Source organism: Pseudomonas sp. SZ40, assembly GCF_052958135.1.
Genome location: NZ_JBQWIF010000011.1, coordinates 1 through 112,512 on the forward strand (window position 1 = coordinate 1; position 112,512 = coordinate 112,512).

The 112,512-nt window shown below is 63.3% G+C and carries 102 protein-coding genes and 1 tRNA gene (1 of these 103 only partly in view); 43 read left to right on the plus strand and 60 right to left on the minus strand.

All coding sequences use genetic code 11. The features are described 5' to 3' along the window. Window positions 1-2 precede the first annotated feature (2 nt). The 4 genes from ACT9T4_RS10975 to ACT9T4_RS10990 form a co-directional block, all read right to left on the minus strand. Window positions 3-74 (minus strand) — tRNA-Gln (locus ACT9T4_RS10975). 25 nt (window positions 75-99) lie between these two features. Continuing rightward, on the minus strand, window positions 100-975 hold the full coding sequence (ispE, locus tag ACT9T4_RS10980) for a 4-(cytidine 5'-diphospho)-2-C-methyl-D-erythritol kinase (protein ID WP_499116955.1): 876 nt from the start codon (window positions 973-975) through the stop codon (window positions 100-102). Window positions 976-1,183: 208 nt separating this feature from the next. Further along, a complete protein-coding gene (lolB, locus tag ACT9T4_RS10985) occupies window positions 1,184-1,804 on the minus strand; it encodes a lipoprotein insertase outer membrane protein LolB (RefSeq protein WP_499116957.1) in 621 nt (206 codons plus the stop codon). Continuing rightward, window positions 1,804-3,534, minus strand: a complete 1,731-nt coding sequence (locus ACT9T4_RS10990) for a tetratricopeptide repeat protein (RefSeq protein WP_042556219.1) — start codon at window positions 3,532-3,534, stop codon at window positions 1,804-1,806. Before ACT9T4_RS10990 ends, lolB begins: the two co-directional genes overlap by 1 nt. A 377-nt stretch (window positions 3,535-3,911) precedes the next feature. On the opposite strand from ACT9T4_RS10990, the gene hemA reads away from it, so the two are divergent. From hemA to ACT9T4_RS11020, 6 genes are all read left to right on the plus strand, one after another. Continuing rightward, window positions 3,912-5,192: a glutamyl-tRNA reductase gene (hemA, locus tag ACT9T4_RS10995; protein WP_042556220.1), complete on the plus strand. Its 1,281-nt coding sequence runs from the start codon at window positions 3,912-3,914 to the stop codon at window positions 5,190-5,192. Then, window positions 5,189-6,271: a peptide chain release factor 1 gene (prfA, locus tag ACT9T4_RS11000; RefSeq protein ID WP_042556221.1), complete on the plus strand. Its 1,083-nt coding sequence runs from the start codon at window positions 5,189-5,191 to the stop codon at window positions 6,269-6,271. Before hemA ends, prfA begins: the two co-directional genes overlap by 4 nt. A 137-nt stretch (window positions 6,272-6,408) precedes the next feature. After that, window positions 6,409-7,242: a peptide chain release factor N(5)-glutamine methyltransferase gene (gene prmC, locus ACT9T4_RS11005; RefSeq protein WP_042556222.1), complete on the plus strand. Its 834-nt coding sequence runs from the start codon at window positions 6,409-6,411 to the stop codon at window positions 7,240-7,242. After that, the gene (locus tag ACT9T4_RS11010; protein WP_042556223.1) at window positions 7,235-8,002 is read left to right on the plus strand and encodes a molybdopterin-synthase adenylyltransferase MoeB; all 768 of its coding nucleotides are present in this window, start codon (window positions 7,235-7,237) and stop codon (window positions 8,000-8,002) included. The genes prmC and ACT9T4_RS11010 overlap by 8 nt, the downstream gene beginning before the upstream one ends. Next, window positions 7,995-8,783 (plus strand): glutamate racemase, encoded by a 789-nt coding sequence (gene murI, locus ACT9T4_RS11015; RefSeq protein ID WP_042556224.1) that lies wholly within the window; start codon window positions 7,995-7,997, stop codon window positions 8,781-8,783. Before ACT9T4_RS11010 ends, murI begins: the two co-directional genes overlap by 8 nt. A gap of 229 nt (window positions 8,784-9,012) precedes the next feature. After that, window positions 9,013-9,531 carry an acyloxyacyl hydrolase gene (locus tag ACT9T4_RS11020; RefSeq protein WP_042556225.1) on the plus strand — a complete coding sequence of 173 codons (519 nt, stop codon included), beginning with the start codon at window positions 9,013-9,015 and terminating at the stop codon, window positions 9,529-9,531. A gap of 86 nt (window positions 9,532-9,617) precedes the next feature. Here ACT9T4_RS11020 and ACT9T4_RS11025 read toward each other — a convergent pair whose 3' ends face one another. From ACT9T4_RS11025 to ACT9T4_RS11060, 8 genes are all read right to left on the minus strand, one after another. Further along, entirely contained in the window at window positions 9,618-9,935 is a 318-nt protein-coding gene (locus ACT9T4_RS11025) for a YkgJ family cysteine cluster protein (protein ID WP_042556226.1), read from the minus strand. A gap of 39 nt (window positions 9,936-9,974) precedes the next feature. After that, window positions 9,975-10,478 carry a DUF2878 domain-containing protein gene (locus ACT9T4_RS11030; RefSeq protein ID WP_179539008.1) on the minus strand — a complete coding sequence of 168 codons (504 nt, stop codon included), beginning with the start codon at window positions 10,476-10,478 and terminating at the stop codon, window positions 9,975-9,977. Window positions 10,479-10,590: 112 nt separating this feature from the next. Further along, window positions 10,591-11,358: an SDR family NAD(P)-dependent oxidoreductase gene (locus ACT9T4_RS11035; protein ID WP_179539007.1), complete on the minus strand. Its 768-nt coding sequence runs from the start codon at window positions 11,356-11,358 to the stop codon at window positions 10,591-10,593. Further along, window positions 11,355-12,803: a deoxyribodipyrimidine photo-lyase gene (gene phrB, locus ACT9T4_RS11040; RefSeq protein WP_499117066.1), complete on the minus strand. Its 1,449-nt coding sequence runs from the start codon at window positions 12,801-12,803 to the stop codon at window positions 11,355-11,357. The genes ACT9T4_RS11035 and phrB overlap by 4 nt, the downstream gene beginning before the upstream one ends. A gap of 11 nt (window positions 12,804-12,814) precedes the next feature. Beyond that, entirely contained in the window at window positions 12,815-13,759 is a 945-nt protein-coding gene (locus ACT9T4_RS11045; protein WP_499116962.1) for a MerR family transcriptional regulator, read from the minus strand. Further along, window positions 13,756-14,724: a YbgA family protein gene (locus tag ACT9T4_RS11050; RefSeq protein ID WP_499116964.1), complete on the minus strand. Its 969-nt coding sequence runs from the start codon at window positions 14,722-14,724 to the stop codon at window positions 13,756-13,758. The genes ACT9T4_RS11045 and ACT9T4_RS11050 overlap by 4 nt, the downstream gene beginning before the upstream one ends. Before the next feature lie 131 nt (window positions 14,725-14,855). After that, window positions 14,856-15,083 (minus strand): TIGR02450 family Trp-rich protein, encoded by a 228-nt coding sequence (locus ACT9T4_RS11055; RefSeq protein ID WP_042556230.1) that lies wholly within the window; start codon window positions 15,081-15,083, stop codon window positions 14,856-14,858. After that, window positions 15,080-16,072 (minus strand): NAD(P)/FAD-dependent oxidoreductase, encoded by a 993-nt coding sequence (locus ACT9T4_RS11060; RefSeq protein ID WP_042556231.1) that lies wholly within the window; start codon window positions 16,070-16,072, stop codon window positions 15,080-15,082. The genes ACT9T4_RS11055 and ACT9T4_RS11060 overlap by 4 nt, the downstream gene beginning before the upstream one ends. A 269-nt stretch (window positions 16,073-16,341) precedes the next feature. On the opposite strand from ACT9T4_RS11060, the gene ACT9T4_RS11065 reads away from it, so the two are divergent. Next, entirely contained in the window at window positions 16,342-17,241 is a 900-nt protein-coding gene (locus ACT9T4_RS11065) for a TIGR01777 family oxidoreductase (RefSeq protein ID WP_499116966.1), read from the plus strand. A 14-nt stretch (window positions 17,242-17,255) separates the two neighbouring features. Then, the gene (hemH, locus tag ACT9T4_RS11070) at window positions 17,256-18,287 is read left to right on the plus strand and encodes a ferrochelatase (protein ID WP_042556233.1); all 1,032 of its coding nucleotides are present in this window, start codon (window positions 17,256-17,258) and stop codon (window positions 18,285-18,287) included. 46 nt (window positions 18,288-18,333) lie between these two features. On the opposite strand, the gene ACT9T4_RS11075 is transcribed toward hemH, so the two are convergent. Continuing rightward, a complete protein-coding gene (locus tag ACT9T4_RS11075; protein WP_499116968.1) occupies window positions 18,334-19,611 on the minus strand; it encodes a uracil-xanthine permease family protein in 1,278 nt (425 codons plus the stop codon). Window positions 19,612-19,614: 3 nt separating this feature from the next. Continuing rightward, window positions 19,615-20,253 (minus strand): uracil phosphoribosyltransferase, encoded by a 639-nt coding sequence (upp, locus tag ACT9T4_RS11080; RefSeq protein ID WP_042556235.1) that lies wholly within the window; start codon window positions 20,251-20,253, stop codon window positions 19,615-19,617. Between the two features lie 283 nt (window positions 20,254-20,536). Here upp and ACT9T4_RS11085 point away from each other — a divergent pair, with 283 nt between their 5' ends. Continuing rightward, window positions 20,537-21,094 (plus strand): hypoxanthine-guanine phosphoribosyltransferase, encoded by a 558-nt coding sequence (locus tag ACT9T4_RS11085; protein WP_042556236.1) that lies wholly within the window; start codon window positions 20,537-20,539, stop codon window positions 21,092-21,094. A 52-nt stretch (window positions 21,095-21,146) separates the two neighbouring features. On the opposite strand, the gene dauA is transcribed toward ACT9T4_RS11085, so the two are convergent. Then, on the minus strand, window positions 21,147-22,856 hold the full coding sequence (gene dauA, locus ACT9T4_RS11090; protein ID WP_499116971.1) for a C4-dicarboxylic acid transporter DauA: 1,710 nt from the start codon (window positions 22,854-22,856) through the stop codon (window positions 21,147-21,149). A gap of 277 nt (window positions 22,857-23,133) precedes the next feature. Between dauA and ACT9T4_RS11095 the strand changes: the two genes are divergently transcribed. After that, a complete protein-coding gene (locus ACT9T4_RS11095; RefSeq protein ID WP_042556238.1) occupies window positions 23,134-23,421 on the plus strand; it encodes a PA4642 family protein in 288 nt (95 codons plus the stop codon). Window positions 23,422-23,472: 51 nt separating this feature from the next. Here the strand turns inward: ACT9T4_RS11095 and ACT9T4_RS11100 are convergent, their stop codons facing one another. From ACT9T4_RS11100 to ACT9T4_RS11165, 14 genes are all read right to left on the minus strand, one after another. Continuing rightward, the gene (locus ACT9T4_RS11100; protein ID WP_419761293.1) at window positions 23,473-23,772 is read right to left on the minus strand and encodes a DUF2845 domain-containing protein; all 300 of its coding nucleotides are present in this window, start codon (window positions 23,770-23,772) and stop codon (window positions 23,473-23,475) included. A 5-nt stretch (window positions 23,773-23,777) separates the two neighbouring features. After that, on the minus strand, window positions 23,778-24,068 hold the full coding sequence (locus tag ACT9T4_RS11105) for a DUF2845 domain-containing protein (protein WP_042556240.1): 291 nt from the start codon (window positions 24,066-24,068) through the stop codon (window positions 23,778-23,780). A gap of 4 nt (window positions 24,069-24,072) precedes the next feature. After that, window positions 24,073-27,015, minus strand: coding sequence for a DUF748 domain-containing protein (locus ACT9T4_RS11110; protein WP_499116972.1), 2,943 nt, complete (start codon window positions 27,013-27,015; stop codon window positions 24,073-24,075). Window positions 27,016-27,092: 77 nt separating this feature from the next. After that, window positions 27,093-28,109 carry a class I SAM-dependent rRNA methyltransferase gene (locus ACT9T4_RS11115; RefSeq protein WP_042556242.1) on the minus strand — a complete coding sequence of 339 codons (1,017 nt, stop codon included), beginning with the start codon at window positions 28,107-28,109 and terminating at the stop codon, window positions 27,093-27,095. A gap of 94 nt (window positions 28,110-28,203) precedes the next feature. After that, the gene (locus ACT9T4_RS11120) at window positions 28,204-29,079 is read right to left on the minus strand and encodes an oxygenase MpaB family protein (protein ID WP_499116973.1); all 876 of its coding nucleotides are present in this window, start codon (window positions 29,077-29,079) and stop codon (window positions 28,204-28,206) included. Window positions 29,080-29,211: 132 nt separating this feature from the next. Further along, the gene (acs, locus tag ACT9T4_RS11125; protein WP_499116975.1) at window positions 29,212-31,149 is read right to left on the minus strand and encodes an acetate--CoA ligase; all 1,938 of its coding nucleotides are present in this window, start codon (window positions 31,147-31,149) and stop codon (window positions 29,212-29,214) included. Between the two features lie 137 nt (window positions 31,150-31,286). Next, on the minus strand, window positions 31,287-32,951 hold the full coding sequence (gene pgi, locus ACT9T4_RS11130) for a glucose-6-phosphate isomerase (RefSeq protein ID WP_042556245.1): 1,665 nt from the start codon (window positions 32,949-32,951) through the stop codon (window positions 31,287-31,289). 124 nt (window positions 32,952-33,075) lie between these two features. Next, window positions 33,076-33,936 (minus strand): pantoate--beta-alanine ligase, encoded by an 861-nt coding sequence (gene panC, locus ACT9T4_RS11135; protein ID WP_042556246.1) that lies wholly within the window; start codon window positions 33,934-33,936, stop codon window positions 33,076-33,078. Next, window positions 33,933-34,733, minus strand: coding sequence for a 3-methyl-2-oxobutanoate hydroxymethyltransferase (panB, locus tag ACT9T4_RS11140; protein WP_042556247.1), 801 nt, complete (start codon window positions 34,731-34,733; stop codon window positions 33,933-33,935). Before panB ends, panC begins: the two co-directional genes overlap by 4 nt. A 233-nt stretch (window positions 34,734-34,966) precedes the next feature. After that, on the minus strand, window positions 34,967-35,446 hold the full coding sequence (folK, locus tag ACT9T4_RS11145; protein ID WP_042556248.1) for a 2-amino-4-hydroxy-6-hydroxymethyldihydropteridine diphosphokinase: 480 nt from the start codon (window positions 35,444-35,446) through the stop codon (window positions 34,967-34,969). A gap of 2 nt (window positions 35,447-35,448) precedes the next feature. Further along, window positions 35,449-36,846: a polynucleotide adenylyltransferase PcnB gene (locus ACT9T4_RS11150; protein ID WP_042556249.1), complete on the minus strand. Its 1,398-nt coding sequence runs from the start codon at window positions 36,844-36,846 to the stop codon at window positions 35,449-35,451. Between the two features lie 649 nt (window positions 36,847-37,495). Then, the gene (locus ACT9T4_RS11155) at window positions 37,496-38,920 is read right to left on the minus strand and encodes a sigma-54-dependent transcriptional regulator (RefSeq protein WP_042556250.1); all 1,425 of its coding nucleotides are present in this window, start codon (window positions 38,918-38,920) and stop codon (window positions 37,496-37,498) included. A gap of 94 nt (window positions 38,921-39,014) precedes the next feature. Continuing rightward, window positions 39,015-41,969, minus strand: a complete 2,955-nt coding sequence (locus ACT9T4_RS11160; protein WP_042556251.1) for a sensor histidine kinase — start codon at window positions 41,967-41,969, stop codon at window positions 39,015-39,017. A 56-nt stretch (window positions 41,970-42,025) separates the two neighbouring features. Further along, entirely contained in the window at window positions 42,026-42,202 is a 177-nt protein-coding gene (locus ACT9T4_RS11165; RefSeq protein ID WP_042556252.1) for a hypothetical protein, read from the minus strand. A 211-nt stretch (window positions 42,203-42,413) separates the two neighbouring features. On the opposite strand from ACT9T4_RS11165, the gene ACT9T4_RS11170 reads away from it, so the two are divergent. From ACT9T4_RS11170 to ACT9T4_RS11180, 3 genes are all read left to right on the plus strand, one after another. Beyond that, entirely contained in the window at window positions 42,414-45,704 is a 3,291-nt protein-coding gene (locus ACT9T4_RS11170) for a transglutaminase family protein (RefSeq protein ID WP_179538999.1), read from the plus strand. A gap of 233 nt (window positions 45,705-45,937) precedes the next feature. After that, on the plus strand, window positions 45,938-48,427 hold the full coding sequence (locus tag ACT9T4_RS11175; protein ID WP_499116979.1) for a circularly permuted type 2 ATP-grasp protein: 2,490 nt from the start codon (window positions 45,938-45,940) through the stop codon (window positions 48,425-48,427). Continuing rightward, window positions 48,424-49,320, plus strand: a complete 897-nt coding sequence (locus ACT9T4_RS11180) for a transglutaminase family protein (protein ID WP_042556255.1) — start codon at window positions 48,424-48,426, stop codon at window positions 49,318-49,320. The genes ACT9T4_RS11175 and ACT9T4_RS11180 overlap by 4 nt, the downstream gene beginning before the upstream one ends. A 34-nt stretch (window positions 49,321-49,354) precedes the next feature. Here the strand turns inward: ACT9T4_RS11180 and ACT9T4_RS11185 are convergent, their stop codons facing one another. From ACT9T4_RS11185 to ACT9T4_RS11220, 8 genes are all read right to left on the minus strand, one after another. Continuing rightward, on the minus strand, window positions 49,355-49,648 hold the full coding sequence (locus tag ACT9T4_RS11185; protein ID WP_042556256.1) for a hypothetical protein: 294 nt from the start codon (window positions 49,646-49,648) through the stop codon (window positions 49,355-49,357). A gap of 162 nt (window positions 49,649-49,810) precedes the next feature. Continuing rightward, a complete protein-coding gene (locus ACT9T4_RS11190; protein ID WP_042556257.1) occupies window positions 49,811-51,142 on the minus strand; it encodes a DUF58 domain-containing protein in 1,332 nt (443 codons plus the stop codon). 25 nt (window positions 51,143-51,167) lie between these two features. Continuing rightward, on the minus strand, window positions 51,168-52,214 hold the full coding sequence (locus tag ACT9T4_RS11195; protein ID WP_499116982.1) for an AAA family ATPase: 1,047 nt from the start codon (window positions 52,212-52,214) through the stop codon (window positions 51,168-51,170). Next, window positions 52,211-53,431 (minus strand): DUF4350 domain-containing protein, encoded by a 1,221-nt coding sequence (locus ACT9T4_RS11200; RefSeq protein ID WP_042556259.1) that lies wholly within the window; start codon window positions 53,429-53,431, stop codon window positions 52,211-52,213. The genes ACT9T4_RS11195 and ACT9T4_RS11200 overlap by 4 nt, the downstream gene beginning before the upstream one ends. After that, a complete protein-coding gene (locus tag ACT9T4_RS11205; protein ID WP_499116984.1) occupies window positions 53,428-54,996 on the minus strand; it encodes a DUF4129 domain-containing protein in 1,569 nt (522 codons plus the stop codon). Before ACT9T4_RS11205 ends, ACT9T4_RS11200 begins: the two co-directional genes overlap by 4 nt. Further along, entirely contained in the window at window positions 54,983-55,963 is a 981-nt protein-coding gene (locus ACT9T4_RS11210; protein WP_042556261.1) for a stage II sporulation protein M, read from the minus strand. Before ACT9T4_RS11210 ends, ACT9T4_RS11205 begins: the two co-directional genes overlap by 14 nt. Next, entirely contained in the window at window positions 55,960-56,685 is a 726-nt protein-coding gene (locus ACT9T4_RS11215; protein WP_499116986.1) for an RDD family protein, read from the minus strand. The genes ACT9T4_RS11210 and ACT9T4_RS11215 overlap by 4 nt, the downstream gene beginning before the upstream one ends. A 90-nt stretch (window positions 56,686-56,775) precedes the next feature. After that, a complete protein-coding gene (locus tag ACT9T4_RS11220) occupies window positions 56,776-57,537 on the minus strand; it encodes a hypothetical protein (RefSeq protein ID WP_042556263.1) in 762 nt (253 codons plus the stop codon). 191 nt (window positions 57,538-57,728) lie between these two features. Here ACT9T4_RS11220 and sbcB point away from each other — a divergent pair, with 191 nt between their 5' ends. Next, window positions 57,729-59,159, plus strand: coding sequence for an exodeoxyribonuclease I (gene sbcB, locus ACT9T4_RS11225; protein ID WP_499116988.1), 1,431 nt, complete (start codon window positions 57,729-57,731; stop codon window positions 59,157-59,159). 176 nt (window positions 59,160-59,335) lie between these two features. Here the strand turns inward: sbcB and mvaT are convergent, their stop codons facing one another. Then, window positions 59,336-59,716 (minus strand): histone-like nucleoid-structuring protein MvaT, encoded by a 381-nt coding sequence (mvaT, locus tag ACT9T4_RS11230; RefSeq protein WP_042556265.1) that lies wholly within the window; start codon window positions 59,714-59,716, stop codon window positions 59,336-59,338. 335 nt (window positions 59,717-60,051) lie between these two features. On the opposite strand from mvaT, the gene purU reads away from it, so the two are divergent. The 3 genes from purU to ACT9T4_RS11245 are packed head-to-tail and all read left to right on the plus strand — an operon-like array spanning window position 60,052 to window position 61,549. Further along, entirely contained in the window at window positions 60,052-60,903 is an 852-nt protein-coding gene (gene purU / locus ACT9T4_RS11235) for a formyltetrahydrofolate deformylase (protein WP_042556266.1), read from the plus strand. 37 nt (window positions 60,904-60,940) lie between these two features. After that, the gene (locus ACT9T4_RS11240; RefSeq protein WP_042556267.1) at window positions 60,941-61,363 is read left to right on the plus strand and encodes a CBS domain-containing protein; all 423 of its coding nucleotides are present in this window, start codon (window positions 60,941-60,943) and stop codon (window positions 61,361-61,363) included. A gap of 6 nt (window positions 61,364-61,369) precedes the next feature. Next, window positions 61,370-61,549: a hypothetical protein gene (locus tag ACT9T4_RS11245; RefSeq protein WP_042556268.1), complete on the plus strand. Its 180-nt coding sequence runs from the start codon at window positions 61,370-61,372 to the stop codon at window positions 61,547-61,549. 53 nt (window positions 61,550-61,602) lie between these two features. Here the strand turns inward: ACT9T4_RS11245 and ACT9T4_RS11250 are convergent, their stop codons facing one another. After that, window positions 61,603-63,498, minus strand: coding sequence for a methyl-accepting chemotaxis protein (locus tag ACT9T4_RS11250; protein WP_499116991.1), 1,896 nt, complete (start codon window positions 63,496-63,498; stop codon window positions 61,603-61,605). A gap of 154 nt (window positions 63,499-63,652) precedes the next feature. Here ACT9T4_RS11250 and ACT9T4_RS11255 point away from each other — a divergent pair, with 154 nt between their 5' ends. Next, a complete protein-coding gene (locus ACT9T4_RS11255; protein ID WP_042556270.1) occupies window positions 63,653-65,137 on the plus strand; it encodes a helicase HerA-like domain-containing protein in 1,485 nt (494 codons plus the stop codon). A 54-nt stretch (window positions 65,138-65,191) separates the two neighbouring features. Here ACT9T4_RS11255 and ACT9T4_RS11260 read toward each other — a convergent pair whose 3' ends face one another. Together ACT9T4_RS11260 and ACT9T4_RS11265 are read right to left on the minus strand one after the other, a co-directional pair. Beyond that, window positions 65,192-65,410, minus strand: coding sequence for a hypothetical protein (locus ACT9T4_RS11260; protein ID WP_042556287.1), 219 nt, complete (start codon window positions 65,408-65,410; stop codon window positions 65,192-65,194). Window positions 65,411-65,624: 214 nt separating this feature from the next. Next, a complete protein-coding gene (locus ACT9T4_RS11265) occupies window positions 65,625-66,497 on the minus strand; it encodes an aldose 1-epimerase (protein WP_499116993.1) in 873 nt (290 codons plus the stop codon). Between the two features lie 115 nt (window positions 66,498-66,612). On the opposite strand from ACT9T4_RS11265, the gene ACT9T4_RS11270 reads away from it, so the two are divergent. Next, window positions 66,613-67,368: a FadR/GntR family transcriptional regulator gene (locus ACT9T4_RS11270; RefSeq protein ID WP_042556272.1), complete on the plus strand. Its 756-nt coding sequence runs from the start codon at window positions 66,613-66,615 to the stop codon at window positions 67,366-67,368. A gap of 83 nt (window positions 67,369-67,451) precedes the next feature. Here the strand turns inward: ACT9T4_RS11270 and ACT9T4_RS11275 are convergent, their stop codons facing one another. The 6 genes from ACT9T4_RS11275 to ACT9T4_RS11300 all read right to left on the minus strand — a co-directional run bounded on the left by ACT9T4_RS11275 (window position 67,452) and on the right by ACT9T4_RS11300 (window position 73,178). Then, on the minus strand, window positions 67,452-68,363 hold the full coding sequence (locus ACT9T4_RS11275) for an EamA family transporter (RefSeq protein WP_499116995.1): 912 nt from the start codon (window positions 68,361-68,363) through the stop codon (window positions 67,452-67,454). A 119-nt stretch (window positions 68,364-68,482) separates the two neighbouring features. Next, window positions 68,483-69,763: a TRAP transporter large permease gene (locus ACT9T4_RS11280; RefSeq protein WP_179538990.1), complete on the minus strand. Its 1,281-nt coding sequence runs from the start codon at window positions 69,761-69,763 to the stop codon at window positions 68,483-68,485. Next, window positions 69,764-70,291 carry a TRAP transporter small permease gene (locus tag ACT9T4_RS11285; protein ID WP_042555368.1) on the minus strand — a complete coding sequence of 176 codons (528 nt, stop codon included), beginning with the start codon at window positions 70,289-70,291 and terminating at the stop codon, window positions 69,764-69,766. It abuts the gene before it with no gap. 63 nt (window positions 70,292-70,354) lie between these two features. After that, the gene (locus ACT9T4_RS11290) at window positions 70,355-71,329 is read right to left on the minus strand and encodes a TRAP transporter substrate-binding protein (protein WP_179538989.1); all 975 of its coding nucleotides are present in this window, start codon (window positions 71,327-71,329) and stop codon (window positions 70,355-70,357) included. An 88-nt stretch (window positions 71,330-71,417) separates the two neighbouring features. Beyond that, window positions 71,418-72,311, minus strand: coding sequence for an SMP-30/gluconolactonase/LRE family protein (locus tag ACT9T4_RS11295; RefSeq protein WP_499116997.1), 894 nt, complete (start codon window positions 72,309-72,311; stop codon window positions 71,418-71,420). Between the two features lie 39 nt (window positions 72,312-72,350). Then, window positions 72,351-73,178 carry an NAD-dependent epimerase/dehydratase family protein gene (locus tag ACT9T4_RS11300; protein ID WP_179538987.1) on the minus strand — a complete coding sequence of 276 codons (828 nt, stop codon included), beginning with the start codon at window positions 73,176-73,178 and terminating at the stop codon, window positions 72,351-72,353. A gap of 612 nt (window positions 73,179-73,790) precedes the next feature. Between ACT9T4_RS11300 and kdgD (ACT9T4_RS11305) the strand changes: the two genes are divergently transcribed. From kdgD (ACT9T4_RS11305) to ACT9T4_RS11330, 6 genes are all read left to right on the plus strand, one after another. After that, window positions 73,791-74,702, plus strand: a complete 912-nt coding sequence (kdgD, locus tag ACT9T4_RS11305) for a 5-dehydro-4-deoxyglucarate dehydratase (protein ID WP_042555372.1) — start codon at window positions 73,791-73,793, stop codon at window positions 74,700-74,702. Window positions 74,703-75,317: 615 nt separating this feature from the next. Next, a complete protein-coding gene (gene kdgD, locus ACT9T4_RS11310) occupies window positions 75,318-76,229 on the plus strand; it encodes a 5-dehydro-4-deoxyglucarate dehydratase (RefSeq protein ID WP_042555373.1) in 912 nt (303 codons plus the stop codon). 336 nt (window positions 76,230-76,565) lie between these two features. Next, a complete protein-coding gene (locus ACT9T4_RS11315; RefSeq protein WP_179538986.1) occupies window positions 76,566-77,609 on the plus strand; it encodes a LacI family DNA-binding transcriptional regulator in 1,044 nt (347 codons plus the stop codon). 417 nt (window positions 77,610-78,026) lie between these two features. Continuing rightward, window positions 78,027-79,379: an MFS transporter gene (locus tag ACT9T4_RS11320; protein ID WP_179538985.1), complete on the plus strand. Its 1,353-nt coding sequence runs from the start codon at window positions 78,027-78,029 to the stop codon at window positions 79,377-79,379. 74 nt (window positions 79,380-79,453) lie between these two features. Beyond that, window positions 79,454-81,010: a galactarate dehydratase gene (gene garD, locus ACT9T4_RS11325; protein WP_499116999.1), complete on the plus strand. Its 1,557-nt coding sequence runs from the start codon at window positions 79,454-79,456 to the stop codon at window positions 81,008-81,010. A gap of 92 nt (window positions 81,011-81,102) precedes the next feature. Continuing rightward, a complete protein-coding gene (locus tag ACT9T4_RS11330; protein WP_499117001.1) occupies window positions 81,103-82,035 on the plus strand; it encodes a 2-hydroxyacid dehydrogenase in 933 nt (310 codons plus the stop codon). A gap of 109 nt (window positions 82,036-82,144) precedes the next feature. Here ACT9T4_RS11330 and ACT9T4_RS11335 read toward each other — a convergent pair whose 3' ends face one another. Beyond that, window positions 82,145-82,822, minus strand: coding sequence for a GntR family transcriptional regulator (locus ACT9T4_RS11335; protein ID WP_179538982.1), 678 nt, complete (start codon window positions 82,820-82,822; stop codon window positions 82,145-82,147). A gap of 48 nt (window positions 82,823-82,870) precedes the next feature. Continuing rightward, window positions 82,871-83,605: an SDR family NAD(P)-dependent oxidoreductase gene (locus ACT9T4_RS11340; protein ID WP_042555379.1), complete on the minus strand. Its 735-nt coding sequence runs from the start codon at window positions 83,603-83,605 to the stop codon at window positions 82,871-82,873. 436 nt (window positions 83,606-84,041) lie between these two features. Here ACT9T4_RS11340 and ACT9T4_RS11345 point away from each other — a divergent pair, with 436 nt between their 5' ends. The 3 genes from ACT9T4_RS11345 to ACT9T4_RS11355 all read left to right on the plus strand — a co-directional run bounded on the left by ACT9T4_RS11345 (window position 84,042) and on the right by ACT9T4_RS11355 (window position 87,528). Then, on the plus strand, window positions 84,042-85,073 hold the full coding sequence (locus tag ACT9T4_RS11345) for an ABC transporter substrate-binding protein (protein WP_499117004.1): 1,032 nt from the start codon (window positions 84,042-84,044) through the stop codon (window positions 85,071-85,073). A 71-nt stretch (window positions 85,074-85,144) separates the two neighbouring features. Beyond that, window positions 85,145-86,212, plus strand: coding sequence for a phosphotransferase (locus ACT9T4_RS11350; RefSeq protein ID WP_499117006.1), 1,068 nt, complete (start codon window positions 85,145-85,147; stop codon window positions 86,210-86,212). Then, on the plus strand, window positions 86,209-87,528 hold the full coding sequence (locus ACT9T4_RS11355) for an aspartate aminotransferase family protein (RefSeq protein WP_042555382.1): 1,320 nt from the start codon (window positions 86,209-86,211) through the stop codon (window positions 87,526-87,528). The genes ACT9T4_RS11350 and ACT9T4_RS11355 overlap by 4 nt, the downstream gene beginning before the upstream one ends. On the opposite strand, the gene ACT9T4_RS11360 is transcribed toward ACT9T4_RS11355, so the two are convergent. Both ACT9T4_RS11360 and ACT9T4_RS11365 read right to left on the minus strand, forming a co-directional pair. Continuing rightward, window positions 87,525-88,067, minus strand: a complete 543-nt coding sequence (locus ACT9T4_RS11360) for an RNA 2'-phosphotransferase (RefSeq protein ID WP_499117008.1) — start codon at window positions 88,065-88,067, stop codon at window positions 87,525-87,527. The genes ACT9T4_RS11355 and ACT9T4_RS11360 overlap by 4 nt on opposite strands. A 156-nt stretch (window positions 88,068-88,223) precedes the next feature. Then, window positions 88,224-88,787 (minus strand): tetratricopeptide repeat protein, encoded by a 564-nt coding sequence (locus ACT9T4_RS11365; RefSeq protein WP_499117010.1) that lies wholly within the window; start codon window positions 88,785-88,787, stop codon window positions 88,224-88,226. A gap of 209 nt (window positions 88,788-88,996) precedes the next feature. Between ACT9T4_RS11365 and ACT9T4_RS11370 the strand changes: the two genes are divergently transcribed. The 3 genes from ACT9T4_RS11370 to ACT9T4_RS11380 are packed head-to-tail and all read left to right on the plus strand — an operon-like array spanning window position 88,997 to window position 92,216. After that, complete coding sequence (locus tag ACT9T4_RS11370; RefSeq protein WP_179538977.1) at window positions 88,997-90,286, plus strand: NAD(P)/FAD-dependent oxidoreductase; 1,290 nt, start codon at window positions 88,997-88,999, stop codon at window positions 90,284-90,286. A gap of 11 nt (window positions 90,287-90,297) precedes the next feature. Further along, window positions 90,298-90,855, plus strand: coding sequence for a helix-turn-helix domain-containing protein (locus ACT9T4_RS11375; protein WP_082045850.1), 558 nt, complete (start codon window positions 90,298-90,300; stop codon window positions 90,853-90,855). Window positions 90,856-90,875: 20 nt separating this feature from the next. Beyond that, window positions 90,876-92,216 carry a glutamine synthetase family protein gene (locus ACT9T4_RS11380; protein ID WP_499117013.1) on the plus strand — a complete coding sequence of 447 codons (1,341 nt, stop codon included), beginning with the start codon at window positions 90,876-90,878 and terminating at the stop codon, window positions 92,214-92,216. An 85-nt stretch (window positions 92,217-92,301) separates the two neighbouring features. On the opposite strand, the gene ACT9T4_RS11385 is transcribed toward ACT9T4_RS11380, so the two are convergent. Further along, entirely contained in the window at window positions 92,302-92,913 is a 612-nt protein-coding gene (locus tag ACT9T4_RS11385; protein WP_156152762.1) for a Yip1 family protein, read from the minus strand. A gap of 432 nt (window positions 92,914-93,345) precedes the next feature. Here ACT9T4_RS11385 and ACT9T4_RS11390 point away from each other — a divergent pair, with 432 nt between their 5' ends. The 8 genes from ACT9T4_RS11390 (at window position 93,346) to ACT9T4_RS11425 (ending at window position 100,222) form a co-directional block, all read left to right on the plus strand. Then, the gene (locus tag ACT9T4_RS11390; RefSeq protein ID WP_042555387.1) at window positions 93,346-93,648 is read left to right on the plus strand and encodes a hypothetical protein; all 303 of its coding nucleotides are present in this window, start codon (window positions 93,346-93,348) and stop codon (window positions 93,646-93,648) included. Beyond that, window positions 93,649-94,260 (plus strand): DUF6436 domain-containing protein, encoded by a 612-nt coding sequence (locus tag ACT9T4_RS11395; protein WP_042555388.1) that lies wholly within the window; start codon window positions 93,649-93,651, stop codon window positions 94,258-94,260. It begins immediately after the preceding gene. Window positions 94,261-94,710: 450 nt separating this feature from the next. After that, window positions 94,711-95,607, plus strand: coding sequence for a ubiquinol oxidase subunit II (gene cyoA / locus ACT9T4_RS11400; RefSeq protein WP_042555389.1), 897 nt, complete (start codon window positions 94,711-94,713; stop codon window positions 95,605-95,607). 3 nt (window positions 95,608-95,610) lie between these two features. Further along, complete coding sequence (cyoB, locus tag ACT9T4_RS11405) at window positions 95,611-97,584, plus strand: cytochrome o ubiquinol oxidase subunit I (RefSeq protein ID WP_499117016.1); 1,974 nt, start codon at window positions 95,611-95,613, stop codon at window positions 97,582-97,584. A 3-nt stretch (window positions 97,585-97,587) separates the two neighbouring features. Next, window positions 97,588-98,211, plus strand: a complete 624-nt coding sequence (gene cyoC, locus ACT9T4_RS11410; RefSeq protein ID WP_042555391.1) for a cytochrome o ubiquinol oxidase subunit III — start codon at window positions 97,588-97,590, stop codon at window positions 98,209-98,211. Next, complete coding sequence (locus ACT9T4_RS11415) at window positions 98,211-98,543, plus strand: cytochrome o ubiquinol oxidase subunit IV (RefSeq protein WP_042555392.1); 333 nt, start codon at window positions 98,211-98,213, stop codon at window positions 98,541-98,543. Before cyoC ends, ACT9T4_RS11415 begins: the two co-directional genes overlap by 1 nt. 12 nt (window positions 98,544-98,555) lie before the next feature. Then, the gene (cyoE, locus tag ACT9T4_RS11420) at window positions 98,556-99,500 is read left to right on the plus strand and encodes a heme o synthase (RefSeq protein WP_218878656.1); all 945 of its coding nucleotides are present in this window, start codon (window positions 98,556-98,558) and stop codon (window positions 99,498-99,500) included. A gap of 335 nt (window positions 99,501-99,835) precedes the next feature. Next, entirely contained in the window at window positions 99,836-100,222 is a 387-nt protein-coding gene (locus ACT9T4_RS11425; protein ID WP_042555394.1) for a hypothetical protein, read from the plus strand. On the opposite strand, the gene ACT9T4_RS11430 is transcribed toward ACT9T4_RS11425, so the two are convergent. Further along, window positions 100,209-101,147, minus strand: a complete 939-nt coding sequence (locus tag ACT9T4_RS11430) for a class I SAM-dependent methyltransferase (RefSeq protein WP_042555395.1) — start codon at window positions 101,145-101,147, stop codon at window positions 100,209-100,211. The two genes, ACT9T4_RS11425 and ACT9T4_RS11430, sit on opposite strands and share 14 nt — an antisense overlap. Before the next feature lie 466 nt (window positions 101,148-101,613). On the opposite strand from ACT9T4_RS11430, the gene ACT9T4_RS11435 reads away from it, so the two are divergent. Next, window positions 101,614-101,889, plus strand: coding sequence for a hypothetical protein (locus ACT9T4_RS11435; protein WP_042555396.1), 276 nt, complete (start codon window positions 101,614-101,616; stop codon window positions 101,887-101,889). 153 nt (window positions 101,890-102,042) lie between these two features. On the opposite strand, the gene ACT9T4_RS11440 is transcribed toward ACT9T4_RS11435, so the two are convergent. Next, a complete protein-coding gene (locus tag ACT9T4_RS11440; RefSeq protein WP_042555397.1) occupies window positions 102,043-103,287 on the minus strand; it encodes an OprD family porin in 1,245 nt (414 codons plus the stop codon). 545 nt (window positions 103,288-103,832) lie between these two features. Here ACT9T4_RS11440 and ACT9T4_RS11445 point away from each other — a divergent pair. Next, window positions 103,833-104,189, plus strand: a complete 357-nt coding sequence (locus tag ACT9T4_RS11445) for a 5-carboxymethyl-2-hydroxymuconate Delta-isomerase (RefSeq protein WP_499117019.1) — start codon at window positions 103,833-103,835, stop codon at window positions 104,187-104,189. Between the two features lie 56 nt (window positions 104,190-104,245). On the opposite strand, the gene gcvT is transcribed toward ACT9T4_RS11445, so the two are convergent. The 5 genes from gcvT to ACT9T4_RS11470 form a co-directional block, all read right to left on the minus strand. Then, on the minus strand, window positions 104,246-105,367 hold the full coding sequence (gene gcvT / locus ACT9T4_RS11450) for a glycine cleavage system aminomethyltransferase GcvT (RefSeq protein ID WP_042555399.1): 1,122 nt from the start codon (window positions 105,365-105,367) through the stop codon (window positions 104,246-104,248). A gap of 86 nt (window positions 105,368-105,453) precedes the next feature. Then, window positions 105,454-108,306 (minus strand): aminomethyl-transferring glycine dehydrogenase, encoded by a 2,853-nt coding sequence (gcvP, locus tag ACT9T4_RS11455; RefSeq protein WP_499117021.1) that lies wholly within the window; start codon window positions 108,304-108,306, stop codon window positions 105,454-105,456. A 9-nt stretch (window positions 108,307-108,315) separates the two neighbouring features. Further along, the gene (gcvH, locus tag ACT9T4_RS11460; protein ID WP_179538969.1) at window positions 108,316-108,699 is read right to left on the minus strand and encodes a glycine cleavage system protein GcvH; all 384 of its coding nucleotides are present in this window, start codon (window positions 108,697-108,699) and stop codon (window positions 108,316-108,318) included. A 294-nt stretch (window positions 108,700-108,993) separates the two neighbouring features. Beyond that, window positions 108,994-109,797, minus strand: a complete 804-nt coding sequence (locus ACT9T4_RS11465; protein ID WP_179538968.1) for a SirB1 family protein — start codon at window positions 109,795-109,797, stop codon at window positions 108,994-108,996. 106 nt (window positions 109,798-109,903) lie between these two features. Further along, window positions 109,904-110,167: a YebG family protein gene (locus ACT9T4_RS11470; protein WP_499117024.1), complete on the minus strand. Its 264-nt coding sequence runs from the start codon at window positions 110,165-110,167 to the stop codon at window positions 109,904-109,906. Between the two features lie 240 nt (window positions 110,168-110,407). Here ACT9T4_RS11470 and ACT9T4_RS11475 point away from each other — a divergent pair, with 240 nt between their 5' ends. Beyond that, a complete protein-coding gene (locus ACT9T4_RS11475; RefSeq protein ID WP_499117026.1) occupies window positions 110,408-110,617 on the plus strand; it encodes a hypothetical protein in 210 nt (69 codons plus the stop codon). A gap of 63 nt (window positions 110,618-110,680) precedes the next feature. Continuing rightward, complete coding sequence (locus tag ACT9T4_RS11480) at window positions 110,681-111,154, plus strand: phosphate-starvation-inducible protein PsiE (RefSeq protein WP_082045851.1); 474 nt, start codon at window positions 110,681-110,683, stop codon at window positions 111,152-111,154. 9 nt (window positions 111,155-111,163) lie between these two features. Here the strand turns inward: ACT9T4_RS11480 and ACT9T4_RS11485 are convergent, their stop codons facing one another. Beyond that, on the minus strand, window positions 111,164-112,512 hold the 3' portion of the coding sequence (locus ACT9T4_RS11485) for a DEAD/DEAH box helicase (protein ID WP_499117028.1). 1,285 nt of this gene lie beyond the right edge of the window; 1,349 of the gene's 2,634 nt are visible here — the last part of the coding sequence; its start codon lies off the right edge, out of view; the stop codon is at window positions 111,164-111,166.

Here is a 112,512-nt window from a genome sequence, read left to right on the forward strand (position 1 = left end):
GGCAGGGGCGGCTGGATTCGAACCAACGCATGCCAGGATCAAAACCTGGTGCCTTACCGCTTGGCGACGCCCCTGTAACGTATAACCGATGCTACGCATTCACTTCCTGGCCAGTTCTTGCAGCGTGCGGTGCAACATCGAAACGTTGGCACCCTGCGCGACAAAACTTGGCAGTGTGGCTGGAAGTTGGCGGGCGACTTTATCAGCATCGTCCTTGTTTGGGAAGCTCCCAAACACACAAGCTCCAGTGCCGGTCAATCTTGTTGGAACAAATTTGTTCAGCAAGATCAGTGCGTTACGAACAGCTGAGTAACGCTTCTCTACGACCGGCTGGCAGTCATTACGACCACCCCCCTCAAGAAGGCTGCGAACTTTAATGGGCGGCGTATCGCGTGTCAACTCAGGGTCGGAGAAAACTTCTGCTGTACTGACAAGCACTTGCGGCACGGCGACGAGAAACCAGGGCTCGGGCAGCTCCACGGGCGTGAGTTTCTCGCCGACACCTTCGGCGAATGCCGCACGGCCGCGCACGAATACCGGCACGTCGGCACCCAGGCTCAGGCCCAGTGCTGCCAGGCGATCCTCGCTGCAATCGAGCTTCCAGAGGTGAGCGAGGCCGAGCAGGGTCGTGGCGGCGTCCGAGCTGCCGCCACCGATGCCGCCGCCCATGGGCAGCCGCTTGTCCAGCCAGATGTCCGCACCCAGGTGCGTGCCGCTCTGTTGCTGCAACTGCCGCGCAGCCCGCACGATCAGGTTGCTGTCGTGGGGCACGCCCGCGATCTCGGTGTGCAGGCGAATGACGCCATCGTCGCGCAGGCTGAAGCCGAGCTGGTCCCCGTGGTCGAGGAACTGGAACAGGGTCTGCAGCTCGTGATAACCGTCTTCACGGCGGCCGAGAATGTGCAGCATCAGGTTGAGCTTGGCCGGAGCCGGCAGAATCAGCTCGGCGTGAGCAGGGATGGCGTGGGTCGTCATGGGAGCGATGGCTGGCGAGAGGGGATGAGAGAGCGCAGCAGGCTAACGTAGCCCGTGGCCCGGGTCGAGCGCGGCGATACCACGGGCAAGGTCCCGCGTAGCGCTGCGCGAATGCGTGATACCGCACTGAACCCTAGGAGCCGGCTTGCCGGCGATCAGGCTCAGCGCGCGACACGGCAATGCATCGCACGCTGATGGACAGGAAGGGTTACTGGCCGAGTTGGCGTGGTTGCCAGTCCTTGATCACCAGGGTCACCTGAATGTCGTGGCCTTCGAGGCGCAGGCGTTCGGGCAGCCAGTAGCCATTTTGCTCGGCATAGCGGGTGTAGCTCACTTCCCAGCCATCCTGGCTCAGCTGCGCCAGGCGGCTGTCTTTGTCGAGGGTCAGGCGGCTCTTGCTGTCCGGGGCGGGCAGGCCGCGGATCCACCAGAGCAGATGGGAAACCGGCAAGTTGAGGCCCAACTGCTGTTGCAGGAGTTCTTCAGGCGATTCGGCCTGGTAGCGGCCCTGGTTGGCGACTTCCAGCGTTACGTCACCCGGGCGCCCGGTGAGGCGTGCGGCGCCACGGCCGAGCGGGCCGGACAGGCGAATGTCGGCGTAATCCTGGCGTTGCAGCCAGAACAGCGTGCCGCTGCCGGAGTCACGCGGGGCGCGGATGCCGACCTTGCCGTTGATCTGCCAGCCGTCGAGGGTGCTGATCTGTTGCTTGTGCGCCTGCCAGCGTGCCGGGTTGCCCAGGCCCTGTTCCACCGCTTCACGGGTGGACAGGCCGGAACAGCCAGCGAGCAGGGTTACCAGAGCGAGTGCGAGTAGGGGGCGGAACTGCATCAAGGCCTCTCTGATCCGGTCAGGCGCAGCACGGTGCTGCGCAGGATTTCACTGTCGGGCTGTTCCTTCAGTGCGTCACGCCAGATCTTCCTGGCCTCGCGCTGCTTGTTCTGAGCCCACAGCGCTTCGCCCAGGTGGGCGGCGACTTCGTGGTCCGGGAAGCGTTCGAACGCCTGGCGCAGCAGTTTCTCCGCTTCGGCCAGGTTGCCCAGGCGGAAGTTGGCCCAGCCGAGGCTGTCGAGGATCGCCGGATCTTCGGGGTTGAGGTCGTGCGCCTGCTGGATCAGCTCCAGGCCTTCCTGATGGCGATCCGTGCGGTCGACCAGGGTGTAGCCCAGGGCGTTGAGCGCCATGGCGTTGTCCGGCTCACGGTCGAGGATGGTGCGCAGATCCTGTTCCAGCTGCTTCAGGTCGTTGCGCGGCTCGGCCAGCATGGCGCGGGTGTAAAGCAGGTTGAGGTCACCCGGGTATTGCGCCAGTGCCTGCTGGATCAGCGCCCAGGCCTTGTCCGGCTGGTTCTGCTTGGACAGCGATTCGGCTTCGATCAGGTACAGCTGCAGGGCATAGTCCGGCTCGCTGTCGCGCGCTTCGGCCAGGTGCCTGGAGGCTTCGGCGCCACGGCCGTTGGCGACCAGCAGATCGGTCATGCGCGCCTGGGCCGGCAGGTAATCGTTGCCGCCGCCGACCATGGAGTAGGCGAGCAGGGCTTCGTCCACATCACCCAGGGCTTCGTGGGCGCGACCGAGGTTGTACTGCGCCGGGTCGACGTGGGCATCGCGGGCCACCAGCTCTTCCAGGTAGACGATGGCTTCGCGCCAGGCTTCGGCTTCAAGGCACACCAGTGCCAGGGAGAAGCGCAGGTCGTCGTCTTCGGGAAACTGTTGCAGCAGCGAAGAGAATTCGCCACGCGCGTCGTCCATGCGGCCGAGTTCGACCAGCTGGCGGGCGTAGGTCAGGCGCAGGCGCTTGTCGCTGGGGTTCTGCTCCATGCCTTTCTTGAGCAGCGGCAGCGCTTCCTCGCCACGGCCCAGGCTCTGCAGCAGGCGCGCACGCAGCAGCAGTGGCACGGCCTGGTCCTGCTTGGCGTCGGTGTTCTCGAGCAGTTTCAGGGCTTCTTCGGGGCGGCCATCCTGCTGCAGCAGCAGGGCCTTGCCGAACAGCAACTGGCCGTCGTTCGGGTACTTGCCGAGCAGGCGGTCGAAGCTCTGCAGCAGGCCGGCGCGGGTGTCCGGATCGGTTTCCGCCGCCGACAGGGCGAGGAAGTCGAAATGGGTGTTGCCCTGGCGCTGCAGCACGCGCTCCATGTAGGTCATGGATTCGTCGTAGCGACCGGCACGCGCCAGCTGCACGGCAGCGGCACGCTGCGCGTCCACGTTGCTGGGGGCGTTCTTGGCCCAGACCAGCGAGGTTTCCAGCGCTTCTTCGTCGGCACCCAGGTATTCGGCGATGCGGAAGCCGCGCTCGGCGACGCCGGCATCCTGAGTCGAGTTGGCCTGCTGGACGTAGTTGCTCAGGGCGATGTCGAAGCGATTGCGCTGCCCCGCCAGTTCGGCAGTGAGCAGTGCCAGCAGGGTTTCCTGGCTGAACGAGCCGTACGCCTCGGGCGCCTCGGCCTGCGCTTGATTGCCCGGTTCTTCCACGGGCGCGGTGCCATCCGGAGCGGACGGCGCAAAAGTCTGGCAACCACCCAAAAAGGCAAGGGCGGTCAGCAACGCGATGGGTCTATTCATAGAGGAAATGCGACTAACCTGCGGTTTTGGCCATCATGACACAAGCCGTTGGGCAAGCCCATGGGCAGGCCGTGTGTCCTGGCGATGTGAGGTTGGACTGCCGAACCCGGGCAGTGTTGCATCGGATCAAAGACGCTCCCTTGCGGGGCAGCGAACTCGCCCACTGGTGAGGTGAGCCATGCCGTTGGTCGACTGCATATAGAGGTTAATCAGGCCCGTCGGGCTTCGGCGGGCATGCCCTGCCGGTGTGGCGGGTTGAGTAATTCTCATTGCCGGCGATCGATGTTGGCTATCGTCGCGATGCGGTGGGCAATGGTTGTCCTACCTCGACCGAAGTAGGACAATTGGCGGCTTCCACCCCCCTGTCAGCGACGTGCATGGCCTTTATCGCCCTCGGTATCAACCACAAGACCGCTTCGGTGGACGTCCGCGAGCGCGTGGCTTTTACCCCGGAGCAGCTGGTAGAGGCGCTGCAGCTGCTTTGCCGGCACACGCCGAGCCGTGAGGCGGCGATTCTGTCGACCTGCAATCGCAGCGAACTGTATCTGGAACAGGACGGCCCGGGCGTCGATGCGGTGCTTGGCTGGCTGGCCGATTACCACCATTTGAGCCTCGACGAGCTGCGAGCCTGTTCCTACGTTCACGAAGACGATGCGGCAGTTCGTCACATGATGCGTGTGGCGTCCGGCCTCGACTCCATGGTGCTGGGCGAACCGCAGATTCTCGGTCAGATGAAGTCGGCCTTCGCCGTGGCTCGTGAAGCCGGCACCCTCGGGCCGTTGCTGGGGCGTTTGTTCCAGGCCACCTTCAGTACCGCCAAGCAGGTGCGTACCGACACGGCCATCGGCGAGAACCCGGTATCGGTGGCGTTCGCCGCCGTGAGCCTGGCCAAGCAGATCTTCGCCGACCTGCATCGCAGCCAGGCGCTGCTGATCGGCGCGGGGGAGACCATCAGCCTGGTCGCCCGTCACCTTCACGATCAGGGGATCAAGCGAATCGTCGTGGCCAATCGTACGCTCGAGCGCGCCAGCAGCCTGGCCGAACAGTTCGGCGCCCATGCCGTGCTGCTTTCCGATATTCCCCAGGAACTGGCGCACAGCGATATCGTCATCAGTTCCACCGCCAGCCAGTTGCCGATTCTTGGCAAGGGCGCGGTGGAAAGTGCCCTCAAGCAGCGCAAGCACAAGCCGATCTTCATGGTCGACATCGCCGTGCCGCGCGACATCGAGCCTCAGGTCGGTGAGCTGGACGATGTCTATCTGTACACCGTCGACGACCTGCACGAAGTCATCGAGGAAAATCTCAAGAGCCGCCAGGGCGCAGCCCAGGCCGCCGAAGAGCTGGTCGCCGTCGGTGCCGATGATTTCATGGTGCGCCTGCGCGAGCTGGCCGCGGTGGATGTGTTACGCGCTTACCGGCAGCAGGCCGAGCGCCTGCGCGACGATGAACTGGCCCGTGCCCAGCGCATGCTCGCCAACGGTGCCGCCGCCGAAGACGTGCTGGCGCAACTGGCCCGCGGCCTGACCAACAAGTTGCTGCACGCGCCCAGCGTGCAATTGAAAAAATTCTCCGCCGACGGGCGCGCCGATGCGCTTGGCGTGGCCCAGGAACTCTTCGCCCTCGAAGAAGGCGCGTCGTCCAACAAAGGCATGCAATGAAAGCTTCGCTGATCAATAAACTCGACGTTTTGCAGGATCGTTTCGAAGAGGTCACGGCCCTGCTCGGTGATGCCGAAGTGATCGGCAACCAGAACCAGTTCCGCGCCTATTCCAAGGAATACGCCGAGATCGAACCGGTGATCATGGCGTTCCGCGAGTTCCGCAAGGTACAGGCCGATCTGGAGGGCGCCCAGGCGCTGCTCAAGGACAGCGACCCGGACATGCGCGAAATGGCCGAGGAAGAAGTCGACACCGCCAAGGCTCGCCTGCTCGAGCTGGAAGACAGCCTGCAGCGCATGCTGCTGCCCAAGGATCCCAACGACGGTCGCAACGTGTTCCTCGAAGTGCGTGCCGGCACCGGCGGTGACGAGGCGGCGATCTTCTCCGGCGATCTGTTCCGCATGTACTCGCGTTATGCCGAGAAGCAGGGCTGGCGCGTCGAGGTGCTGTCGGCCAACGAAGGTGAGCACGGCGGCTTCAAGGAAGTGATCGCCCGGGTCGAGGGCGACAACGTGTTCGCCAAGCTCAAGTTCGAATCCGGCGCGCACCGTGTGCAGCGCGTCCCGGAAACCGAGTCCCAGGGGCGCATTCATACGTCGGCCTGTACCGTGGCGGTGTTGCCCGAGCCGGACGAGCAGATGGCCATCGAGATCAACCCGGCCGACCTGCGCGTCGACACCTATCGCTCCTCGGGCGCCGGTGGTCAGCATGTCAACACCACCGATTCGGCGATCCGCATCACCCACATTCCCACCGGTACCGTGGTCGAGTGTCAGGAAGAGCGCTCGCAGCACAAGAACCGCGCGAAGGCCATGGCCTGGCTGGCGGCCAAGCTCAAGGACCAGCAGGACGCCGCCGCGCACAAGGAAATTTCCGACACGCGCAAGCTGCTGGTCGGTTCCGGTGACCGCTCCGAGCGTATCCGTACCTACAATTTCCCCCAGGGCCGGGTCACCGATCACCGCATCAACCTGACCCTGTATTCGCTCAACGAAGTGATCGCCGGTGGCGTCGACGCGGTGATCGAACCGCTGCTCGCCGAATACCAGGCCGACCAGTTGGCCGCGCTGAGCGATTGAGCCCCGAGTGGGCTTGAGGAAAGATGTCGTGGACGGTGCATACGTGATCGATAAATCTCCTGTAGGAGCCGGCTTGCCGGCGCTCATCGCGCGAACGACTTCGCTGGCAAGCGAGTTCCCACGAAAGGCGGTGCGTCATGGCTTCCATTGAGTCTCTATTGAACGCCGCCGAACTGCCGGACTCGCCCAGCGCCCGTGTGGATGCCGAGCTGTTGCTGGCCCATGCCCTTGGCAAGCCGCGCAGCTATCTGCGCACCTGGGCGGATCGTGAGGTCGAGGCCGACGCGGCTGGGCGATTCGCGGCCAGCCTGGCGCGCCGACGTGAGGGCGAGCCGGTGGCTTACATTCTTGGCCGACAGGGCTTCTGGAGCCTGGATCTGGACGTCGCGCCGCATACCCTGATTCCACGCCCCGATACCGAACTGCTGGTGGAAACCACGCTGGCGTTGCTGCCGGGCGGCCCGGCGCGGGTGCTCGACCTGGGCACCGGCAGCGGCGCCATCGCCCTGGCCCTGGCCAGCGAGCGCCCGGCCTGGCAGGTGACCGGCGTCGATCGGGTCGAGCAGGCCGTGGCCCTGGCGCAAGGCAATCGGGCGCGCCTCGGCCTGGACAACGCCGCCTTTTTATCCAGCCACTGGTTCGAAGGGCTGGGCGGCGAGCGCTATGCCGCGATCGTCAGCAACCCCCCCTATATCGCCAGTGACGACCGTCATCTGGGCGAGGGCGATGTGCGCTTCGAGCCGAGCAGCGCGCTGGTATCGGGCGTCGATGGGCTGGACGATATCCGTTCGATCATCGAGCAGGCGCCGGCGCATCTGATGGCTCCCGGCTGGTTGCTGCTCGAACATGGCTTCGATCAGGCCGAGGCGGTGCGTGCGTTGCTGAGCCAGCGCGGTTTTGCCGAGGTTCACAGCCGCCGCGATCTGGCCAGTCATGAACGCATCAGCCTGGGGCGGTGGCCGCATGAATGAACACTTGAGTGATGAAGAGCTGCTGCGCTACAGCCGGCAGATCCTGCTGTCGCAGGTCGATATCGACGGCCAGCTGCGGCTCAAGGGCAGCCGTGTGCTGATCGTCGGCCTCGGTGGGCTCGGTTCGCCGGTAGCGCTGTATCTGGCGGCGGCCGGGGTCGGTGAGCTGCACCTGGCGGATTTCGACAGCGTCGACCTGAGCAACCTGCAGCGGCAGATCGCCCACGACACCGCGAGCATCGGGCAGAGCAAGGTGGATTCGGCGCTGGCGCGGCTGGCGGCGATCAATCCGGGGATCCAGCTGCGTGCCCACCGCCAGGCGCTGGATGCGGACTCCCTGGCCGCAGCGGTGACGGCGGTCGATCTGGTACTCGACTGCTCGGACAACTTCACCACCCGCGAGGCGGTCAACGCGGCCTGTGTCGCGGCCCGCAGGCCGCTGGTCAGTGGCGCCGCGATCCGCCTGGAAGGGCAGTTGTCGGTGTTCGACCCGCGACGTGCCGACAGCCCCTGTTATCACTGCCTGTACGGCCATGGCAGCGAAGCCGAGCTGACCTGCAGCGAAGCCGGTGTGGCGGGCCCGCTGGTCGGCCTGGTCGGCAGCCTGCAGGCTCTCGAAGCGCTGAAGTTGCTGGCCGGTTTCGGTGAGCCACTGGTGGGGCGGTTGCTGCTGATCGATGCTTTCGGCTCGCGCTTTCGCGAGCTGCGGGTCAAGCGCGATCCGGGGTGTGCGGTCTGTGCGGGCAATGCCCATGAGTGAAGCGCCGATTGGGGTGTTCGATTCCGGTGTTGGCGGCCTCACCGTACTGCGCGAGATCCGCAGCCTGCTGCCGCAGGAGTCGCTGCTGTATGTGGCCGACAGTGGTCATGTGCCCTATGGCGAAAAGAGCGCCGAGTACATCCGCGAGCGTTGCCGCGCCATCGCCGAGTTCCTGCTGGCCCGCGAGGCCAAGGCGCTGGTGCTGGCCTGCAACACCGCGACCGTGGCCGGCGTCGCCGAACTGCGCTCGCTTTACCCGCACTTGCCCATCGTCGCCATGGAGCCTGCGGTGAAACCGGCTGCCGCTGCGACCCGTTCCGGCGTGGTCGGCGTGCTGGCGACGACCGGCACGCTGAAAAGCGCACGCTTCGCCGCGCTGCTCGACCAGTTCGCCAGCGATGTGCGGGTGGTCACTCAGCCCTGTCCAGGCCTGGTGGAGCTGATCGAAGCGGGAGAGCTGGACGATCCGCGGCTGCATGCGTTGCTGCGCGGCTATGTCGACCCACTGCTTGCCGAGGGCTGCGACACGCTGATTCTCGGCTGCACCCATTACCCTTTTCTCAAGCCCTTGCTGAGCCAATGGCTGGACCCGTCGATCAGCCTGATCGACACCGGCGCCGCCGTCGCCCGGCAACTGCAACGGTTGCTGGGGGAGAGAGGGTTGCTGGCTGCCGGCCCGGCAGCGCCAGACCGTTTCTGGTGCAGTGGCGATCCCGCGCTCATGCAGAACGTCATGCCGCGTTTGTGGGGCCATGCCGAACGGGTAAACGGCTTTTTCTGAACAGCCGGTCAGCCGCCGTCTGCCGACCCGCCATCGTTTTCACCTCTCCCCAAACGCTGCCGTGCAGGGCTCTAGCCCGGGGGCTGGCAGGCAGGCGCTGGAAACGCCCGTGGGCCAATGGCCATTAAATATTTTTAGAACAAATGGAACTTAGCTAAAGTCTGTAACTATAGTTTTCCCCGTGCCGCACTTAAAACAATCCGTGATCCCTATAAAAAGGATGTTTCCAATGAAGAAGCTGGTTGGCTTGGCCGCTGCAGTTGCGTTGTCTCTTGGCTCGGTAACAGCAGTTCAGGCCGCAGGTTTGACCTTTTCCGTGGGTCAGTCTGGTGATTCCACCATGGTTTACCGTCTCGGTGCTCAATTCGATTTCAACAGCCGCTGGTTCGAAAGCAGTGTCGGCCATCTGGGCGGCTACTGGGACGCCGGCTACACCTACTGGGAAGGTGACGACACGTCGACCAACCACAGTGTTTCCTTCGCACCGGTGTTCGTTTACGAGTTCGCCGGGCAGAACGTCAAACCCTACCTGGAAGCCGGTATCGGTGTGGCAGCGTTCTCCAGCACCAAACTCGAGTCCAATGACCTGGGTTCTTCGTTCCAGTTCGAAGATCGCATCGGCGCGGGCCTGCGTTTCGCCGGTGGTCATGAAGTCGGTATTCGTGCGATCCACTATTCCAACGCCGGCATCAAGAAGCCCAACGATGGCGTCGAGTCTTATGCCGTGCATTACCGTCTGAATTTCTAAGCGGCTTTCTCGCAATACCGGAACCGGGCCTCGCGCCCGGTTTTTTATGCTCGCCGCACGTTCACGGCCAGTTGGCTGACGTGCTGTCAGCGGTAGATGCTGGAAATGCCGCGACGCTCTTCCAGGCACTCGGGGGCGCCCAGTTCGAATTCGCGGCAGATCAATGGGCGCACCTCGTAGATGGTGCAGCGCATGGTGTCGCGATCCAGGGCCGCGCACCAGCCGTCATCCAGACGGCGCATCACCTCGCCGCCCCAGTCATCGTTGTCGATGAAACGCTCCGGCACGCCGGTATCGGTGATCAGCATGACTTCCAGCTGACAGCAGCAGGCCGCGCAGGTGCTGCAGCTGACCTCGGTGCTTTCGGGAATCTGCGTGTGGGGGATGTAGTGGTTGGCGCTCATCGGCGTAGTTTACGCCAGGTGCCGTCGCAAGGCGTGGGTTCAAGCCGAGTGGTTGTTCGCTGCATGCAGTCGGGCGAAGCCATGCAGCACCGGCAGCATGGCCGCCCACATCAGTGCCAGCAGAATCAGGGTGGCAGCGCTGCCATAAGGGAAGTTCACGCCATCGAGGCTGGCTGCCGCGTAATAGTGCAGCGGCGCGAGGCAGGCGCCCAGCAGGCTGGCGCGCCACCAGGGGCGAGCGGTCCAGGCCAGGCAATGGCACAGGGTGCTGCCGAGCAGCAGCCAGGTCAGGGCCAGCCAGAGGGGAATCAACTGGCGCGGTTCGCCGAAGTCGAACAGGCCGAACTGCAGCAGAAAGCTGTCCACCGCACTGCCGAACAGGAACACGCTCACCAGCAGCTTGCCTTCGCGTTGCCAGCTGCCGATATGCAGCAGGTGCACCAGCATGATCACTGCCACCAACCACAACCAGAGGCCGCCGCCAGCTATGCAGGCGAACCAGCCGATGGCGAAGAGCAGCGCGTTGAGCAGGTTTCTGGGCACCGAGAATTTCCGATAGTCGCGATAAATCAGCCGCTGATGGCAGCGACGGCTGTGCAAGAACGGCGATGGTGCCTTCGTGGCGGGCTGCGCTGCAACCGCCCCGGTGGTTTCATTACGTGTCGCGGTCCTTGCGGGCCAGCCATTTGCCGAGTGCCAGTTGCAACCGGGCGGGCAGCCGGCCGAGCAGGCCCAGTGCAGCGATGAACGGGCCGGGGAAGGCGATTTCCAGCGGGCGAGCGTCGAGTCTGTCGGCGATGTGATTGGCGGCTTTGCCCACGGACCAGCGCATGGGCATGGGAAAATCGTTGTTCTCGGTCAGCGGCGTATCGACGAAGCCGGGGCTGACCACGGTGACGGCGATGCCTTCCTGGGCGAGGTCCACGCGCAGGGACTCGAGCAGATAACGCAACGCCGCCTTGGATGCACCGAAGGCACCGGCGCCAGGCAGCGGCACGTAGGTGACCGCGCTGGCCACGCCGACCAGGTGCGCCGACTCGGCCTGGCGCAGCAACGGTAGTGCCGCGACGATGCAGTGGCTGGCCGAGAACAGGTTGGTGCGCATTACCCGCTCCACCGTGTCTGCTTCGAAGTTGCTGGCATCGATGTACTCGCAGGTGCCAGCGTTGAGAATCGCGCAGTCCAGTGCGCCCCACTGTTCGGTGAGGTGGGCGGCAATGGCGTTGACCTCGGCGGTTTCATTGAGGTCGCCGGGCAACACCAGTACCTGGTCAGGAAAACGTGCCGCCAGGGCCCGCAGCGGTTCTTCACGGCGTGCACTCAGGGCCAGGCGATGACCATCACGCAGCAAGCGTTCCGCCAGGGCATGACCGATGCCACTGCTGGCACCGGTGAGCCAGATCCGCTTGCTGAAGGCGCTCATGCGAGCTCGCTGGCCGAGGGCAGGTTCTTGAACGCGTCCAGAGCGCGCTGGCGACTGGCGCGCAGGTCGACGATCGGCAATGGGTAGTCCGGGCCGCTGCCGAACAGGCCTTTCTGCCCCTTGCTACCGGCGTGCGGGTCGTGAATCGCCTTGTCGCTGAGTTTGGCCAGTTCCGGCAGCCAATGGCGGATGAAACGGCCATCCGGGTCGAAACGCTGGGACTGGCTCACCGGATTGAAGATGCGGAAGTAGGGCACCGAGTCGGTGCCGGTCGAGGCACTCCACTGCCAGCCGCCGTTGTTGGCGGCGAGGTCGCCGTCGATCAGGTGGCGCATGAAGAAGCGCTCGCCCTCGCGCCAATCGATCAGCAGGTTCTTGGTCAGGAACATCGCCACCACCATACGCAGGCGGTTGTGCATCCAGCCGGTTTCCAGCAACTGGCGGATCGCCGCGTCGATGATCGGGATGCCGGTGCGGCCTTCCTGCCAGGCCTGCAGATCCTTGCCGGCGTCACGCCAGGGCAGGGCTTCGGTCTCCGGGCGGAAGGCTCGGTGCATGGAGACCCGTGGGTAGCCGACCAGAATGTGGTGGTAGAACTCCCGCCAGATCAGCTCGTTGACCCAGGTGACGGCACCCTGATTGCCGCTTTCGAACTCGCCCTGGTTGTTGTTCAACGCCGTGTGCAGGCACTGACGCGGCGAGACCACGCCCGCCGCCAGGTAGGCGGACAGTTGGCTGGTACCGGGGCGTGCGGGAAAGTCGCGGTTGTCGTGATAGTCCTCGATCCATTCATCGGCGAAGCGCTGCAGGCGTTCACGAGCGACCTGCTCGCCGGCCGGCCAGGTATCGCGCAGCGCCTGGCTTGGCGTTTCGAAGCCGGCAACGCTGTCCGGCACCTGGTCGGCGTCGATGTTCAGCTTCGTCTGGGCTTTCGGCAATGCCACCAGGGGCGGCAGCGCACTGTGCAGGCGCTGGTAACAGACGCCACGGAACTGGCTGTAGACCTTGAAGTAGGTGCCCGTGCGAGTCAGTACGCTGCCGGGCTTGAACAGCAGGCGGTCGAGGTGGCTGTGGAAGTGGACGCCCAGCTCATCCAGCGCGGCGGCGACATCCCGGTCACGGCGGGCCTCGTTGACGCCGTATTCCTCGTTGGCGTGCACGGCAGAGGCTTCCAGTTCCTGCGCCAGTTTACCGAGTACCTCTGGCGCGGCGCTCCATCGATCCGCCTCGCGAATCAGCAGCGGCACGTTGAGGCGCTGCAGTTCCAACCTCAGTTCGGCCAGGTTGCGCAGCCAGAAATCCACCTTGCTCGGTGCATCGTCGTGCTGGCGCCACTGAGCCGGGCTGAGCAGGAACACCGCGACCGTAGGCCCGGCCTGCATGGCTGCGGCCAGCGCGCTGTTGTCGGTGACGCGCAGGTCGGTTCGAAACCACATCAGTTGCAACATGAGTTGTCCTATTCGAGCAGATGGCGATCGGCGAGCGTCTGCAGCGCTGCCAGCGGATCGGCCATGAAGGTAATGTCTGCGCCCGGTGGCGCACTGGCGATCAGTCGCTCACCACGTGCCGGGTCTTGCACCCCGACCAGCAGGCAGGGAATGCCGTGGTCGCCGAGCCAGTGATGCAGTGATGACTCGGCGTCGGGGTTGGCGTCCGCCTCGCAGAACAGCAGCAGGGCGCGGGGTTGCAGGCGGGCGATGGCCAAGGGCAGCTCGCTGGGCGGAATCGGCCCGTCGAAGGCGTCGACCGGGCAGCCGGCGGTGCCGATCAGCCAGGCGCACAGCCACAGCTGCGGCGACATCGGCACCTGGCAGAGATTGATCAGCAGCAGCGGCTTGCCACTGTGCTGACGGTTGTCGTGGTAGACCCGTGCGCCGAGCTTGCTGCGCAACCAGCTGTGCAGGAACAGCCGTTCGGTCTTCGCGCCGGGGCGCTGCGGCCAGCGTTCTTCGAGGGTTATCAGCAGCGGCAGGAGCAGGTGCTGGCAGAGAATCTGTGGCGGATAGAGCGACAGTTCGGCGTTGAAGCGTTCGTCCAGCTGACGCTCGTCGAGCAGGTGGATGGCGTGGCACAGCTGTTCACGTTTTTCCTGCCATTGCGACGCCTGGTCGGCGGGCAGCGGCTGATCCGCTCGCAACAGGCCCTTGACCTGGCCGACCGATACGCCGCGATTGAGCCAGCCGAGTACGGCCCGGATGGTCTGCACCTGCTCCGGGGAGTACAGGCGGTGACCCTTGGCGGTGCGGTGCGGGACGATCAACCCGTAACGGCGCTCCCAGGCGCGCAGGGTGACCGGATTCACGCCGGTCAGGCTGGCGACGTCGCGGATCGGCAGGTAGCCGTCGGCGATGGCGTCGCGATACGTCTCGGCACCTGGCTCGGCAGAGGTCTGCTGGTTCATAGGGCGTTCCGCAGGCTGAGGTTTTCCGGGTGCGGCTGCAGGTACACCTGCTGGGCGATGTAGCTGTCGGGGTGTTGCCGGAAGTGGTGCTTGAGCAGTGTCAGCGGCACCACCAGCGGCACGATGCCTTGCCGGTACTGACCGATCAGCTGCTGCATTTCCTGTTTTTCTCCGGCGCTCAGGGAGCCCTTCAGGTAGCCGCTCAGGTGTTGCAGCACGTTGGCGTGCGTACCGCGTGTCGCGCAGCGTTTCAGTGCGATCATCAGCTCGCCGATGTAGTGCTCGGCCAGGCTGGGCAGATCCTGCCCGGACATGTCGCCGAGCAGGCGGCCGAGGCGTTTGTAGCGCAGTGGATCGGTGGCCATCAGCAGGTACTTGTGGCGGGCATGGAACTCGATCAGCTTGCCGCGGCTCAGGCCGGACTGGCAAAGCGCCTGCCACTGCGCGTAGGTGAATGCCCGGGTCAGGAAGTTCTCGCGCAGCACCGGGTCGTTGAGCCGGCCATCCTCCTCGATGGGCAGGTTCGGGTGGCGCTCGCACAGCACGGCGGTGTACAGGCCACGACCTTTCGGCTCGCTGGGGTGACCGTTGTCCTGATAGACCTTGACCCGCTCCAGGCCACAGGACGGCGACTGCTGCATGACGATGTAGCCGCAGATTGGCGGCAGATCGGCAGCCACCTGCTCGCCATAGGCGGTCAGCGCCTCGGTGTGATCCTTGTCGGGGTGCACGGTGCCCACGGCGCGGGGTGATGCCGGGTCGCCGACCAGGCGGATCGGCTCGCGCGGCGTACCCAGGCCGATGGCGACTTCGGGGCAGAAGGGGACGAACTCGAAATAGTCGCGCAACTGATCCAGGCACAGCCTGGAGGCCTTGTGGCCGCCGTTGTAGCGTACTTCGGCGCCGAGCAGGCAGGCACTGACACCAAGCTTGGGTTTTTCGCGGTGGAGCGGGCTGACGGGCATGGCGCACCTTCGAGAATGTGCTTGTACAAGGATTTATTTTTGTACAAGTTTCATTTCATCTTAAGCGCGATCTTGTACAAGTCAAATGCTGTGTACAGCCTCAACCCGATACAGGACCAACGGGCGGCGTTTCAACGCCAGCCCATCTTCCAGTTGTCGGCATCCTGAAGAACGCGCCAGTCGATGCGCTGGGCACGCTTGCTGAGCACGGCCTGCAGCTCGACTTCCAGCACCGTGCCTTCTTCGTCGCAGAACAGTTCGGTGACCAGAAAGTGCTTTTCGCGGTTCTGTGGCGTGGCTGCCGTCCACTTGGACAGCAGCAGCTTGCGCGGGGTGAGGCGATGCCTGGCGGTGTTCATTGATTGTGCGCGATCAGTTTGCGGGCCACTTCCTGGCCGCTGAGCCAGGCGCCTTCGACCCGGCCGGACAGGCACCAGTCGCCGCAGGCGTAGAGGCCCAGATCGGCATCGGCCAGGGCACCCAGTTGATGGGCCGCCGCCGGCCGGGCGTACAGCCAGCGATGGGCCAGGCTGAACACCGGGGCCGGTACGGCGCAGCCGATCATTTCCGCGAAGGCGCCATGCAGGCGCTCGATCACCTGCTCCTTGGACAGATCCAGATGTTGGCGGCTCCAACTGCTGCTGGCGTGCAGCACCCAGGTGTCCAGGGTGGTATCGCGGCCCGGTTTGCTGCGATTGCGTGCCGTCCAGTCGAGTACCTCATCCTGCACGAAGCAGCCTTCCAGAGGCGTCTTCAGCGGTTCTTCGAAGGCCAGCGCCACCGCCCAGGTCGGCTCCATGCTGACTCCCGCCACCGTTCCGGCGAGCTTGGGTGCGGCTGCCAACAGGGCACTGGCCTGGGGCGCCGGGGTGGCGATGACGACGTGGCTGAACGGCCCGTGGCTTTCGCCATCCGCATCGAGCAGATGCCAATGTTGTTCGCCGCGAAACACCTCGGTGATGCGGCAGGAGAACTTCACCGGCAGGGCGCCGAGCATGGCGCGGGTGATGGCGCTCATGCGCGGTTTGCCGACCCAGCGTATCTGCTCGTCTGCCGACGGGCTGAGCGAACCGTTGGCGTACTGGTAGAGGCTGGGAGTCCATTCCTCGACCCAGCCGCGGGCCTGCCACTGCTGAACGGCAGCGGCGAAGCGACGGTCTCGGGCGGTGAAGTACTGAGCGCCCAGGTCCAGGGCGCCAGCGTCGCTGCGCTTGCTGGCCATGCGGCCGCCGCTGCCGCGACTCTTGTCGAACAATTGCACCGGGTATCCGGCGGCATGCAGGGCCTCTGCCGCGGACAGGCCGGCGATGCCAGTACCTATGATGGCGATGGGGGCTGTGCTGGTCATGTCTACCTCACGTGCTGTCGGGCTGTCGCAACTGCATGTCGACAGGCCGCTGGGCCCCAAGGCTACGCCTTGGACATGGCTCATACAATGTACAATTGATGTATAAGCTTATGTCCGGTCGGCCAGTATCCGCAGCCAGGGCATCTATTCTTCAGAATAGGCGCGGGCGGCAATAGTTTCCCCGTTTCTGTCGACGGTCTGTTCCGAGGTGCGATTCGCCCTCTGTCAGCAGCGTCGAATTCCGGAGCACAAACAGTGAGGAATCTGCCATGCATATCCTGATCACCGGCGGTACTGGTCTGATCGGCCGCGCGCTTTGTCACCAGTGGATCGAACAGGGGCATCGACTGACCGTGTGGAGTCGTCGCCCGGAGCAGGTGGCCATGCTCTGCGGTACTCGCGTACGGGGTGTCGGACGGCTCGAGGATATCGGCGACGAGCCACTGGATGCCGTGGTCAATCTGGCTGGCGCGCCGATCGCCGACCGCCCGTGGAGCAAGGCACGCAAGCAACTGCTGTGGGAAAGCCGCATTCAACTGACCGAGCGCCTGCTGGCCTGGCTGCAGAGCCGTGAGCAGAAACCGGCCGTGCTGTTGTCCGGCTCGGCTGTTGGCTGGTATGGCGACAGTGGCGAGCACATCGTCGACGAGCAGTCGCCGTCGGGCGCCGATTTCGCCGCGCAGCTGTGCGTGGCCTGGGAAGACACCGCGCAGCAGGCCGAGGCCATGGGCATTCGCGTGATCCTGCTGCGCACCGGCCTGGTGCTGGCGAAGCAGGGTGGCATTCTCAAGCGCATGGTCACGCCATTTCGCTTCGGGCTGGGCGGCCGTATCGGCGGTGGCCGCCAATGGATGCCGTGGATTCATATCGCCGACCAAATCGCCCTGATTGATTTTCTCTTGCAGCAGGAGCAGGCGCGCGGTCCCTATAATGCCTGCTCGCCGCACCCGGTACGCAACGGCGAATTCGCCAGCGAGCTCGGCCATGCCGTGCACCGGCCCGCCATCGTGCCGCTACCGGCCTTTGCGCTGCGCGCCGGCCTGGGTGAGATGTCGCTGCTTCTGCTGGGTGGCCAGCACGCCCTGCCGGTCAGGGCGCAGGAGGTCGGCTTCGAATTTCGTTTCACTCATCTGGACGTGGCTCTGGTGGATTTGCTGAGCCTTCATTAACAGGATGACATTGCATGACCGATCACGCCTTACTACTGGTCAACCTCGGCTCACCGGCCTCAACCGACGTCGCGGATGTCAGGAGTTATCTCAACCAGTTCCTGATGGACCCTTATGTGGTCGATCTGCCGTGGCCGCTGCGGCGGTTGCTGGTGTCGCTGATTCTGATCCGCCGCCCGGCGCAGTCGGCCCATGCCTACGCATCGATCTGGTGGCCGGATGGTTCGCCGCTGATCGTGCTCAGCAAGCGTCTGCAGGAGGCGATGAAAAGCCAGTGGACCCATGGGCCGGTCGAGCTGGCCATGCGCTATGGCGAGCCCTCGCTGGAAACCGTGCTGACCCGCCTTGCCAGCCAGGGCATCGAGCAGGTCACCCTGGCGCCGCTGTATCCGCAGTTCGCCGACAGCACCACCACGACCGTGATCGAAGAGGCCAAGCGCGTGGTGCGCGAGCGTAAGTTGCCGATCCGTTTCGCCATCCTGCAGCCATTCTTCGACGATCCCGACTACCTCGACGCCCTGGCCGAGAGTGCCCGGCCTTATCTGCAGAAGGATTTCGATCACCTGCTGCTGAGCTTCCACGGCTTGCCGGAACGTCACATCCGCAAGCTGGTGAAGCACATCGACCCGAAGCACGACCTGCGTCGGCCTGACAGCGTGGGGGTCAGCGACGAGGTGCTGGCGCGCTGTTACCGCAGCCAGTGTCAGCGCACCGCCGAGGCGTTCGCTGCGCGCATGGGGTTGCGGCCCGAGCAGTGGTCGGTGTCGTTCCAGTCGCGGCTCGGCAAGGACAAGTGGATCGAGCCCTACACCGAAGCGCGCCTCGACGAGCTGGCCGCTCAAGGCGTCAAGAAGCTGCTGGTGATGTGCCCAGCCTTCGTTGCCGACTGCATCGAGACCCTGGAGGAGATTGGTGATCGCGGCCGCGAGCAGTTCGTGGAAGCGGGGGGCGAGAGCCTGGAACTGGTGCCTTGCCTGAACGACCACCCGGACTGGGCGGCGGCACTCAAGCGGCTTTGCGAGCGAGCCCCGCAAAGCATGGTGTAAGGCCACGCGCCCGGCTGCTGGAGCCGGGCGCGATGGTGCTCAGCGCTTAGATATCTGGCGCGTCTTCCGCGCTCTTCTTCTTCCAGCCATCGTTGCCCGGCAGGATCAGATTCAGGGCGATGGCGACGATGGCGCACAGGGCGATGCCCTTCAGGCCGAAGTCGTCCGGGCCGTCACCGGTGCCGATCAGTACGCCACCGATACCGAACACCAGGGTCACCGAGACGATCACCAGGTTGCGCGCCTCGCTGAGGTCGACGCTATGGCGGATCAGGGTGTTCATGCCTACCGCGGCGATGGAGCCGAACAGCAGGCAGAGGATGCCGCCCATCACCGGTACCGGAATGCTCTGCAGGATGGCGCCGAACTTGCCGATGAAGGCCAGGGTGATGGCGAAGATCGCCGCCCAGGTCATGATCTTCGGGTTGTAGGCCTTGGTCAGCATCACCGCGCCGGTGACTTCCGCGTAGGTGGTATTGGGCGGGCCGCCGAACAGGCCGGCTGCCGACGTGGCCAGACCGTCACCGAACAGGGTGCGGTGCAGGCCCGGCTTCTTCAGGTAGTTCTTGCCGGTGACGCTGCCCACCGCGATGACGCCGCCGATGTGCTCGATGGCCGGAGCCAGGGCCACCGGTACGATGAACAGAATCGCCTGCCAGTTGAAGGCCGGTGCGGTGAAGGCCGGCACCGCCAGCCAGGGCGCGTCGGCAACATGGCTGAGGTCGAGGGCGCCGAAGTAGATCGACAGGGCGAAGCCCACCAGAATGCCGGAGATGATCGGCACCAGACGGAAGATGCCGCGCCCGAAGACGGCGACGATCAGGGTGGTCAGCAGGGTCGGCATGGAAATCCACATCGCCGTGCTGTAGGGCAGCAGTACGCTGCCGTCACCGGCTTTGCCCATCGCCATGTTGGCGGCGATCGGTGCCATGGCCAGGCCGATGGAAATGATCACCGGGCCGATCACCACCGGTGGCAGCAGGCGGTCGATGAAACCGGTGCCCTTGATCTTCACGGCCAGGCCGAGAAAGGTGTAGACGAAGCCGGCCGCGACCACGCCGCCCATGGTTTCCGCCAGGCCGAACTGGCCCTTGGCGAGAATGATCGGGGTGATGAACGCAAAGCTCGACGCCAGGAAAACCGGTACCTGACGGCCCGTGACGATCTGGAACAGCAGGGTGCCCAGGCCCGCGGTGAACAGTGCCACGTTGGGATCGAGGCCGGTGATCAGCGGCATCAGCACCAGGGCGCCGAAAGCCACGAAGAGCATCTGCGCACCGGACAGCACCTGACGCCACAACGGATCGTTGAATTCGTCGCGCATCGATCAGGCGTCCTTCTGCTTGGTGCCGAAGATCTTGTCGCCGGCATCACCCAGCCCGGGGATGATGTAGCCATGTTCGTTGAGACGCTGGTCGATGGAGGCGGTGTAGATCTTCACGTCCGGGTGGGCTTCGTTGACCGCCTTGATGCCCTCGGGCGCAGCGACCAGCACCATGGCGCGGATTTCCTTGCAGCCGGCCTTCTTCAGCAGATCGATGGTGGCGACCATCGAGGCGCCGGTGGCCAGCATCGGATCGATGATCATCGCCAGACGCTCGTTGATTTCCGGTACCAGCTTCTCCAGGTAGGTGTGCGCCTGCAGGGTTTCCTCGTTGCGCGCCACGCCGACGGCGCTGACCTTGGCACCCGGGATCAGGCTGAGCACGCCGTCGAGCATGCCGATACCGGCACGCAGGATCGGCACCACGGTGATCTTCTTGCCGGAGATCTTCTCGACCTGCACGGGGCCTGCCCAGCCCGCGATCTCGTAGTTTTCCAGCGGCAGATCCTTGGTCGCCTCGTAAGTGAGCAGGGCACCCACTTCCTGGGCCAGTTCGCGGAAATTCTTGGTACTGATATCCGCGCGGCGCATGAGGCCGATCTTGTGGCGAATCAGCGGATGGCGGATCTCGAGGACTGGCATTGCGGGGTCTCCGGCAAAAATGGGCAAAAAACACGCTAGATTAAAGCATTGCACTGCGCTGTGGGCGCTGCGGATGTGGAACTTTTTACAATCGGCGAATAAGGGCCCTGCCACTGGTCGAGCGTATCCGTGGATGCTTGCGCCTCACCCGGCGGATGGGTAACGTTGCCGCCTTTTTTCTGACCCGGTGATCAGCTCTTGCGCCGGAGCCATCCATAACCGTGCGGATCGATGCCCGCAGAGCCAGGGTTCTGCCCACCATCGCCGCCAACGAGGACATGACATGCCCGCCGATCTCGCTCACATCCGCCAAGTAATGGCCGAAGCCGACTGCCTGTACAGCGAAGCCGAGGTGGAAGCCGCCATCGCCCGTGTCGCCGTGGCCATCAACGCCGAGCTGGCCGACCGCAACCCGGTGGTGTTCTGCGTGATGAATGGCGGGCTGATCTTCTCCGGCAAGCTGTTGACCAAGCTCGACTTCCCTCTGGAGGCGTCCTACCTGCACGCCAGCCGCTACCGCAACCAGACCAGTGGCGGCGAGCTGTTCTGGAAGGCCAAGCCGGAAGTCTCGTTCATCGACCGCGATGTGCTGATCATCGACGACATCCTCGACGAAGGGCACACCCTGGGCGCGATCATCGACTTCTGCCATCACGCGGGCGCGGCCAACGTGCACACCGCCGTGCTGATCGACAAGGATCACGACCGCAAGGCGCGCCCCGATCTCAAGGCCGACTACGTGGGCCTGCCGTGCGTCGACCGCTATATCTTCGGTTACGGCATGGACTACAAGGGCTATTGGCGCAATGCGCCGGGGATCTATGCGGTGAAGGGACTCTAAGCAGTCTGTGTGAACACTACTGCGCTCGGTCACACGGCCTGTAAGCCCCCGCTTATTCGCTGGCGCCTGATCGCCAGCTCTCGCAGATCGCCCGGGCGCGAGGCAGATCCCGGGCATAGCTCAGGCGGCCGTGGGCATTCTGCAGGCCGGCACGGCGCAGCTTCAGGCGCAGCGACGGCGAGGCACCGCTGACGACCAGGGAGATGCCGTGCTTGCGGTACTCCAGCACGATGCTGTGCAGTGCCGCGAGTGCGGTCATGTCGAGCATCGGCACGCCGCTGACATCGAGAATCACCACCCGGATATGCGCATCGAGGCGGCGCAGGGCGCCCAGCGTGCGCTCCGCTGCGCCGAAGAACAGCGGGCCGCGAATGGCCAGGGCCTGTACATGCTCCGGCAGGTCACTCAGGGCCTGATGGCTGTGCCGTGGCAAGTTGCGCGTGTCGGTCAGTTCGCTCATGCGCTTGATGAACAGCCCGGCGGCCAGCAACAGGCCGACGCCGACCGCCAGCACCATGTCGAACAGCACCGTGAGCAGCAGGCAGGTCAGCAGCACCAGCACGTCGCTGCGTGGCGCGATGCGCAGGGTGTGCGCCACATGATGGGCCTCGCTCATGTTCCAGGCCACCATCAGCAGCAGGGCGGCCAGCGCGGCCATCGGCAGGTAGCTGAACAGGGGAGCGAGAAACAGGATCGCCGCCAATACCACGGCCGCGTGAATGATGGCTGCCAGGGGCGAGCAGGCGCCGGCTCTCACGTTGGCGGCGCTGCGGGCGATGGCCGCGGTTGCGGTGATACCGCCGAACAGTGGCGCGACCAGGTTGCCGATGCCCTGGCCGAGCAATTCGGCATTGGGGTCGTGCTTGCTGCCGGTCATGCCATCGGCGACCACGGCGCAGAGCAGCGATTCGATGGCTCCGAGCATGGCGATGGCGAACGCAGGGGCCAGCAACTGGCGGATCAGCTCGAAGGACAGAACCAGAGGCTGACCATCGGCGCCAGGCAGATGCCAGGGCCAGGCGAAGGTTGGCAGAAAGGGTGGAATGCCGGGGTAGCTGACGCCGTCGACGACGTAGCTGAAACGCTCGCCCAGGGTCGCCACCGGCAGACCGCCTCGCTCCAGCAGCAGGCCCAGCAGCGCACCGACCGTCAGTGCCACCAGATGCCCGGGGATGCGCGGCACCAGCCGTGGCCACAACAGCAACACGCCCAGGCAGGCCAACGCCACCAGACTGTCGCCCAGGTGGATGCCGGGCAGGGCCCGGAACAGCAGCTGCAATTGCTCCACGTAGTGGCTCGGCTGCCCGCTCAGTTGCAGGCCGAGCAAGTCCTTGATCTGCAGCGTGGCGATGACGATGCCGATACCGGCGGTGAAGCCGAGGGTGACCGGATAGGGCACGAACTCGATCAGGCGGCCGGCCTTGAGCAAGCCCAGGGTGATCAGGATCAGCCCGGCCAGCATGGTGCACAGCAACAGGCCGCCGATGCCGAACTGCCCGGTGATCGGCAGCAGAATCACCACGAAGGCTGCGGTGGGACCGGAGATGTTGAAACGCGAACCACCACACAGGGCGATCAGCGGCGCTGCCACCAGCACGGTGTAGAGGCCATGTTGCGGCGCCACGCCGACGGCGATCGCCAGGGCCATGGCCAGCGGGATGGCGATGATGCCCACCGTGAGGCCGGCGCTCAGGTCGCCACGCAGGCTGGCCCAGGAGTAACCGCGCAGGCTCTGGCGACAAGCGGCGAACAGGGTGGGCATCGTGGCACTTCCTGGCAACGGGTGATGGTTCAGCGCAAGCCGCCGGGCCTTGGCGCGGTCGTGCTGATCGGTCGGTAGAACCTGATCATGCGCCAGTATAGGAGCGGGCGGGAGGAGTGGTTGTTGACTTAGGTCGCGTACCGCTCGCGTCGGGCGGGTGATAGGGGCTGTGACCGATCCGCACGACCGCCCTACGGGATGGACCGCCTGCGTTGAGCGTGTGCGGCGCCGGGGTTACACTGCCCGCCCCGTGTGGTCTGGTTTGCTGGAGTGAGCGATGCGTAAAGACAAGAAGCAGGTGATTGGCGACGAAGTGAGCGACGAGCAGATCAAGCTGTTTCTCGCCGTGGAACCGGCTGATGCCACGCCGCCCTCGCTGCACAAGCTGGTCAAGGCCTACCGTGGCCTGCGTGACCACGATTTCGAGCGTTTCGTGGGGTTCTTCGTCGAAGCCGGCTATGACCTCGATGCCAAGGATGCCGACGGTAACGACTTCGTCGCGCTGATCAGGGATCAGCGTCAGTCCGAACCTTACATCCAGGCGATCGAAGCCGCGCGCGGCTGATCGCTGGCGGGTGACGGTGTCCTGCCGCCACCCGTTCCGATCGACTGGCGGCTAATCGCCGCGTTTGCTGTCGATCCTGTTCAGACGGTTGCCCTCGAAACGCAGAAAGTAGTTCATGCCGTTGCGCGGGCCGTAATTCCATTCCTCTATCTGCACTTCATGGGTGAAGCCGTAGCTGTCGGTCTGGTCCTTGTAGCCGATGAACGCGCGGTTGTTCGGTTCGCCGCATTTGGACTGGACTTCGGCGGTACTGTCGCCGGTGCTCGCCAGCGCGTTACCGCAGCGCCAGGTCGCCGCGTTGGCGGTGCCGGCCAGAAGCATCAGCAGGGTGCAGGAGATCAGTGTCTTCATAGTCGTCATTGCTGGCGTTTGCGCTCGATGCGCGTCAGCCGGTTGCCCTCGAAAGTCAGGATGGTGAACATACCGTTGCTGGGCTCGTAGGCCCATTCCTCGATATTCGTTTCGCGCCTGTCGTAGCCGCCCAGGGTGTAGCCGACAGGGTCGCGGAACGCCGGCTCGCCGCATTTCTGCATCACCTCGAAGGTGCGATCGCCGAGGTTCACCAGCTTGCTGCCGCAGCGCAGGGTGTCGGCCTGGCTCAGCAGTGGGGCGGCGCAAAGCGCCAGCATCAGACCCAGTCGTTTCATGTCGTCACTCGCTGCCCAGGTGTAAGGGGGTGGCCACACGGCCGTCGTTCGCAGCCTCGCCGAAGCTGACGTCGAGCAGGTACACGCGCTCGGCCGCCAGCTTGCCGCTATCGACCAGATAGGCCTTGATCGCCGCAGCGCGATCTTGAGCCAACTGGCGCAGCAGGCCACGGCTGTCGCTCCAGGATTCGAGCACGGCATCACGCAGGCGCACCGTGCGCTCGTCACTGTCGAGCTCGGCCCACTCGGCAGGCGGCTGCTGTTTCAGGCGTGCGCGGTAGATGCCTTCCAGCAGCGGAGCCTTCTCGTCCTCGGGCACGACCAGCAGGTCGGCGCTGGCCGGCACCTGATCGCCACGGCGCTGCATGATGCGATACAGATAGTCCTGATATTCGCGCTCCAGGCGTTGGGCGGCCATCAGCGGGCCGTCGCTGCTCTGTGCGCTGGCGCCTTCGATCTCCAGGCGCAGGGTCGGGCGTTCCTGCAGGGCGGTGGCGAGCACGTCGAGAGACGTCTTCGCCTGGCCGTCCAGCTCGTCGCTGCCGGCGGCGAAGACCACCGTGCTCAGGTCCATCTCGGCGCCACCGCTGACCAGCCCGCCGATGAACTTGAAGGGCGCCTGGGCGGCACGCAGCACCAGATTGCGCAGGGTCTGCCAGACGATCGGCATGACGCTGAACTGCGGGTTGTTGAGGTCGCCCTGCAGCGGCAGCTCGATGGAAATGCGGCCCTGAGTGTCCTTGAGCAGGGCCACCGCCAGGCGGATCGGCAGGTCCACGGCGTCCGGGCTGTCGACCTTTTCGCCCAGCTGCAATTGTTCGACCAGCACCTTGTTCTCGGCATTCAGCTTGCCGTCATTGATGCGGTAGTGCAGGTCCAGATTCAGGCGGCCCTTGCGGATGCGGTAGCCGGCGAACTTGCCGGAGTAGGGCGTCAGGGTGGTCAGTTCGACCTGTTTGAACTGGGTGGCGATATCCAGGCTCTGCATCGGGTCGAAAGGCGTCAGGCTGCCTTTGATACTGACGGGGGCGTAGCGGTCGACCTTGCCGCTGATATCCACGGGCGCCGGTTTGCTGCTGGTGCTGTCGAGGGTGCCGATGCGGCCATTGAGCTGCTGCACGGCGGTGGCGAAATTGGGCCTGAGGCTGAAGTCGGCGAAGTTGGCCGAGCCGTCCTTCAGGCTGACCTCGCCGATACGGATCGCCATCGGCTTCTCGGCGGCGGCCGAGGACTGCGCCTGGGCGGCATTGCCGGCAGGTTGCTTGATGATCAGGTCATTGACGTTGGTGGTCAGGTCTTCGTTGATGATGAAGCGTGCATAGGGCTGCTCCAGATCGACCCGTGCGATGTCCAGGCGCTCGCCATGGCGATAGTCGACGCCGCCCAGGTCCAGTTGCTTCCAGCGCAGCAGGTCGCGGCCCTTGAGGGTGTCGAGGGTGTGCAACTGGGTGATCTGGGCGGTGCCCTGAACACGCAGAGCCAGAGGTTCGGTTGCCGTGAGCTCGACGCCAAGATCGCTGCTCAACAGGCCGCTACGCAGTTCCAGGTGCACGAAGGGGCTGATGTAGGCCTGTGCCACACGCAGGTCGATATTGCGGGTGGCGACCTTCAGATTGGCGGTGGTCGGGCTCAGTTGCACCTGGCCCTCGGCCTGCAGCTTGCCCTGTTTGCCGACCCCGGTATCGAGCTTGAGCGCGAAGGGCGAGGTGCCGAGGCTGTCGAAGTTCTGCATGTCCAGATCGAGCGGGCCCAGCTCCACGGCGACTGCTTCGTTCGGCACGCGGTCGACGAGGTGGGCGTGGTAGTCTCGCAGTTGCACGTCCTTGACCTGCACCTGCCAGGGTTTGGCGGGCTGCTTGGCGGCTGGCTGTGCCTCGTCACCAGCAGTGGCAGTGGCTTCTGGCTTCGGTGCATCTGCCACAGGCGCCGGCGTGGCGGCTTGCTGCGGTTTGCCGGCCAGGAGTTTCTGCCAGTCGAGTTCGCCATCGGCCTCGCGGGCCGCCCAGGCTTCCAGTTTCTGCCCGCGTACCTTGCCGATCACCACCTGCTGCTTGGCCAGGTCCAGAGAGGTTTCGCTGACTTCGAGGGAGTCCAGTTTCACCAGCGGCTTGCCGTCCGGCGCCTGCATGGCGAATGGCGCCACCTTGATGCGGGCGTCGCTGAGCAGCAGCTCGGTGCCGTCACGCAGGTTCAACCGGTAGTCGGTGGACAGGCTCACGACGCCTTTCTCCAGTACCAGCGGAACGGCGTCACGCACGTAGGGCCAGAACGCCTTCATCGGCTCGTCGGTGATCTTCAGGGTACCGCTGGAGCTGATCGGGCTCAGGCTCAGCTCGCCGCTCCAGTCGATACGGCCGCCAGCCGGGCCGGTGGCCACCAGGGTCATCTCGGCGTTGTCATCGGGCAGGGTGCTGAGGTTGCGCAGCTCGAGATTGAGGTCATCGTAATGGATGTCGATCGGCTCCTGCGGACGCAGGTCCTGGAAGTGCAGATTGCCGCCCAGCAGTTCGATGCGGTCGATGCGCAGGGGAAACGGCTCGCTGGCTTCTTCCGGCTGTTTCTCGCTGGCCGGCAGTTTGAACAGTTGCGCCAGGTTGAGGGTGCCGTCCTTGTCGAAACGCACTTCGGTGTGAGGCTTGACCAGCTTGACGTCGGCCAGGTGCAGGGCACCGCTCCACAGACTGTCCAGCTGCAGGTTCACGGCCAGGTGCTCGAAAGCGACCTGTTCCTTGCCGGGCGCCCCCAGGTGCAGCCCCCAGAGGTCCAGCTCGAGGGTAAAGGGGTTGAGCTGTAGCCGATCGAGCCGTGCAGGCTCGGTCGCATACTGTTCCAGCTGCTGATTGGCGATGCGCAGGGCAATGCCGGGCAGGATGAGGAAACCGATCAGGCTGTACAGGCCAATGGCAATCAGCAGAGCGGTGGCGGCGCGTCGCAATCCTTTGTGCATGGTCTTGCTTCATCTTCCTGGCGAGAGTGCCTTGGATTATGGCATGAGCCCTGGGTTCCGCGGCACGCCGCGCGGGCTCAAAAATGCAGGACGAGGGTTTTCAGCGGCGGGTTGCCATCGGTGGAGGGGAAGTCCGCGGCGGGTAGCAGTTGTTCATGCTCGCGCACCGGGCGCCCCAGTTTGCTGGCGCAGCGCAGCACCTGCTCGCGCCAATCGGCCATCGGCACTTTCGCCAGGTTGTTGCAGCACACCAGGCTGCCATGCTCGGCAGTGGCGAGAATCGCCGGTTTCAGCAGGCTCTGGTAATCGCGCAGCAGGTCGACCGTGCCGAAGGCGCTCTTGGCCCAGGCTGGCGGGTCGAGAAACACCAGATCGAACGGGCGCTGCTCGAGGCGTGGGTAACTCGGCAGCTTCTGGCCGCGGCGCGCGGCGATAGGCAAGCCGGCCCACTGGCGGATCGCCGGGAAGTAGTCCGACTGGACGAACTGCATGGCCGGCAACTGCGGGTTGAGCGCGCCATTTTCGCGACCGACCGCGAGGTTGCCCTCGGCGAAGTCGAGATTGACCACTTCCCGTGCGCCGCCCGCCGCGGCATTGAGGCCAACACCGCAGGTGTAGGCGAACAGGTTGAGCACGCTTTTCCCGGCGCTGTGGCGCTGGATCCAGCCACGGGCATTGCGCAGGTCGAGGAACAGCAGCGGATCCTGGCCCGCATGGCGGCCTCGCACGCGGTAATCGAGGCCCCATTCCCGACCCACCTGATCGGCCAGGGCTTCGTCGCTGGCGCTGTAGACGGGGTCGCTGCGATCGACACGGGAGTTACCGCCGGAACGGTCGTTGTAGACCAGCAGCGTGTGCAGCCCGAGGGTTTCATTGACCTGTTCGTGCAGCGCCAGCAGGTCGTCGCGGGTCAGCGTCTGGTGAAAGCTCTGCACCATCAACTGCTGGCCATAACGGTCGACGGTCAGGCCGCCGGCGCCTTCCTGGCTGCCGTGGAACAGGCGATAGCAATCGGTCTGCTGTGCGTGCAGCTCGGCGATCAGGGCGTGGCGATTGGCAAGTGCGCTGCGCACTGCCTGGTCGAGAGACGGCATGTGCAGCGACTCGTGATAAGGGGCGCGCAGTCTACCACCCTCGCAATCAGTTCAACGCCTGCTGCGCATCGGTACTGCTGCGTCGAGCAGATGCTCAGTAGGGTGGCAGGCCCATGCGTATCCGTGACTTGTGCAGCGAACCACTGCGTACCGCCCAGCGGATGATCGGTGCGATGGCGTGCACGCCGCTGCGGGTCAGGCGGCTGCGCAACGGTGTCATGCGCTGGTCGAGCATGCTCTGCGCCCAGCCCGGTAACAGGTCGATACCGGCTTGCAGGAACAACTGGCCAACGGGGGCTGCCAGCCTGCTGGGCGCTGGTGCGGCCAGCAGGATGCGCAGGATTTCCCGGGAGCGCTCGTCGCACAGCAATTGCTCGCGCATGCGCTCGAGGTAGGCCGCTATCTGCGCCCGGTTGCGCGGTACCTCGGCGGCCCCCAGGCGCTCGGCGACCAGGGCGATTTCTGCGTAGTAGCGATCCTGATCGGCTTCGCTCATGCGTGGATTCAGGTAGCGCAGGTGCGCCTGCAGGAAGCTGTACACCTCGGCCACATGCACCCAGGTGAGCAGATGCGGGTCACTGGCGGCATAGGGGCGGCCGTCCGGCGCGGTGCCAACCACGTGCAAATGAATGCGTTTGACCTTGTCGATCAGCCAGTCGGCGTCGTCGCGGCTGGCGAAGGTGGTGCCGGAAACGAACTGGCCGGTGCGACGCAGGCGACCCAGCAGATCCTCGCGGAAATTGGAGTGGTCCCATACGCCGGCCAGGGCCAGTGGATGCAAGGCCTGCAGCAGCAGGGCGCTGACCCCGCCAATGAGCATGCTGGTGAAGTCACCGTGGATGCGCCAACACACCGAATCCGGGCCGAACAGGCCGGGGTCGCCTTTGGGATTCTCGAAGTCGATCTGCCCCAGCGCGATGCCGCTGAGGCTGAGTACCTGGCTTTCTATACGACGGCGGATGACTTCCATGGCGCGAGCCTAAAGCGCCGGGCTGCGCGCCACAAGTCATGGTTCCGTTCGCGGTTGCCCCGGTTACCGCTGCGCTGCAAGGCGACGGCCTTAGCCTGCGGTCGAGTGTGGCGATACCCGGGGAAATCGTCGTCAGGAATTGAGCCGCTCGGCCACCAGGCTGTCGACCACGGCCGGGTCGGCCAGGGTCGAGGTGTCGCCCAGGCTGTCCAGTTCGTTGCAGGCGATCTTGCGCAGGATGCGGCGCATGATCTTGCCTGAGCGGGTCTTCGGCAGGCCCGGCGCCCACTGGATGAGCTCCGGTTTGGCGAAACTGCCGATTTCCTTGCCGACCAGACTGAGCAGTTCCTTTTTCAGCTCGTCGCTTGGCTCGATGCCGTTCATGGTGGTGACGAAGGCATAGATGCCCTGGCCCTTGACGTCATGCGGGTAGCCGACCACAGCCGCTTCGGCCACGGCGTCGTGCAGCACCAGCGCGCTTTCCACCTCGGCGGTGCCGATACGGTGGCCGGAGACGTTGATCACGTCGTCGATACGCCCGGTGATCCACCAGTAACCGTCCTCGTCGCGGCGCGCACCGTCGCCACTGAAGTAGTAACCGGGGTAGGCGGTGAAGTAGGTCTCGAGCATGCGCTTGTGATCGCCGTAGACGCTGCGGATCTGGCTTGGCCAACTGGCCTTGATGGCCAGTACGCCCGCGCCGGGCCCCTCGATTTCCTTGCCTTGCTCGTCCAGCAGCACCGGTTGCACGCCGAAGAACGGACGGGTCGCCGAGCCGGGCTTGAGGTCGGTGGCGCCGGGCAGTGGGGTGATCATGATGGCGCCGGTCTCGGTCTGCCACCAGGTGTCGACGATGGGGCAGCGCTTTTCGCCGACCACGTTGAAGTACCACTCCCAGGCTTCCGGGTTGATCGGCTCGCCGACGCTGCCGAGCAGGCGCAGGCTGCTGCGTGAGGTCTTCTTCACCGGCGCTTCGCCTTCGCGCATCAGTGCGCGCAGTGCCGTCGGTGCGGTGTAGAAGATGTTCACCTTGTGCTTGTCGATCACCTGCCAGAAGCGCGAGGTGTCGGGGTAGTTGGGCACGCCTTCGAAGATCAGGCTGGTGGCGCCGTTGGCCAGCGGGCCGTAGACGATGTAACTGTGCCCGGTGACCCAGCCGACATCCGCGGTGCACCAGTAGATATCGCCATCGTGATAGTCGAACACGTACTTGTGGGTCATCGCCGCCTGCAGCAGGTAGCCGGCGGTGCTGTGCAGCACGCCCTTGGGCTTGCCGGTGCTGCCGGAGGTGTAGAGGATGAACAGCGGGTCTTCGGCGTCCATGGGCTCGGCGGGGCAGTCGGCGGCCGCCTGTCGTACGGCCTCGTGGTACCAGAGATCGCGGCTCTCGTCCCACTCGATCGTGTTGTGGGTGCGCTCGACCACCAGCACGGTGGAGACGTTGGGGCAGTTTTTCAGGGCCTTGTCGACATTGCCCTTGAGGGGGATGAACTTGCCACCGCGCACGGCCTCATCGGCGGTGATCACGGTGCGGCAGTCGGCATCGAGAATGCGGTCACGCAGGGCATCCGGCGAAAAGCCGCCGAACACCACCGAGTGCACGGCGCCGATGCGGGTGCAGGCGAGCATCGCGTAGGCCGCCTCCGGGATCATCGGCATGTAGATGCACACGCGGTCGCCCTTCTTCACGCCGCGTTGTTTGAGCACGTTGGCCAGCCGGCAGACCTGCTCATGTAACTGCCGATAGGTGATGCTGGCCGAATCCTTGGGGTCGTCGCCTTCCCAGATCAGCGCCACCTGATCGCCACGTTTGGCCAGATGGCGGTCGATGCAGTTGTGGCTGATGTTCAGCTGGCCACCGGAAAACCAGCGAATGTCGCCCTTGCTCAGGCTGCCGCTGGAGACTTCATCCCAGGGTTTGAACCAGTCGAGAAAGGCCTTGGCCTGTTCGCCCCAGAACGTCTGCGGGTCGTCGACCGATTGGCGGTAGAGGCGCTGGTAGGCGGCGTCGTCGAGGTGAGCACGCTGGCGTGTTTCGTCGCTGACAGGGTGGCGGCTGATCGTGAACATGGCGGGGTACCCTTGTTGTTATATGTCCGCAATAGACACTAAGGGTAGCAGCCAAGTTTTACTGGTCGACCCCGACGAGGCCGAGAGTGACGCAAAGTGTTGCCGGTGCTCGCCGATGATCGAGCGCCGGCAATCCATCAACCGCGATGGCGACCGCGGAAGTAGTTGATCAGCCCCTGGGTGGAGCCGTCCTCGGCGCTGCTTTGCTCGCTGCCGACCATGCGCGAATAGACGCCCTTGCCCAGCTCCTTGCCGAGTTCCACGCCCCACTGGTCGAAGGCGTTGATGCCCCAAATGGCGCTCTGGGCGAACACCTTGTGCTCGTACAGGGCCACCAGCGCGCCGAGGCGGCGGGGGCTGATGCGCTCGAGCACCAGGGTGTTGCTCGGCCGGTTGCCGGGGATCACCTTGTGCGGCGCCAGGCGCTGGATGTCGTCTTCGCCGAGGCCCTTGCCGCGCAGTTCCGCCTCGGCTTCCTCGCGGGACTTGCCGAGCATCAGGGCCTGGCTCTGCGACAGGCAGTTGGCGTAGAGCCACTGGTGGTGGTCGGCGACCGGGTTGTAGCTGACCACCGGAACGATGAAGTCCGCCGGAATCAGCTGGGTGCCCTGGTGCAGCAGCTGGTGATAGGCGTGCTGGCCATTACAGCCCACGCCGCCCCAGATCACTGGCCCGGTCGCGCCGCTGACCGGGCTACCGTCCTGGCGCACGCTCTTGCCGTTGGACTCCATGTCGAGTTGCTGCAGGTGCCGGGTGATGTTGCGCAGGTAATGGTCGTACGGCAGGATCGCCTGGCTCTGGGCGTCCCAGAAATTGCCGTACCAGATACCCAGCAAGGCCAGCAGGACCGGCATGTTCTGCTCGAATGGCGCGGTCTTGAAGTGCACATCCATGCTGTACGCACCGGCCAGCAGTTCCTTGAAGTTGGACATGCCGATGGACAGGGCGATCGGCAGGCCAATGGCCGACCACAGCGAGTAACGCCCACCGACCCAGTCCCACATCGGGAAGATGTTCTCTTCGCGGATACCGAACGCCACCGCGGCTTCGCGGTTGCTCGACACGGCGATGAAATGACGATACAGCTCGGCCTCGGAGCCGCCCTGAGCCAGGTACCAGCCGCGTGCGGCCTGGGCGTTCTTGAGGGTTTCCAGAGTGCCGAAGGACTTCGATGAAACGATGAACAGGGTGGTTTCGGCCTGCAGCTTGGCCGACAGCTCGTGGAATTCGCTGCCGTCGATATTGGCCAGGTAGTGGCAGCGCACGCCGCGCTGGGCGAAGGGCAGCAGTGCCTCGGAAACCAGCTGCGGGCCGAGAAAGGAGCCGCCGATGCCGATGTTCACCACATCGGTGATGGGTTTTTCGGTGTAACCGCGCCACAGGCCGTTGTGGATGCGCCCGACCAGTTCGGTCATCTGCTGCAGTACCCGCTGCACCTGTGGCATCACGTCGATGCCGTCGACCAGCACCTTGTCGCCGAGCGGCCGACGCAGTGCGGTATGCAATGCCGGGCGACCTTCCGAGGCATTGAGCTTCTCGCCGTCGAACATGGCGCGGATCGATTGCTCCAGGCCGGCTTCGCGGGCCAGCGCCATCAACAGCGAGACGGTCTCGTCACTGGCCAGGTTCTTCGAATAGTCGAGAAACAGGCCACAACTGCTCAGGGAAAACTGCTCGAAACGCTGCGGGTTGCCAGCGAAGGCGTCGCGCATGCTGAAGTGCTGCATGGCCTGGCGATGCTGCTGCAACGCCTGCCAGGTAGGGAGGGCGAGAACATCGAGCGGCTGTTGGTAATACGCCATGGGGCTTCCTTGTTGGGGCATTGGGTTGGGCAGACTTCAGCGAGGGTGGTACATACCAAAAAGCCCGGATGATCGTCCGGGCTTTCGAGTGTATCCGGGTTTTCAGGCCCGGTGCAGGTGGCCGTCAGTAGCCTTGATCAAGGGTGAAGCTCAGGTTGTCGATCAGCCGGGTATTACCCAGGTAGGCGGCCACCAGCACGACCAGCTCGCGGTCGCCTGGGCCGAGCTGGCGCAGGCTCTGTGCTTCGCGCACTTCCAGATAGTCGGCACGCAGCCCTGCATCGGCATGCTGGCGCTGCGCCTGGGCGATCAGGGCCGGCAGGTCGCGCTCGCCAGCCTGGATGGCCTGGGCGATGTGCTGCAGCGAGCGGTACAGAACCGTGGCGGTTTCGCGCTGCTCATCGCTCAGATAACCGTTGCGCGATGACAGGGCCAGGCCGCTCTCGGCGCGCACGGTGGGTTCGCCGATGATCTGGATGGGCATGTTGAGGTCGCGCACCATGGTGCGGATCACCGCCAGTTGCTGGAAGTCCTTCTGGCCGAACACCGCCAGATCGGGCTGTACCATGTTGAACAGTTTGGTGACCACGGTGGCGACGCCCTCGAAGTGGCCAGGGCGGCTGGCACCGCAAAGGCCCTCGGACACGCCCGGCACGCTGATGCGGGTCTGCTCGCCCATGCCACCGGGGTACATCTCTGCGACGTCCGGGTGGAACAGCAGATGGCAGCCAGCGTCGACCAGGCGCTGCTGGTCGGCCTGGAGCGTGCGCGGGTACTTGTCGAGGTCTTCGGAGGGGCCGAACTGCATCGGGTTGACGAAGATGCTGGCGACCACGAAGTCGCTGCGTTGCGCGGCCTTTTCCACCAGTGCGGCGTGGCCGGCGTGCAGGTTGCCCATGGTCGGCACCAGGCCGATCTGCTTGCCTTCGGCACGGGCCTGGGCAACGGCAGCGCGCAGCTCGCGCACGGTCTTCACGGTGTTCATGCGGAGAATCCGTGTTCGGCGGCCGGGAAGCTGACGTCCTTCACGGCTTTCACATAGGCCGCGATGGCGTCTTCGATACCGGCCTGGCCATCCATGAAGTTCTTCACGAACTTGGCCATGCGGCCAGTCAGGGACACCCCGAGCATGTCGTGCAGCACCAGTACCTGGCCGTCGGTCTGCGGGCCGGCACCAATGCCGATAACCGGTATCTTCACGGTGCGGCTGATCTCGCCCGCCAGGTCGACCGGTACGCATTCGAGCAACAGCATGGCCGCACCCGCCTGCTCCAGCGCGATGGCGTCGGCAACCATCTGCCGGGCCTGTGCCTCCTGACGGCCCTGCACCTTGTAGCCACCGAGAATATTCACGGTTTGCGGGGTCAGGCCCATATGTGCGCACACCGGCACACCACGTTCAGCCAGGCGCGCGATGGATTCGGCCAGCCAGGCGGTGCCTTCGATCTTGACCATGTGAGCACCCGCCTGCATCAAGGCGCCGGCATTTTGCAGGGCTTGATCCACGGTGGCGTATGCCATGAAGGGCAGGTCGGCGACGATCAGCGCACCGCGGTTGCCGCGTTTGACGCTGGCCGTGTGGTAGGCCATGTCGTTGACGCTGACCGGTAGCGTGCTGTCATGCCCCTGCAGCACCATCCCAAGGGAGTCCCCGATCAGCAGCACTTCTACGCCTGCCTGCGAGCTGACCTTGGCGAAGGTGGCGTCGTAGCAGGTCAGCATGGTGATCTTTTCGCCCTTCTGCTTGAGCGCTTGCAGGGTGGTCAGGGTTACATCAGGCATGAACGTATCCTCACTCGGAACCTGTGCGGGCCTGTTGAATGCAGGCTCTCGTGGAGCAGGTTCTTTCTGGCATCGAAGAGGCAGCTAGGCTGCTTCAATGTGGCCTGTTTGGCGGCCCTTTTTGCTCCGGCATGGGGCAATGGGTGGCTATAGTCCCGATGGCGGGGGGGCAAGTCAATCGAATGTGTTACCGCGCTGTTACGTCGTTACCGCCAGCGGCAGAACCACCTGCTTCAGGGCGTCAGGCGTTCCAGGCCCTCGAAGGGGCAGGCCGCCAGCAGTGCGCCGAGGGAGCGGCCATCGGGCAACTCCAGGCCGGCAGCGATTTCCGCGAGTGGGTAGAGCACGAAGGCCCGCGCGTGCATGTGGTAGTGCGGGACGCGCAGTCGTGGCTCGTCGATCAGCCGCTCGCCGAACAGCAGGATGTCCAGGTCGAGCGTACGTGGGCCCCAGCGTTCGTGGCGTTCGCGGCCCTGACCCCGTTCGATGGCCTGCAGCGCATCGAGCAGCTGCAGCGGCTGCAGATCGGTGTCCAGCGCCGCGACGGCATTGGTGTAGCGCGGCTGGCCGGGGAGCAGCGAATCGCTGACATAGAAGGAAGAAACCGCCGCGAGGCGGGTATCTGGCAGGTGCTCGAGTGCGGCAAGCGCCTGGCGCAACTGCTCGGCCGGTTCGGCGAGGTTGCTGCCCAGACCGATATGGACACGTTCCATGCTTAGTCGGCTGCGCCGCCGCCCTGAGGGCTACGCTTGCGCTTGTTGCCGCCACTGCGGCGGCGCTTGCGGGGCGCGCCTGGTGCGTCGTCCTTGCTGGACAGGTCGCGGATCATCACCCGGCGGTCGCTGTCGCTGGCGTCCTGGTAGTCCGTCCACCAGTCGCCGAGGCCGCCTGTTTCCTCGCCGGCGCTCTCGCGCAGCAGCAGGAAGTCGTAACCGGCGCGGAAGCGTGGGTTTTCCAGCAGCAGATCGGCGCGCTTGCCGCTGCGTCGTGGCAGGCGCTCCTGCATGTCCCAGATCTCGCGGATCGGCAGGGTGAAGCGTTTCGGCACGGCGATGCGCTGGCACTGCTCGGCGATCAGTTCGTGAGCCGCTTCCTGCATGGCCGGAATGGCCGGCATGCCGCGCTCCTGGAGGCGAATCACTCGAGCCGGCAGCGCTGGCCAGAGCAGCGCCGCGAACAGGAAAGCGGGGGTGACCGGCTTACCCTGGTGGATGCGCAGATCGGTGTTGTCCAGGGCGTTGCGGATCAGTGTGTCGGTGTATTCCGGGTTCTGTCTCAGCGCCGCGGCGCTGGCCGGGAACAGCTGGCCGAACAGGCCGTAGTCCACCAGCAGGTCATAGGTGTAGATGGCGTAGCCGCTGAGAAACAGCTTGAGCACTTCGTCGAACAGGCGAGCGGCGGGAATGCCCCCCAGCAGGTGAGCCAGGTCATAGATGGGATCGGCGCTGTGCTTCTCGATATCGAAGTCCAGCTTGGCGGCGAAGCGCACGGCACGCAGCATGCGCACCGGATCTTCCTGATAACGCTGCGTGGGGTTGCCGATCAGCCGCACCAGGTTGTTGCGGATGTCGTGCATGCCATTGGCGTAGTCGAGAATCCGCTCGGATACCGGATCGTAGTACAGCGCATTGATGGTGAAGTCGCGGCGCTGGGCGTCGTCCTCCAGGGTGCCGTAGACGTTGTCACGCAGAATGCGGCCGCTCTCGTTGCGCGAGGACTGGTTGGTATCCTCTTCCTCTTCACCCTGCGGGTGGTTGGCGCGGAAGGTGGCGGTCTCGATGATCTCGCGGCCGAAGTGCACGTGGACCAGCTTGAAGCGGCGACCGATCACCCGGGCATTGCGGAATTCACCCCTGACCTGCTCCGGGGTAGCGCTGGTGGCGACGTCGAAGTCCTTGGGCTCGATGCCCAGCAGCAGATCGCGTACGCAGCCACCGACCAGATAGGCCTCGTAGCCTGCATTCTGCAGACGCTCGACCACGCTGATCGCGTAGCGGCTTATCTGCCCACGCTGGATCGGGTGCTGGTTGTTGTTCAGCACGTGCGGCGTACTGTGAGGCTGGTGAGCGCGGCGCAGCGGCGAACGAAGGGACTTGAACAGCTTTTTCAGCATGGAGAGCACTGTATGACGAAATGAATGGCCAGAATAATGTAAAGGCGCAGAAATAGCGCGGATTCTAGCATTGAGTCGCGGATGGGTGTAAGCGGGGGAGGGAGGGCAGGCCGGGGCACAAGCTACTGGGGGAGCCGAAGCTCCCCCACAAATGTTGCTATGCGTTTTTCTTGTTATGCGGGCTTGTTGTTCTTGTTCGATCGCCCGTTCCGGAATCCATGCCGTCCGGAAAACCTCCCGTATCGGGAGCAAGAGCAAACGGATTACTTTGGATGCTGACGCTACCTCGGGTCTCTGACCCAACCAGAACCGGTGCTGTCTATCGACAGTTTTATTGTTCTCTATCTGGTTACGGGGCAAGGCCCCATGAGGAAATCCTCTCCAAAAGAATCAGTTAGCTGCGTCTCCTGCCGTCTTGTTCTTATTGTGCTGGAGTCGTTTCGTCTTATTTTTATTGTCGTTGGTCATGCTTGTTATTGTTGTTGTGCGAGAGATAAAGCATTCCGCGTGCCAGTTTTTATTTTTCCTTTAAAAACAATAATTTAGGTTTTTTTACTTTTGCGAGGGCAAAAAAAAGCCGGGATTCCGTTACCGTAAACCCCGGCTTTGTTACGTGCTTCGCTCGGTGCGGTAACAGCCGAGCTAGACGCTATTCGCTGGTAACGCTCGACTTGCGCCGCGGAATGCCCAGGCGCTGGCGACGTTCCCACAGGCACTTGCGGCTGATGCCCAGTTTGCGGGCCAGTTCGGTCTCGGTCATGTGGTCCTGATGCTCGAGTACGAAGTGCTGGAAGTAGTCTTCCAGCGAAAGATCCTCGCTGGGGTCCTGGCTGGTGCCATTGACCGCTCCGCTCTGTGGCGGCAGGCCCATGAACGCATCGTCGTCGAGGTCTTCCAGCTCGATGTCGATACCCAGCAGGTCGGCATTGATGGTGCTGCCGTCGCAGAGGATCACCGAGCGCTCGATGGCGTTCTCCAGTTCCCGCACGTTACCCGGCCAGCTGTAGTGGTGGATGGCCTGTTCCGCGTCCGGGCCGAAATGCAGGTCGGTGCGCCCCATGCGGGTGGATTGGCGCAGCAGGAAGGCGCGGGCGATTTCCAGCACGTCGCTGCCGCGCTCGCGCAGTGGCGGCAGTTTCAGGGCGATGACGTGCAGCCGGTAATAGAGGTCTTCACGGAACTGGCCGGTTTTCGACAGGGTTTTCAGGTCGCGGTGAGTCGCCGCGATCAGGCGCACGTCGACCTTCTGCGACTGCACAGAGCCGACCCGACGTATCTCGCCTTCCTGCAGAACGCGCAGCAGGCGCGCCTGGGCTTCCAGAGGCAGTTCGCCGATTTCATCGAGGAACAGGGTACCGCCGTCGGCGGCCTCCACCAGGCCGGCGCGGCTGGCGCTGGCGCCGGTGAACGCGCCCTTTTCATGGCCGAACAGCTCGGATTCGATGAGGGTTTCCGGGATCGCCGCGCAGTTGACCGAAATCAGCGGGGCCTTGGCGCGCTTCGACAGGTTGTGCAGCGCCCGGGCGACCAGCTCCTTGCCGGTACCGGATTCGCCCTGCACCAGCACGTTGGAGTCGGTGGGGGAGACCTTGCGGATCTTGCTGTACAGCTCCAGCATCGCCGGGCTGGAGCCGATGATGCCGATTTCGCCATTGGCGGCCTTGTCGCTCTTTTCCGCGCCGCGTGTTGCGGCCGGAGCGTTCCCTGCCTGGCTGCGTACCGCCTGACGGTCACGCAGGATGCGCGCCACGGCTTGCAACATCTCGTCATGATCGAAGGGTTTGGCGATGTAATCGACAGCGCCCATTTTCATCGAGTCGACCGCCGAGCGCAGGCTCGCATAGCTGGTCATGATCAGCACCGGAGCGCCCTGGGCGAGCTTGATCAGCTCGGTGCCCGGTGCGCCAGGCAGACGCAGGTCACTGACCACCAGATCGAACCCCGGGATGTCGAAGCGCTCCTGGGCTTCCTGTACCGAACCGGCCTCGCTGACCTGGTACTGGTTGCGTTCGAGCAGGCGACGCAGGGCAGAGCGGATGATGGTTTCGTCTTCGACGATCAGGATATGAGGCATTTAATCGAATTCTCTCGACGGTCTCGGAACCTGCTTCCCGGTGCTGTAGCCAAGCTGGGCCACGCGCATCGCCAGGAATGCGGTTCTTCGGAATTTAGGTCGCCAGTGGCATTGCCTCGATGTGCCGCGGCAGCGTCACCCGGATGCGGGTGCCACGTTGCTGCTCGGGGTCGATCGGGCTGTCGATTGTTATCTGGCCATAATGCTCTTCCACGATGGAATAGACCAGCGCGAGGCCGAGTCCGGTTCCCTTGCCGGGGTCCTTGGTGGTGAAGAACGGCTCGAACAGCCGGTCCATCACGCCCTTGGGAATCCCGCTGCCTTCGTCCTCGACGATCAGGTCGACGGTGTGTTCCGACGCTTCGCTGCGCACGCGAATGGCACCGCCAGCTGGCGAGGCGTCGCGAGCGTTGCTCAGCAGGTTGATCAGCACCTGGGCGAGGCGCTGTGGATCACCGTGTGCCCAATGATCGGGCTTGCACAGGTTGAAGAATTGCACGTCCACACTGCGCCGGTTAAGCGCCAGCAGACCAATGGCTTCCTGAGCGATTTCGGCCAGGCAGACCGGCTCGTCGGCTTGCTGATGGCTACCCGAGTGGGCGAAGTTCATCAACGAGTGGACGATGCGCGTGACCCGCTTGGTCTGCTCGAGAATCTGTGCGCTGATTTCGGTCAGTTCGCCATCGCCTTCACGTTCTTCGCGCAGGTTTTGCGCGAGGCAGGCGATGCCGGTGATCGGGTTGCCGATTTCATGGGCCACGCCGGCGGCGAGGCGACCGATACTGGCCAGGCGCTCGGAGTGCACCAGCTTGTCTTCGAGCATCTGGGTTTCGGTCAGGTCCTCGACCAGCAGCACCAGGCCACTGTTACCCGGTGCCAGCGGCTCGTCGATGGCCGCCTTGTGCAGGTTGAGCCAACGGATCTGGCCGTCCAGCGCCAGGCGCTGCTTGTGCAGGTGTTCGTCGGGAATCTCGATGAAGCGTTGCAGCAGGTCACGCCAGGGCTCGCCAAGGGTCGACAGGCGAGAACCGACGATGCGCTGTGCGGGAATTTCGGTGAGTTCTTCCATGGCCTTGTTCCACATCAGGATCTCGTGATCCTTGGCCAGGGAGCAGACGCCCATCGGCAGTTCCTGCAGGGTCTGGCGGTGATAGCGGCGCAGGGCATCGAGTTCCGCGGCGAGGCCGGTGAGGCGCGAGTGATAATCCTCGAGGCGGCTCTCGATGAAGTGGATGTCCTCGGTCACGTAGCTTTCGCTACCGGACTTGTAGGGCAGGAAGGACTCGATGATGTCCTGGGCCACGCTCGGTCCCATCAGCCCGGACAGGTTGGCTTCCAGGCGATCGCGCAAGCGACGCAGCGCATAAGGGCGGCTTTCGTCGAACGGCAGATGCAGGTCGCGCAGGGCCTGTTCGACTTCACGCTGGGCGGTCTTGGCACCCAGCGGTTTGGCCAGCTGGGTGGCGAATTCCTGGGGCGACAGCGCCAGCAGCTCCCGGCGCTGTGGGCGACGCACGTTGTCCACGGCGCAGGCTTCCGCGGCGCTGTCCTCTTCCGGGCTCGAGTCGGTGAACACCGAGACCAGGGTGAACACCAGCACGTTGGTGGCCAGCGAGGCGATGGCCGCCATGTGCCAACTGCTGTCATCCAGCACGTAGACCAGGTCCAGAATCGGCACGTAGAGGCCGGGCAGGGTGCCCAGCAGCGGCATCAGCATGCTGACCGACCACACGCCGATGCCCGCCAGCAGACCGGCGATGAAGCCGCGGCGGTTGGCGGTCGGCCAATACAGTACCGAGAGCACGCCGGGCAGGAACTGCAGGGTGGCGACGAAGGACACGATGCCCAGGTTGGCCAGATCCTGCTGGGCGTCGAGCAGGTTATAGAAGCCGTAGCTGGCGAGGATGATGGCGACGATCAGCGCGCGGCGCGTCCATTTCAGCCAGCGGTAGATATTGCCCTCGGCCGGTGGCTGGTAGAGCGGCAGCACCACGTGGTTGAGCAGCATGCCCGACAGCGCCAGGGTGGTGACGATGATCAGGCCGCTGGAGGCGGACAGACCGCCGATGTAGGCGATCAGCGCCAGGGTCGGGCTGTCCACGGCGATGCCCAGGCCGAGGGTGAAGTACTCCGGGCTGGTGGTCGAGCCCAGGCGCAGGCTGGCCCAGAGAATCAGCGGCACGGCCAGGCTCATCAGCAGCAGGAACAGCGGCAGGCCCCAGCTGGCACTGACCAGAGCGCGCGGGTTGAGGTTCTCGGTGAAGGTCATGTGGTACATGTGCGGCATGACGATGGCCGAGGCGAAGAACACCAGCAGCAGGGTGCGCCACGGGCCTTCCTGCAACGGCGTGTGCAGGCTGGCCAGCGCCGCCTGGTTGAGCACCAGCCATTGCTCCAGCTCGCGCGGGCCGTCGAATACCGCGTACAGCGCATACAGACCGATGGCGCCCATGGCCAGCAGCTTGACCACCGACTCGAAGGCGATGGCGAACACCAGGCCTTCGTGCTTTTCCCGGGTCGCCAGGTGGCGGGCGCCGAACAGGATGGTGACCAGAATGAACAGGCCGCAGAACGCCAGGGCGATCTGTGGCTGCACCGGTTCCCGGGTGAGGATGCCGATCGCATCGGTGACCGCCTGGATCTGCAGGGCCAGCAGCGGCAGCACGGCGATCAGCATGCACAGCGTGCTCAGCGCGCCGGCCCAGGTGCTGCGAAAGCGAAACGCGAACAGATCGGCCAGCGACGACAGCTGATAGGTACGGGTGATGCGCAGGATGGGGTAGAGCAGCACCGGCGCCAGCAGGAATGCCCCGGTCACGCCCAGGTAGCTGGCCAGGAAGCCGTAGCCGTACTGGTAGGCCAGGCCGACGGTGCCGTAGAAGGCCCAGGCGCTGGCGTACACGCCCAGCGACAGGGTATAGGTCAGCGGGTGACGAATCAGCCGGCGCGGAATCAGGCCGCGGTCAGCGCACCAGGCGACACTGAACAACACGAGCAGGTAGGCGGCGCTGACCGCCATCAACCCGCTGAGGCTAAAGCTCGTCGGCATCACGTTGGCTCTGCGAGTGGAGGTGAACGGCGGTGGGCGGGCGACCCCGCATCAGGTCAGAGCTCGTCTGCATCGCGCTGGCTCTGCAGGATGAAGGTCACCACGATGAGGATCAGCCACAGCATGTAAGGCCGGTACCAGGCGCCGTTGGGGTCGATCCACCAGTCCATGATGGCGGGCGAGAACAGGTAGATGCCCACTACCAGGATCAGAACCAATCGATAGATATACATGCCGCGTCTCGCTACTGAGTGTGCCGATGGTAACGGAAGCGCACTGCGCTGGCTAAGGTGCTGTTATGGTGCGTGATGTTCGTTGTGGGGCGTGGCATGCCCCATGCTGGGGCCAAGTCTTCGCCGAGCTGTTCGCTGTGCCGCCTCAGGCCGGCGCTGGCACAAGTCTTGCGCCGTTATCTCCATCGCCCAGGCTTGCAGGAGGCCCGCCGTGTCGATTCATGTCGCGTTGCACCACGTTACTCATTATCGCTACGACCGTGCCGTCAATCTGGGGCCACAGATCATTCGCTTGCGCCCGGCCCCCCACAGCCGCACGCGGATCCTTTCCTACTCCCTGAGCGTCGAGCCGGGTGAGCACTTCATCAACTGGCAGCAGGACCCCCAGGGCAACTACCTGGCGCGCCTGGTATTCCCGGAAAAGACCCGCGAGTTGCGCGTCGAGGTGGATCTGGTCGCCGAGATGGCGGTGTTCAACCCGTTCGACTTCTTCCTCGAGCCCTATGCCGAGCAGATTCCCCTGACCTACACCGCCGGCGAGCAGCGCGAGCTGGCGCCGTATCTGGTCAGGCTGCCGGGCGAGGCGCGCTTCAACGAGTATCTGGCGAGCATCGACCGTACGCCAAAGGCCAGTGTGGATTTCCTGGTCGCCCTGAATCAGCGTCTGGCCGCCGATATCGATTATCTGATCCGCATGGAGCCGGGCGTGCAGACGCCCGAGCAGACCCTGGTCAATGCTTCGGGCTCGTGCCGTGATTCATCCTGGCTGCTGGTCCAGCTGTTCCGTCACCTGGGCCTGGCCGCACGTTTCGTGTCCGGCTATCTGATTCAGCTCAGTGCCGACGTCAAATCCCTGGATGGCCCGTCGGGCACCGAGGTGGATTTCACCGACCTGCACGCCTGGTGCGAAGTGTACCTGCCAGGCGCCGGCTGGATCGGCCTCGACCCCACCAGCGGGCTGTTCGCCGGTGAAGGTCACATTCCCCTGGCCTGTAGCCCGGAGCCCTCGTCGGCAGCGCCGATCAGCGGGGCGGTGGACGACTGCGAAAGCGAGTTCAGCCATGAGATGCGCGTGGAGCGTATCTGGGAAGCGCCGCGGGTCACCAAACCCTACACCGACAACCAATGGCGCGACATCGTCGACCTGGGCCGCCGTGTCGACGACGACCTGCAGGCCGCCGACGTACGCCTGACCATGGGCGGCGAGCCAACCTTCGTCGCCCTCGATTACCCGGATGACGCTGAATGGAACACCGCGGCTCTGGGGCCGAACAAGCGCCGTTTGGCCACGGATCTGTTCCTGCGCCTGCGTGAGCACTACGCGCCAACTGCCCTGGTGCATTTCGGCCAGGGCAAGTGGTACCCGGGCGAGCAGCTGCCGCGCTGGTCGCTGAATGCCTTCTGGCGCCGCGATGGTCAGCCGGTCTGGCGTAACGCCGAGCTGCTGGCCGATGAAGGGCGCGACTATGGCGCCGATGCCGACACGGCCGCGCGCTTTCTCGCCAACCTGGCCGAGCGCCTGGGCGTCGATGCGGCTCACCGCTTTCCGGCTTTCGAAGACGGTCTCTATTACCTGTGGCGTGAGGGGCGTTTGCCCGACAACGTTTCTCCTGAAGACGCCCGCCTGGCCGACCCACTGGAGCGCGAGCGCCTGCGCCGGGTATTCGAGCAGGGCCTCGATCGGGTGATCGGGCATGTCCTGCCGCTGGCCCGCGATACCCGCCGTGCTGGCTGGCGCAGTGGCTCCTGGTACCTGCGCGATGAGTATTGCCGTCTGGTACCCGGCGATTCGGCCCTGGGCTATCGCCTGCCGCTGGATTCCCTGCCCTGGGTCAAAGCCGAGGAATTCCCCTACGTGACGCCAGCGGACCCGTCTCAGGTGTTCGCGCCGCTGCCGGCCTCCGCCGAGTTGCAGTACCAGGCGCGCGGCGTCTGGAATGGCAGCCGAGGCAATGCGCCAGCCAAACCCAAACGCGGTCAGTCGGCAGCCGACGTGGTGCGCACGGCATTGTGCGCCGAGCCTCGCGATGGCCGGCTGTACCTGTTCATGCCGCCGCTGAGTGACCTCGAGGATTACCTGGAGCTGGCCGCCGCCATCGAGGACACCGCTGCCGAACTGGATTGCCCGGTGCTCCTCGAGGGGTACGAGCCGCCTAACGACCCGCGACTGCAGTTCTTCCGGGTGACCCCGGACCCTGGCGTGATCGAGGTGAATATCCACCCGGCGGCCAGTTGGGACGAGCTGGTCGAACGCACCGAGTTCCTCTATGAACAGGCGCGTCAGTGCCGCCTGAGCAGCGAGAAGTTCATGATCGATGGCCGCCACACCGGTACCGGCGGCGGCAACCACTTCGTTCTCGGTGGCGCCACACCTGTGGATTCGCCCTTCCTGCGCCGCCCCGATCTGCTGCGCAGCCTGATCAGCTACTGGCACAATCACCCGTCGTTGTCCTATTTGTTCTCCGGGTTGTTCATCGGTCCGACCTCCCAGGCGCCCCGGGTCGACGAGGCGCGCAACGATGCCCTCTACGAGCTGGAAATCGCCTTCGCACAGATGCCCGAGCCCGGTCGCGAGTGCCCGCCGTGGCTGGTCGACCGCCTGCTGCGCAATCTGCTGGTCGATGTCTCCGGCAATACCCACCGTGCCGAGTTCTGCATCGACAAGTTGTATTCCCCGGATTCGGCCTCCGGGCGTCTTGGTCTGCTCGAGCTGCGTGCCTTCGAAATGCCGCCGCACGCGCAGATGAGCCTGGCCCAGCAGTTGTTGCTGCGGGCGCTGATCGCGCGGTTCTGGAAGGAGCCTTACCGGCCCGCACGCCTGGTGCGCTGGGGTACCGAACTGCATGACCGCTTCTTGCTGTCGCACTTCGTCGAGCAGGATTTTGCCGATGTGCTGCAGGAACTGACCACCTTCGGTTACCGCCTGCGCGCCGACTGGTTCGCACCGCATTTCGAGTTTCGCTTCCCCAAGGCCGGCGACTTCAACGTCAAGGGCATCGATCTGGAGCTGCGTCAGGCGCTGGAGCCCTGGCATGTGCTGGGCGAAGAGGGCGCGGTGGGCGGTACGGTGCGTTATGTCGACTCGTCCCTCGAGCGGATGCAGGTCAAGGTCAATGGCCTGACCCCGGATCGTTACGTGTTGACCTGCAATGGCGTGCCGGTCCCGCTGCGAGCGACCGGCAAGGTCGGTGAGTTCGTCGCCGGGGTGCGCTTCCGTGCCTGGCAGCCCGCGGCCTGTCTGCAGCCGACCATCGGCGTGCATGCGCCGCTGATTTTCGACCTGGTGGATACCTGGATGAACCGCTCCATCGGCGGATGCCAGTATCATGTCGCCCATCCCGGTGGGCGAAACTATGACAGCCTGCCGGTGAACGCCTATGAGGCGGAAAGCCGGCGCCTGGCACGCTTCTTCCGCCTTGGGCATAGCCCGGGTAAACGGGCGGCGCTGACGCCAAGCAGTAATCAGGAGTTGCCAACGACCCTGGATCTGCGCCGCATCTGAGAACCTGCGCAACGTCGGCTGCGCGCCGACGCTGCGGCGTTAAAAACAGCTCAGGAGTGCGCATGTACACCAGTACACTCCGCTTCCTGGCCTGTTTTTGGGGGCGCCAAGCCCTTGCCGTGCTCTAGCTCGCGCGATGTTGAGTGGGTTCTACTGGCGCAGGTTATGCTTTCACCGTGCAACGCCTACGCTAAGCCAACGACAAGACGTCACCAAGAATCACCGAGACATTGATGCCTGACCTGCTCGCCGATTACCCGTCCAACGATGGGGCCTACGATGAACTGCTCGATGCCAGCGGGCAGGTTCGCCCGCATTGGCGCAGGCTGCTGACCCAACTGCAGCGCAGCCGCCCGGCACAGCTGCAGCAGCGTCAGGCCATGCTGACCCGACAGATTCAGGAGAACGGCGTTACCTACAACGTGTACGCCGATCCCGATGGTGCGGATCGCCCCTGGGAACTGGACCTGCTGCCCAATCTGATTCCCGCGGCCGAGTGGCAGACCATCGCTGCCGGCGTGGCCCAGCGTGCGGCGTTGCTCGACAAGGTACTGGCCGACCTTTACGGCCCTCAACAGCTACTGGCCGACGGCCTGCTGCCGCCGGAGCTGGTCTTCGGCCACGAGAACTTTCTCTGGCCCTGCCAGGGCTTGCAGCCGCCAGGCGGTACCTTCCTGCATGTGTATGCCGTGGATCTGGCGAGGGCGCCCGATGGCCGCTGGTGGGTCACGGCCGATCGTACCCAGGCGCCCTCCGGGGCGGGCTACGCTCTGGAAAACCGGCAAATCGTTTCCCGCGCCTTCCCCGAGCTGTACCGGGACCTGGGCGTGCAGTACCTGGCGGGGTTCTTCCGCACCCTGCAGGACACCCTGGCGCGTCAGGCGCCCGCCGATGGCGAGACGCCGCTGGTGGTGGTGCTGACACCCGGGCGATTCAACGAGAGCTATTTCGAACACCTGTACCTGGCCCGTCAGCTCGGTTATCCGCTGGTCGAAGGCAGCGACCTGACCGTGCGCGACGCCACCCTGTACCTCAAGACCCTGGCGGGGTTGCGCCGCGTACATGCGGTGCTGCGCCGTCTCGACGACGATTTCTGCGACCCCCTCGAACTGCGTACCGACTCCGCACTGGGCGTGCCCGGCCTGCTGGAGGCGGTGCGTCAGGGCCGCGTGCTGGTCGCCAACGCGCTCGGTAGCGGTGTGCTGGAAGCGCCCGGGCTGCCAGGCTTTCTGCCGGCGATCAGCGAGAAGCTGCTGGGTGAGCCGCTGCTGCTGCCGAGCATCGCCAGTTGGTGGTGCGGCGAGCCACCGGTATTGGAGCAAGCCCTGGAAAAACTCCCCGAGCTGCTTATCCGGCCGAGCTTCCCATCGCAGAGCTTCACCCCGGTATTCGGCCGTGATCTGGATGCCGCGCAGCGTGCCGAGCTGACTGCAAGGCTGCGGCTGCGCCCTTATGCCTATGTCGCTCAGGCGCTGGCGCAACTGTCCCAGGCACCGGTCTGGCAGGGTGAGGGCAAGCTGCAATCCCGTGCCATCGGCATGCGCGTGTTCGCCGTGGCCAGTGCCGACGGCTACCGGGTGATGGCGGGCGGCTTGACCCGCGTGGCCGCGGAAGCCGACGCCGAGGTGGTGTCGATGCAGCGTGGCGGTGCCAGCAAGGACACCTGGGTGCTTGGCGAGCGCCACGGCCCCGGTGAACCGTGGCAGGGTATGCGCCCGCTGGGCGCAGCCGATCTGGTGCGCAGCGACCCCTATCTGCCGTCACGGGTGGTGGAAAACCTGTTCTGGTTCGGTCGCTACAGCGAGCGCTGTGAGGACAGCGCGCGGCTGCTGCGCATCATGCTCGGTCGTTACGTCGATGACGATGATGACCCGCAGGCTCTGGAGGCGGCGCTGGATCTTGGCGAAAGCCTCGGCCTGTTGCCCGATGAGGAGCACGGCGCTCTGGATGCCCGGCTGCTGGAGGCGGTGCTCGGTGCCGAATGGCCAGCCAGCCTGCGCATCAATCTGCAACGCCTGCAATGGACCGCCGGCAGCGTGCGCGGCAAGCTTTCCCAGGCCAACTGGCAGGCGCTGGTGGAGCTGCAACGCGATGCGCAGAATCTGGAGGCCCGTGGCGGCGATTTTGGCCAGTTACTGGATTTTCTCAATCGCCTGCTGATGTCACTGGCGGCGCTCTCCGGCTTTGCGCTGGACGACATGACCCGTGACGATGGCTGGCGTTTCCTGATGATCGGCCGCTGCATCGAACGCCTGCAGTTTCTCTGTGACAGCGTCGGCGGCTTCCTGCGCAGCAGCAAGCCGGATGATCAGTCGGCGCTCGAGTGGTTGCTGGAACTGGGTAACAGCAGCATCACCTACCGCACGCGCTACATGGCCTCGGCACAGCTGATTCCGGTACTCGACCTGCTGCTGCTCGATGAGCAGAACCCCCACGCGGTGCTGTTCCAGGTGCGCACGCTGTTGCGCTCTCTGGAGCGCCTGGCCGAACGCTTCCATCTGTCCGAGGCGCCGGCACTGTCACGGCTCGAGCGGCAATTGAGCGCCGTCGACCTGCGCAGCCTGGAAAATCCGCTGTTCGGCGCCCGTGGCGTTCGCGCGGTACTCGATGGCCTGGCCGATCTGCTCGAGGCCATCGGCCAGGCATCCGGCCAGGCATCGGATGAACTGGGCCTGCGCTTTTTCGTGCACGTTGCCGCCAGTCAGGGAACCCGGTCGTCATGAGTGCTCGTTATCAGGTGTTGCACGACACCCATTATCGTTATGCCTCGCCAGTGTCCCTGGCCCAGCAGCTGGCCCATCTGTGGCCGCGTGACTGTGCCTGGCAGCGCTGCGAGGAGCGCCATCTGCAGATCACCCCGCAGCCCTGTCAGCGCCACGATATCGTCGATGTATTCGGCAATCCGTTGACCCGCCTGGCCTTCGAGCGGCCCCACGACGCGCTGAAGGTCTGCGCCAGACTGAATGTCGAAGTGCTGCCGCGGGCGTATCTCGATCTGCAGGACTCGCCGTCCTGGGAATCCGCCTGTGAGGCCCTGGGGTATCGGGGGCAGCCGTGGGATGCGCAGTTGCTGGACGCTACCCGCTACCGTTTCCAGTCACCCTACGTGCGTCTGAAGCGCGCCTTCAGCCTGTTCGCCGACGATTGCTTCCTGCCCGAGCAGCCGCTGCTGCTCTCGGTGCGCGTGCTGATGCAGAAGATCTTCGACGAGTTCACCTTCGATGCCGAAGCCACGCAGGTGGCGACGCCGCTGCTCAAGGTGCTCGAGGAGCGGCGCGGGGTCTGTCAGGACTTCGCCCACTTGATGCTCGCCTGCCTGCGTTCACGGGGCCTGGCGGCACGTTACGTCAGCGGCTACCTGCTCACCCAGCCGCCACCCGGCCAGCCGCGTCTGATCGGCGCCGATGCCTCGCATGCCTGGGTGTCGGTGTATTGCCCGCGCAACGGTTGGGTGGATTTCGACCCGACCAACAACATCCTGCCGGCGCTGGAGCACATTACCCTGGCCTGGGGCCGCGACTTTTCCGATGTTTCCCCGTTGCGCGGGGTGATTCTCGGAGGGGGCGATCATGATCCCGAGGTGCAGGTCACGGTCATGCCGTTACCGGCGAACTGAGTACGCCAGCCTGCCGAATGGCGGGCTGCGGGACTCAGCCGAGAATCACGCGAATGACCGCGATCAGCTGGAAGGCACAGAAGAAGCCCAGGGCGATGCGCATCGGCTTGGACAGATTGCTGCCCAGGCTTTCGCGTAGCGGTTGAAGCATGAAGCTGGGTGTCAGCGCCAGGCCAATCACCAGCGACACCACGGCGAACATCGAGAAGAACTCGCTGCTCATGGGCGGTACGCCCGATGTGAAGCCATACAGCAGGCAACCGATGGCCACGGCGAAGAAGGCCGCGGAAATCAGGCGCTCCTTGGGTGTCCAGGAGGAAAAGTTCACAGGCGTGCGCTCCACAGGCGAAATCGATGGGGCGCAGTATAAGGAATGGCGCGTTTCAGGGCAGTAGTCAGAAACAAACAACTGTTACCCCCAGCCTGCGGTTGAGCCAGCGAAACCCGGGGCATGATCTGCCAGGCTCCATCCGCGCGGCCAGCATCGGGGTTAGAGCATCCCGGCCTTTTTCCAGGCCAGGTAGCGGTTGACCAGTTCGGGGCCGAGTTCGCCAGGGCGGGCGTCCAGCACCGGGACGTTGTGAGCGGCCAGGCGCTCGTGCAGGGTGTTGCGTGCGTTGAGGTAATCCACGGCACCGCAGTAGTTCAAGGCCGACTCGTAGTCGCGCACCTGGGTATGTCGAAGGCTGTCGAGCACTTCCTCGCGCAGGCTGGCGATCAGCACCCGGTGCCGGCGCTCCAGGCGTTTCACCGCGCCCAGCAACTCCTCGTCGTCTTCGTCGCGCAGGTTGGTGATCAGCACCACCAGGGCGCGCCGGCTCTGGCGGCTGAGCAAGGTATCCGCAGCAGCGGCGTAGTCAGCCGGACGCTGGGTGCTCTGCAGGTCGTAGACGGCGTTGAGCAGCACATTGACCTGAGCCTGGCCCTTGACCGGTGCCAGGTAGCGGCTTTGCTCGCCAGCGAAGGTCATCAGCCCCACTGCGTCTCCCTGGCGCAGGGCCACGTAGCTGAGCAGCAGACTGGCGTTGAGGGCGTGGTCGAAATGCGACAGCTCGCCGTCCTGGCTGCGCATGCGCCGGCCACAGTCGATCAGGAACAGAATCTGCTGGTCACGTTCGTCCTGATACTCACGGGCGATGGGCGTGCGCTTGCGGGCAGTGGCCTTCCAGTCGATCTGCCGCAGGGTATCGCCATCGCGGAATTCGCGTAGCTGATGGAATTCCTGCCCAAGACCACGACGCTGCTGCTGGCGCACGCCCAGTTGGGCGACCCAGTCGTCCACGGCCATCAGTTGAGCGCCGTACAGGCGGGCGAAATCCGGGTAGACGCGTGCTTCGTCGCGCACGTCCAGATAGCGCCGCGACTGCCACAGACGCAGCGGGCTGGGCAGGCTGACTTCGCAGCGTGGAAAGACGAAATGACCACGCAGCAGCGGGCGCACCCGGTAGCTGAAGGTGGTCTGTTCGCCCGGACGCAGTTCGACCTGTTGCGGCAGATGCTCGACAGCCATGTCCTGCGGGACATGGTCGAATACCTGGATGTGCAGGGCACGCGGGTAGGCGTGATGGACGGTCAGTTGTACATCGCTCCAGCGTCCCAGTGGCAGGTTGCCCGGCAGGTGCCGCTGCAGACGAGGCGACGCCTGGCGGTACAGGCGCAGGGCGTCGATCAGCGCGGCGCCGGCGAGGACCAGCAAGGCTCCCCACCAGAGCGCGACGAGGCGTTCCGGCACCGCGATGGACAGGGCATCCAGCGCGCCGAGTACGATGGCGACCACCAGCAGCCCGGCCAGCAGGCGGAGCAGGAGGGAGGAGGGCTTCATGCCGCGCTATCCAGGATCGAGGCGTTCATAGACGGGGTGCGGGAACCTGATCGAGCAGTTGCAGCAGAACCTGATCGATGGACAGCCCTTCGATATCCAGCTCCGGCGACAGGCGCACGCGGTGGCGCAATACGGCCAGGGCGCAGCCCTTGATGTCATCGGGCAGCACGAAGTCGCCGCCACGCAGCAGGGCGCGCGCGCGGGCGCCGCGTACCAGGGCGATGGACGCGCGCGGACCGGCGCCGATGGCCAGGCCCGGCCAGCTGCGGGTCGCGCGGGCCAGGCGCACGGCGTAGTCGAGTACCTGTTCGTCCAGCGGCAGATCACCGGCGATCTTCTGCATGATCAGCACGTCCTTGGCCTGCAGCAGCGTGCGCAGGGGCGTGACTTCGAGCATGTCGGCCTTGGTCGAGCGCGATACCTGACGCACCATGCTCAACTCTTCGTCCTGCTCGGGGTAATCCATGTGCAGCTTGAGCATGAAACGGTCGAGTTCGGCTTCCGGCAGCGGGTAGGTGCCTTCCTGTTCGATGGGGTTCTGGGTGGCCAGCACCATGAACGGCAGCGGCACCGCCAGCGGACGGCCTTCCAGGGTCACCTGACGCTCCTGCATGACCTCCAGCAGGGCGGCCTGGGTCTTGGCCGGAGCACGGTTGATCTCGTCGGCGAGCAGCAGGTTGGTGAAGATCGGCCCCTTGCGCAGCTTGAACTGTTCGCTCTGCAGGTCGTACACGGCATGGCCGGTGATGTCGCTGGGCATCAGGTCCGGGGTGAACTGGATACGTGCGAATTCACCGCCGAAGCAGCGGGCCAGAGCCCGCACCAGCAGGGTCTTGCCGAGCCCCGGCACGCCTTCGAGCAGTACGTGACCGCCAGCGATCAGCGCGGTGAGCACATCATCGATGACCGCCGTCTGGCCGATCACCGCTTTCTGCAACTCCTGGCGCAAGGCCTGGGCCAACTGGCTGGCACGCTGACGCTGCTGGGCGATATTGCTTGCGGCTGGTGCGGCTGTGGTGCTGGCAGGCTCGCTGATCGGACTGCTCGGCTGGTCGGGCGTATGTTCGCTCATAGGGCATTCCTGAGTGTTTGCAGGTGGGCGACCTGTCGGGTGAAGTCGCTGGCGGAAAGGCGTTTCTTGCTCAGCGGGCGCATGGCCTGGCTGATGGCTGCGGAAGGCTGGCGGCTGAGGCGGCCGAGAATCTGCCACTGATCGGCGACGCCGAGCCGCTCGAAGCCGGGGTGCCGGCGCCGGGCGCGGCGCAGGATGTCCTGCTGCAGGTTGTTCAGCAGGCGCTGCTGGCCACCGTGACGAAGCAGGAAGTCGGCTGCGCCGCGCAGGTGTTCCTGCAGTTGCCTGCGGCTCGCCGGTTGCGGCTGCAACAGCGGGCCACGACGCTGGCCGACGTGCCACAGCCCCAGGAGCAGCAACAGGCCGAGGGCCAGCAGAGCCGGAGTGAAATGGCGCTGCAAGAGGGTCAGCAGGTTGTCGCGGTCGGCGTTGTAGACCAGGGTCACCGCACTGTCCTGGCTGAGGTACCAGAGCAGCCAGGCGTTGTCGTAATCGGCCAGGTTGGCGTTCTGCCAGATCCAGGCGTCGGTGACGATGCTGATCAGCCCTTCGCCGTGATAAATCTGCAGCAGGTGAGTGGCTTCGCCGCTGTTGGCCCAGACATGGGCAAGGTTGTTGGCGTCGTAGAGATGGAAGTCGGTATCGAAATCGACATAGGCGGGTGCCTGCTCGTTCTCCAGATACAGCTTGGTCAGCTCCGGATAAGCATCCGTCGGCTCTTGCTGGCTTTCATCGTTGGCCGAGGCCGCGGTTTCCTCTTCGGCAGCGCTGTCCGCTTGTTCCTCGTCTTCGTCGAGTTTCTCGACCGGGTATTGCTGCACGCTCAAGGCGTCGAGCAGCAGGTCGCCGCTCTTGCCTTTCTCTTCGTCCCACATGCGTTCGGCGATGAACAGCAGGTGACCCCCCTGGGCTGCCCACTGCAGCAGGCGCTCGTTCTGCCGGGGCGTCAGGTTGCTGCGGTTACCGAGCAGCAGCAGGGTATGGCCGCGGCTGGGCAATTCGGCCAGGCCGGCGAGGTTGTCGGCGCGCGTCACGTCGAGGCCCTGTTTGCGCAGAAAGTGCTCGGCGGCCAGATAGGGGTTGGCGCGTGCTTCCGGTGACGGCCCGTGGCTCACTACGTCTTCGTAGGGCTCGGCATGCCTCAACAGATAGGCGCCGAGCAGGCCAAGGCCCAGTACCAGCAGGGCGCCGATGACGAAACGCGCGGTGCGGTTCATGACCGACCACCGTGTTCGATCAGGCGTCGCCAGTCATTGCACAGCGCCGGGCGCGCCTCGGTCGGCGGCAGGCGGTGACCGTAGGCGAGGTTCTGCCAGTGACGGGTCAGGGTCTGGCTGAAGTTGCTGAGCTCCGGATCGTCGAGGCCGTCGACCAGGGGCAGCACCTCGGCTTCGGTGTGAGAACCCTTGAGCGGCAACTTGTGGTCGTGGATCAGGCGGCTGAGCAGGGCGCGGTAGAGCAGGCCCAGGGCTGCCCGCGGGTCGTCCTGCCAGAGACGTTCGGCAGTGCTGGCGACATCGTCCGGCAGGCTCTGTGGCAGTACTTCCAGGCCGAACAGCTGGTCAGGTGACTGGTTTCTTTGCGGCATGCGCAGCCGAGTACCGCCAGCGAAGGTGCTCAGCCACTCGCGGTAGCGCCAGAGCACCAGCGCGACGATGCCGATCAGCAGCGCCCACAGCACGGCTTCGAAGAACAGCGCAATGCCTTTCAAGGCCGTCCAGCTTTCGAGCATCTCGAACAGGCTTTCCAGCGCTTTGCGGCTGTCTTCAGAGGGTTCCTCCTGCTTGGCTTCGTCGCCGAAGCGCCAGCGAGTCACCGTTTCGCGGTTCTCGAAGGGTGTTTCGTCGAGAATCGCCAGCACCGATTCGCGCGAGGCCTCGGTGCTCAGCGGCTGCGCGAGCATGCGCGGAGCCTGTGGGCCGTCCGGGTCTTCGCTGGGCAGCGGGCAGCTGTGCGAGGTATCTGCCAGGGCTGGCGTCGGCACGTTCAGCAACAGCATGCCGCAGCCCAGCAATAGTGCGTAGGCGACACCGGTGAGGCGCTGGCGCAGGCGGCGGAAGGTCAGTTCGATGTCCCAGCCTTCCAGGGCGGTGCGACGGTTCAGGTACAGGCTGAAGCCGCAGGCGACGTAGATCGGTTCCCAGAGAATCAGCAACAGCACGTAGGCCAGGTTGGAGAGGTGCTCCAGCCAGAACCAGTCGCTGGTATCGCCATTGATCAGGCTCTGCCAGTCCCACTCGGTGGATACCTGGGTGGGGATCAGCAAATACACCAGGCTGCCCAGCCCGACCCACAGGGCCGTCTCGAGGTGTATGCCAACCACGGTCAGCCAGGTCGCTGCGCCGGCATCGCGTTGCGCCAGTACGTTCAGGCGCTGGGTGCGCTCCTTGCCCTTCAGGCCTTCGAGCTGCAGCACCGGCAGGTCGAAGCTGCGCGACGGGCTGAGGCGTCGCCAGGTCAGGCTGGCCAGCAGCTGCGGTTTGAGCAGGCCGGGAAATGCCTTGAGCGCCTGCTTGAAGGTCGGCGTATCGCCAAACAGCGCGCGGGAGAGAATATATAGCGGTAGCCGTTCGTAGGCCGGCTTCAGCCACCAGAAAACCAATATGGCCCAGGTGGGGTACTGCCACAGCAGGGCACAGAGCAGGGCGAAAGTCGGCACGGTGACGGCTGCCCAGCTGGCCATCAGCAGGCTGCGATGACGACCGGCCATGAGGACGCCGAGATCGATGGCTTCCCAGGGCGTGCGCGGGCGGATCGCCACGCTGGCGTCAGTCAGGCGCATGCTGCCCCCTGCCGGCCAGGCACAGGTAAGCCAGGACCGATGCCCAGAGTCCGGCGCCCACCCAGTATTTGATATGGGGCGTGGTGAAGGTCATGGAGGACCAGTAGGCCTCGATGAACGCGGCGATCAGCAGGAACAGCGCCGCGCCGCCAAGCAGCCGTACCGCGCGCGTTGCGGCCAGGCGCAGGGCTTCGCCGCGGGGCAGGCGCCCGGGGGCGAGCAATGCCCAGCCGAGCTTGAGGCCCGCGGCGCCGGCCAGGGCGATGGCGGTCAATTCGAAGGCACCGTGGCCGATCACGAACGACCAGAAGGTTTCGCTGTAGCCCAGTTGCGTCAGGTAACCGGCCACGGCACCGATCATCAGGCCGTTGAACAGCAGGAAGAACAGGCTGCCGACCCCGAACAGCAGGCCGCTGGCGAAGGTCTGAAAGGCGATGCCGATGTTGTTCATGATGTAGTAGCCGAACATCATCCAGTCATCACCGGAGTCGCGCTCACCGAAGCGTCCGAGGCGCGAGGTATCGGGGTCGTACATGCTTTCCATCTCGCTGACGCGGCTGGGGTCCATGACGCTGTAGACGAGGTCGGGAAACAGGTAGACGAGGGTGCCCATGACGGCCAGGCTGCCGAAGAACAGCAGGCTGGCGATCGTCACCAGACGCCACTCTTCACGCACCAGACGTGGGAAACCGGCCAGCACGAAGCCGATCAGTTGCGGCCCTATGGCGCTGCGATGACGGTAGAACTGCTGATGGCCGCGTAGCGCCAGTTGCTGTAGCTCATCGATCAGGTGGTTGCTGTAACCGCGTTCCCTGGCCAGGGCCAGATGCTGGCACAGGCGCCGGTAGTCGGCGGCGAAGGTACGGCTTTTCTCCGCATCGGCTTTGCCTTTCTCCAGTCGCGCCAGTTGCTCGCTGAATGCCTGCCACTGTGGCTGGTGCCGAGATTCGAAAAGACTCTGCTTCATGTCGGCCCCAACAGGCTGCGGGCGATACCGTTGATCCTGCCTTCCGCCTGCTCGGCATCCACCTGCAGGGGCTCGGCGAGAATGGCAGCCAGCTCGGCGCGTCGGGCAGTCGACAGGCCTTCACCGCGTTCGGCGAAGGCGAGCATGGCGCGCTGCTCGGCGAAATCGAGGGGGAAGGGTGCACGCAACGCTTCGGCCTCGGGCAGATTGGGGCGCTCGATGGGCTGATCGCGGTAGACGACCAGCGTACCGGCGGCGATGTCACCGAGACGCTTGAAGGCGCGATTGCTCAGGCAACTGATGATGCCAAGCGTATAGGCGAATGGCAGCAGGTCGACGAAGCGCAGCAGGTTGCGGGTCAGCGAGGCCGGCCAGCCGATGGGTGTGCCATCGTCATGCACCACGCGCAGGCCGAGTAGCTGCTTGCCTGGCGAGCGGCCCTGGTTGAGCACTTCGAACAGCACCATGTACCACCAGGTCACCAGGAACAGCGCGATGGTCGCGATGCCCATGCCGAGTTGTCCGAACATGCCTAGCGTCAGGTAGACGACCGCGAGAATGGCGCCGCGGATCAGCAGGTCGATGGTAAAGGCCAGCGCCCGTGGTACCAGGCCTGCCGGGCGCAATGCCAGGTCGATGCCTTCCGGAGTTTCCACCTGATAGCGCGTGTCCAGCACCGGGTGCTGTTGTCGAGTGAGAGGGGAAATGGAGGAGGGCGGCATCGTCACGTCATATGAGCAAAGCCCGATGCTAGCCAGCAGCGAGGCAGGAAGCAACCTGGCCGCGAGAAACGCGGCCAGGTGAGAAGGTGCTTAGCGTGCGACCGGCAGTACGCCGAAGATGGTGCGATACAGCACGCCCATGGCCACGACGAACAGTGGCACGGTCCAGATCAGACCGATGAACACGGGGATTGCGCTGATGGCAACGATCAGGCCCAGCAGCAGGAACAGGCCGAAGACCTTGAACCAGTGCTGAGTGATGGCCTTGCGCGAAGCTTCCATGGCTTGCCAGGGCGACAGGCCGCGCTCGACGACCAGCGGAATGGCCAGCATGTAGGCGACCGACAGGTAGATGCCCGGAATCAGCAGCAGGAGCATGCCGAGGTAGATAAGCAGCATCATCACGACCGCAACGATCAGCAGCGGCACGGTACGGCCGAAGTGGTTGAAAATCTCGTTGAAGCTGAACGGCTGGCCTGCCGCGCGACGAATGCCGATCATGCTCAGGCCGGCGATGAAGGGGTAGCTCACGGCGGAGGCGAGAATGGTCGTGACGATCTGACCGATGATGATCAGTGCCAGGTTTTCGCTGAACGCGGTGAAGATGCCCAGCACCGCACCGATCACGAACGAGGCGATGAATATCGCCACGTAGAAGATCAGGAAGCCACCGATGATGATGCCTTTGGTGCCCTTGGTCAGTTGCCAGGCTTCGCTGATCAGCGCGCCGATGCTGAAATCGTAGCCACGGCTCAGGGCCTGCTCGATGCTCGGCGCCTGGTCGCTATTGGACGTTTCCTGCAGTTGGCTGGTGGGAACGGCGTAGGGGTTCGTGGAGAGCGCGTCACTCATGATTCATCCTTGGCGAGTGTGAGTAAGATTGTTTCGTAATATTAATGGTGGAAGTGAGGGGCCACAAGCGCAAACGTCGCGTGGTTTCGCTCAGGGTGTGCGGCCGATCAAGCTTTCGAGGATGCGTTGCGGTTTGTGGTGAGGCGGTAACGAACCTAGACTGCGGCGTCCATTCGCCAAAGGAGCCCCCCGTGCCTTCCAGTCTGTTCTGGTATGACTACGAAACCACCGGTATCGACCCGCGCCGCGATCGTCCGCTGCAGGTCGCGGGTATCCGCACCGATGAACAGCTCAATGAAATAGAGGCGCCCCTCAACCTCTATTGCCAGCCCAGCGACGATATTCTGCCGCACCCAGCCGCCTGCATGATTACCGGCATCGGCCCGGAGCGACTGGCCAGTGAAGGGCTCGGCGAAGCCGAGTTCATGACTCGCATGCATGCCGAACTGGCGCGTCCCGGCACTTGTGGCGTGGGCTACAACAGCCTGCGTTTCGATGACGAGGTAACGCGCTACAGCCTGTACCGCAACTTCTTCGATCCCTATGCGCGGGAGTGGCAGGGTGGCAACAGCCGTTGGGATCTCATCGACATGGTGCGCACCGCCTATGCCTTGCGCCCGGAAGGCATCGAATGGCCCCAGGGTGAAAAGGGCGTCAGCCTGAAGTTGGAGCAACTGACCGCCGCCAATGGCATCGAGCATGGCCAGGCGCACGATGCGCTATCCGACGTGCGTGCGACCATCGCTCTCGCGCGGCTGGTGCGCGAGCGTCAGCCGAAACTCTACGATTATCTCTATGGGCTGCGCGGCAAGCAGCGGGTGCTCGATCAAGTGCGCCTGTTGCAGCCGATGGTGCACGTATCCGGGCGCTTTGCCGGCGCACGCCACTATCTGGGAATCGTGCTGCCGCTGGCCTGGCACCCGCGTAACCGCAATGCACTGATCGTCTGCGACCTGCACCTCGATACCACGCCGCTCCTCGACGAAGAGGGCGAAACGTTGCGTCGCCGTCTTTATACCCGGCGCGAGCAACTGGTCGAGGGCGAACTGCCGGTGCCGCTCAAACTCATCCATATAAACCGTTGTCCGGTAGTCGCGCCCTTGAGTGTGCTGCGTCCGGAAGATTGCCAGCGGCTGCAGTTGGACAAGGCCGACTACCAGGCTCGCGCGCAGCGCCTGATCGATAGCCAGGCCGAATGGCAGGACAAATTGCCGCAGGTATACGAAGAGGAAAGTTTTGCTGCTGTGAGCGATCCGGAACAACAGTTGTATGACGGTTTTATCGGTGATCGTGACCGTCGACTGTGCGAGCAGGTTCGCACTTGCGATCCGCAACAGTTGGGCGCACAGGGCTGGCCTTTCGATGACCAGCGCTTACCTGAATTACTGTTTCGTTATCGGGCGCGAAACTTTCCTGCCACCTTGAATGGCGAGGAGCAAAAACGCTGGGAGGACTTCTGTCGTCAGCGCCTTACTCACGCAGAGTGGGGAGCCCCCAATACCTTGGCGAGTTTCGAGACGGACTTGGCGCAATACCTGACCGGAGCGACAGATGCACAGCGAGTGATATTGGAGGCGTGGGGCGCTCATGCACGGCATTTGCGTCAGCGTTATGCGCTGTAAATCAATTGGCCACTATCGAGATAAAAGACGGCGCAGGGGAATAGCTTCTGAGGCAGAGCAAGCCGGGCTGGCACCGAGTGCACTCGTGATGCCTTGTTTCTCGAACCAATAATAGCGCCCATAAAAAACGCCAGCATTGCTGGCGTTCTTCATGGACTCACAGCCCCGATCTGGTATCAGCCCAGCAGGGTTGCCCAGCCTTCGACCACGTCAGCGCCCCACTTGGCTTTCCACTCTTTCAGGGTCTTGTGGTTGCCACCTTTGGTTTCGATGACTTCGCCGGTGTTCGGGTTCTTGTACTGCTTAACTTTACGAGCACGCTTGCTGCCGGTCGGTGCAGCTTTGGCATTGCGCTGAGCCTTGCCAGCTTTGGCATCCGGATCCAGCAGCGCGATGATGTCACGCAGCGACTTCTGGTATTCACCCATCAGGGTGCGCAGCTTGCCTTCGAACTCCAGCTCTTTCTTCAGCTTGTCGTCTTGCGACAGATTCTTAAGACGCTCTTGCAGTTCTTTGATGTTTTCTTCGAGGGTACGGTATTCGGTGATCAAGGACATGTGTTTACCTTTAATGCAGGGAGTGGTGGCCAAGTGTTGCTTATAGTAGACATCGCTTAATTATAAGTAAACCGCTTTGTAGTGTAGAGACGTTCTTGCAGAAAATAAGTTGCAGCTGGCTACAGCGATTTACTGTTTTATTGACACTTGAAAACATGCGGGAATTAATCCGCTCGGCCAATTGGCCAACGCGTTTGTTACGTGGCTTTGCATGGCTTTTTCTGCCGGTCGGTCGCTGATCGGACGTTGCGTGCACAGTCAGGCCTGTAGAGATACTGCAGTTTTTCGTTAGTCTGGCTAAAATGCGCGCCTTCGCTATTTCTCTGGAGTTGTTCATGCGCACTTTTCGGCTGGTCATCGCCTGCCCTGACCGTACTGGCATCGTCGCCAAGGTCAGTAACTTTCTGGCGACCTACAACGGCTGGATCACCGAGGCGAGCCACCACTCCGACACGCAGAGTGGCTGGTTCTTCATGCGTCATGAAATTCGTGCCGATTCGTTGCCCTTCGATCTCGATGGCTTCAATCAGGCGTTCTCGCCGATCGCCCGGGAATTCTCCATGGAGTGGCGGATCACCGATTCGGCGCAGAAGAAGCGTGTGGTGCTGATGGCCAGCCGCGAGTCCCACTGCCTGGCCGACCTGCTGCACCGCTGGCACAGCAACGAGCTCGACTGCGATATTCCCTGCGTGATCTCCAACCATGACGACCTGCGCAGCATGGTCGAGTGGCACGGCATTCCGTTCATCCACGTGCCGGTGGACCCGCAGAACAAGCAACCGGCCTTCGATGAGGTCGCACGCCTGGTGGAAGAGCACCGCGCCGATGCCATCGTGTTGGCTCGCTACATGCAGATCCTGCCGCCCAAATTGTGTCAGGACTATGCGCAGCGGGTGATCAACATTCACCACAGCTTCCTGCCTTCGTTCGTGGGTGCCAAGCCTTACCACCAGGCCTCGCTGCGAGGCGTCAAGCTGATTGGCGCGACCTCCCACTACGTGACCGAAGAGCTGGATGCCGGCCCGATCATCGAACAGGACGTGGTGCGCGTCAGCCATCGCGAGAGCATCGAAGAGATGGTGCGCCTCGGCAAGGACGTGGAAAAGATGGTGCTTTCCCGTGGTCTGCGCTATCACTTGGAAGATCGGGTGCTGGTACACAACAACAAGACCGTTGTGTTCGACTGATCCATTCGACCCGATGCTCGAATAAGGGAGTCCGTTCATGCTCAAGTCCGTGAAAGTGCGTGATTACATGACCCGTCACTTGGTCACCTTCCATGCCGACACCGATCTGTTCACGGCCATCAACCGATTGCTGGAACACCGTATTTCCGGCGCGCCGGTGGTTGACGATCACGATCGTCTGGTTGGCCTGTTGTCGGAGGGCGACTGCCTGCGGGGCATTCTTCAGGGGGCTTATTACGAGTCGACTGGCGGCACTATCGCTTCCTACATGACCACCAACGTTGAAACCACCTCGCCGGAAGCCGACATCATCGATGTGGCCGAACGCTTCCTGAAAGGACGGCGCCGACGTTTTCCGGTCATTGAAGGTGGCAAGCTGGTCGGTCAGATCAGCCGTCACGACGTGCTGCTGGCGGTCAAGGAGTTCGCCCAGCATGAACAGGGCCACCGGCGCGGCTGATCTCTCATGAGCGATGACACGCCTCGCCAACCCGGCACCGCAACGCCACCGCCGACCTTGGGTGAAGGTTGTGTGCGGCGTTACGATCCAGAGGCGTTGAGCGAAGAGGACGGCGCCGAGTTCGACGGTGCCGAGGCGTTGTGGAAGCGCTTGCAGCGTGAGCGTGATGCTACGCCGGACAAGTAGGTCGGACATCGACGAACAAGGGCGCCATTGGCGCCCTTGTTGGTTTTCTGCGATCAGATGCGGAAGCTGCCGACCAGGTGGGTCAGGCGAGCGGCCTGCTGCTCCAGATCCGCGCAGGCGCGCAGGGTGGCCTGGAGGTTTTCCACGCCTTCCTGATTGAGGGTGTTGATTTCGGTGATGTCCATGTTCAGCGCCTCGATCACCGAGGTCTGTTCTTCCGTGGCGGTCGCCACCGACTGGTTCATGCCATCGATCTCGCCAATGCGCGTGGTCACGCTGCCCAGCCGCTCGCCGGCCTGATTGGCGACTGCCACGCTTTCCTCGCTGTAGCGCTGGCTCTCGGTCATGGTGGTGACCGATTCGCGTGAGCCGATCTGCAGTTCTTCGATCATCTTCTCGATTTCCTGGGCCGACTCCTGGGTGCGATGGGCGAGGTTGCGCACCTCGTCGGCGACCACCGCGAAACCGCGACCCGCCTCACCAGCGCGTGCCGCTTCGATGGCGGCGTTGAGGGCGAGCAGGTTGGTCTGCTGCGAAATACTCTTGATCACTTCGAGAATCTGCCCGATGTCCACGGTCTTGCCGTTGAGCATCTCGATCTTGGCACGGGCGTCGATGACCTTGGTCGACAGCTCGGTCATGGATCTGATGGCCTGCTGCACCACCTTGCCGCCATCCTCGGCTTGCAGGCGTGCGTCCGACGCCTGATTGGACGCGTCCGCGGCGTTGCGGGCGATCTCCTGGGCGGCGGCGCCGAGCTCGTTGATCGCCGCAGCCACGCTGTTGGTGCGGCTGGCCTGCTCGTCCGAATTGACGATGGACGAGTTCGACGCGTTGACCACCAGCTTGGCGACCTCGTTGACCTGGGCGGTGGCCGAGGACACCTCGCGAATGGACGCGTGGATACGTTCGACGAAGCGGTTGAACGAGCTGGCCAGGGCGCCGAATTCGTCGTTGGACTGGATGGCCAGGCGCTTGGTCAGGTCGCCTTCGCCACGGGCGATGTCTTCCATGGCCTTGCCCATGGTGGTCAGCGGCTGCATCAGCACGCGGATCAGCACGCCGAGCAGCGCAATGATCAACGCGACCGCGATCAGCGTGGCGATGGCCGCGGACAGGCGGAATTCATCCAGCTCGGCGTACGCCAGGTTCTTGTCGATGGAGAGGCCGACATACCATTGCACATCGGGCAGGCCCTGGACCGGGGCGAAGGTCAGCAGCCGGTCCTGGCCATCCTGTTCGACTTCGGTCAGCTTGCTGTCGAGGCCGATGCTAGTATTCGGATAGAGATCACGCAGGTTCTTCATCACCAGGTCGCCCTGGGGGTGGACCAGCACGGTACCGTCCTTGCTGACCAGGAACGCATAGCCCAGGTCGCCCAGCTCGATGGAGTTGATGATCTTCACCAGGGTATCCAGGCTGACGTCACCGCCGGTCATGCCGAACGCTTTGCCGTCGGGGCCGCGCACCGGGGCGATCGGCGAAATCACCAGGGAATTGGTGATCTGGTCGACGTAGGGCGCGGTGAGGACGGTACGGTTGGCCTGGGCGGTGTCCTTGTACCAGGGGCGAGTGCGCGGGTCGTAGCCGGCGGCCATCTGGGTCGGCGGGCTGGACAGGAAGCGGCCATCGCCTTGCAGGCCGATGTAGGTGGAGAGGAAGGCGCCTTTGTAGACCGGGCGCGAAATGACGTCTTGCAGGTTGCCGCTCGCGATGGCCAGCTCCAGGTTCTGGGCGAGGCTCTCGATCAGCAGGATACGCCCCGACAACCAGCTTTCGATATTGCCCGCCGCGGCGTCGCTGGCCTGACTCAGGTTGTTCTGGAGTGCCTGCTGGATGCTGCTACGCTGGCGGCTGTCGTTATAGAGGCTGAACAGGGCGAAGGCGACCGTTACCACCAGGGTGGCGGCCAGCAGAATCTTGTGGCTGAACTGCAGGTTTCTCGTCATGGCATCTTGCGTCCGGAAGTCACTGGAACCAGTCTTGGGGGCGTCGCCATCTGGCGAGTGGAGCGGGGCGGAGAATCGGCGAAGGCTGATCGGTCATAGCCCGGCGTTTATGTCGGCATCGAAGTAGCAAAGCTTTAGTCCAGAGGACGGAATCATGTCTTTGAATCAGCAGTTCATTTTGGGTGATGGCGGCGATGGCCAGGCAGTGGGCCAGTCGCTGCGTCTGGCCAACCGTCATGGCCTGATCGCGGGTGCAACGGGAACCGGCAAGACCGTGACCCTGCAGCGTCTGATCGAGAACTTCAGTGACGCAGGCGTCGCGGTTTTCGCCGCGGATGTGAAGGGCGATCTGTGTGGCCTCGGCGCCGCCGGGGCTCCTCAGGGAAAGGTCGCCGAACGTATCGCCAGCATGCCCTGGCTGGCGCACAGCCCGAGGGCCTATCCGGTCAGCCTGTGGGATGTGCATGGGCAGAGCGGTCATCCGCTGCGCACCACCCTGAGCGAAATGGGCCCGCTTCTGCTCGGCGCGCTGCTCGAACTCACCGACAGCCAGCAGGCGGCGCTGTATGCAGCGTTCAAGGTGGCCGATCGTGAAGGCCTGCTGCTGCTCGACCTGAAAGACCTCAAAGCCCTGCTGACTCATCTCAAGGAACAGCCGCAGGTGCTGGGCGCCGACAGCGCGCTGTTCACCAATACCTCCGCGCAGGCGTTGTTGCGGCGTTTGGCGAGCCTGGAACAGCAGGGTGGCGAGGCGCTTTTCGGTGAGCCGGCGCTGCAGCTCGAAGACATCCTGCAGCCGGATCGTGATGGTCGCGGGCGCATTCATCTGCTCGATGCCAGCCGCCTGGTTCACGAAGCGCCCAAGGTCTACGCGACCTTTCTGCTGTGGCTGCTGGCCGAGTTGTTCGAGCAGTTGCCCGAGCGCGGCGATGCGGACAAACCGGTTCTGGCGCTGTTCTTCGACGAGGCTCACCTGCTTTTCGCCGATACCCCGAAGGCCTTGCAGACGCGGCTGGAGCAGGTCGTGCGGCTGATTCGCTCCAAGGGCGTCGGTGTGTATTTCGTCACCCAGTCGCCGGGAGACCTGCCGGACGATGTGCTGGCGCAACTGGGGTTGCGTATTCAGCACGGCCTGCGGGCGTTCACCACCCGGGAACAGAAGGCGCTGCGCGCGGTGGCCGACGGCTTTCGTCCCAACCCGGCGTTCGACAGCCTTGCGGTGCTGACCGAGCTGGGGATCGGTGAGGCGCTGGTGGGGACCCTGGAGGATAAAGGCACGCCGGCGATGGTGCAGCGTGTCGCCATCGCCCCGCCGCAATCGCGTATCGGGCCATTGCAGGCAAGCGAGCGTGCAGATCTGATTCGCCAATCACCGCAGGCGGGGCGCTACGACAAGGCATTCGACCGGGAGTCGGCCTACGAGATCCTGACCGCCCGTGCAACCCAGGCGAGCGAGCAGGTGCAAGCGGGCAAGGCACCGCCGTCCACTGTCAGCGTGGCTGGCGAGTTCCTCGGCGGGTTGGCTGGTCAGGCAATGAAAAGCGCCATGCGTCAGGTCGCCAATCAACTCGGTCGGCAACTGGTTCGCGGTGTGCTGGGGTCTTTGCTGGGTGGCAAGTCCACGTCGAAGCGACGCTGAACACTGCACCGCCGGCGGCGTGCTCGGGCGCGCCAGCCGGCACCGGTCAGCGGGTCAGGCGCTTTCGGCTCTGGCTTCTTCCTTGCTGGACAAGTCCTTCTCGATCTTCTCGATTTCTTTATCGAATGCCTGATCGAGCAGGCTGGCTCGCTTGCGCCAAGGCTTGCGTTCCGGATCCGGTTGGGCGGCGTAAGTGATGACCTCTCCGCCGTATACATCCTTGTAACGCTGCGCCTGGCGCTCGAGTTCGGCGCGCAGTTCGTCTTTCGTCACGATAGTACCCATGGTTTCTGATAGGAGAAGGGCGACAACGCAAGACCGGGCGGTCTTGCTGATACGGTCGCCACATCTGTTTGAAGCGTTTGCCCCTACTAAAGTTCCGGCTATTGGCATCTAGCGAAGCTGGACGTCAGGAAGCAGCGGCTGATTATCGTCAACGTGCGGCGAAAGTCCAGCAAAGCCGCCGCGAGTTGTGACCCGGGTTGCGTCAGGCCAGCGTGCGGTACTGCAGGCTGAACGTCAGGCTGTGGCTCTGTCCCTCGTGCAACAACACCAGCCCTGGCCTGCCCGGCAGGTGGTGAGCATTGACCGGGTGGCTGACCGGCTCGAAGCAGAAGAACGGCTTTCGTTCCGGGCAGAACAGCAGGTACAGGTCACTGCCCGTGGCGCTGATCTCCAGAGCGTAGCCGGCGTCGGGCTGCAGAATGCGCGCCTGGCCGTTCCAGTCGATGAAGGCGTTGTCGGTATGCTGCGTCGGCAGATCACGCTCGTCGTTGAAGTCCCAATGTTCCGGCAGTTCGCTCAGTTGCGTCGGCAGGCTGTTCGCGTCGCAATTCCATACCTGCCCCGCGCGGGCTTGCAGGCGGGTAGCCGGCGTGCGCGGGAAATATGGGTGCAGGCCCAGCCCATGCCACATTGGCGCCTCGGCCATATGGGTGACCTGCAGCTGGATATCCAGGCGGCCTTCGTGCAGACGAATCCGTTGCTCTGCGACATAGGCGAACGGCGTCTGGCTTTCCAGGCGCAACAGGGCCGAGTCGTCGCTGTGCTCGATCACCTCCCAGGGTTGTTGCCAGGCACTGCCGTGGATCGGCAGTGCCGAGTTGTCGACATTGGCCTCTAGCGCGAGCCAGCCTTGCGGGTTGTCGAAACCGCCCTCGGTGATGCGGTTCGACCAGGGCGCCAGCGGGTAGCAACCGAGCTGGCGAGGCGTGCCGGCCTGCAGGGTTCCTTCATCGGCATGGCGCAGCAAGGCTTGACCGCCGTCCTTGACCGTCCAGTTGGCGATACTGCCGCCGGTTCGAGGTGCCAGCGTGAGTTGTGTGAGGCGATCCTGCAGATGCAATGTGTCGAGCGGCATAGTGCGGTACCTGTGCAGTTAACGAGTCATTTGCCGGAGATAAACGAAGAACGTGTCATCATACAACCGCCTGATATATGATGGAGTTTGACCATCCCAGACGATATCGATTGCTATGGAAAATCAGAACACGCCGCCACGTGCGCGCCGCAAGCACCGCAGCCTGGCTCAAGAACTGGTCGCGGAGCTGTCCGAGCGCATTCGCGATGGGGTGATCAAGCGTGGCGAAAAGTTGCCGACCGAGTCGGCGATCATGGAAGAGCAGGGCGTCAGCCGCACCGTCGTGCGTGAAGCCTTGTCGCGGTTGCAGGCTTCCGGCCTGGTGGAAACCCGCCATGGCATCGGCACCTTCGTTCTGGATACGCCCAATCCCGGTGGCTTTCGCATCGACCCCGCGACCATCGTCACGCTGCGTGAAGTGCTCGCCGTGCTCGAGCTGCGCATCAGCCTGGAAGTCGAGTCGGCTGGCCTGGCTGCGCAACGACGGACGCCCGAACAACTGGCGTCCATGCGTCAGGCTCTGGATGCGCTGAATGAAGGCGCGGCCCACGAGAGCGATGCGGTGTCGTCCGATTTCCAGTTTCACCTGCAGATCGCTCACGCCACTGGCAACCGCTACTTCACCGATATCATGAGCCATCTGGGTACCAGCATCATTCCGCGTACCCGGCTGAACTCGGCGCGCATCGCCCATGACGATCACGCCCATTACATGGCGCGCCTCGAGCGTGAGCATGAGCAGATCTTCGAAGCCATCGCCCGCCAGGACTCCGACGCCGCACGCGCCGCCATGCGCCTGCACCTGACCAACAGCCGCGAGCGGCTGCGTCAGGCCCACGAGGCCGCTGAAGTGGTCGTCAAGCAGGCCTGAGCCCTGCAAGGCAGAAACGGGCTGCAGAGCCAGCCTGTTTCTAACGCCGCAAAATCGATGCACAGCCGATCGCAGGCAGATGCTCAGGCGTCCTTGCGATAAGTCAGTAGAACGATCCCCGCCAGCACGATCGCGCCGCCGATCATCTGTATACCGCTCAATACCTGATCCAGCAGCAGCCAGCCGAACAGTAGCGTGGCGATGGGCTCCATGTTCATCACGGGCGCGTTCTTGGCCATGTTCAGGCGCGGCACGGTGACGAACAGCATGCAGAAGGCGATGCCGTAGAGCAGCACCAGTGCGCCCAGCGCGATCCAGCCGGTCTCGTTGCCCGGCAGCTTCATGCCGCCAGGGATCAGGTCGGCGCTGCCCGCCAGCGCCATGCTGCTGAACACGATCATCAACGTCAGCATGCTGCGCACCGAGCCGCGCAGGTTCGACAGCTTGTGGTCGGTGATCCACAGCGCGCAGGCGAATACGCAGGCGGCGAGGAACGACACGCTGACTCCGACCACCCATTCCGGGCCGGCCGGCTCGCTGGCGCTCAGGCGTGCGGGAAGATCCAGGGCGAACACCAGGCCAAGCAGAATCAGGCCCATGAGCATCACCGTGCGGCGCGTCGGTGCCGAGCCGCCCAGCGCCCAGGTGAGCAGGGCGAGCAGGATCGGGAAGGTATTGCCGATCAGCAACGCGAGCGCCACCGGAATGCGCGCCACGGCCGAGTACATGCAGATGCTCTGCGTGGCGATCAGCAGCCCCAGCAGCAGTTGCCAGCGCCAGGCACCCGGTGGCATCTGCAGCGCCTGGCGTTGCCAGAGCACGATGCCCAGCAGCACCAGCATGGTGACACCGGAACGACACAGGATCGCAAGCAGCAGGCCGGTGTCGTTGTCGAAAGCGATGCGTGCAGCGATGTGGTTGCCGGCGAAGGAGCATGCCAGCAGGGCCAGCAACAGCACGGCGATGTGGCGGGGAAACAGGGCAGGGGACGTCATGGCAGCAATTTCCGTATCGAGTTTAGCCTTGAGCGCCTGACGGTTTGGTGGCCGTTCTCGCCGCGCTAAAAAAAACGGCGGGTCGCGTATGCACGCGACCCGCCGCGGGTGTAGCAGTATCAGAGTACGACGCTAGGCAGCCACAGCGAAATTGCCGGGATGTAGGTCACCGCCATCAGCACCATGAACAGTGCAGCGTAGAACGGCAGCAGTGCTTTCACGGTGTTTTCGATGGTGACCTTGCCGATCGCCGCGCCGACGAACAGCACCGCACCCACTGGTGGCGTTATCAGCCCGATACCCAGGTTGACCAGCATGATCATCCCGAAGTGCACCGGATCGACACCGATCGACAGCACCACCGGCAACAGGATCGGGGTGAGGATCAGGATCAGCGGCGCCATGTCCATCACCGTGCCCAGAGCCAGCAGCATGAAGTTGATGCACATCAGGATCACGTAGCGGTTGTCCGAGATGGTCATGAACGCGGTGGTGATCTTCGACGGAATCTGCATCAGCGTCATGATGTAGCCGAAGCTGGCGGCGAAGGCGATCAGGATCATCACGATCGAGATCGTGCGTACCGTGCGATGCATCAGCTTGGGCAGGTCACGCCACTTGTAGTCACGGTAGATGAACATGGTGACGAAGAACGCCCACAGCACGGCGATGGCCGCCGACTCGGTGGCCGTGAAGATGCCGGAGATGATGCCGCCGAGGATGATCACCATGGTGAACAGGCCCCAGATGGCATCCATGCAGATCTTCAATGCCTGCTTCAGCGGGATGACTTCGCCTTTCGGGTAGTTGCGCTTCTTGGCGAAGAACATGCACAGACCCATCATCACGGCGCTGAGCAGCAGGCCCGGGCCAATGCCGGCGATGAACAGCGAGGCGATGGAGACGGTACCACCAGCGGCCAGCGAGTAGATCACCGAGTTGTGGCTCGGCGGGGTCAGCAGCGCTTGTACCGAGCCACTCACCGTTACGGCGGTGGCGTATTCGCGCGGATAACCGTTGCGCTCCATTTCCGGAATCATTACCGACCCTACCGAGGCGGTATCCGCCAGGGCCGAGCCGGAGATCGCACCGAAGAAGGTCGAGGCCATGATGTTGACCAGCGACAGGCCACCGCGGACGAAACCTACCAGTACGCCAGCGAAAGCCACCAGACGGCGGGACATACCGCCCTCGGCCATGATCGCACCGGCGAGCACGAAGAACGGAATGGCCAGCAGTGAGAACTTGCTGATGCCGCCGGTGACGGAAATCATCACCGCATGCAGCGGGATGTCGATCCACCAGGCGCCGATCAGCGCAGACAGACCCAGCGCATAGGCCACCGGCATACGCAGCAGAATCAGCAGGACGAAACTACCAAGCAGGATGAGCGCGTCCATTTACACGGCCTCCTTGGCTTCTTCAACATGCTCGTAATTGCCCACTCGTCGACCACTCTGATCGCCGAACAACAGTCTTTCGAGGATAAAGATCAGGGTCACGAAACCACCGATTGGAATAGGGGAGTAGGCCATGCCCACGCGTACCGATGTCAGCGAGGCGAGGAACTGATTCCAGGTAGCCATGCACAGTTTGATGCCCCAGATGAGCATGAACAGGCAGACCGCTGCCATCAGCAGTTCCACCAGTAGGGTGATTGCGCCATGCCAAGCTTTCGGCAGGCGATCGGTCAGGGAAGTCACGGCCATGTGCGCCCCAGCGCGGTAACTGGCTGCGGCACCGACGAACGTGAACAGTGCCATCAGCAAAATGGCTACAGGCTCTGGCCAGCTGGAGCCGGCGCCGAGTACGTAGCGGGCAAAGATGCCCCAAGGAATGATCAGGGCCATCACCGTGATGGACAGCCCCGCTACCCAGATACAGGTCATGTACAGGGCATCACAGGCGCGTAAGAATGTATTCTTCATGAGACTTCACCACAGCGTGGCGGCGCAGGACGCGCCGCCACAGCGTTCGTCGGAGTGATCGGTTTACTTGACGGCTTCGATGCGCTTGATCAGCTCGACATAAGGTGCGCCGTACTTCTCGCGAACCGGAGCAGTGGCGTCATAGAAGGGCTTGGTGTCGATTTCGATGAACTCAACGCCGGCCGCTTTGAGTTTCTCGACGCTGGCTGCGCTCTTCTCGTCCCACAGCTTGCGCTCTTCGAGTTGTGCTTCCTTGGCGAACTTCTTGACCAGTGCCTGCTGTTCCGGGGTCAGTTTCTCCCAGGCAGTCTTGGACATCATCAACGGCTCCGGCAGGATCAGGTGATGGGTCTGGGTGTAGTACTTGGCCGACTGGAAGTGGTTGTGCTCGAGCAGGGTAGGCGGGTTGTTCTCGGCACCGTCGATCACGCCGGTCTGCAGGGCGCTGAAGATTTCACCGGTGTCCATGGCGATGCCGTTGGCACCCATGGCGTTGAGGGTATCGATGAACAGCGGGTTGCCGATCACGCGGATCTTCATGCCCTTGAGGTCTTCGATCTTGCGAACCGGCTTCTTGGTGTAGATGCTGCGGCTGCCGCCATCCATCCACGCCAGACCGACCATGTTGAATTCGGAAGCGGTGATCTTGTCGAGGATCTCCTGACCGACGTCGCCGTCGATGACTTTGCGCATGTGGTCGACGTCGCGGAACACGAACGGCATGTTGAACACGTTGGTATCCGGTACCACAGGGCCCACCGAGCCAAGGCTCACACGGGTGATCTGCACGGCACCGATCTGAGTCTGTTCGATGACTTCTTTTTCCGAACCCAGTACGCCGCCGGCGAACATGCGGTACTTGATCTCGCCGTTGGTGGCTTCTTCGAGTTTCTTGCCGAGGTTTTCCATGGCCACTACGGTCGGGTAACCGGCGGGATGGATCTCAGCCATCTTCAGGGTGGTCGCAGCCTGAGCCAGGCTCGACAGGCCGATGGCCAGCGGGAGTGCGGCGATGAGCAACTTGCGCTTGAGGTTCATGTGAAACTCCATTTTGTTGTTGTTGGTGTGCAGCGTTATGAAGCGCCAGGGTGGCCCGTCGGATCACGGGTTCCCGGGGTGTTGGTAATCAGGACTGAAACGGTGTTTCTTCAAGGCCACTGACGCCTGGCTGCAGGGCGAAAACGCCACCGGCCAGAGGTTGATCGTCCAGGTTGCCGCCCGGGCGAATCGAAGTGACGTACAGGGTGTCCAGGTTGGCGCCGCCGAAGGCGCACATGGTCGGCTTCTTCACCGGTACTTCCAGCGAGCGATCGAGGCGACCGGCTGGAGTGAAACGGTGAATCAGGCCGGCATCGTTGCCGCAGATCCAATAGCAACCATCGGCATCCACGGCAGCGCCATCAGGGCGACCGGGGTAGTCGTTCATGTCGACGAACAGGCGGCGGTTGTGCGGTGTGCCGCTGTCGGTGTCGTAATCGAACGCCCAGATGAGCTGCACCGACGGGTGCGAGTCGGACAGATACATCGTGCGGCCGTCCGGGCTGAAACCCAGGCCATTGGGGACGATCAGGTCATCGAGCAGCGCTGGAAGGGTGCTTTGCCCGGCGCCGTCATAGCGATACAGGGCGCCGACGTTGGCGCCTGCCGCCATGTCCAGGAGCATGCTGCCTACCCAGAAACGGCCCTGGCGGTCACTGCGACCGTCGTTGAAGCGCATCCCCTCGCGGGCATGGTTGACGTCGATCAGGCGTTCGCCGCTGAGCCGCCCATCGTCACCGGCAGTCAGCTGGAAGATGCCGCTTTCCATGCCGGCTATCCAGCTGCCGTCGCCGTGTCGGGCGATGCAGGCGAGCATCTCGTCCGCTTCCCAGCTTTGCGTGGTGGCGTCGGCCAGGTTCCAGCGGTACAGGCGCTTGTTGGGGATGTCGGCCCAGTAAAGGGCCTGATCCTGCACGCTCCACACCGGGCTTTCACCCACGCTGTTGCGTGCATCGAGAATCAGTTCGGCTTGCTTGGGCATGTCCGACCTCTTTTTTATTGTTATCGAGGATGCGAGGTGTCAGTCGTCGCCGAACGGGCCGGCTGCCGTGAAGGCGCCGCCGTGATACAGGGCGTTCGGGTCGTCTGCCGCCACGGGTGGCTGTGCCTCGACCTTGTCGCGGAATACTTCGGAGCTGTCCTTGGGCTGGAAGCCCAGGTGAGCGGCCTTGCTGTTGTCCCACCACACGGTCTTGTTCGCCGAAGCGCCGTAGACCACGGTGTGGCCGACATTCGGAGTGGTGAGGCCGCGCTCGATCAGTTGCACCAGGTCGTCGTAGCTCAGCCAGGTGCTCATCATGCGGCGGTTGAGCGGCTCGGTGAACGAGGAGCCGATGCGAATGCTGACGGTCTCGATACCGTAGCGGTCGAAATAGAAGCTGGCCATGTCTTCGCCGTAGGACTTCGACAGACCGTAGTAACCATCCGGACGGCGCGCAGCGCTGGCGTCGATGGTGTCAGTCTGTTTATGGAAGCCGATGACATGGTTGGAGCTGGCGAAGATCACGCGTTTGACGCCGTGGCGGCGAGCGGCTTCGTAGATGTGGAACACGCCGCTGATGTTCGGGCCGAGGATTTCCTCGAACGGACGTTCCACCGACACCCCACCGAAATGCAGAATCGCATCGACACCTTCAACGAGCTGATGAACGGCCTGCTTGTCAGCCAGATCGCAGAGCTGAATCTCGATGTGCTCACCTTCGGCCGGCGCCATTTCGACGATGTCCGAGAGACGCAGGATCTTGGTCAGGGGCTGCAGACGTTCGCGCAGTACCTTGCCCAGCCCGCCGGCTGCGCCGGTGAGCAGCAGGCGATTGAAGGGTACTGGGGCGTTGGAAGTCGTAGTCATGGGCGGAAGGCCTGTTCTCTGCTTGTTGTTATTTAGAGATTGTCATCTGTTGTCGTATGACATTACGGGATTATCGGCATCCCTCGAATCGTTTGTCAACGCGCTCACCTAACAAGAATATTGCTTCATTGTGGCACTTGATAGGGCTGTAATGGGCAGAATAGACGGCTTGCTCTCCTACGTTGTGGGAGTGGGCGTGGCGACCGCTGGCACCCTGCTTAAGTCTAAGGTTGTCTGATGACGTTATCATTGGTACGCCGTCCTGGTGGCCGGCCAGTTATCCCGAGCGGGCCAGCGCGGCGGCGAAAAAACGCGTGGCGAGACGGCCGCCTGGCTTGAGCGAAGCGATATCTGATGGCATCGCCCCGCGGCAGCATCGGACGTTTGGCGACATTTATGGATGGAGGAGGGCGCAGAGGGTTGTCATATGACGACGCCCCAAAAATACTTCCGCTGCCTGTCGCAGCGCCTGAGCGTTGCACGTGATGCCCCATATAGAGGGCTCTGCAGGTAAGTTAAGAGAAAAGTATGGCTTTCAATAATGTCGTACGATAACGTATCTCTAACAGCCAAGGCTGCTCCATTTCCATACGCGCTACAGGTGTTCGAAGAATGACCCCACAAGAATTAAAATCCGTCCTCTCCTCCGGTCTGCTGTCTTTCCCGCTGACCGATTTCGATGCCCAAGGCGAATTCAATCCCGAAGGTTACGTGCGTCGCCTCGAATGGCTGGCCCCGTACGGCGCCACCGCTCTGTTCGCGGCTGGCGGTACCGGTGAATTCTTCTCCCTGGCTGCCGACGAGTACTCGTCCGTCATCAAGACCGCCGTCGACACTTGCGCCGGTAGCGTGCCAATCCTCGCTGGCGTGGGCGGTTCCACTCGCCAGGCCATCCAGTACGCACAGGAAGCCGAGCGCCTGGGCGCCAAAGGTCTGCTGCTGCTGCCGCACTACCTGACCGAAGCGTCGCAGGAAGGCGTTGCCGCCCACGTCGAGCAGGTCTGCAAATCGGTGAAGATCGGTGTGGTGGTCTACAACCGTAACGTCTGCCGCCTGACCGCTCCGCTGCTGGAGCAGTTGGCCGAGCGTTGCCCGAACCTGATCGGCTACAAGGACGGCCTGGGCGACATCGAGCTGATGGTCTCGATCCGCCGTCGTCTCGGCGATCGCTTCAGCTACCTCGGCGGTCTGCCGACCGCTGAAGTCTATGCCGCTGCCTACAAGGCACTGGGCGTACCGGTCTATTCGTCGGCGGTGTTCAACTTCATCCCGAAAACCGCGATGGACTTCTACCACGCCATTGCCAAGGACGATCACGCCACCGTCGCCAAGATCATCGACGACTTCTTCCTGCCGTACCTGGACATCCGCAATCGCAAGTCCGGCTACGCCGTGAGCATCGTCAAGGCTGGCGCCAAGATCTCCGGTTACGACGCAGGCCCGGTCCGCGCTCCGCTGACCGATCTGCTGCCCGGCGAATACGAGCAACTGGCTGCGCTGATCAAGGCGCAAGGCGCTCAGTAAGCAACCGGCTCGAAAACAAAAGCCCAGGCCTAGTGCCTGGGCTTTTGCGTTCGGGGCAATTATTCATGCTGTGGTCGGTATTCCACAGATAGTTAGGCCATTGGTGGTCTGACGGGTGTTACAGGGGGCAGCCATCCAACGCGCCAATGGTGGGCTGAAGCCCCACCCTACGAGGGTGGGGTAGACGCGCTCTTTTTGTCCATCATTGCGATAGCGCAGTAGGGGGCCGCGCAGTCGACCCTGCGAGGAGGGTGGGAGCCGTAGGGGGGGGCGGGCGGCGATCCGCTACAGCCCACCAGTTGATCTGTTATTTCTCCATGTCATCGTACGACTTGTCTGGCATTCACTCTCCTTGAAGAGGCGGGTTGGTGGGAATTCTTTCTGCTAGAAAGCGGATTTCTACCCATCCAAGGCATGATATTCCCAATTTAATAGATGATTTTCCTCGCTTATTTCCTGGACTTAGCCATTTCTTTGAATTTCCATGCATTGCCCTCAAACGGTGCAACTCGTAGAAAAAAGCTTCCGAGGGCTTGGAATATATGTAGTTGTACGATAACGTATGACTTCAGTTGCCGGTAACGGCCTCCATGTCCTCATAAGGGTGTAAGAAGAATGACTCCACAAGAACTAAAAACCGTCCTCTCCTCCGGCCTGCTGTCCTTCCCGCTGACCGACTTCGATGCCGCTGGTGAATTCAACCCGGCCGGCTACGTGCGTCGCCTCGAGTGGCTGGCCCCGTACGGCGCCACCGCTCTGTTCGCGGCAGGCGGTACCGGTGAGTTCTTCTCCCTGGCTGCCGACGAATACTCGTCCGTCATCAAGACCGCCGTCGACACTTGCTCCGGTAGCGTGCCAATCCTCGCTGGCGTGGGTGGTTCCACTCGCCAGGCCATTCAGTACGCACAGGAAGCCGAGCGCCTGGGCGCCAAGGGCCTGCTGCTGCTGCCGCATTACCTGACCGAAGCGTCGCAGGAAGGCGTTGCTGCCCACGTCGAGCAGGTCTGCAAATCGGTGAAGATCGGTGTGGTGGTCTACAACCGTAACGTCTGCCGCCTGACCGCTCCGTTGCTGGAGCAACTGGCCGAGCGTTGCCCGAACCTGATCGGTTACAAGGACGGCCTGGGCGACATCGAACTGATGGTCTCGATCCGCCGTCGCCTGGGTGATCGTCTCACCTACCTGGGCGGTCTGCCGACCGCTGAAGTCTATGCCGCTGCTTACAAGGCGCTGGGCGTACCGGTTTACTCGTCGGCGGTGTTCAACTTCATTCCGAAGACTGCGATGGAGTTCTACCACGCGATCGCCCGTGAAGATCACGCCACCGTTGGCAAGATCATCGATGACTTCTTCCTGCCGTACCTGGATATCCGCAACCTGACAGCCGGTTACGGGGTCAGCATCGTCAAGGCTGGCGCCAAGATCGCCGGCTACGACGCCGGCCCGGTCCGTGCGCCGCTGACCGACCTGTTGCCGGCCGAGTACGAGAAACTGGCTGCGCTGATCGACGCCCAGGGCGCTCAGTAAGCGACTCGCCTTCGCAGGCACCCAGAAAGCCCGGGCCTCGTGCCCGGGCTTTTTGCATTCGGGGGCAACACCCGATTACAGCTGTGTCTAGGGTCTGTTGACGTTTTACGCACGGCCGCGCCGGCCCTGTGGGTTGCGCGAGAAATCTCGCCATGCGTTGTTGGAGGACTTGGCAAGGGAACAGCCATTCCCTGCGTCCTCCGCCTAGCGGATCGCCGCCCGGCCTGGCGAGATTTCTCGCGGCAACGCGGCTCGCGTTTAAACGTCAACAGACCCTAGTTACTGCCCTGTCCGCTGGTTAAGATGCGGCTTCTCTTGCATAACCCACGGCCCGTCATGGCAAAGAAATCCTCTCGCTCCTCATCTTCTGCTGCCCCGGCGAACAAGGGCGCGAGCGTTACCCTGATCGATGTGGCCAAGGTCGCTGGCGTTTCGCCGATCACCGTATCGCGCGCGCTGCACCGGCCCGAGGTGGTCAGCGAGGATGCGCGCAAGAAGGTACTCGAAGCGGTACGGGTGACCGGTTACGTGCCGAACATGCTGGCCGGTGGTCTGGCGTCGAACAAGAGTCGGTTGATCGCCATCTTCGTGCCGACCATCGCTCACTCGATCTTCGCCGAGACCGTACAGTCGCTGATGGATCACCTGACTGCCGCCGGCTACCAGACCATGATCGGCCTCACCGGCTATTCCGCCGAGCAGGAAGAGCGTCTGCTCGGCGCGGTGCTGGGGCGGCGCCCCGACGGCATCGTGCTGACCGGCACGTTGCACACCGAGGAGAGTCGGCTGCGTTTGCAGGCCGCGGGCATTCCCGTGGTAGAGGCCTGGGATCTGGGCGCGTCTCCCATCGACATGCAGGTGGGCTTCTCCCACGAAAAGGTCGGCCAGGCGCTCGCCAATCATCTGCACGGCAAGGGCTATCGACGCTTTGCCATCGTCTCTGTGGACGACTCCCGGGCCTTCAGACGTGGCAACAGCGTGATCGCGCAGCTCAAGGAGCTGGGGGTCGATGAAGTACCCATGGCGGTGCTTGGCGCGCCCGCCACGCTGCAAAGCGGGCGGGAAGGGTTGCGCCAGTTGCTTGCCGACGGTCATCAGCCGCAGGTGATCGTCTGCAGTTCGGACACCGTGGCCCAGGGCATCCTGGCCGAGGCGGCGAGCCGCGGCATCGAGGTTCCCGGGCAGTTGGCGGTGATGGGCTTTGGTGATCTGTCCAGCGCAGCGCACCTGCATCCGGCGCTGTCGACGGTGAACGTCGACGGCGCGCGTATGGGCAAGCAGGTCGCCAACGCACTGTTGCAGCGCTTTCGCGATGCTGGCGAGCAGGCTCCCGTGCGTGTGGATACCGGTTTCACGCTGGTCGACCGCTCTACTACCTGACCTCTCATCAGACAACTGACAACGTAACAAGAAATTGCTTGAATGATTGCGCAATCATAGTAAAGTCGACTGTGTAGCGAACTGCGTGGTGCCATGTTCACTGCCGGATTGATTGCGCAATCATCGATTGCCTTCACCGTGCCAGGCGCCGTCAGCCAATAAGGATAATAAAACCGTGAAAAACAGTATCCGCACGTCCTCCCCAAGCCCCAAAACGGGCTGCGTCCGACCGTCCTTGTCTGCGCCCAACGTCCTGAGATCCGATCCGGGTGTCATGACGGCTGCCGCCACGAGCTAGCGCGCCAAGTACAACCTCGTTCAACACTTGATGATCCCCGCCCCAAGGCGGCTGGTACGCCCGCACGTGCCTGATAAGAACCTTTTCAGTAATAAAAATAACACTGAGGTGAGATCTCCATGGGAGACACGAAGAAAACCCACGTCCGTTACCTGATACTGCTGATGCTGTTTCTGGTAACCACCATCAACTACGCCGACCGCGCCACCATCTCCATCGCTGGCTCCAGCATGCAGAAGGATCTCGGCATCGATGCGATCACCCTTGGCTACATCTTCTCGGCCTTCGGCTGGGCCTACGTGATCGGGCAGATCCCGGGTGGTTGGCTGCTCGACCGTTTCGGCTCCAAGCGCGTGTATGCCGCTGGCATCTTCATCTGGTCGCTGTTCACTCTGCTGCAGGGCTTCGTCGGCATGATGCCGGTCGCCTGGGCCGTGGTGACCCTGTTCGTATTGCGCTTCATGGTCGGCTTCGCCGAAGCGCCTTCTTTCCCGGGTAACGCCCGTATCGTCGCCGCCTGGTTCCCGACGGCGGAGCGGGGCACGGCATCGGCCATCTTCAACTCGGCGCAGTATTTCGCCACCGCGCTGTTCGCACCGCTGATGGGCTGGATCGTCTACACCTACGGCTGGGAGCACGTGTTCGTGGTCATGGGCGTACTGGGCATCGTCTTCGCCGGCGTGTGGATGAAAACCATCTACAACCCCAAGGAGCACCCGAGCGTCAGCGCTGCCGAGGTCGAGTACATCGCCAACAACGGTGGGCTGGTCGATATGGATCAGGCGAAGGGCAGCGGTGGTCCGAAGTGGAACTACATCACCCAGTTGCTCACCAACCGCATGATGGTCGGTGTCTATCTGGGCCAGTACTGCATCAATGCCATCACCTATTTCTTCCTCACCTGGTTCCCCGTGTACCTGGTGCAGGAGCGCGGCATGACCATTCTCAAGGCCGGCATCATCGCCTCCTTGCCAGCGATCATGGGCTTCATCGGCGGTGTGCTGGGTGGGGTGATTTCCGACTGGCTGCTGCGTCGCGGCCACAGCCTGACCCTGGCGCGCAAGTTGCCGATCGTCTGCGGCCTGATGCTGTCGACCAGCATGGTGCTGTGCAACTACGTGTCGGCCGAGTGGATGGTCGTCGGGTTCATGACCCTCGCATTCTTTGGTAAAGGTCTCGGGGCCCTTGGTTGGGCCGTGGTGTCGGATACTTCGCCCAAGCAGATCGCTGGCCTGTCCGGCGGCCTGTTCAACACCTTCGGCAACATCGCTTCGATCACTACCCCGATCGTCATCGGCTACATCATCAGCGCCACCGGCTCGTTCAAGTGGGCGCTGGTGTACGTCGGCGCCAACGCACTGGTCGCGGTCTGCAGCTACCTGTTCATCGTCGGCCCGATCAAGCGTGTCGTGCTGAAGGATGAAAACGGCCAGGCGCTCAACGATCAGGCTTCGCCTGCTCCGGCGACCTGAGTCCCTCATGGCTTCGCCTGGCACCGGCAGGCGAAGCCATGAACGTGTCTTACAACAAGAAAAGGATTAGCCCCATGGATCTCATTCAACATCTGGACTCCCCGCGTTACATCCGCCTGCACGCCGACGACAACGTCGGCGTAGTGGTCAATGAACAGGGGGTGGCGGCCGGTGGCCGTTTCGCCGATGGCCTGGAGGCGCTGGAGGGCATTCCGCAGAGCCACAAGGTGTCGCTGGTGGCGATTCCCGAAGGTGGCAACGTGGTGCGTTATGGTGAGGTGATCGGCTATGCCCTGAACCCCATCGCCGCTGGCACCTGGGTGACCGAGGCGGTGCTGCGCATGCCCGAGCCGCCGGTGCTGGACAACCTGCCCAGGGCGACGATCAAGGCCCCGGTGCCCGCGCCGCTGGAAGGCTACACATTCGAAGGCTTCCGCAACCCGGACGGCACCGTCGGCACGCGCAACATCCTCGGCGTGACCACCACCGTGCAGTGCGTGGTCGGCGTGCTCGACCATTGCGTCGACCGCGTGCGCAAGGAAATCCTTCCCAAATACCCCAACGTCGACGACGTGGTGGCGCTGTCGCACAGCTATGGCTGTGGCGTGGCGATCAACGCGCCGGACGCCGTGGTGCCCATTCGCACCCTCTACAACATCAGCCGCAATCCCAACCTCGGTGGCCAGGCGCTGGTGATCAGCCTGGGCTGCGAAAAGCTGCAGGCCAACCAGTTGATGGATGGCGACCAGCTCACCAACGGCATGCAAGAGGAGGAGTGGCTGTTCCGTCTGCAGGACTCCAGCACCGGCTTCGTCGGCATGGTCGAAGAAATCATGGCGATGATCGAGACGCGCCTGAAGGTGCTCGATCAGCGTCGCCGGGAAACCGTGCCGGCCTCCGAGCTGGTGGTCGGCATGCAGTGCGGCGGCAGTGACGCGTTCTCCGGCATCACCGCCAACCCGGCCCTTGGCGTGGCCTCGGACCTGCTGGTGCGCGCTGGCGCCACCGTGATGTTCTCGGAAAACACCGAAGTGCGTGACGGCATCCATCTGCTCACCCCGCGGGCCGCGACCACCGAAATCGCCGATGCGCTGATTCATGAGATGGACTGGTACGACCGTTATCTGGAACGCGGCATGGCCGATCGCAGCGCCAACACCACGCCAGGCAACAAGAAGGGCGGCCTCAACAACATCGTCGAAAAGGCCATGGGCTCCATTGCCAAGTCCGGCACCAGCCCGATTGCCGGGGTCGTCTCCCCGGGTGAGCGAATTCGCGGCAAGGGCCTGTACTTCTGCGCCACCCCGGCCAGTGATTTCATCTGCGGCACGCTGCAACTGGCGGCCGGTATGAACCTGCACATCTTCACCACCGGTCGCGGCACCCCCTATGGCCTGTCGATGGTGCCGGTGATCAAGGTGGCTACCCGTACGCAACTGGCGGAGCGCTGGCCGGATCTGATCGACGTCGATGCCGGGCAGATCACTTCGGGGCGCATGACCCTCGATGAAATGGGCTGGCACATTTTCCAGCTCTACCTGGATGTCGCCAGCGGTAAGAAGCAGACCTGGGCGGAGAAGCATCGTCTGCACAACGACCTCGTTCTCTTCAACCCCGCTCCAGTGACCTGACCGATTACCGGACAGAGATGCCTGCCTCGGTGCTTCCCTGAGCGTCGTGGCAGGTATCATCGGTTCTTTGATCGCCATTACAGGAGAGCTGCATGAGTCGCCCCAACGTGCTTCAGGTCGGTCGCTTCCCGAATCGTTTCAACGAGCGCCTGCAGCGCGACTACTCGCTGACCCGCCTCTGGGAACAGCCCAAGGATTATCTCGCCGAGCACGGTGCCGATATCGACATCGTGGTCACTTCGGCCCGTTACGGTTGCTCGGCCGAGCAACTGGCGCAGATGCCCAACCTGCGGGCCATCTGCAGTTTCGGTGTCGGGTACGATTCGATTGCCGTCGATGAGGCGAAAGCGCGGGGCATTCCGATCAGCACCACGCCGGATGTGCTCAACGAATGCGTCGCCGACACCGCCATCGGCCTGATCATCGACACCGCACGGCAGTTTTCCGCTTCCGATCAGCATGTGCGTCAGGGCAAATGGCTCAAGGGCCAGTACCCGCTGACCCGCAAGGTCAGTGGCAAGAAGCTGGGTATCGTCGGCTTCGGGCGGATCGGCAAGGACATCGCCAAGCGTGCTGCCGGTTTCGACATGGACATCCGCTACCACAATCGCCGTCCCGATCCGACCACCGACTATGGCTACGAGGCCGATCTCAAGGCCTTGGCAGGTTGGGCGGATTTTCTGGTGCTGGCCTGTCCGGGTGGGGCGTCGACCCATCACCTGATCGATGCCGCGGTGCTCGAGGCGCTTGGCCCGCAAGGTATCGTCGTGAACATCGCCCGCGGTAGCGTCATCGATGAGCAGGCGCTGGTCGCTGCGCTGCAGGCAGGGACCTTGGGCGGTGCAGGATTGGACGTGTTCGAAGATGAGCCGCGGGTGCCCGAAGCCTTGTTCGAGATGCCCAACGTGGTGCTGTTACCCCACGTCGGCAGTGCCACCGAGGAAACCCGGCTGGCCATGGAGAACCTGGTGTTCGATAATCTCGATGCCTTTATAGAGCGTGGTGAGCTGGTCACCGCGCTCTGACCGAATAGGCGGGTCGCCTTGGCGGCCTCGCTTATACGCGCCGGGCCACAAGCCTGACCGCGGTTCTTACCCTTGAGCGTCACCCGGTGTGCCACAAGCGCACCGGTTCTCAGATCACCGTGGCTTCGCGCTGAGCGATGAATTCCATCATCTTCTGATTGCCATCGAGAATGTCGGTGCAGATCGCCTGACGCGCCGCCGCGCCGTCGCCTTTTTGCAATGCACGCAACACTTCCCAATGATGTTCGATGGCCATGCGCTCGTTGAAGTCGCCATAGGCCAGGGCGATCAGTGGGCCGGTGCGCATCCACAGGCTATCGAGCACATCGCGCAGCAGCGGCATGCCGGCAATATCTGCCAAGGCAAAATGAAAAGCCTGATTGAGCTTCAGCGCGGCAACCAGTTCACCGCTGTGCACGGCTTGCAGATTGTCGCGAACATTGCCTTCCAGCATCTGCAACTGCTCGGCCGTCACCTTGCCGGCTGCGGTTTCCGCCGCCAGGCCTTCCAGCGCCAGACGGATACTGCGGATCTCGGCGTACTGTTCCTGGCTCAGTACCGGCACGCGGATATCTCGCGGCGTTCTGAGGACCAGGGCTTTCTCCTTGGCCAGTTGCAGAATGGCGTCGCGCACCGGGGTGACGCTGGTCCCCAGCTGTTCGGCCAGATCGCGTATGCGCAGACGGTCATCAGGCCGGAAGCGGCCGGTGATCAGTGCCTCGCGCAGCAGTGCATAAACGCCACTGCCGAGGTAGGCGTGGCTGAGGCCTTCGATGGGGTACTTCATGGCGTTCTCTTGTGCAGCGGGTCGCAGGCGGATTCTACTCCGGCCGCCTCACACGTGCTGCCCGCCATTGACGTGAATCTCCGCACCGTTCACGTAACCTGCGCCCGAGGTGCACAGAAAATGTACCAGCGACGCCACTTCTTCGGGTTTGCCCAGGCGGTGCATGGGAATGTCGCGCTCGACGATCAGTTCGGTACCCGAGGAAAGAATCGAGGTGTCGATCTCCCCCGGCGCGATGGCATTGACTCGCACGCCGTGGCAGCCGAACTCATGAGCCATCTCGCGGGTCAGGGCGGAAAGGGCGGCTTTGGAGGCCGCGTAGGCCGACCCGGCGAAAGGGTGCACCCGTGAACCGGCGATGGAGGTGACGTTGATGATGCTGCCCTTGGCTGCCTTCAGCTCTTCGAACAGGCCGCGGGCGAGCAGGGCGGTGGAGAACAGGTTGACGTTGAACACCTGGATCCAGGTCGCGTAGTCGCTGGCCAGCACACCGAGGCGCTGGCCTTCTTCGCCCTTGGGCGATACGCCGGCATTGTTGACCAGCGCATCCAGGCGCCCGCCGAGCTTTTCGCGGATCAGCGGCAGGCTTTCTTCAAGGTGCTCGATGTCTTCCAGATCCAGATGGATATGGTTGAGCTTGCCTTCCGCCCACGGGCATTCAGCCACCCAGTCATGCCGCGAGGCGGTGAATACTCGCCAACCGGCCGCGTTGAAATGCTTCACCGTGGCATGGCCGATGCCACGGCTGGCGCCGGTCAGCAGCAGCGTTTTCTGATCGCTCATGGCGTATCTCCCGGAATAGAAGGCGTGTTCAGGCACTACTGCCTGGATGGATCATGGCTCAATTAAAAATATGATGCATCATATTTTTTGTGGTGCTTTAATGGCTTTGCCGTGCCAGCCAACAACAATAATCAGATGGCCTGATGAATCCTGTCAGCCCTACAGCGCTAGGCTCCCGCTCCATCCCGGGTGCTTAGGGTCTGTTGTCATTTCAGCACTGCCGCGCCGGAGCCCGTTTTGCCGCGAGGCAAGGCACGAGCCGCGAAGTTTGGCTGGCCAAATGAGCCGGCGAGAAACGCAGTATTGCGGTAACGCGGCTTGTGCTGAAACGGCAACAGACCCTAGTGGTTCTTGTCGGTAAAGCATCGGTGTTTCTTCCTTGAAGCTGCCCTTACCTAACCAGTGCCAAGTGAGGCCCTGCCAGGAGCACCCCTTAATGTTCAAGAAAACCGCATTTCTGATCGCCATCACCTGCAGCGCCGCGACCGTGCAAGCGGCTGAAAAGCTTGCCGTGGTCTCCTTCGGCGGTGACAACAAGGTGGTACAGGAAAAAGCCTTCTACAAACCTTTCGAAGCGCGCGAGAACGTGCGCATCGAGGCGTCCGAGTACAACGGTGAGATGGCCAAGATCAAGGTCATGGCCGATACCGGTCAGGTCACCTGGGATGTCGTAGAAGTGGAGACCCCGGAATTGATCCGTGGTTGCAGTGAAGGGCTGTTCGAGCCGCTGGACTGGGCGAGCATCGGCAAGCGTGAAGACTTCATCCCGGAAGCGGTAAGCGAATGCGGCGCCGGTATCTTCATCTGGTCGACGGTGCTGACCTACGACAGCAGCAAGCTCAAGGGCACGCCGGCCGGCTGGGCGGATTTCTGGGACGTGAAGACATTCCCTGGCAAGCGTGGCCTGCGTCGTGGCGCCAAGTTCACCCTCGAATTCGCCTTGCTCGCCGACGGCGTGGCGCAGGCGGATCTCTACAAGGTGCTGGGGACCGACGAAGGCGTCGAGCGGGCGTTCCGCAAGCTCGATCAGATCAAGTCGAACATCCAGTGGTGGGAAGCCGGTGCACAGCCGCTGCAATGGCTGGCCGCGGGGGACGTGGTGATGACCTCGGCCTACAACGGTCGGGTTACCACGGCGCAGAAGGAAGGCCGTGATTTCGTCATGCAATGGAACGGCAGCCTCTATGATCTGGACCACTGGGCGATCGTCAAGGGCAGCAAGAACAAGGCGCTGGCCGAGACATTCATCGCCATGGCCAGCACCCCGGAACTGCAGAAGGTCTACGCCGAGGGGATTCCCTACGGCCCGACCAATACCCATACCATCGAGCTGATCGATCCGGCGATCCAGGGCAGCCTGCCGACGGCGCCGCAGAACCTGAAGAATGCACGGGCCATGGATATCGAGTTCTGGATCGACCATGGCGAGGATCTGGAGCAGCGCTTCAACGCCTGGGCCAGCAAGTAAACGCGCGCCGCCCGGCCGCCTAGACGCAGCCGGGCAGCGCCAGTAACCAGTCAATTGCGGAGTGTATGGATGTGTCGCTGAATACCCTGGTTGTGCATGACCCCTTGTTGCAGGCGCAACCGGCCCGGGTCGGCCCGGTACGGGCCGGCGCCATCGCCAGCGAGTGCTTTGGCGTATCGGGCGCCGTTCGGCCGTTGGCCGGCGAGCGCGATCTGAATTTCCAGCTGTCCTGTGCGGACGGCTCATCCTACCTGCTGAAAATTTCCCATCCCCTGGAGAACCCTCAGGTGGTGGACTTCCAGAATCAGGCCTTGCTGCATATCCAGCGGGCCGATCCAGAACTCCCCGTGCAGCGCGTGTATGCCGCGCGCGACGGGCGTTATCTGGCCAGGGTCGATGTAGAGGGGCAGCAGATGCTGGTGCGTCTGTTCTCCTTCGTCGATGGCTTGCCGCTGCATCAGGTCGAGCAGCGCAGCTTCGCGCTTCGCCATAACCTGGGCGAGGCGATGGCGCGGCTCGACCGCGCGCTAGGCGACTTTCACCACCCCGCCTCCAGCCACGAACTGCTGTGGGACATGCAGCAGGCGGCGCGGTTGCGACCATTGCTGCAGCATATAGATGACGGTGAACTGCGTGATCGGGTGACGCAGGCGCTGGATGCCTTCGAGCGCCATGCACAGCCGCGTTATCCGCAACTGCGTGCGCAGGTCATCCATAACGATCTGAACCCGCACAACGTCATCGTCGACCCCCGGCATCCGGAGCGACTGCTCAACATCCTCGACTTCGGCGATATGGTGCACGCGCCGCTGATCAATGAAGTGGGCGTGGCAGCCGCCTATCAGCTGGGCCGCGAAGGTGACGTGCTGGCGCCGGCGCTGACCTTCATCGCGGCCTACCACCGCCTCAATCCGTTGCGCGATGCCGAGCTGGACATTCTTGCCGAACTGATCGCCACGCGGCTGGTGATGACCATCAGCATCACCGCCTGGCGGGCCAGCCTGCACCCGGAAAATCGTGACTACATCCTGCGCAACGTGCGCCAGGCGAGTGCCAGTCTGCGTGGTTTGGCGGCCATCCCCAGCGATACGGCGCGGGAGCGAATTCATCAGGCCTGTCGGGGAGCGCTGCAGCCATGAGCATGATCAACGGATTCAACGCCGCCGATGCGGCGCGGTTGAGCGAAAAAGAACGAAGCCTGATCGAACGCCGGGAGCGGCTGCTTGGCCCTGCCTATCGGCTGTTCTACGAGCGCCCGCTGCACACGGTGCGCGGGGAGGGCGTATGGCTGTACGACGAAGCTGGGCGTGCCTATCTGGATGCCTACAACAACGTCGCCTCCATCGGCCACTGCCACCCGCGGGTGGTGCAGGCCATCGCCGAGCAGGCGGCACGCCTGAATACCCACACCCGCTATCTGCAGGAAGGCATTCTCGATTACGCCGAGAACCTGCTGGCGACCTTTCCCGCTGCCCTGCAGCAGGTGATGTTCACCTGCACCGGCAGCGAAGCCAACGACCTGGCCCTGCGCATCGCCCGCCACTACACCGGCGGCACCGGGGTGATCATCACCCGGTTCGCCTACCACGGCGTTACCGGCGACATTTCCGCTCTGTCACCGTCGCTGGGGGCCAGCATCCAGCTGCCCGCCCATGCACGCACCGTGCGTGCGCCGGACGCCTATCGCCTGGGCGCCGAGCAGGCGGGCAAGCGCTTCGCCGAAGACGTGCGTGCCGCCATCGCCGATCTGCGCGCCAATGGCATCAAGCCGGCAGCGCTGCTGATCGACGGCATCTTCGCCAGTGACGGTATCTTCCCCGGCCCCCAGGGCTGCATCAGCGAAGCGGTTGCCATCGCTCAGGCCGAGGGGCTGCTGTATATCGCCGACGAAGTGCAGTGCGGTTTTGCCCGTACCGGCGATTGCATGTGGGGGTTCCAGCGGCACGCGGTGCAACCGGATCTGGTCAGCCTGGGCAAGCCGATGGGCAATGGACAGCCGATCGCCGGGGTGGTGGTGCGTCCCGAGGTGCTCGAACCGTTCGGGCGCAGCATGCGCTACTTCAATACCTTCGGCGGCAACCCGGTGTCCTGCGCCGCCGGCCAGGCCGTGCTGGATGTGATTCGCGACGAAGGCCTGCTGCAACGTTCGGCGCAGGTCGGCGGTTACCTGCTCGACGAGCTCGGCAAGCTGGGTGAGCGTCACGAGTGGATCGGCGATGTGCGCGGCGCCGGGATGTTCATTGGTGTCGAGCTGGTGAGCAACCGGGCAAGCAAGGCCGCGGCAGCGGAGCAGACGCGGCGTGTGGTCAACGGCATGCGAGAGCGTGGTGTGCTGATCAGCGCGGCCGGGCCGCTGGAAAATATCCTGAAGATTCGCCCGCTGCTGGCCTTCGAGAAGCCGCATGCCGACCTGTTGGTCTCGGCGCTGGACGAGGCGTTGCAGGCGTTGGGCTAATCGAAGAACTCGACGGGCACCTTGTCCGTCAGCCACACGCCGTTATCCGCCTGGAAGAACTTGAAGCCCTGCTGGTGCATGCGCAGGGCTTCGACTTTCAGGAGCACCGGGGTGCCGTAGCGTTTGCCCACGTCCATGGCCGTCGATCTGTCCGCAGATAGATGCACGTGGTGGCGAGCCCCAGGGATCAGCCCCTCGCGTTCGATGGCGGGCAGGAAACGCGTGGCAGTACCGTGGTAGAGCCACTCGGGGGGCTGCTTCTCGGTGTGCTGAAGCTGCACGTCGGCAGTGGAGTGCCCTTGTACCGCGCGAATCCGCAATCCGTCTTCGGAAATACCGAAGCGTTTCTTGTCGCTGCCACCGACCACGGCCCGGATCAGTTGCAGATCCAGGTCGCGGCCTTCTCGGGCTGCACCTTCTATCAACCTGTCGATGGAGGCCCAGCCTTCGCTGTCCAGCTGCAGCCCGATTGCCTGAGGCTCGTGCCTGAGCACGAAGCTGAGAAATTTACTGATGTCGTCCAGTTGTCTGTTGCTCATGTCATCCCTGCCTGTCTTGAGTTTCCATTCTGTATGCCCTGATGCCGCCGCTGTCGCCGATGGCGGCAGGTCGGCGATGATAAGCGATAAGCACGACGCGCCACGGCTATCGGTACGCAAAATCCACACGGTACGCGCTCGGCGGGCAGGTGTTGATCAGGCGCCCGGCTTGCTGTCCAGCGCCTGGCAGCTGGCTGCGTAGTTCTGTCGGCAGGCGCTCTGGAACAGGCGGCGGGCCTGGTTGGGGTCGCGTTCGACACCCTGGATACCGCGCATGTAGAGGTTGCCGAGAATGTGCTGAGCCATGGGGTTGCCGCTACTGGCGGACTGATTCAGGTACTTGAGCATGGCCTGCGGGTTGCCGAATTCCGGGTTGTCGCGTCCTGTATACAGGTAGGCGAGGCTCACGGCCGCTTCGGCATGGCCGCGATCGGCTGCCTGTTTCCACCAGTACTCGGCCTGCTTGAGATCCTTCTGCGGTTTGCCGACGAAGTAGAAGCTGCCGAGCTTGAACTGGCTGTCCAGGTCGCCGCGCTGCGCGAGGCTGTTCAGGCGTTGGAAGTCGTCGTCACCTGCCTGTTGTTCGGGCGTCACCACCGTGGCCGGATCCTGATGGGGGGGCGCCTTGGCAGCGTCTTCTTCCCGGCTGGCGCAACCGGCGATCAGCAGAATGCCGCAGGCCAGCAAGAGGGGAGTGGTCAGGTGTGAACGTCGGATCATTTCTAGGCTCCTGGGCAAGGGCGAACTGTACTCGATGGCCGCTTTCGGTCATGCAGTCGCCAGTGCTTCGATTGTTGTGGGGGCTTCGACCCGGTCGCGGCCCAACGGTTCGTTCATCCCGGGAAAAGGTGCCTTCGGTTGGAACCTGCTTGGCGATATGAAATTAATGTAGTATTTTTTCATGAAATATCTTTCGATAATTTCATTTCATGTTCAAGCAGTCCTCCCAGCATGTCGGCACTTATTACGCTGGCAGCTATCCCGGCTCGATTCCGCTTCGCCCCAGCCTGGACGCCAGTCTCGATTGTGACGTGCTGATCATCGGCGCTGGTTTCAGCGGGCTGCATACCGGCCTGCGCCTGGCCCTGGCTGGCAAGCGCGTGGTGCTGCTGGAAGCCAGCCGGGTCGCCTGGGCGGCGTCCGGGCGTAACGGCGGGCAGGCCTTGCTGGGCTGGTCCTGCGATATGCCGCCGCTGGAAAGGGCGCTTGGCCCCGACGGCGCGCGGCGCCTCTGGGACAGCATGTGCTGGGCTGCCGAAGAAATGCGCGAGTTGCCTGGGCGCCATGGTTTCGAGGTCGATTACCGGCTCGGCAGCTTGTGGACTGCGGTCCAGCAGCGGCGTGTCGGTCAGTTGCGCGAGGCGCAGAGCGAAGCGCTGCACAAATGGGGCTACGGGGATCTGCGCCTGATCGAGGGCGAGGAACTGCGTGAGTGGGTCGATAGCCCGCGCTACATCGCTGCGCTGCATGACGCCCGGGGCGCCCATCTCAATCCGCTGAAATTGGCCCAGGGCCTGGCGACGGCCATCGAGCAGGCTGGGGGGCTGATCTTCGAACAGAGCCAGGTGCTCGCGTACGAAGCGTCGGCTGGCGGCTACCGTGCGCGTACCGACCAAGGTGAAGTACGGGCCGATGTGCTGGTGTTGGCCTGTAATGCCTACCTCGACGATCTGGACAGATCCCTGTCCCGGCGCATTCTGCCAGTGGGTTCCTATCAGGTGGCGACGGCGGTGCTCGAGCCACAGCTGGCGCGATCGCTGTTGCCCCATGACAGTTGCGTGATCGACAACCAATTCGTCCCCGACTATTTCCGCCTCACGCCGGACAACCGCCTGCTGTTCGGCGGTGGTTGTACCTATCTGGGTGGATTGCCCAGCGACGTGCCCGCGGCTACTCGGCCCTATCTGGAACGTGTGTTTCCGCAGCTCGCCGGTGTGGATATCGAGTTTGGCTGGGGCGGGCATATCGATGTCACCCTGAAGCGCACACCCGATGTTGGCCGCCAGGGCCAGCGTTACTGGCTGCAGGGTTTTTCCGGCCACGGCGTGCTGCCGACCCTGGCCGCGGCGCGGGCGGTGAGCGATTCGATTCTCGGCGATGAACAGTTGCTGGCACTCTATCAACGCATCGGCAACCCGCGGTTTCCCGGCGGCTCGTGGCTGGCTGCGCCGCTCGAAGCGGCGGGCAAGGCCTGGTACCGGCTGCGCGACAGCATCTGAAGGACAGCAGCATGGACATGCAAGAAGAAATCGAGGGGCTCGCGATCCTGATTCGCGACCTGCGCAAGCACAAGAACCTGACGTTGGGTGAGCTGGCCGCCCGTATCGGTCGCTCGGTGGGTTTTCTGTCCCAGGTCGAACGTGGCCTGTCACGGCCGACCGTGGCGGATCTGACCGCCATCAGCGAGACCCTCGGGGTACCGACCACCTATTTCTACAGCCTTGCCAAGCCCCGGGCGTTGCCCTGGGTCACCCGGCCCGGGGAGCGTCGCACGCTCTACTACGCCGGAGGGATCACCGATGTGTTGGTGTCGCCGAGCATGTCGGCTGGCTTTGCCATGCTGGAAAGTCACCTGGCGCCTGGCGCCACCAGTGGTGACGGGCACCTGAACGACAGTTCGGAGCAGGGCGGCTTCGTGCTCGAAGGGCAGTTGAGCATCTGGCTGGACGATCAGCCCGATCCCATCACTCTGGGCCCCGACGACAGCTTCCAGTTACCGCCCCATCGCCACTTTCGTTACGCCAACCTTACCGATCAGCCCGCACGGGTACTCTGGGTGTTCCGCTGAGCGGACACGGGATCCTCGCCATGACCACCGACAACCTGCTCGACGAAGTCCGCGCCTTTCGCGCCGCTCACCCTGACGTCCGCTACGTGGACCTGATCTGTCTGGACATTCCCGGGCACTTCTATGGCAAACGCTATCCCATCGACATGCTGGAGAAGGTCGCCGCCGGCAGCCTGCTCAAGCTGCCGCAGAATTGCGTGCTGCTCGGCGCACAGGGCGGCCTGCACGTGATCGGCGACTACTGCTTCAACGATGGCGACCCGGATGCCACGCGCCGGCTGATTCCCGGCACGCTCAAGCCGGTACGCTGGGAAAGCCAGCCCCTGGGGCAGATGCTGATTAGCTCCGATGGCACCGAATCGCCCATCGAGTTCGAGCCACGGGAGGTGCTGTCGCGGGTTCTGCAGCGGTTGGCGACCAAGGGCATTCGTCCGGTAGTGGCTTTCGAGCTGGAGTTCTACCTGTTCGACCGTGCCCTCAAGGACGGGCTGCCCCAGTATCCTCGCGACCCTCTGTGTGGCGACGAGGACGATCAGCCCACCCTGCATATCGACCGGCTGTCGCGTTTTTCCACGGTGCTGCACGAGATCGTCGAGGCGGCCGAGGAGCAGGGCATCGATGCCAACGTGATCACTGCGGAAATTGGCCCGGGGCAGTTCGAGATCAATTTCGGCCACTGTGACGACGGCCTGCAGGCGGCGGACTGGGCAGCGCTCTTCACTCGGCTTACCCGCGGCGTGGCGCTCAAGAATGGCCATCGGGCCAGCTTCATGAGCAAACCCTATCTCGATGCTCCCGGCAGCGGCATGCACGTGCACGTCAGCCTCTATGACGCGCAGGGCAGCAACTTGCTGGCCATCGATGAACAGCGGCCGTTACGTCACGCCGTGGCCGGCTGCCTGGCATGGCTGCCGCATTGCATGCCGATCTTCGCCGCCCATCACAATGCCTACCGACGCTACGGCTCGCGGGTGAATGCGGCGAGTCGCGCCAGTTGGGGGCATGAAGATCGTGACGCCTGCGTGCGTATCCCCGATTCGGATGCCCGCAACCTGCGCATCGAACACCGCCTGGCGGGTGCCGACGCCAACCCCTATCTGGTGCTGGCGGCGATTCTGGCGGCCATGGAGCATGGTCTGGAGCAGCGCATCGAGCCCATCGCTCCGTTGAACGAGAACCGCCAGAGCGGTATCGATTTCCCCATGGACATGCTTTCCGCGGTTGCAGCCATGCGCCATCACTCGGCGGTGAATGCCGGGCTGGGCGAGGAGTTCGTGATGGTCTATTGCGAGAACAAACGCCAGGATCACCTGGCGTTCATGGACAGCATCAGTGCCCGCGAGTACCGCTGGTTTCTATGACCGACCTGTAAACCAGAAGCCGCAAGTGACGAGCCTTCGCAGGCTCGCAACCTGCGGCTCCAGGCTCGGCGCGTGGGGCTGGCGGTTAGCGGAACAGCGACCAGCTTACCGCGTAGTCGTTGAAGCCCAGGCCCCAGAGCGCTACGGTCAGTGCCAGAATCAGCTCCAGTACCAGCACGCCGATCGCCAGGGTACCTCCCGAGATGGTCAGGCCCTCGTTGACCGGAATGCGCAGAAACGCCGGCATGCCTACATAAAGAAGGCGAGCGCTGTAGGCGAGGGCGATGATGCCGACCATCAGCAGCAACCAGGCTTTCGGGTACAGCAGCGCGATACCGGCGATGAACAGCGGCGTGGCCACGTAGCCGGCGAAGACGATGCAGCGGCGACGGCTCGGGCGGCTGGCGAACGAATCCGACATCCAGTGGATGACGTTACCCATGATGGCGACGCCGACCAGCATCAGGATATAGAACACGATACCCAGCGCTGCTGCCGTGGGTATCGCCACCTTGTAGGCCTCGCCACCCAGATGCCAACCGATTTGGGTGGTGCCGATGAAGGCACTGACGACGGGAATGAGTGCCATCAGTAGTACGTGATGGGCGTAAAGGCGCGTGATGCTTTCCTTTTCCCGGTCGATGTTGCGCCACTCGCGGCCCGGATTGGCCAGTAGCCCCCAAATGTGATTGATCATGACTCTTCTCCTCTGGCTCCGGCATTCCTGCCGGCATGGGATATCCGAGAGCTGATCAGCCTGGATCGTGCGGCACCCGCAATACAATTCAGCCCTCACAAGGTATGAGTGAAGTTCACCGCAATAGGTTTGACCAGAAATTTGCCCGCCGCCCTGATGAGGCATGCTTGGCCAGCCAGGCAGGGCGCCAGAGGCTACGGTTGGCGGGACGATCGGCGGGTTCCCCGGGCCGGCACACGGGTCGTAACGGCGTATGTCGGCTGTCGGCCGGAGAGGCTCGGGCGCCTGCCGCAGAGCCCCCTGATGGCGCGCTTCTGCGCCCCGGCGGGGCAGGGGAGGGCGATAACCCTGATTTTCATGTGTGCTTTTTGGCCCCTGCCCCGCCCAGAGTAAAAATGCTATGTTCCGCACCCTCTTCGGCAGGGGTAGATCATGAGCGACGACAAGGCACGCAATCCATCCACTGAGCAGCCAGACACTGGCAAGCGCGGTGGCTGTCTGTGGCTGACCCTGCTGGGTCTGGGGTTCATCGTGCTGGTGTTCGGCATCATCATCTACGCCATCACCCGCGAGCAGACCGCCGACATTCAAGCCAACGAGCTGGGTGCCATTCAGGCCTGCTGGGTCAAGGCGAATGACCCGACGGCCAAGCCGACCTCGCGCTCGTTCGCTACCGATAGCTGCAAGGAAATGGAAAAGCAGTTCCGTATCAAGTACGGCCGTGAGCCCGAGTAGATGAGCAAGGATCAGACCGCTCCGTCCAAGCGCTTCCTGCTGATTCTGTGCCTGCTGCTGCTGGCCATCGTGCTGGCGATCGGGGCGTGGGTGTGGGGCCGTTTTGGTGTCGCCTACCTGCGCCCCTTCGGCGATCAGGAACAGCAGGCGGTGTTCTTTCAGGGCGGCGGGCTGAAACTGCCCGCCGAGCTCGCCGGGCCGGGCAAGATCCGCGTGGTGCATTTCTGGGATCCCCAGTGCCCGTGCCACAAGGAAACCGATGCCCACCTCAATTATCTGATCAGCCTCTACCGCTTTTCCGGCGTCGAGTTTTACAGTGTGCAGAAGCCGGGAAGCGAGGGCGAAATGCTGCCGTTCCTGCGCGGCAAGCTCACGCCTCTTGAGTCGCTGGAGGGCATGGAGTCGATTCCGGCCAGCCCGGCCATCGCCATCTGGGATCAGCAGGGGCGTCTGGCTTATGCTGGCCCCTACAGCGAGGGGTTGGTGTGCAACTCCTCGAACAGTTTCGTGGAACCGATTCTCGACGCGCTTTCGGCGAACCGCAGTGTTTCCGCGGCCAATACCATGTCGGTTGGCTGCTACTGTGATTGGAAGCCTGTAGAAGGATCGTGATTTGAGGCAATGCCCTGCTTTTTTAAGGGTTATTGCTGTGCGACATATTGCCGCGCAATCGCGCCGATATGAGCCACTATTATAAGTCGCAACTCATCCATCCATTCGCGGCCCGCCAGCGGGCCGCGGTTTCGGCTCGCGCTACAGGTGCGGCCACATGGGGCTTTGCGAGCTGAGCGAGATATCACCGGGCGCAGGGTTGCGGCCGGCGGTGTAGGGCTGGGGCAGTGCGGGGCGAGCTATACACCCTGACTATTTGTAGGCCCATCGTCGTTATGCGGTTGGTTTTTTTGGCTGCGTAACCGAAAATGTCGCCCCCTCCGTTTAGTAGTTTCGATGCTGAAACGATTTCGGTGCGCCTGTGCACCGTTTTCCTGGCATGCCCTGCCGTATTGGGCATCAGGCTGAACAGAACGCTATGTGGGATATCACTTTGCTGAAGGTCGTGAAATGAGAGAAGAGAAGTACCACCGCTTGTTCCGCACGCTTCTGACGATTGTCGTGGCCGTCTCCCTGAGTGGCTGCGATTGGATTCTTTTCGATTCGAAAGGCCAGATCGGCATTGAGCAGCGCAACCTCATCATTACCGCCACTCTGCTGATGCTGATCGTGGTGGTACCCGTCATTTTCATGACCATTCTGTTCGCCTGGCGCTATCGCTCCTCGAACAAGGACGCGACCTACGCGCCCGAGTGGGCTCATTCGCACAAGATCGAGGCCATCGTCTGGGGCGTTCCTTGCGTGATCATCGCCGTACTGGCGGTCATCACCTGGAAGACCACGCACGAGCTGGACCCGTACAAGCCGATCGAATCCGATGTCAAACCACTGGTCGTCGAAGTGGTTTCGCTGGATTGGAAATGGCTGTTCATCTACCCGGAGCAGGGCATCGCTACCGTCAATGAACTGTACGTTCCTGCGAACACCCCGCTGAGCTTCCAGATCACCTCTCAGACCGTGATGAATACCTTCTTCATCCCGCAGCTGGGCGGCATGGTCTATGCCATGGGCGGCATGCGCACTCAACTGCATCTGATTGCCAACGAGCCGGGCGAGTTCTTCGGCGTATCGGGCAACTACAGCGGTCACGGTTTCTCGGGCATGAAGTTCAAGACTCATGCAACCAGCAACGAAGAGTTCGAGCAGTGGGTGGCCAAGGTCAAACAGTCGCCGAACACGCTGGACTTCAACGGTAGCTACCAGCTGCTGAGCAAGGCAAGCGAGAACAACCCCGTCGAGTACTTCAACGCTCAGCCTGGTCTGTTCCGTCAGATCCTTGGCCAGTACATCGATTACAAGAGCAACCCTGTGAGCGAAGCCGCGCACGATTCAGGTGCGGAGGAATAAACGATGTTCGGAAAGCTGACACTAGATGCAATACCCCTGCACGAGCCCATCCTTGTCGTCACGATGATTGCCGTGGTGCTGGGTGGTCTCGGGCTGTTCGCCGCCCTGACCTACTTCAAGAAGTGGGGCTACCTGTGGCACGAATGGCTGACTTCGGTCGACCACAAGAAAATCGGCGTGATGTACATCATCGTCGCCCTGGTCATGCTGCTGCGCGGCTTCGCCGACGCGATCATGATGCGTACCCAGCTGGCGATCGCCACTGGCGGCTCCGAAGGGTATCTGCCACCGCACCACTACGATCAGATCTTCACCGCTCACGGTACGATCATGATCTTCTTCGTGGCCATGCCACTGGTGGTCGGTCTGATGAACATCGTCACGCCGCTGCAGATCGGTGCGCGCGACGTTGCCTTCCCGTTCCTCAACTCGCTGAGCTTCTGGCTCTTCGTGGTGGGTGTACTGCTGACCAACGTTTCGCTGTTCGTGGGCGAGTTCGCCATGACCGGCTGGGTCGCGTATCCACCGCTGTCAGGCATCGAGTACAGTCCGGGAGTCGGGGTCGACTACTACATATGGGCGCTGCAGATATCCGGTATCGGTACGCTGCTGACCGGTGTCAACTTCTTCGTGACCATCATCAAGATGCGTGCCCCTGGCATGACCCTGATGAAAATGCCGATCTTCACCTGGACCATCCTGTGCACCAGCGTGATCATCTGCGGCGCGTTCCCGATTCTGACCGCCGTACTCGGCATGCTGACTCTGGATCGCTACCTGGATTTCCACTTCTTCACTAACGAAGCTGGTGGCAACCCGATGATGTACGTCAACCTCCTGTGGGCCTGGGGCCACCCTGAGGTGTACATCCTGATCCTGCCGGCCTTCGGCGTGTTCTCCGAAGTAACCTCGGTGTTCGCTCGCAAGCGTCTGTTCGGCTATGCCTCGATGGTCTGGGCTACCGTGGCGATCACCGTACTGTCGTTCGTGGTATGGCTGCACCACTTCTTCACCATGGGCTCCGGCGCCAGCGTCAACGCCTTCTTCGGTATCGCGACGATGATCATCGCCATCCCGACCGGTGTGAAAATCTTCACCTGGCTGTTCACCATGTACCGCGGTCGTCTGGAGTTCACTTCGCCGATCCTGTGGACCCTGGGCTTCATCATCACCTTCTCCATCGGTGGTATGACCGGCGTACTGCTGGCCGTTCCAGGTGCTGACTTCCTGCTGCACAACAGCCTGTTCCTGATCGCCCACTTCCACAACGTGATCATCGGCGGTGCGGTATTCGGCTACATGGCCGGTATCACCTTCTGGTTCCCGAAAGCGTTCGGCTTCAAGCTGCACGAAGGTTGGGGCAAGGCATCGTTCTGGTTCTGGATCGTCGGTTTCTACCTGGCGTTCATGCCGCTGTACATCCTCGGCTTCATGGGCATGACCCGTCGTCTGAACAGCACCACCAACCCAGAATGGGAGCCGTGGCTGCACATCGCCGTGGTCGGCGCCGTGCTGATCGGTATCGGTATCCTCTGCACCCTGATCCAGTTCGCTGTGTCGATCATCAAGCGCAAGGAACTGGCCGACGTGACTGGCGACCCATGGGACGCTCGTACCCTGGAATGGTCGACTTCGTCGCCACCGCCGTTCTACAACTTCGCGGTAACCCCGCGTGGTGATCGTATCGACGAGTTCCACGAAATGAAGCGTGACGGTCTGCCGGCTGCGCCCACCAAGTACTCGCCGATCCACATGCCGAAGAACACCGGCGTTGGCCTGATCATGTCCGTAGGTGCTCTGGCCTTGGGTTTCGCGCTGATCTGGCACATCTGGTGGCTGGCTGCATTGAGCTTCGTGGGTACCTTCGCCGTCCTGATTCGCAACAGCTACAACACGGACGTCGACTACTACGTGCAGCCCGATGAAATCGAACGCATCGAGAAGGCACACATTCAAGCAAAGGCTAAGCAGGCTTAAACCATGTCTAGTGAAGTGATCAGCAACCACGCTGCTCATGCCGATGAGCATGAGCACGAACATCACCACGACGCGGGTGAGATGAAGGTCTTCGGGTTCTGGATTTACCTGATGACCGACTGCATCCTGTTCGCGAGTATCTTCGCAGGCTTCGCGGTGCTCAGCACCGCGTACGCCGGCGGTCCTACTCCGAAGGATCTGATCGACCTGAAACTCGTTCTGGTCGAAACATTCGCCCTGTTGTTCTCGAGCATCACCTACGGCATGGCCATGCTGGCCATGTACCGTGGCGACAAAGGCAAGGTGCTGTCCTGGCTGGCAGCCACCTTCCTGTTCGGTGTGGTGTTCATCTCGATCGAGCTGTACGAGTTCCATCACCTGATCCACGAAGGTGCCGCTCCGCAGGTCAGTGCTTACTGGTCCGCGTTCTTCACCCTGGTCGGCACCCACGGTCTGCACGTCAGTGCCGGTCTGGTGTGGATGGCGGTGATGATGCATCAGGTCGCCAGCCGCGGCCTGACGCCGGTCACCCAGACCCGCCTGAGCTGCCTGAGCCTGTTCTGGCACTTCCTCGACGTGGTGTGGATCTGCGTGTTTACCGTTGTCTATCTGATGGGGGCTCTGTAATGGCTCATGATCACCACTCTGCCGCCGGCGCGAGCCATGGCAGCACCAAGGATTACGTAGTCGGTTTCGTACTGTCGGTAATCCTCACCGTGATCCCGTTCGCGATCGTGATGAACCCCGTCATGTCGAAAGCGGCCACGCTGTTCACCATCGTCGCTTTCGCGGTCGTGCAGATCTACGTACACCTCGTGTACTTCCTGCACATGAACACCTCGTCCGAGCAGCGTTGGAATACGGTGGCGTTCGCGTTCACCATCCTGATCACCATCATCGTCGTAGCGCTCTCGATCTGGATCATCTGGAGCATGCACTACTACATGATGGCCAACTAAAAAGAGAGCAGCCTGATGTTCAAGCAATACCTGCTCCTGACCAAGCCGGGCATCGTCTTCGGAAACATGATTTCCGTTGCCGGTGGCTTCTTCCTGGCTTCGAAGGGGGATATCGACCTGATGCTGTTCCTGGCAACAGCGCTCGGCGTCGCTCTGGTCATTGCTTCCGGTTGCGTGTTCAACAACTACATCGATAGGGACATCGATGAAAAGATGGAGCGGACCAAGAACAGGGTGCTGGTAAAAGGCCTGGTTCCGCCGACTCATGCCATCGTTTACGCCTGCATCCTCGGGATTGCAGGCGTTGCCTTGCTCTATAAAGCCACGAACCTGCTTGCTGTCGCCTTGGTCCTGATGGGCTTCGTCGTCTACGTCGGGCTGTACAGCCTGTACCTCAAGCGGAATTCGGTTTATGGAACCCTGGTTGGCAGTCTGTCGGGCGCCGCTCCCCCTGTTGTGGGCTATTGCGCTGTAAGCAACGAGTTCGATGTAGGTGCGGCGATTCTGCTGCTGATCTTCAGCCTCTGGCAGATGCCTCACTCCTACGCGATCGCGATCTTTCGTTTCAATGACTACCAGGCCGCCAACATTCCGGTGTTGCCGGTGATCAAGGGCATTCCTGCTGCCAAGCGCAGCATCGTCCTGTACATCGCCGCGTTCCTGGTCGCCACCCTGATGCTGACCATCAGTGGTTACGCCGGTTACAGCTACTTCGTGGTAGCGGTGGTCAGCGGTGCCTACTGGTTGTGGATGGGGGTGTCGGGCTACAAGGCAGTCGATGACAAGGTCTGGGCACGCAAGCTGTTCGTGTTCTCGATCGTCACCATCACCGCGCTGAGCGTGATGATGTCGGTAGACTTCCAGGCTACGCCGAGCCAGATGCTGATGACCTCGGTCAACAACATCTGTGGTGCGGACAACGTCAGTGGTTTCTGCGCGGCGTTCGCCGCCCGCTAAACCTCGACGCGCGAATCGAACGGGCCCCGTTATCGCTGATGACGGGGCCCGTTTTCGTTTGCCAGGTATCGAAAAACGATCTGCGCTTTCTGGTAGACAGGGCCGTGTGCTGTCCCCTGTCGACATGCTCGTTCACGATGCGTAAACGCCGCTTTCGGCTCACCTCTTTCGCCCTGCGGACCAGCTTTCGGCCGTTACCCCGCTGCGCTACGGCTCACCTGTTTTCGTGGCGGCGCCACGGCTTTGCGCTGGCGGCCTCGTTTACCTTTTTAAACTCTCTGCAAGGGCTGTTAAGGTGTCTGCCCTGAAGGGTTCGGCTATCTGGAGAAACGACCATGGGTGAGCAGGATCCTTTCATCAAGGGCCTCAAGGAGCGTCTGCCCGACGACCTCAGGGACTCCTTCAGCGCCGAGCAGCTCGATGCGCTTCAGGTCGCTTTCGGGGCGCGTCAGTGGGGCCGGCATAGTCTGGATCTGCGCGGTACGGTCAAGCTGTGGCGCTGGCGCTATTACTTCGTGCTGCTGGCCGGGCGCAACAAGCGCGACCTCAGTCGAGCCCAGCAGGAGCTGTCGCTGACCGCCAAGGCGATAGGCGTCAGCGTGTTTCTGCTGGTGTCGCTGGCGCTGGGGTTGCTGTTTCTCTATCTGCTCAAGTCGGCCCTGGGTATCAACCTGTTTTCCGGGTTTTCGCTGGGCGTGTGGGACTGGTTCAAGAGCGGCTGAACAGCATCGCCTTCAAGCCGCCTTCGGCCTGCGCATCGGGGAACTCCGCCGGGTTTTCCAGGCGCCGCTCGAAGCGCAGCTCGGGTGCTTCGCTGGCCATGCCGGCGATCAGGAAGTCGCTGCCGATGTTGGGGTCGTTGACGCAGGCCAGCACGCGGCCTTCGGCACTGAGCAGCTCGGGGAGCTTGCGGAGAATTTTCTGGTAGTCACGGGTGAGGGCGAAGCTGCCCTTCTGGAAGGAGGGCGGGTCGATGATGATCAGATCATAGGGGCCGTGGCGTTTTACCTTGCCCCATGACTTGAACAGCTCGTGGCCCAGAAAGCTGACCCGGCTCAGGTCATGGCCGTTGAGGCGATGGTTGTCACGGCCGCGGCTCAGCGCCGCCTTGGCCATGTCCAGGTTGACCACATGCTCGGCACCACCAGCGAGTGCCGCGATGGAGAATCCGCAGGTATAGGCGAACAGGTTGAGTATCCGCTGGCCGCTGGCATTCTCGCGGACCCAGCGGCGGCCCAGGCGCATATCGAGAAACAGCCCGGTGTTCTGCTTGCGACCCAGGTCGAGAAGAAAGCGCAGGCCGTCTTCCTCGATGATCCACTCTTCGGGCAACTCGCCCACCAGACACTGCATCGGGCTGTCGGTCTGATAGCGATGCTGCAGCAGCAGGCTGTGGGCCTGGCTGCGCTGCCATTCGCCGGACTGGCTCACTTGCAGCAACATCGTCTGCAGGGCCTCGAGTTCATCGGCCGGCGGCTCCCTGAACAGGCACACCAGCACGATGCCCTGCAGCCAGTCGACGGTGATGTGTTCGAGCCCTTCCCAGCAACGACCACGGCCATGGAACAGGCGCAGGGTGTGCGCCGGTGCGTCATCGAGCGCACGGCTGAGGTGCTGGTGGAGAAAATCCAGATTGGCAGGGGTCATGGGGGCTATCGGTTGCCGGGCGCGGCAGTTTAAACCAAAGCGCTGCATCGCTCACGAAGCCTCGCCTGCGGTTTCATGCATGACGCCCCTGTCGGCCGGGTTGGGGCAATGGCCGCCCGCTTGCCCTCGAGCAGGCCCCGCGCTAACCTGCGCAGGCCGCTGCACAATCAGCGGCCGGGTTTGGCGACCCGATCTACGTTAGGCGCACAGGCGCCAAAAACACATTTGCAGGCGCTTTTTTTACGCCCGCAGTGTCGTTTTATGGTGGCCGTGCGCGGGAGACCTTCGGGTCTGCCGGGTGCCTAACGTCCCGGTTCGCCAACCTGCGCACGGCTGCCACCCATGATCGTTTGGCGACGGTTCGTGGCAGCTCCAGCAATACGTTAGGAGCACTACACCATGACCCATCCACACGCCCTCGATCCGTCCGCATGCTGCCCTGCTGATCACGAGCACGGAGGCTGCCATGACTGACTTCCTCCCGCTATCCAGCAACCCGACCACCACCCCAGTGCTGCTGATCGACAGCCGTTGTTCCTACGCCGACCTGCATGAAAGCGCCCAGCAGCGTTTCAGGGCGGTGTGCGGCCTGCTGCACAGTCTCGCCGCCATGAGCATCACCCAGGCCGACGGCCTGGACATACAGCACATCAGCGAAGCCGCGTACCTGCTTGCCGAGGATGGCTGCGATCTGGCCAGGGCCGCTCACCAGGCGGCGATGCGCGAGAAGCGTCTGCGCTGAACGAGGGGGGCGGGTCGGCAACCGGCCTGCCCGCACCGGGCGCGGCACCTCGACGCTTCGCCCAGGCCGGCTTTTTCGCCATGCATAAAAAAGCCCGTCACGAGGACGGGCCAACTGTGCCATGACACTGGAGTAAAACGATGCGATGCAGCCTTACAGGATCGACAGCGGGTAGTTGAAGATCAGGCGGTTCTCGTCGAACTCGTTGGCGCTGTAGTCGCGACGGATGCTCGCGTTGCGCCAGCGCATGCTCAGGTTCTTGAACGCGCCGCTCTGGATCACGTAGGCCAGCTCGGTTTCACGGCCCCATTCCTTGCCATCGTCGGTGGTGCCGACATGCACGTTGCTGCCGCTGATGTAACGGTTCATCAGGGTCAGGCCAGGAACGCCCACACCGGCGAAGTTGAAGTCATGACGCACCTGCCAGGATTTCTCCTTGGCGTTGTCGTAGCTGGAGTTGTAGCTGTCGTTGGCCAGGGTACCGCCGCTGGTGCCCGAAACGCGCATCCAGCCGGTGTCGCCGCTGACCTTCTGCAGGCCGACGTAGACGGTGTTGCTGCCGTACTTGGCGGAGAACAGGCCGGAGTAGACCTTGTTGTCCAGCTTGCCGGCTTTGGCCGAGCCATCGTCTTCGCCCTGGAAGTAGCCGAGGTTGGCGCCCAGTGTCCAGTCGCCGATCGGCTGGCTGTGGGTCAGCTGTACGTACTGCTGCTCGTAGATATCCTTGAGTTCCGCGCCCCACAGGCCGATCAGGGTGCGGTCGCCATTGAACTTGTATTCGCCACCGACGAAGTTGAAGCGGTCGGAAGCGGCACCTGCGTAGATCAGGTCTTCCATGCTCGCGTTGTTACGCTCGCTGTTCTGGCGGAACTGACCGCCATACAGGGTCAGGCCGGTGATCTCGTTGGACGTGACCTGGCCACCACGCAGGGTCTGCGGCAGGGAACGACCATCGTCGGCACGCAGGATCGGCAGCACTGGCATCCACTCGCCGACCTTCAGTTCGGTCTTGGAGATCTTGGCTTTGGCAGCCAGGGCCAGGCGACCGTAGTCATCCGCCGGGCGACCATCGTCATGGCGCGGCAGCAGGCCGGTGCCGTAGGTGCCGCCACCGCCGTCGAGCTTGACCGAGAGCATGCCCAGGGCATCGACACCGAAGCCGACCACGCCAGGGGTGTAACCGGAGCGCGCATCGAGGATGAAGCTCTGCGTCCACTCTTCGGCCTTGCTCTGGGCGTTGGCCGGGTTGGTGAAGTTCCGGTTGATGTAGAAGTTGCGCAGGTTCAGGGAAACCTTGGCGTCGTCGACGAAACCTTCGGCCTGGGCTGCGAAGGGCAGGGCGAGGGCCATGCTGCCTGCGCCGATGAGGCCCAGCGAGATGATCTTGCGTGGTGTCATTGTTGTTGTGCTCCCGTTTTTTGAACAGACCATCCTCTGCCAATCACCGATCGACATGCCGTGAGGAAGGTATGGATAGCCCCGTGCAGGGCGACAGACCTGCGTGCAGACACACAGGACTCTGCTTCAGGCCCTAGCCGTCGGCGAATAGGTGGCGCGCAGGTATCGAGATGAATGCGGCAGACTGGGCAAGGGAGCCCAAGGCGAGTTGGCGTGGTGCGGATGACGTGAAGGCGACAGTCTTCATGGTGCGACCTTTTTTGTTTTTATTAGGTTCTGTTGTCATACAACATTGCCGCTGATTATCTGCAGCTCTGAATCGGCTTGTCAACGCACTCTGATGAAATGTTCCGTCAGGCCCGTTCACGTCGCTCCTTTGCGATTCCATAATGTGGGAAAACCCGCATGAAGCCTGCATTTCAGTTATCGCGGCGGCTAATTTCTGTATGTCCGCATGGGCCAACTATACGACCTTGGCCGCCGGCCAGATAATAAGAAATGTTGTGTGATAACGTATGACGATATTTATCAGTGCAGGAAATCCCATGCCGCATTGTCTTGTCGAGGCCCCGCGCTCACTGGAAAAAACGCTCGGTGGCGATGAGTTGGTCGCTCTGGTGCATGACGCCGCGATGGGCACCGGATTGTTCAGGGAGGGTGAGGTGAAGGTGCGTCTGAGCCTCTACGACCACTACAGTGTCGGCGGCAGTCAGGGCGATTTCCTGCATGTGATCTTCTACCTGCTGGCCGGCCGTACGGACGAGCAGAAGAAAGCCCTGTCGATGGCCATCGTGCGCTCGCTGGTGGAGCGCCTGCCGGAGGTCGAAAGCATTTCTCTGGATGTGCGGGACATGCGCCGTGAAGCCTTCAGCAACCGGCGCAGTTGCCTGGTCGCAGGCTGATGGGCAGGCCGGGCGGCCGAGGTGCCGCCCGACTGTTGGTTGAACCCGGCAGGAGATCAGCCCCGGTAGTAGCGCTGCGCCACGAACGGGGTCTTGGCGACCTTCATGGCGACGCGCTTGCCGCGCACCAGGGCCCATACATCGCTGTCCACGGCGACGTGGCTGCTCCGTACGTACCCCATGGCCAGCGGTGCGCCCAGGCTCGGGCCGAAGCCTCCGCTGCACACCTGACCGATGAGCTCGCCCTCGGCATTCACCAGTTCCGCACCTTCACGTACCGGCGTACGTTCCTGGGGTAGCAGGCCGACACGTTTGCGGGCGACGCCTTCCCGCTGCTGCGCGAAGATCCGCTCGGCACCCGGGAAGCCGCCTGGGCGAGTGCCATCGGCCCGTCGCGCCTTGGAGATCGCCCAGAGCAGGCTCGCCTCGATCGGCGTGGTGTCGGTGCTCATGTCGTGGCCATACAGGCACAGGCCGGCCTCCAGGCGCAGCGAGTCACGGGCGCCCAGGCCGATCGCCTGCACTTCGGGCTCGGCCAGCAGGCTGCGTGCCAGGGCTTCGGCATGGGCGGCGGGCACGGAGATTTCGTAGCCATCCTCACCGGTGTAGCCCGAGCGGCTGACGTAGCAATCGACGCCGAGCAGGCGTACCGCGGCGAACTGCATGAAGGTCATCTTCGCGACTTCAGGTGCCAGGCGGGTGAGTACGTCGACCGCCCTGGGGCCCTGCAGGGCGAGCAGGGCGCGCTCGAAGCGCGATTCGATCTGGCACTGGTTGGCGATGTGCTGCTGCAGGTGCATCAGGTCCTGATGCTTGCAGGCCGCGTTGACCACCAGAAACAGCGTGTCGTCGCCCAGGTTGGCGACCATCAGGTCGTCGAGGATGCCGCCATTGGCGTCGGTGAACATGGCGTAGCGCTGCATGCCCACCGGCAGGTCGACGATATCCACCGGTACCAGGCTCTCCAGCGCCTTGGCGGCGCCGGCGCCGCGCAGGATGATCTGGCCCATGTGCGAGACGTCGAACAGCCCGGCGGCTTCGCGGGTGTGCAGGTGTTCCTTCATCACGCCGAGCGGATATTGCACCGGCATCTCGTAGCCAGCGAACGGCACCATGCGTGCGCCCAATTCCAGGTGCAGCGCGTGGAGGGGCGTTTTCGCCAGAATTTCAGAGCTCATTGCGCTCTCCTGTGTAGGTCGTGAGCGGCCCGCAATCGCGTGCGGGCATAAGGGGGGCTGCCGAAGCGTTCGGCAGCCCGGCGCGATCAGGCGTCCTGATAAGCCTCGATGGGGGGGCAGGCACAGACCAGATTGCGGTCGCCGAACACGTTGTCGACCCGGCCTACCGGCGGCCAGTATTTGCCGTCGATCAGACTGCGGGTCGGGAAGACCGCCTGCTCGCGGCTGTACGGATGCGTCCACTCGCCCACCAGTTCGGCGGCGGTGTGCGGGGCATTCTTCAGCGGGTTGTCGTCGACATTCAGCTCGCCGCGTTCGACCGCCCGAATTTCCTCGCGAATGGCGATCATGGCGTCGCAGAAGCGATCCAGCTCTTGCTTGGACTCGCTTTCGGTCGGCTCGATCATCAGCGTGCCAGCCACCGGGAAGGACATGGTGGGGGCATGGAAGCCAAAGTCGATCAGGCGCTTGGCCACGTCGTCGACGCTGATGCCGCTGCTGTCCTTGAGCGGGCGCAGATCGAGGATGCACTCGTGGGCCACCAGGCCGCCTTCACCGCTGTACAGCACCGGGTAGTGCTCTTCCAGGCGACGGGCGATGTAGTTGGCATTGAGGATCGCCATCTGCGACGCCAGGCGCAGGCCGGTACCGCCCATCATGCGGATGTACATCCAGGTGATCGGCAGGATGCTGGCGCTGCCGAATGGCGCGGCACTGACCGCGCCTTCCTTGCGCTGCATGTGGGCGTGACCGGGGAGGAAAGGCGCCAGGTGGGACTTCACGCCGATCGGGCCGACACCCGGGCCGCCACCGCCATGGGGAATGCAGAAGGTCTTGTGCAGGTTGAGGTGGGAGACGTCGCCGCCGAACTTGCCGGGCGCACAGAGGCCGACCATGGCGTTCATGTTGGCGCCGTCGATGTACACCTGACCGCCGTTGTCGTGGACGATGGCGCAGATCTCGCGAATGCCTTCCTCGAACACCCCGTGGGTGGACGGGTAGGTGATCATGATCGCCGCCAGCTGATCGCGGTGCTGCTCGGCCTTGGCGCGCAGATCGGCGATATCGACGTTGCCGCGAGCGTCGCAGGCGGTGACGACCACGCGCATGCCGGCCATATGGGCGGTGGCCGGGTTGGTGCCGTGGGCCGATTGCGGGATCAGGCAGATGTCGCGCTTGTCGTCGCCGCGGCTGTGGTGGTAGGCGCGGATCGCCAGCAGGCCGGCGTATTCACCCTGGGAGCCGGCATTGGGCTGCAGCGATACGGCGTCGTAGCCGGTGGCAGCGCAGAGCATGGCTTCCAGCTCATCGGTCAGTTGCTGATAGCCGGCGCTCTGCTCGGCAGGGGCGAAGGGATGCAGGTTGCCGAATTCCGCCCAGGTGACGGGAATCATCTCGCTGGCCGCGTTGAGCTTCATGGTGCAGGAGCCCAGCGGGATCATGCTGCGGTCCAGGGCCAGGTCCTTGTCGGCGAGCTTGCGCAGGTAGCGCATCAGCTCGGTTTCCGAGTGGTAGCGGTTGAATACCGGGTGCTCGAGGATCGCCGACTGACGCAGTTGCGCAGCGGGCAGGCCGGTGTCGTCCGTCTTGGCCAGGGCCGCGAAGTCCGGCAGAGGTTTGCCATCGGCGAACAGGGTCCAGAGTTGCTCGATATCCGCCTGAGTGGTGGTTTCGTCGAACGACAGGCCGATACGCCCGGCGTCCACTTCGCGCAGGTTGATGCCGGCTGCACGGGCTTTCTGGTGCAGTGCCGCGGTCCGCTCGCCACTTTGCAGGGTGAGGGTGTCGAAGAATGCCTGTTGTTCGATCTGCAGACCGAGCGCCTGCAGGCCGCGGGCGAAGATCAGCGTCAGTTGGTGGACGCGCTGGGCGATCCGGGTGAGCCCCTGCGGGCCGTGGTAGACGGCGTACATGGCGGCGATATTGGCCAGCAGCACCTGAGCGGTGCAGATGTTGCTGGTGGCCTTCTCGCGGCGGATATGCTGTTCGCGGGTCTGCATGGCCAGGCGCAGGGCCGGGTTGCCGAAGCGGTCCACCGAGAGGCCGACCAGGCGGCCCGGCATGTCGCGCTTGAACGCGTCACGGGTAGCGAAATAGGCGGCATGCGGGCCACCGAAGCCCAGCGGCACGCCGAAACGTTGCGCGCTGCCCAGCGCCACGTCGGCACCGAACTCGCCAGGCGCCTGCAGCAGGGTCAGGGCCAGCAGATCGGCTGCCACGGCCACCAGGGCGTTGGCGCCGTGGAAACGCTCGACCACGTCGCGGTAATCGAAGATGTCGCCATTGCTCGCCGGGTATTGCAGCAGAGCGCCAAAGAAGGCGCTGGCGTCGTCGATGGCGGCCTCGTCACCGACCACCACTTCGATGCCCAGCGGCTCGGCGCGGGTACGCAGCACGTCGAGGGTCTGCGGGTGACAGTGCTGGGAGGCGAAGAAGGCGTTGGCGGCCTTGTTCTTCGACAGCCGCTTGCAGAAGGTCATGGCTTCGGCGGCGGCGGTGCCTTCGTCGAGCAGCGAGGCGTTGGCGATCGGCAGGCCGGTGAGGTCGCTGATCAGGGTCTGGAAGTTCAGCAGCGACTCCAGGCGGCCTTGGGATATCTCCGGCTGGTAAGGCGTGTAGGCGGTGTACCAGGCCGGGTTTTCCAGCAGGTTGCGCAGGATCGGCGAGGGTGTGTGCGTGCCGTAGTAACCCTGGCCGATGTAGTTGCGAAACAGCTGGTTCCTGGCGGCGATGGCCTTGATGGCGGCCAGCGCATCGGCTTCGCTCTGGCCGTCGCCAGCAGGCAGCACGCTGGTGCCCTTGATGCTGCCGGGAATGACGCTGGCGGTCAGTGCGTCGAGGTCGCTGAAACCGAGGGTTTCGAGCATGGCAGCGGTATCTTGGTCGCGTGGGCCGATATGGCGTGCGATGAATTCGTTGCGGGTGGTCAAGTCGGTCATGGTTTTCTCTCAGGCGTCGGCTTTGGCGTTGAGCAGGCGCTCGTAGGCGTCCTGATCGAGCAGGCCGGCCAGCGCCTCGGCGTTGCTTGGGCGGAAGCGGAAGAACCAGCCCTGTCCCAGCGGTTCGGCGTTGACCAGCTCGGGGCTGGCCTCGAGGTCGGCGTTCACTTCGACCACTTCGCCGTCGAGCGGCATGCCGATGTTGCTCGCTGCCTTCACCGATTCCAGCACGGCCACTTCTTCACCGGCGGTGTAGGCCTGCAGGTCGGGCAACTGTACGAATACCACGTCACCCAGTGCGTCTTGAGCGTAGGCGGTGATGCCCACGGTGACCAGCCCATCGGCCTCCTGACGCAGCCATTCGTGCTCGACGGTAAAACGCAATTCGCTCATGGGGACTCCTTGGTGGTTTTCGTGCCCATCTGTGTGGGCGCAGCTAATGGGTAGAGCCATTAGCAAACTAGGTGCCAGTTTATTTTTTATATATAAATCAATGGCTTAATGTTTTTAATTGGGTGTGAGGCGACGATTTGTATCGATTTCGATACGCAGTGTTCCGTCTTTAAGCCCCAGCCCACGGCAAGGCCCCGAATGTCGCAGCTGACAAACTCCGTGTCGTATTCGATACGTTGTATTTAAAACGATACATGTGGCGCAGGCGCCCGCAATCGGGTGGCGGAGGGGGAGTCAGTGCAGGGCGGTACCTGCGCTCAACTGGCGCAGGCGATCGCCCAGGCGGACGTGCAGCGCCGGGTCGTCGCACAGCAGCAGGGCACGCTGGACATCGAAACGCTCCGCCTGTGGGCAATCGAGGCGCTGGTAGAGCTCGGCTCGGGCCAGATGATCACTGACGTTGGGAGGCGCCAGTTGCAACACGCGCTCGGCGTCTTTCAGGGCGGACAGGTAGTCCTCGTCCTGCACATGCAGATAGCGCAGGTTGCGTGACAGGCGCACGATCATGCTGCGGGCATCGCAGGCGAGCATGTGTTCGGCACTCAGCTGGGCCTGCGGGCCGATGTAGCGCAGCAGCAGCTCACGACAGTCGCGGGTATACAGGCGCCGCCCGCCACAGGGGTCGAGCAGGTGGTCGGCACCGGGAACTCGCAACAGGAAGTAGCCAGGGAAATTGACGCCCTGCAAAGGGATGCCCAGACGCCGCGCCAGCTCCAGGGCGATCAGTGCGATGCTCAGGGGCTGGCCACGACGGCGCAGCAGCACCTTGTGCAGCAGCGCTGCCTGTGGCCGCACCGGGTTGTCGTCATCTTCGTGGAAGTTCAGGTCGTTGAGGCGGCGCAACAAAGGCTGCGCGAGCTCCTGCGGGGGGAGGTTGGGGAGGCCTGCATCGACCTGGTGCTTCAAGCCGTCGAGCTCGCTGACGATCAGCTTGGGTTGCACGGCCATGTCATGTTCGGCAGCGACCCACAAGGCCGCTTCGAAGAGCGCCGGCTGCTCGGTGTTCAGACAGGCAAGGCAGTGGTCGCGCGCACTCATGGTCACCTCCCGTGGGTGACCTCTGTTTTAACCGTGCGCGCGCCTGACGTCTAGAGCTGAAGGCCGCGGATATGTTGCCGGCGATTTGTACGGCACCGCCCGCCGATCATTCCGCCTGGGCTTCGCTACCCAGTTCACCGAGGGCATCGGGCTGGTTCTTGAAGGCCTTGGCGAACACATCGCGGTTTCTGGCCATGTAGATGCCCAGCTCTTCGCCCTGTTCCTCGCTGAGGGACGGTACCGCCTTCTGCAGTACCTCGCTGAGCAGTTCTGCCAGTTCCAGCATCTTGTCGTGACGGTCGGCTTCGGCTTTATCCATGAATAAACGCTCCGGATCGCGACTGCTGCGGTATACCACTTCGACGGCCATTCATCACCTCTACGCCTTCACGCTAATGGTTGAAAATATACTGTTCATACATACAGTTTCGGCAAGCATAATGAACCTTGCTGCATTTGAACAGGGTAAACATGATTGCCGGTGTGCGCGGCATCTTGTCACGCGCTGCGAACCGTCGCATCCGTGCCTTTTCGCCGACGGCGGGCTTCTCTGTGCCACGGCAGGCGCTGCGGGCCAGCTTCGCTGGTCTCGTTCCTGCATGGAAGTGTCATGCAGACGCGCAATCATGGCGGCATTCGGCTGCATGAATCGTGGAGAGGGAAAGGGTATGGAGTGGTTGGATATCAGCCGCAAGCAGATGCACAAGGGCGCGAACTCGATCGGCTGTTCGTCGAGGGCCTCCACTACCTGGGCCTGGCGCTGGGGGCAATGGTCAACACCTATTTAAAGACCAACAAACCAGTACGTACTACAAGGTAGTCATCTGATCGCTTGAGATCTCTGGCATCATCGAATTTTGAATGGTAGGGGAGGGGAGTCTTTGTGAAATGGGCAGATCGCAGCAGGGAACGCATGCACAAGCAGGCTAATTCGATAGGGAACCTTTTTGTCGAAGGGTTCCATTACATGGGGCTATTCGCCATCGGTGCCGCTACCGCATGGGCTTCGGTCATGGCTTTCATGGACATGGTGGAAGCACGCCATGCCAGCGTAGACGACATCTTGCTTCTATTCATCTACCTGGAGCTTGGGGCGATGGTAGGGATCTACTTTAAAACGAACCATCTCCCGATAAGGTTTCTGTTGTACATCGCGATCACGGCGCTTACCCGACTTCTGATCGGTGACGTGTCCCACCACAAGGCGCCGGATATCGGCCTGCTGTACCTGTGTGGCGGTATCTTCTTCCTGGCGCTGTCGGTGCTGGCGGTGCGCTTCGCGTCCTACAAGTTTCCGTCCAGCAAGGCCATCGACTCGAGCGGCGAAGTGGTCGGCGACAACTACTCGGAGAAGTAGTGACGCCTGTCAGTCACTCAGCGGGGCGAACAGTGCCTGCAGGTCGTCCTCGCTGAGTTGCCATTGCGCCTGGCTGCCGCCTTCTTCCAGCAGGCCGTGGGCCAGGCTGGCCTTGGCGTGCTGCAGTTGCTGGATCTTCTCCTCGACGCTGCCACGGGCGATCAGCTTGTAGACGAACACCGGCTTGTCCTGGCCGATCCGGTAGGCACGATCGCTGGCCTGGGCCTCCGCTGCGGGGTTCCACCAGGGGTCGAAGTGGATCACCGTGTCGGCCGCGGTGAGGTTGAGGCCCGAGCCGCCTGCCTTGAGGCTGATCAGAAAGACCGGAAACTGCCCCGCCTGGAACTGCTGTACCGGCGTGCGGCGATCTCGGGTGCTGCCGGTCAGCTTGGCATAGGCGATACCGCGGGCCTGCAGCTCGGCCTCGATCAGCGCCAGCATCGAAGTGAATTGGGAGAACAGCAGCACCCGACGGCCTTCGCCAATCAGCGCTTCGAGCATCTCCAGCAGGCTGCCGAGCTTGCCGGAGTCGGCGCTGCTCAGTTCTTCCGGCGCTTCGTCGAGCAGGCGCAGGTCGCAACACACCTGGCGCAAACGCAGCAACGCCTCGAGGATCACGATCTGGCTGCGGGCCAGGCCCTGGCGGGTGATTTCCTCACGCACCTTGCGGTCCATGGCCAGGCGCAGAATCTCGTAGCGGTCGCGCTGTGCCGGGGTCAGTTCCACCCACTGGGTGATCTCGGTCTTCGGTGGCAGCTCGCGGGCCACCTGTTCCTTCTTGCGACGCAGCACGAAGGGTTTGATGCGCCCACGCAGATGCGCCAGACGCTGTTCGTTGCCATGCTTTTCGATGGGCGTACGGTAGTCGCGGGTGAAGCTCTTGCTGTCGCCGAGCCAGCCCGGCATCAGGAAATTGAACAGCGACCAGAGCTCGCCCAGGTGGTTTTCCAGCGGCGTGCCACTGAGGCACAGACGCTGTTGCGCGTTGATCTGGCCAGCGGCAAGAGCCGCCTTGCTGCGCGGGTTCTTGATGCTCTGGGCTTCGTCGAGGATCAGCAGATGGAAGCGTTGCGCGGTCAGCGTCTTGAGGTCACGGGGCAGCAGGGCATAGGTGGTGAGCACGATGTCGTGTTCGGCGATCAGCTTGAACTGGCTGCGGCGCTTTGCACCGTGCAAGGCCAGCACCTTGAGGCTCGGCGCGAACCGCGCGGCTTCATCCTGCCAGTTGGGGATCAGGCTGGTGGGCATGACGATCAGGGCCGGTTGCTGCAGGCGGCCGTTCTGTTTTTCCAGAAGGATATGCGCCAGGGTCTGCAGGGTCTTGCCCAGGCCCATGTCGTCGGCCAGCACGCCGCCGA

What these genes read in the sequence shown, in the direction of transcription:
- ispE (WP_499116955.1), bottom strand. Translation starts at nt 975, where the DNA reads ATGACGACCCACGCCATCCCTGCTCACGCCGAGCTGATTCTGCCGGCT.
- lolB (WP_499116957.1), bottom strand. Translation starts at nt 1,804, where the DNA reads ATGCAGTTCCGCCCCCTACTCGCACTCGCTCTGGTAACCCTGCTCGCT.
- ACT9T4_RS10990 (WP_042556219.1), bottom strand. Translation starts at nt 3,534, where the DNA reads ATGAATAGACCCATCGCGTTGCTGACCGCCCTTGCCTTTTTGGGTGGT.
- hemA (WP_042556220.1), top strand. Translation starts at nt 3,912, where the DNA reads ATGGCCTTTATCGCCCTCGGTATCAACCACAAGACCGCTTCGGTGGAC.
- prfA (WP_042556221.1), top strand. Translation starts at nt 5,189, where the DNA reads ATGAAAGCTTCGCTGATCAATAAACTCGACGTTTTGCAGGATCGTTTC.
- prmC (WP_042556222.1), top strand. Translation starts at nt 6,409, where the DNA reads ATGGCTTCCATTGAGTCTCTATTGAACGCCGCCGAACTGCCGGACTCG.
- ACT9T4_RS11010 (WP_042556223.1), top strand. Translation starts at nt 7,235, where the DNA reads ATGAATGAACACTTGAGTGATGAAGAGCTGCTGCGCTACAGCCGGCAG.
- murI (WP_042556224.1), top strand. Translation starts at nt 7,995, where the DNA reads ATGAGTGAAGCGCCGATTGGGGTGTTCGATTCCGGTGTTGGCGGCCTC.
- ACT9T4_RS11020 (WP_042556225.1), top strand. Translation starts at nt 9,013, where the DNA reads ATGAAGAAGCTGGTTGGCTTGGCCGCTGCAGTTGCGTTGTCTCTTGGC.
- ACT9T4_RS11025 (WP_042556226.1), bottom strand. Translation starts at nt 9,935, where the DNA reads ATGAGCGCCAACCACTACATCCCCCACACGCAGATTCCCGAAAGCACC.
- ACT9T4_RS11035 (WP_179539007.1), bottom strand. Translation starts at nt 11,358, where the DNA reads ATGAGCGCCTTCAGCAAGCGGATCTGGCTCACCGGTGCCAGCAGTGGC.
- ACT9T4_RS11045 (WP_499116962.1), bottom strand. Translation starts at nt 13,759, where the DNA reads ATGAACCAGCAGACCTCTGCCGAGCCAGGTGCCGAGACGTATCGCGAC.
- ACT9T4_RS11050 (WP_499116964.1), bottom strand. Translation starts at nt 14,724, where the DNA reads ATGCCCGTCAGCCCGCTCCACCGCGAAAAACCCAAGCTTGGTGTCAGT.
- ACT9T4_RS11055 (WP_042556230.1), bottom strand. Translation starts at nt 15,083, where the DNA reads ATGAACACCGCCAGGCATCGCCTCACCCCGCGCAAGCTGCTGCTGTCC.
- ACT9T4_RS11060 (WP_042556231.1), bottom strand. Translation starts at nt 16,072, where the DNA reads ATGACCAGCACAGCCCCCATCGCCATCATAGGTACTGGCATCGCCGGC.
- ACT9T4_RS11065 (WP_499116966.1), top strand. Translation starts at nt 16,342, where the DNA reads ATGCATATCCTGATCACCGGCGGTACTGGTCTGATCGGCCGCGCGCTT.
- hemH (WP_042556233.1), top strand. Translation starts at nt 17,256, where the DNA reads ATGACCGATCACGCCTTACTACTGGTCAACCTCGGCTCACCGGCCTCA.
- ACT9T4_RS11075 (WP_499116968.1), bottom strand. Translation starts at nt 19,611, where the DNA reads ATGCGCGACGAATTCAACGATCCGTTGTGGCGTCAGGTGCTGTCCGGT.
- upp (WP_042556235.1), bottom strand. Translation starts at nt 20,253, where the DNA reads ATGCCAGTCCTCGAGATCCGCCATCCGCTGATTCGCCACAAGATCGGC.
- ACT9T4_RS11085 (WP_042556236.1), top strand. Translation starts at nt 20,537, where the DNA reads ATGCCCGCCGATCTCGCTCACATCCGCCAAGTAATGGCCGAAGCCGAC.
- dauA (WP_499116971.1), bottom strand. Translation starts at nt 22,856, where the DNA reads ATGCCCACCCTGTTCGCCGCTTGTCGCCAGAGCCTGCGCGGTTACTCC.
- ACT9T4_RS11095 (WP_042556238.1), top strand. Translation starts at nt 23,134, where the DNA reads ATGCGTAAAGACAAGAAGCAGGTGATTGGCGACGAAGTGAGCGACGAG.
- ACT9T4_RS11100 (WP_419761293.1), bottom strand. Translation starts at nt 23,772, where the DNA reads ATGAAGACACTGATCTCCTGCACCCTGCTGATGCTTCTGGCCGGCACC.
- ACT9T4_RS11105 (WP_042556240.1), bottom strand. Translation starts at nt 24,068, where the DNA reads ATGAAACGACTGGGTCTGATGCTGGCGCTTTGCGCCGCCCCACTGCTG.
- ACT9T4_RS11110 (WP_499116972.1), bottom strand. Translation starts at nt 27,015, where the DNA reads ATGCACAAAGGATTGCGACGCGCCGCCACCGCTCTGCTGATTGCCATT.
- ACT9T4_RS11115 (WP_042556242.1), bottom strand. Translation starts at nt 28,109, where the DNA reads ATGCCGTCTCTCGACCAGGCAGTGCGCAGCGCACTTGCCAATCGCCAC.
- ACT9T4_RS11120 (WP_499116973.1), bottom strand. Translation starts at nt 29,079, where the DNA reads ATGGAAGTCATCCGCCGTCGTATAGAAAGCCAGGTACTCAGCCTCAGC.
- acs (WP_499116975.1), bottom strand. Translation starts at nt 31,149, where the DNA reads ATGTTCACGATCAGCCGCCACCCTGTCAGCGACGAAACACGCCAGCGT.
- pgi (WP_042556245.1), bottom strand. Translation starts at nt 32,951, where the DNA reads ATGGCGTATTACCAACAGCCGCTCGATGTTCTCGCCCTCCCTACCTGG.
- panC (WP_042556246.1), bottom strand. Translation starts at nt 33,936, where the DNA reads ATGAACACCGTGAAGACCGTGCGCGAGCTGCGCGCTGCCGTTGCCCAG.
- panB (WP_042556247.1), bottom strand. Translation starts at nt 34,733, where the DNA reads ATGCCTGATGTAACCCTGACCACCCTGCAAGCGCTCAAGCAGAAGGGC.
- folK (WP_042556248.1), bottom strand. Translation starts at nt 35,446, where the DNA reads ATGGAACGTGTCCATATCGGTCTGGGCAGCAACCTCGCCGAACCGGCC.
- ACT9T4_RS11150 (WP_042556249.1), bottom strand. Translation starts at nt 36,846, where the DNA reads ATGCTGAAAAAGCTGTTCAAGTCCCTTCGTTCGCCGCTGCGCCGCGCT.
- ACT9T4_RS11155 (WP_042556250.1), bottom strand. Translation starts at nt 38,920, where the DNA reads ATGCCTCATATCCTGATCGTCGAAGACGAAACCATCATCCGCTCTGCC.
- ACT9T4_RS11160 (WP_042556251.1), bottom strand. Translation starts at nt 41,969, where the DNA reads ATGCCGACGAGCTTTAGCCTCAGCGGGTTGATGGCGGTCAGCGCCGCC.
- ACT9T4_RS11165 (WP_042556252.1), bottom strand. Translation starts at nt 42,202, where the DNA reads ATGTATATCTATCGATTGGTTCTGATCCTGGTAGTGGGCATCTACCTG.
- ACT9T4_RS11175 (WP_499116979.1), top strand. Translation starts at nt 45,938, where the DNA reads ATGCCTGACCTGCTCGCCGATTACCCGTCCAACGATGGGGCCTACGAT.
- ACT9T4_RS11180 (WP_042556255.1), top strand. Translation starts at nt 48,424, where the DNA reads ATGAGTGCTCGTTATCAGGTGTTGCACGACACCCATTATCGTTATGCC.
- ACT9T4_RS11190 (WP_042556257.1), bottom strand. Translation starts at nt 51,142, where the DNA reads ATGAAGCCCTCCTCCCTCCTGCTCCGCCTGCTGGCCGGGCTGCTGGTG.
- ACT9T4_RS11195 (WP_499116982.1), bottom strand. Translation starts at nt 52,214, where the DNA reads ATGAGCGAACATACGCCCGACCAGCCGAGCAGTCCGATCAGCGAGCCT.
- ACT9T4_RS11200 (WP_042556259.1), bottom strand. Translation starts at nt 53,431, where the DNA reads ATGAACCGCACCGCGCGTTTCGTCATCGGCGCCCTGCTGGTACTGGGC.
- ACT9T4_RS11205 (WP_499116984.1), bottom strand. Translation starts at nt 54,996, where the DNA reads ATGCGCCTGACTGACGCCAGCGTGGCGATCCGCCCGCGCACGCCCTGG.
- ACT9T4_RS11210 (WP_042556261.1), bottom strand. Translation starts at nt 55,963, where the DNA reads ATGAAGCAGAGTCTTTTCGAATCTCGGCACCAGCCACAGTGGCAGGCA.
- ACT9T4_RS11215 (WP_499116986.1), bottom strand. Translation starts at nt 56,685, where the DNA reads ATGCCGCCCTCCTCCATTTCCCCTCTCACTCGACAACAGCACCCGGTG.
- ACT9T4_RS11220 (WP_042556263.1), bottom strand. Translation starts at nt 57,537, where the DNA reads ATGAGTGACGCGCTCTCCACGAACCCCTACGCCGTTCCCACCAGCCAA.
- mvaT (WP_042556265.1), bottom strand. Translation starts at nt 59,716, where the DNA reads ATGTCCTTGATCACCGAATACCGTACCCTCGAAGAAAACATCAAAGAA.
- purU (WP_042556266.1), top strand. Translation starts at nt 60,052, where the DNA reads ATGCGCACTTTTCGGCTGGTCATCGCCTGCCCTGACCGTACTGGCATC.
- ACT9T4_RS11240 (WP_042556267.1), top strand. Translation starts at nt 60,941, where the DNA reads ATGCTCAAGTCCGTGAAAGTGCGTGATTACATGACCCGTCACTTGGTC.
- ACT9T4_RS11245 (WP_042556268.1), top strand. Translation starts at nt 61,370, where the DNA reads ATGAGCGATGACACGCCTCGCCAACCCGGCACCGCAACGCCACCGCCG.
- ACT9T4_RS11250 (WP_499116991.1), bottom strand. Translation starts at nt 63,498, where the DNA reads ATGACGAGAAACCTGCAGTTCAGCCACAAGATTCTGCTGGCCGCCACC.
- ACT9T4_RS11255 (WP_042556270.1), top strand. Translation starts at nt 63,653, where the DNA reads ATGTCTTTGAATCAGCAGTTCATTTTGGGTGATGGCGGCGATGGCCAG.
- ACT9T4_RS11265 (WP_499116993.1), bottom strand. Translation starts at nt 66,497, where the DNA reads ATGCCGCTCGACACATTGCATCTGCAGGATCGCCTCACACAACTCACG.
- ACT9T4_RS11270 (WP_042556272.1), top strand. Translation starts at nt 66,613, where the DNA reads ATGGAAAATCAGAACACGCCGCCACGTGCGCGCCGCAAGCACCGCAGC.
- ACT9T4_RS11275 (WP_499116995.1), bottom strand. Translation starts at nt 68,363, where the DNA reads ATGACGTCCCCTGCCCTGTTTCCCCGCCACATCGCCGTGCTGTTGCTG.
- ACT9T4_RS11280 (WP_179538990.1), bottom strand. Translation starts at nt 69,763, where the DNA reads ATGGACGCGCTCATCCTGCTTGGTAGTTTCGTCCTGCTGATTCTGCTG.
- ACT9T4_RS11285 (WP_042555368.1), bottom strand. Translation starts at nt 70,291, where the DNA reads ATGAAGAATACATTCTTACGCGCCTGTGATGCCCTGTACATGACCTGT.
- ACT9T4_RS11290 (WP_179538989.1), bottom strand. Translation starts at nt 71,329, where the DNA reads ATGAACCTCAAGCGCAAGTTGCTCATCGCCGCACTCCCGCTGGCCATC.
- ACT9T4_RS11295 (WP_499116997.1), bottom strand. Translation starts at nt 72,311, where the DNA reads ATGCCCAAGCAAGCCGAACTGATTCTCGATGCACGCAACAGCGTGGGT.
- ACT9T4_RS11300 (WP_179538987.1), bottom strand. Translation starts at nt 73,178, where the DNA reads ATGACTACGACTTCCAACGCCCCAGTACCCTTCAATCGCCTGCTGCTC.
- kdgD (WP_042555372.1), top strand. Translation starts at nt 73,791, where the DNA reads ATGACCCCACAAGAATTAAAATCCGTCCTCTCCTCCGGTCTGCTGTCT.
- kdgD (WP_042555373.1), top strand. Translation starts at nt 75,318, where the DNA reads ATGACTCCACAAGAACTAAAAACCGTCCTCTCCTCCGGCCTGCTGTCC.
- ACT9T4_RS11315 (WP_179538986.1), top strand. Translation starts at nt 76,566, where the DNA reads ATGGCAAAGAAATCCTCTCGCTCCTCATCTTCTGCTGCCCCGGCGAAC.
- ACT9T4_RS11320 (WP_179538985.1), top strand. Translation starts at nt 78,027, where the DNA reads ATGGGAGACACGAAGAAAACCCACGTCCGTTACCTGATACTGCTGATG.
- garD (WP_499116999.1), top strand. Translation starts at nt 79,454, where the DNA reads ATGGATCTCATTCAACATCTGGACTCCCCGCGTTACATCCGCCTGCAC.
- ACT9T4_RS11330 (WP_499117001.1), top strand. Translation starts at nt 81,103, where the DNA reads ATGAGTCGCCCCAACGTGCTTCAGGTCGGTCGCTTCCCGAATCGTTTC.
- ACT9T4_RS11335 (WP_179538982.1), bottom strand. Translation starts at nt 82,822, where the DNA reads ATGAAGTACCCCATCGAAGGCCTCAGCCACGCCTACCTCGGCAGTGGC.
- ACT9T4_RS11340 (WP_042555379.1), bottom strand. Translation starts at nt 83,605, where the DNA reads ATGAGCGATCAGAAAACGCTGCTGCTGACCGGCGCCAGCCGTGGCATC.
- ACT9T4_RS11345 (WP_499117004.1), top strand. Translation starts at nt 84,042, where the DNA reads ATGTTCAAGAAAACCGCATTTCTGATCGCCATCACCTGCAGCGCCGCG.
- ACT9T4_RS11355 (WP_042555382.1), top strand. Translation starts at nt 86,209, where the DNA reads ATGAGCATGATCAACGGATTCAACGCCGCCGATGCGGCGCGGTTGAGC.
- ACT9T4_RS11360 (WP_499117008.1), bottom strand. Translation starts at nt 88,067, where the DNA reads ATGAGCAACAGACAACTGGACGACATCAGTAAATTTCTCAGCTTCGTG.
- ACT9T4_RS11365 (WP_499117010.1), bottom strand. Translation starts at nt 88,787, where the DNA reads ATGATCCGACGTTCACACCTGACCACTCCCCTCTTGCTGGCCTGCGGC.
- ACT9T4_RS11370 (WP_179538977.1), top strand. Translation starts at nt 88,997, where the DNA reads ATGTTCAAGCAGTCCTCCCAGCATGTCGGCACTTATTACGCTGGCAGC.
- ACT9T4_RS11375 (WP_082045850.1), top strand. Translation starts at nt 90,298, where the DNA reads ATGGACATGCAAGAAGAAATCGAGGGGCTCGCGATCCTGATTCGCGAC.
- ACT9T4_RS11380 (WP_499117013.1), top strand. Translation starts at nt 90,876, where the DNA reads ATGACCACCGACAACCTGCTCGACGAAGTCCGCGCCTTTCGCGCCGCT.
- ACT9T4_RS11385 (WP_156152762.1), bottom strand. Translation starts at nt 92,913, where the DNA reads ATGATCAATCACATTTGGGGGCTACTGGCCAATCCGGGCCGCGAGTGG.
- ACT9T4_RS11390 (WP_042555387.1), top strand. Translation starts at nt 93,346, where the DNA reads ATGAGCGACGACAAGGCACGCAATCCATCCACTGAGCAGCCAGACACT.
- ACT9T4_RS11395 (WP_042555388.1), top strand. Translation starts at nt 93,649, where the DNA reads ATGAGCAAGGATCAGACCGCTCCGTCCAAGCGCTTCCTGCTGATTCTG.
- cyoA (WP_042555389.1), top strand. Translation starts at nt 94,711, where the DNA reads ATGAGAGAAGAGAAGTACCACCGCTTGTTCCGCACGCTTCTGACGATT.
- cyoB (WP_499117016.1), top strand. Translation starts at nt 95,611, where the DNA reads ATGTTCGGAAAGCTGACACTAGATGCAATACCCCTGCACGAGCCCATC.
- cyoC (WP_042555391.1), top strand. Translation starts at nt 97,588, where the DNA reads ATGTCTAGTGAAGTGATCAGCAACCACGCTGCTCATGCCGATGAGCAT.
- ACT9T4_RS11415 (WP_042555392.1), top strand. Translation starts at nt 98,211, where the DNA reads ATGGCTCATGATCACCACTCTGCCGCCGGCGCGAGCCATGGCAGCACC.
- ACT9T4_RS11425 (WP_042555394.1), top strand. Translation starts at nt 99,836, where the DNA reads ATGGGTGAGCAGGATCCTTTCATCAAGGGCCTCAAGGAGCGTCTGCCC.
- ACT9T4_RS11430 (WP_042555395.1), bottom strand. Translation starts at nt 101,147, where the DNA reads ATGACCCCTGCCAATCTGGATTTTCTCCACCAGCACCTCAGCCGTGCG.
- ACT9T4_RS11435 (WP_042555396.1), top strand. Translation starts at nt 101,614, where the DNA reads ATGACTGACTTCCTCCCGCTATCCAGCAACCCGACCACCACCCCAGTG.
- ACT9T4_RS11440 (WP_042555397.1), bottom strand. Translation starts at nt 103,287, where the DNA reads ATGACACCACGCAAGATCATCTCGCTGGGCCTCATCGGCGCAGGCAGC.
- ACT9T4_RS11445 (WP_499117019.1), top strand. Translation starts at nt 103,833, where the DNA reads ATGCCGCATTGTCTTGTCGAGGCCCCGCGCTCACTGGAAAAAACGCTC.
- gcvT (WP_042555399.1), bottom strand. Translation starts at nt 105,367, where the DNA reads ATGAGCTCTGAAATTCTGGCGAAAACGCCCCTCCACGCGCTGCACCTG.
- gcvP (WP_499117021.1), bottom strand. Translation starts at nt 108,306, where the DNA reads ATGACCGACTTGACCACCCGCAACGAATTCATCGCACGCCATATCGGC.
- gcvH (WP_179538969.1), bottom strand. Translation starts at nt 108,699, where the DNA reads ATGAGCGAATTGCGTTTTACCGTCGAGCACGAATGGCTGCGTCAGGAG.
- ACT9T4_RS11465 (WP_179538968.1), bottom strand. Translation starts at nt 109,797, where the DNA reads ATGAGTGCGCGCGACCACTGCCTTGCCTGTCTGAACACCGAGCAGCCG.
- ACT9T4_RS11470 (WP_499117024.1), bottom strand. Translation starts at nt 110,167, where the DNA reads ATGGCCGTCGAAGTGGTATACCGCAGCAGTCGCGATCCGGAGCGTTTA.
- ACT9T4_RS11475 (WP_499117026.1), top strand. Translation starts at nt 110,408, where the DNA reads ATGCAGACGCGCAATCATGGCGGCATTCGGCTGCATGAATCGTGGAGA.